This window comes from Vibrio scophthalmi LMG 19158 (assembly GCF_000222585.1).
Classification (GTDB): Bacteria; Pseudomonadota; Gammaproteobacteria; order Enterobacterales; family Vibrionaceae; genus Vibrio; species Vibrio scophthalmi.
Window position 1 is genome coordinate 1 of sequence record NZ_AFWE01000073.1, and the last position, 115343, is coordinate 115343.

The 115343-nt window shown below is 45.6% G+C and carries 100 protein-coding genes, 1 other RNA gene and 2 riboswitches (1 of these 103 running past the window's edge); of the genes, 72 read left to right on the forward strand and 29 right to left on the reverse strand.

Going from position 1 to position 115343, the window contains the following annotated elements; all coding sequences use genetic code 11:
- Positions 1-178 precede the first annotated feature (178 nt).
- Complete coding sequence (gene srmB, locus RH88_RS05395; RefSeq protein WP_005594019.1) at positions 179-1417, reverse strand: ATP-dependent RNA helicase SrmB; 1239 nt, start codon at positions 1415-1417, stop codon at positions 179-181.
- Positions 1418-1562: 145 nt separating this feature from the next.
- Positions 1563-2282, reverse strand: coding sequence for a tRNA1(Val) (adenine(37)-N6)-methyltransferase (locus RH88_RS05400; RefSeq protein ID WP_005594020.1), 720 nt, complete (start codon positions 2280-2282; stop codon positions 1563-1565).
- 309 nt (positions 2283-2591) lie between these two features.
- Between RH88_RS05400 and brnQ the strand changes: the two genes are divergently transcribed.
- From brnQ to vpsR, 4 genes are all read left to right on the forward strand, one after another.
- Entirely contained in the window at positions 2592-3905 is a 1314-nt protein-coding gene (gene brnQ / locus RH88_RS05405; protein ID WP_005594022.1) for a branched-chain amino acid transport system II carrier protein, read from the forward strand.
- Positions 3906-4066: 161 nt separating this feature from the next.
- Positions 4067-5165 (forward strand): peptide chain release factor 2 gene (gene prfB, locus RH88_RS05410; RefSeq protein ID WP_138944252.1). Its coding sequence is split into 2 segments (ribosomal slippage): positions 4067-4141 and positions 4143-5165, totalling 1098 coding nucleotides; the frame shifts between segments, so codons are not numbered across the junction.
- Positions 5166-5199: 34 nt separating this feature from the next.
- Positions 5200-6735 carry a lysine--tRNA ligase gene (gene lysS / locus RH88_RS05415; protein ID WP_005594026.1) on the forward strand — a complete coding sequence of 512 codons (1536 nt, stop codon included), beginning with the start codon at positions 5200-5202 and terminating at the stop codon, positions 6733-6735.
- 325 nt (positions 6736-7060) lie between these two features.
- Positions 7061-8395, forward strand: coding sequence for a cyclic-di-GMP-binding transcriptional regulator VpsR (gene vpsR / locus RH88_RS05420; RefSeq protein ID WP_005594027.1), 1335 nt, complete (start codon positions 7061-7063; stop codon positions 8393-8395).
- 106 nt (positions 8396-8501) lie between these two features.
- Here vpsR and tolC read toward each other — a convergent pair whose 3' ends face one another.
- Positions 8502-9818 (reverse strand): outer membrane channel protein TolC, encoded by a 1317-nt coding sequence (gene tolC / locus RH88_RS05425; protein ID WP_005594028.1) that lies wholly within the window; start codon positions 9816-9818, stop codon positions 8502-8504.
- 230 nt (positions 9819-10048) lie between these two features.
- Between tolC and nudF the strand changes: the two genes are divergently transcribed.
- The 6 genes from nudF to parC all read left to right on the forward strand — a co-directional run bounded on the left by nudF (position 10049) and on the right by parC (position 16986).
- Positions 10049-10678 carry an ADP-ribose diphosphatase gene (nudF, locus tag RH88_RS05430; RefSeq protein ID WP_005594029.1) on the forward strand — a complete coding sequence of 210 codons (630 nt, stop codon included), beginning with the start codon at positions 10049-10051 and terminating at the stop codon, positions 10676-10678.
- Positions 10666-11106 (forward strand): DUF1249 family protein, encoded by a 441-nt coding sequence (locus RH88_RS05435; protein ID WP_005594031.1) that lies wholly within the window; start codon positions 10666-10668, stop codon positions 11104-11106. The genes nudF and RH88_RS05435 overlap by 13 nt, the downstream gene beginning before the upstream one ends.
- 9 nt (positions 11107-11115) lie before the next feature.
- On the forward strand, positions 11116-11937 hold the full coding sequence (gene cpdA, locus RH88_RS05440; RefSeq protein WP_005594033.1) for a 3',5'-cyclic-AMP phosphodiesterase: 822 nt from the start codon (positions 11116-11118) through the stop codon (positions 11935-11937).
- Positions 11938-11975: 38 nt separating this feature from the next.
- Entirely contained in the window at positions 11976-12557 is a 582-nt protein-coding gene (gene yqiA / locus RH88_RS05445) for an esterase YqiA (protein ID WP_005594035.1), read from the forward strand.
- 259 nt (positions 12558-12816) lie between these two features.
- Positions 12817-14697 (forward strand): DNA topoisomerase IV subunit B, encoded by a 1881-nt coding sequence (parE, locus tag RH88_RS05450; protein ID WP_005594037.1) that lies wholly within the window; start codon positions 12817-12819, stop codon positions 14695-14697.
- Between the two features lie 3 nt (positions 14698-14700).
- On the forward strand, positions 14701-16986 hold the full coding sequence (gene parC, locus RH88_RS05455; RefSeq protein WP_005594038.1) for a DNA topoisomerase IV subunit A: 2286 nt from the start codon (positions 14701-14703) through the stop codon (positions 16984-16986).
- Positions 16987-17069: 83 nt separating this feature from the next.
- Here parC and degS read toward each other — a convergent pair whose 3' ends face one another.
- From degS to zapG, 3 genes are all read right to left on the reverse strand, one after another.
- The gene (degS, locus tag RH88_RS05460) at positions 17070-18134 is read right to left on the reverse strand and encodes an outer membrane-stress sensor serine endopeptidase DegS (protein WP_005594040.1); all 1065 of its coding nucleotides are present in this window, start codon (positions 18132-18134) and stop codon (positions 17070-17072) included.
- Between the two features lie 163 nt (positions 18135-18297).
- Positions 18298-19665, reverse strand: a complete 1368-nt coding sequence (locus RH88_RS05465) for a DegQ family serine endoprotease (RefSeq protein WP_005594042.1) — start codon at positions 19663-19665, stop codon at positions 18298-18300.
- Between the two features lie 147 nt (positions 19666-19812).
- A complete protein-coding gene (gene zapG / locus RH88_RS05470; protein WP_005594043.1) occupies positions 19813-20265 on the reverse strand; it encodes a Z-ring associated protein ZapG in 453 nt (150 codons plus the stop codon).
- A gap of 188 nt (positions 20266-20453) precedes the next feature.
- Here zapG and zapE point away from each other — a divergent pair, with 188 nt between their 5' ends.
- The 8 genes from zapE to sspB all read left to right on the forward strand — a co-directional run bounded on the left by zapE (position 20454) and on the right by sspB (position 26798).
- Complete coding sequence (gene zapE / locus RH88_RS05475; protein ID WP_005594045.1) at positions 20454-21557, forward strand: cell division protein ZapE; 1104 nt, start codon at positions 20454-20456, stop codon at positions 21555-21557.
- A 241-nt stretch (positions 21558-21798) separates the two neighbouring features.
- On the forward strand, positions 21799-22227 hold the full coding sequence (gene rplM / locus RH88_RS05480) for a 50S ribosomal protein L13 (RefSeq protein ID WP_005594047.1): 429 nt from the start codon (positions 21799-21801) through the stop codon (positions 22225-22227).
- Positions 22228-22241: 14 nt separating this feature from the next.
- Entirely contained in the window at positions 22242-22634 is a 393-nt protein-coding gene (gene rpsI / locus RH88_RS05485) for a 30S ribosomal protein S9 (RefSeq protein ID WP_005594049.1), read from the forward strand.
- 333 nt (positions 22635-22967) lie between these two features.
- On the forward strand, positions 22968-23561 hold the full coding sequence (petA, locus tag RH88_RS05490; RefSeq protein WP_005594050.1) for a ubiquinol-cytochrome c reductase iron-sulfur subunit: 594 nt from the start codon (positions 22968-22970) through the stop codon (positions 23559-23561).
- Positions 23561-24826, forward strand: coding sequence for a cytochrome b (locus RH88_RS05495; RefSeq protein WP_005594051.1), 1266 nt, complete (start codon positions 23561-23563; stop codon positions 24824-24826). The genes petA and RH88_RS05495 overlap by 1 nt, the downstream gene beginning before the upstream one ends.
- Complete coding sequence (locus tag RH88_RS05500) at positions 24823-25560, forward strand: cytochrome c1 (RefSeq protein ID WP_005594052.1); 738 nt, start codon at positions 24823-24825, stop codon at positions 25558-25560. Before RH88_RS05495 ends, RH88_RS05500 begins: the two co-directional genes overlap by 4 nt.
- A gap of 100 nt (positions 25561-25660) precedes the next feature.
- Positions 25661-26296, forward strand: coding sequence for a stringent starvation protein SspA (gene sspA / locus RH88_RS05505; RefSeq protein WP_005594053.1), 636 nt, complete (start codon positions 25661-25663; stop codon positions 26294-26296).
- 10 nt (positions 26297-26306) lie between these two features.
- Positions 26307-26798 (forward strand): ClpXP protease specificity-enhancing factor, encoded by a 492-nt coding sequence (sspB, locus tag RH88_RS05510; protein ID WP_005594054.1) that lies wholly within the window; start codon positions 26307-26309, stop codon positions 26796-26798.
- 96 nt (positions 26799-26894) lie between these two features.
- On the opposite strand, the gene RH88_RS05515 is transcribed toward sspB, so the two are convergent.
- Genes RH88_RS05515 through RH88_RS05530 form a run of 4 tightly spaced genes read right to left on the reverse strand, consistent with a single transcriptional unit; the run spans position 26895 to position 30286 of the window.
- Positions 26895-27464, reverse strand: coding sequence for a BON domain-containing protein (locus RH88_RS05515; protein ID WP_005594055.1), 570 nt, complete (start codon positions 27462-27464; stop codon positions 26895-26897).
- Between the two features lie 4 nt (positions 27465-27468).
- The gene (locus RH88_RS05520; protein ID WP_005594056.1) at positions 27469-28059 is read right to left on the reverse strand and encodes a phosphoheptose isomerase; all 591 of its coding nucleotides are present in this window, start codon (positions 28057-28059) and stop codon (positions 27469-27471) included.
- A gap of 3 nt (positions 28060-28062) precedes the next feature.
- The gene (locus RH88_RS05525) at positions 28063-28425 is read right to left on the reverse strand and encodes a YraN family protein (RefSeq protein WP_005594057.1); all 363 of its coding nucleotides are present in this window, start codon (positions 28423-28425) and stop codon (positions 28063-28065) included.
- Entirely contained in the window at positions 28406-30286 is a 1881-nt protein-coding gene (locus RH88_RS05530; protein ID WP_005594059.1) for a penicillin-binding protein activator, read from the reverse strand. Before RH88_RS05530 ends, RH88_RS05525 begins: the two co-directional genes overlap by 20 nt.
- Positions 30287-30349: 63 nt before the next feature.
- Here RH88_RS05530 and rsmI point away from each other — a divergent pair, with 63 nt between their 5' ends.
- From rsmI to lpxC, 16 genes are all read left to right on the forward strand, one after another.
- Positions 30350-31213 (forward strand): 16S rRNA (cytidine(1402)-2'-O)-methyltransferase, encoded by an 864-nt coding sequence (rsmI, locus tag RH88_RS05535; protein ID WP_005594060.1) that lies wholly within the window; start codon positions 30350-30352, stop codon positions 31211-31213.
- A 565-nt stretch (positions 31214-31778) separates the two neighbouring features.
- An RNA gene (gene rnpB / locus RH88_RS22695) (RNase P RNA component class A) lies at positions 31779-32210 on the forward strand.
- Between the two features lie 359 nt (positions 32211-32569).
- Positions 32570-33520, forward strand: a complete 951-nt coding sequence (gene rsmH / locus RH88_RS05540; RefSeq protein WP_005594062.1) for a 16S rRNA (cytosine(1402)-N(4))-methyltransferase RsmH — start codon at positions 32570-32572, stop codon at positions 33518-33520.
- 7 nt (positions 33521-33527) lie between these two features.
- A complete protein-coding gene (ftsL, locus tag RH88_RS05545) occupies positions 33528-33845 on the forward strand; it encodes a cell division protein FtsL (RefSeq protein WP_005594063.1) in 318 nt (105 codons plus the stop codon).
- Complete coding sequence (locus tag RH88_RS05550) at positions 33842-35569, forward strand: peptidoglycan glycosyltransferase FtsI (protein ID WP_005594064.1); 1728 nt, start codon at positions 33842-33844, stop codon at positions 35567-35569. Before ftsL ends, RH88_RS05550 begins: the two co-directional genes overlap by 4 nt.
- 14 nt (positions 35570-35583) lie before the next feature.
- Positions 35584-37080 (forward strand): UDP-N-acetylmuramoyl-L-alanyl-D-glutamate--2,6-diaminopimelate ligase, encoded by a 1497-nt coding sequence (murE, locus tag RH88_RS05555; protein WP_005594065.1) that lies wholly within the window; start codon positions 35584-35586, stop codon positions 37078-37080.
- Positions 37077-38435 carry a UDP-N-acetylmuramoyl-tripeptide--D-alanyl-D-alanine ligase gene (locus tag RH88_RS05560; RefSeq protein WP_005594067.1) on the forward strand — a complete coding sequence of 453 codons (1359 nt, stop codon included), beginning with the start codon at positions 37077-37079 and terminating at the stop codon, positions 38433-38435. The genes murE and RH88_RS05560 overlap by 4 nt, the downstream gene beginning before the upstream one ends.
- Positions 38432-39514 (forward strand): phospho-N-acetylmuramoyl-pentapeptide-transferase, encoded by a 1083-nt coding sequence (gene mraY / locus RH88_RS05565; protein WP_005594069.1) that lies wholly within the window; start codon positions 38432-38434, stop codon positions 39512-39514. Before RH88_RS05560 ends, mraY begins: the two co-directional genes overlap by 4 nt.
- Positions 39515-39532: 18 nt before the next feature.
- Positions 39533-40849, forward strand: a complete 1317-nt coding sequence (gene murD, locus RH88_RS05570; protein WP_005594070.1) for a UDP-N-acetylmuramoyl-L-alanine--D-glutamate ligase — start codon at positions 39533-39535, stop codon at positions 40847-40849.
- Positions 40850-40897: 48 nt separating this feature from the next.
- Entirely contained in the window at positions 40898-42088 is a 1191-nt protein-coding gene (gene ftsW / locus RH88_RS05575) for a cell division protein FtsW (protein ID WP_005594071.1), read from the forward strand.
- Positions 42081-43142 (forward strand): undecaprenyldiphospho-muramoylpentapeptide beta-N-acetylglucosaminyltransferase, encoded by a 1062-nt coding sequence (murG, locus tag RH88_RS05580; RefSeq protein WP_005594072.1) that lies wholly within the window; start codon positions 42081-42083, stop codon positions 43140-43142. Before ftsW ends, murG begins: the two co-directional genes overlap by 8 nt.
- Positions 43143-43153: 11 nt before the next feature.
- Positions 43154-44614 carry a UDP-N-acetylmuramate--L-alanine ligase gene (gene murC, locus RH88_RS05585; protein WP_005594073.1) on the forward strand — a complete coding sequence of 487 codons (1461 nt, stop codon included), beginning with the start codon at positions 43154-43156 and terminating at the stop codon, positions 44612-44614.
- Between the two features lie 170 nt (positions 44615-44784).
- Positions 44785-45567, forward strand: coding sequence for a cell division protein FtsQ/DivIB (locus RH88_RS05590; protein ID WP_005594074.1), 783 nt, complete (start codon positions 44785-44787; stop codon positions 45565-45567).
- Positions 45560-46822 (forward strand): cell division protein FtsA, encoded by a 1263-nt coding sequence (ftsA, locus tag RH88_RS05595; protein WP_005594075.1) that lies wholly within the window; start codon positions 45560-45562, stop codon positions 46820-46822. The genes RH88_RS05590 and ftsA overlap by 8 nt, the downstream gene beginning before the upstream one ends.
- Positions 46823-46852: 30 nt before the next feature.
- Positions 46853-48076, forward strand: a complete 1224-nt coding sequence (gene ftsZ, locus RH88_RS05600; protein ID WP_005594076.1) for a cell division protein FtsZ — start codon at positions 46853-46855, stop codon at positions 48074-48076.
- A 97-nt stretch (positions 48077-48173) separates the two neighbouring features.
- Positions 48174-49091: a UDP-3-O-acyl-N-acetylglucosamine deacetylase gene (lpxC, locus tag RH88_RS05605; RefSeq protein ID WP_005594078.1), complete on the forward strand. Its 918-nt coding sequence runs from the start codon at positions 48174-48176 to the stop codon at positions 49089-49091.
- A gap of 86 nt (positions 49092-49177) precedes the next feature.
- Here lpxC and RH88_RS05610 read toward each other — a convergent pair whose 3' ends face one another.
- Positions 49178-49642 carry a DUF721 domain-containing protein gene (locus RH88_RS05610; protein ID WP_005594080.1) on the reverse strand — a complete coding sequence of 155 codons (465 nt, stop codon included), beginning with the start codon at positions 49640-49642 and terminating at the stop codon, positions 49178-49180.
- Between the two features lie 320 nt (positions 49643-49962).
- Here RH88_RS05610 and secA point away from each other — a divergent pair, with 320 nt between their 5' ends.
- From secA to RH88_RS05640, 6 genes are all read left to right on the forward strand, one after another.
- Entirely contained in the window at positions 49963-52692 is a 2730-nt protein-coding gene (gene secA / locus RH88_RS05615) for a preprotein translocase subunit SecA (protein ID WP_005594083.1), read from the forward strand.
- Between the two features lie 309 nt (positions 52693-53001).
- Positions 53002-53400, forward strand: coding sequence for an 8-oxo-dGTP diphosphatase MutT (mutT, locus tag RH88_RS05620; RefSeq protein WP_005594084.1), 399 nt, complete (start codon positions 53002-53004; stop codon positions 53398-53400).
- A 116-nt stretch (positions 53401-53516) separates the two neighbouring features.
- Entirely contained in the window at positions 53517-54326 is an 810-nt protein-coding gene (dapB, locus tag RH88_RS05625; RefSeq protein ID WP_005594085.1) for a 4-hydroxy-tetrahydrodipicolinate reductase, read from the forward strand.
- 515 nt (positions 54327-54841) lie between these two features.
- On the forward strand, positions 54842-55981 hold the full coding sequence (gene carA, locus RH88_RS05630) for a glutamine-hydrolyzing carbamoyl-phosphate synthase small subunit (RefSeq protein WP_005594086.1): 1140 nt from the start codon (positions 54842-54844) through the stop codon (positions 55979-55981).
- 16 nt (positions 55982-55997) lie between these two features.
- A complete protein-coding gene (carB, locus tag RH88_RS05635) occupies positions 55998-59228 on the forward strand; it encodes a carbamoyl-phosphate synthase large subunit (protein WP_005594087.1) in 3231 nt (1076 codons plus the stop codon).
- Between the two features lie 194 nt (positions 59229-59422).
- Complete coding sequence (locus tag RH88_RS05640; protein ID WP_005594088.1) at positions 59423-60202, forward strand: TSUP family transporter; 780 nt, start codon at positions 59423-59425, stop codon at positions 60200-60202.
- Here the strand turns inward: RH88_RS05640 and RH88_RS05645 are convergent.
- The 3 genes from RH88_RS05645 to grcA all read right to left on the reverse strand — a co-directional run bounded on the left by RH88_RS05645 (position 60132) and on the right by grcA (position 63434).
- Positions 60132-60998: a LysR family transcriptional regulator gene (locus RH88_RS05645; RefSeq protein ID WP_005594089.1), complete on the reverse strand. Its 867-nt coding sequence runs from the start codon at positions 60996-60998 to the stop codon at positions 60132-60134. The genes RH88_RS05640 and RH88_RS05645 overlap by 71 nt on opposite strands.
- Before the next feature lie 128 nt (positions 60999-61126).
- Positions 61127-62584 (reverse strand): N-acetylglucosamine-binding protein GbpA, encoded by a 1458-nt coding sequence (gene gbpA / locus RH88_RS05650; protein ID WP_005594090.1) that lies wholly within the window; start codon positions 62582-62584, stop codon positions 61127-61129.
- 88 nt (positions 62585-62672) lie between these two features.
- A riboswitch (cyclic di-GMP riboswitch) is annotated at positions 62673-62760 on the reverse strand.
- Positions 62761-63056: 296 nt separating this feature from the next.
- Positions 63057-63434 carry an autonomous glycyl radical cofactor GrcA gene (grcA, locus tag RH88_RS05655; protein ID WP_005594091.1) on the reverse strand — a complete coding sequence of 126 codons (378 nt, stop codon included), beginning with the start codon at positions 63432-63434 and terminating at the stop codon, positions 63057-63059.
- Positions 63435-63770: 336 nt separating this feature from the next.
- Between grcA and nfo the strand changes: the two genes are divergently transcribed.
- The 3 genes from nfo (at position 63771) to RH88_RS05670 (ending at position 66138) form a co-directional block, all read left to right on the forward strand.
- Positions 63771-64637 (forward strand): deoxyribonuclease IV, encoded by an 867-nt coding sequence (nfo, locus tag RH88_RS05660; RefSeq protein WP_005594093.1) that lies wholly within the window; start codon positions 63771-63773, stop codon positions 64635-64637.
- Between the two features lie 87 nt (positions 64638-64724).
- Complete coding sequence (gene ung / locus RH88_RS05665) at positions 64725-65408, forward strand: uracil-DNA glycosylase (protein WP_005594095.1); 684 nt, start codon at positions 64725-64727, stop codon at positions 65406-65408.
- A gap of 178 nt (positions 65409-65586) precedes the next feature.
- Positions 65587-66138, forward strand: a complete 552-nt coding sequence (locus RH88_RS05670; protein ID WP_005594096.1) for a hemerythrin domain-containing protein — start codon at positions 65587-65589, stop codon at positions 66136-66138.
- 54 nt (positions 66139-66192) lie between these two features.
- Here the strand turns inward: RH88_RS05670 and RH88_RS05675 are convergent, their stop codons facing one another.
- Positions 66193-66375, reverse strand: coding sequence for a DUF3545 family protein (locus RH88_RS05675; RefSeq protein WP_005594097.1), 183 nt, complete (start codon positions 66373-66375; stop codon positions 66193-66195).
- 691 nt (positions 66376-67066) lie between these two features.
- On the opposite strand from RH88_RS05675, the gene RH88_RS05680 reads away from it, so the two are divergent.
- From RH88_RS05680 to deoD, 9 genes are all read left to right on the forward strand, one after another.
- Complete coding sequence (locus RH88_RS05680; RefSeq protein ID WP_005594100.1) at positions 67067-68500, forward strand: alanine/glycine:cation symporter family protein; 1434 nt, start codon at positions 67067-67069, stop codon at positions 68498-68500.
- Positions 68501-68607: 107 nt separating this feature from the next.
- Entirely contained in the window at positions 68608-69381 is a 774-nt protein-coding gene (yaaA, locus tag RH88_RS05685) for a peroxide stress protein YaaA (RefSeq protein WP_005594102.1), read from the forward strand.
- A gap of 12 nt (positions 69382-69393) precedes the next feature.
- On the forward strand, positions 69394-69546 hold the full coding sequence (locus RH88_RS23545; protein ID WP_005594104.1) for a DUF5363 family protein: 153 nt from the start codon (positions 69394-69396) through the stop codon (positions 69544-69546).
- Positions 69546-70319, forward strand: a complete 774-nt coding sequence (locus RH88_RS05690; protein WP_005594106.1) for a TatD family hydrolase — start codon at positions 69546-69548, stop codon at positions 70317-70319. The genes RH88_RS23545 and RH88_RS05690 overlap by 1 nt, the downstream gene beginning before the upstream one ends.
- 204 nt (positions 70320-70523) lie before the next feature.
- Positions 70524-71828 (forward strand): NupC/NupG family nucleoside CNT transporter, encoded by a 1305-nt coding sequence (locus tag RH88_RS05695; protein WP_005594108.1) that lies wholly within the window; start codon positions 70524-70526, stop codon positions 71826-71828.
- A gap of 525 nt (positions 71829-72353) precedes the next feature.
- Complete coding sequence (gene deoC / locus RH88_RS05700) at positions 72354-73130, forward strand: deoxyribose-phosphate aldolase (RefSeq protein WP_005594109.1); 777 nt, start codon at positions 72354-72356, stop codon at positions 73128-73130.
- 227 nt (positions 73131-73357) lie between these two features.
- Positions 73358-74686 carry a thymidine phosphorylase gene (deoA, locus tag RH88_RS05705; protein WP_005594110.1) on the forward strand — a complete coding sequence of 443 codons (1329 nt, stop codon included), beginning with the start codon at positions 73358-73360 and terminating at the stop codon, positions 74684-74686.
- A 57-nt stretch (positions 74687-74743) separates the two neighbouring features.
- Positions 74744-75964 (forward strand): phosphopentomutase, encoded by a 1221-nt coding sequence (gene deoB, locus RH88_RS05710; RefSeq protein WP_005594111.1) that lies wholly within the window; start codon positions 74744-74746, stop codon positions 75962-75964.
- Positions 75965-76027: 63 nt separating this feature from the next.
- The gene (gene deoD / locus RH88_RS05715) at positions 76028-76747 is read left to right on the forward strand and encodes a purine-nucleoside phosphorylase (RefSeq protein ID WP_005594112.1); all 720 of its coding nucleotides are present in this window, start codon (positions 76028-76030) and stop codon (positions 76745-76747) included.
- Between the two features lie 219 nt (positions 76748-76966).
- Here the strand turns inward: deoD and RH88_RS05720 are convergent, their stop codons facing one another.
- Complete coding sequence (locus RH88_RS05720) at positions 76967-77569, reverse strand: YtjB family periplasmic protein (RefSeq protein ID WP_005594113.1); 603 nt, start codon at positions 77567-77569, stop codon at positions 76967-76969.
- Between the two features lie 151 nt (positions 77570-77720).
- Here RH88_RS05720 and serB point away from each other — a divergent pair, with 151 nt between their 5' ends.
- Positions 77721-78701, forward strand: a complete 981-nt coding sequence (gene serB, locus RH88_RS05725; protein WP_005594114.1) for a phosphoserine phosphatase — start codon at positions 77721-77723, stop codon at positions 78699-78701.
- A 78-nt stretch (positions 78702-78779) separates the two neighbouring features.
- On the opposite strand, the gene RH88_RS05730 is transcribed toward serB, so the two are convergent.
- Positions 78780-81122: a PilZ domain-containing protein gene (locus tag RH88_RS05730; protein WP_005594115.1), complete on the reverse strand. Its 2343-nt coding sequence runs from the start codon at positions 81120-81122 to the stop codon at positions 78780-78782.
- A gap of 133 nt (positions 81123-81255) precedes the next feature.
- Between RH88_RS05730 and radA the strand changes: the two genes are divergently transcribed.
- Both radA and fusA read left to right on the forward strand, forming a co-directional pair.
- Positions 81256-82635: a DNA repair protein RadA gene (gene radA / locus RH88_RS05735; RefSeq protein ID WP_005594116.1), complete on the forward strand. Its 1380-nt coding sequence runs from the start codon at positions 81256-81258 to the stop codon at positions 82633-82635.
- Between the two features lie 560 nt (positions 82636-83195).
- Positions 83196-85283, forward strand: a complete 2088-nt coding sequence (gene fusA / locus RH88_RS05740; protein WP_005594117.1) for an elongation factor G — start codon at positions 83196-83198, stop codon at positions 85281-85283.
- A gap of 135 nt (positions 85284-85418) precedes the next feature.
- Here fusA and RH88_RS05745 read toward each other — a convergent pair whose 3' ends face one another.
- From RH88_RS05745 to RH88_RS05755, 3 genes are all read right to left on the reverse strand, one after another.
- Positions 85419-86312: a LysR substrate-binding domain-containing protein gene (locus RH88_RS05745; protein ID WP_005594118.1), complete on the reverse strand. Its 894-nt coding sequence runs from the start codon at positions 86310-86312 to the stop codon at positions 85419-85421.
- Between the two features lie 272 nt (positions 86313-86584).
- The gene (locus RH88_RS05750) at positions 86585-88270 is read right to left on the reverse strand and encodes an AMP-binding protein (protein WP_005594119.1); all 1686 of its coding nucleotides are present in this window, start codon (positions 88268-88270) and stop codon (positions 86585-86587) included.
- 181 nt (positions 88271-88451) lie between these two features.
- Complete coding sequence (locus RH88_RS05755; RefSeq protein WP_005594121.1) at positions 88452-89165, reverse strand: helix-turn-helix domain-containing protein; 714 nt, start codon at positions 89163-89165, stop codon at positions 88452-88454.
- A gap of 322 nt (positions 89166-89487) precedes the next feature.
- On the opposite strand from RH88_RS05755, the gene RH88_RS05760 reads away from it, so the two are divergent.
- The 14 genes from RH88_RS05760 (at position 89488) to RH88_RS05825 (ending at position 101966) form a co-directional block, all read left to right on the forward strand.
- Positions 89488-89667 (forward strand): hypothetical protein, encoded by a 180-nt coding sequence (locus RH88_RS05760; RefSeq protein WP_005594122.1) that lies wholly within the window; start codon positions 89488-89490, stop codon positions 89665-89667.
- Between the two features lie 16 nt (positions 89668-89683).
- Positions 89684-90175 (forward strand): A24 family peptidase, encoded by a 492-nt coding sequence (locus tag RH88_RS05765; protein ID WP_005594123.1) that lies wholly within the window; start codon positions 89684-89686, stop codon positions 90173-90175.
- A 25-nt stretch (positions 90176-90200) separates the two neighbouring features.
- Positions 90201-91511 (forward strand): hypothetical protein, encoded by a 1311-nt coding sequence (locus RH88_RS05770; RefSeq protein WP_005594124.1) that lies wholly within the window; start codon positions 90201-90203, stop codon positions 91509-91511.
- 17 nt (positions 91512-91528) lie between these two features.
- Positions 91529-92284, forward strand: coding sequence for a Flp pilus assembly protein CpaB (cpaB, locus tag RH88_RS05775; RefSeq protein ID WP_005594125.1), 756 nt, complete (start codon positions 91529-91531; stop codon positions 92282-92284).
- 7 nt (positions 92285-92291) lie between these two features.
- On the forward strand, positions 92292-93758 hold the full coding sequence (locus RH88_RS05780; protein ID WP_040757854.1) for a type II and III secretion system protein family protein: 1467 nt from the start codon (positions 92292-92294) through the stop codon (positions 93756-93758).
- A gap of 10 nt (positions 93759-93768) precedes the next feature.
- Entirely contained in the window at positions 93769-93996 is a 228-nt protein-coding gene (locus RH88_RS05785; protein WP_005594127.1) for a hypothetical protein, read from the forward strand.
- A gap of 21 nt (positions 93997-94017) precedes the next feature.
- Entirely contained in the window at positions 94018-95298 is a 1281-nt protein-coding gene (locus RH88_RS05790; RefSeq protein ID WP_005594128.1) for a TadE/TadG family type IV pilus assembly protein, read from the forward strand.
- 109 nt (positions 95299-95407) lie between these two features.
- On the forward strand, positions 95408-95791 hold the full coding sequence (locus tag RH88_RS05795; protein WP_231893164.1) for a TadE/TadG family type IV pilus assembly protein: 384 nt from the start codon (positions 95408-95410) through the stop codon (positions 95789-95791).
- Positions 95788-96318, forward strand: a complete 531-nt coding sequence (locus RH88_RS05800) for a TadE/TadG family type IV pilus assembly protein (RefSeq protein WP_005594130.1) — start codon at positions 95788-95790, stop codon at positions 96316-96318. The genes RH88_RS05795 and RH88_RS05800 overlap by 4 nt, the downstream gene beginning before the upstream one ends.
- Before the next feature lie 19 nt (positions 96319-96337).
- Complete coding sequence (locus RH88_RS05805; RefSeq protein WP_005594131.1) at positions 96338-97549, forward strand: nucleotide-binding protein; 1212 nt, start codon at positions 96338-96340, stop codon at positions 97547-97549.
- A gap of 12 nt (positions 97550-97561) precedes the next feature.
- Positions 97562-98989: a TadA family conjugal transfer-associated ATPase gene (locus tag RH88_RS05810; protein WP_005594132.1), complete on the forward strand. Its 1428-nt coding sequence runs from the start codon at positions 97562-97564 to the stop codon at positions 98987-98989.
- A 12-nt stretch (positions 98990-99001) separates the two neighbouring features.
- Entirely contained in the window at positions 99002-99970 is a 969-nt protein-coding gene (locus RH88_RS05815) for a type II secretion system F family protein (protein WP_005594133.1), read from the forward strand.
- 2 nt (positions 99971-99972) lie between these two features.
- On the forward strand, positions 99973-100920 hold the full coding sequence (locus tag RH88_RS05820; RefSeq protein ID WP_005594134.1) for a type II secretion system F family protein: 948 nt from the start codon (positions 99973-99975) through the stop codon (positions 100918-100920).
- A 32-nt stretch (positions 100921-100952) separates the two neighbouring features.
- Positions 100953-101966: a tetratricopeptide repeat protein gene (locus RH88_RS05825; protein WP_005594136.1), complete on the forward strand. Its 1014-nt coding sequence runs from the start codon at positions 100953-100955 to the stop codon at positions 101964-101966.
- 90 nt (positions 101967-102056) lie between these two features.
- Here RH88_RS05825 and chrA read toward each other — a convergent pair whose 3' ends face one another.
- Positions 102057-103202, reverse strand: a complete 1146-nt coding sequence (chrA, locus tag RH88_RS05830; protein WP_005594137.1) for a chromate efflux transporter — start codon at positions 103200-103202, stop codon at positions 102057-102059.
- Between the two features lie 104 nt (positions 103203-103306).
- Here chrA and RH88_RS05835 point away from each other — a divergent pair, with 104 nt between their 5' ends.
- Entirely contained in the window at positions 103307-104242 is a 936-nt protein-coding gene (locus RH88_RS05835) for a LysR family transcriptional regulator (protein WP_005594139.1), read from the forward strand.
- A 71-nt stretch (positions 104243-104313) separates the two neighbouring features.
- On the opposite strand, the gene RH88_RS05840 is transcribed toward RH88_RS05835, so the two are convergent.
- The 3 genes from RH88_RS05840 to RH88_RS05850 all read right to left on the reverse strand — a co-directional run bounded on the left by RH88_RS05840 (position 104314) and on the right by RH88_RS05850 (position 107231).
- A complete protein-coding gene (locus RH88_RS05840; RefSeq protein ID WP_005594140.1) occupies positions 104314-104982 on the reverse strand; it encodes a hypothetical protein in 669 nt (222 codons plus the stop codon).
- A gap of 219 nt (positions 104983-105201) precedes the next feature.
- On the reverse strand, positions 105202-106545 hold the full coding sequence (locus RH88_RS05845; protein WP_005594142.1) for an MATE family efflux transporter: 1344 nt from the start codon (positions 106543-106545) through the stop codon (positions 105202-105204).
- Positions 106546-106676: 131 nt separating this feature from the next.
- Entirely contained in the window at positions 106677-107231 is a 555-nt protein-coding gene (locus tag RH88_RS05850; RefSeq protein WP_005594144.1) for a gamma-glutamylcyclotransferase family protein, read from the reverse strand.
- A gap of 281 nt (positions 107232-107512) precedes the next feature.
- On the opposite strand from RH88_RS05850, the gene RH88_RS05855 reads away from it, so the two are divergent.
- Positions 107513-108697 carry an NnrS family protein gene (locus tag RH88_RS05855; protein ID WP_005594145.1) on the forward strand — a complete coding sequence of 395 codons (1185 nt, stop codon included), beginning with the start codon at positions 107513-107515 and terminating at the stop codon, positions 108695-108697.
- Between the two features lie 64 nt (positions 108698-108761).
- On the opposite strand, the gene mltC is transcribed toward RH88_RS05855, so the two are convergent.
- The 5 genes from mltC to RH88_RS05880 all read right to left on the reverse strand — a co-directional run bounded on the left by mltC (position 108762) and on the right by RH88_RS05880 (position 114312).
- A complete protein-coding gene (gene mltC / locus RH88_RS05860) occupies positions 108762-109883 on the reverse strand; it encodes a membrane-bound lytic murein transglycosylase MltC (protein ID WP_005594147.1) in 1122 nt (373 codons plus the stop codon).
- A 147-nt stretch (positions 109884-110030) separates the two neighbouring features.
- Positions 110031-111062, reverse strand: a complete 1032-nt coding sequence (dapD, locus tag RH88_RS05865; RefSeq protein WP_005594148.1) for a 2,3,4,5-tetrahydropyridine-2,6-dicarboxylate N-succinyltransferase — start codon at positions 111060-111062, stop codon at positions 110031-110033.
- A 380-nt stretch (positions 111063-111442) separates the two neighbouring features.
- A complete protein-coding gene (locus tag RH88_RS05870; RefSeq protein ID WP_005594150.1) occupies positions 111443-112435 on the reverse strand; it encodes a GGGtGRT protein in 993 nt (330 codons plus the stop codon).
- Between the two features lie 39 nt (positions 112436-112474).
- Entirely contained in the window at positions 112475-113167 is a 693-nt protein-coding gene (locus RH88_RS05875; protein ID WP_005594152.1) for an iron-sulfur cluster assembly scaffold protein, read from the reverse strand.
- Positions 113168-113364: 197 nt separating this feature from the next.
- Positions 113365-113438: riboswitch (Fluoride riboswitch) on the reverse strand.
- Positions 113439-113703: 265 nt separating this feature from the next.
- Positions 113704-114312: a peroxiredoxin C gene (locus RH88_RS05880; protein ID WP_005594153.1), complete on the reverse strand. Its 609-nt coding sequence runs from the start codon at positions 114310-114312 to the stop codon at positions 113704-113706.
- A gap of 199 nt (positions 114313-114511) precedes the next feature.
- Here RH88_RS05880 and RH88_RS05885 point away from each other — a divergent pair, with 199 nt between their 5' ends.
- Positions 114512-115343, forward strand: the 5' portion of a protein-coding gene (locus RH88_RS05885; RefSeq protein WP_005594154.1) for a hydrogen peroxide-inducible genes activator. It continues 74 nt past the right edge of the window; 832 of the gene's 906 nt are visible here — the first part of the coding sequence; its start codon is at positions 114512-114514; the stop codon falls past the right edge of the window.

Sequence of the window (115343 nt, forward strand, 5' to 3'; positions counted from 1 at the left end):
TTCTGTCATTCCTTAGAACGACGAAGGAGAGAGTAAGGAATCTTTTAACGCGAACGGTTAATTTGGTGAGCTTTCTCGCTTGTTCTACGCAGAAACAAAAAAGGCCGATGTTTTCACATCAGCCTCTTTATCATCTCAAAGCGAAGCGCGCTCAATTCTTAAAGCGCAGCGTTCTTAATTACTTCTTTTTCTTGCCTGTTTTCTTTTTGCTTTTGGCTTTTACAGACGTTTTGTTTTTGTCTTCTTTTTTCTTTTTCTTGAAGACCGGTTTTTTGTGCGTAGGACGCATCTCTTTAATGAAGCGCTCTTTGATGTCTTCTTTCACGTAACGAGCAACGCGATCCAGCATTTGTTGGTCGTGTGCTTCTACGATAGAAACTGCGTTGCCTTTTTTACCAGCACGTGCAGTACGGCCGATACGGTGTAGGTAAACGTCAGCGCTGCGTGGCATGTCGTAGTTGATTACATGACTTACGTCAGGTAGGTCGATACCACGAGAAGCAACGTCAGTTGCGAGTAGAACATTCACTTCGCCATCACGGAAACGAGCAATCGCATTGTTTCGACGATCTTGAGGCATTTCACCTTGGATCCAAGAACAAGGGATTTGTGCGCGTTCAAGTTCAGTACGTAGTTCAGCAAGGCGTTCACGGGTTTTTAGGAATACGATTGAACGTTCAGCTTGCTCAGTGATGATTTTTTTCAGCAGCGCCAGTTTGTGCTCTGCGTTATCAGCACGGTGGTACCACTGGGTGATTTTTTTACGTTCACGACGTGAAGGATCAGCTTCGATTTCCGTTGGGTTTTTCAATAGATCGGCAGTAAAGCCTTCCACACCGCGGCCTTCTAATGTTGCAGAGAACAGCAGTGTTTGTTTACGCCAGCGACATTCAGTCGAAAGCTTATCAACGGTTGGGCCAAAGCCCATGTCTAGCATGCGGTCGGCTTCATCTAGGATCAGCCATTCAATCGCACGACAGTCAAAGCGTTCTGCTTTGATGTATTCCATCAAGCGGCCAGGCGTTGCTACAACGATATCTTGTGTTGTCGCTAGAATATCAGCGTGTTCTTGGTATTGAACACCACCAGTAATGGTGAAGATATTTAGCTTGGTATTTTTTGCCAATGCACGCGCTTGATCAGCAATTTGCATTGCCAATTCACGAGTTGGCGTCAAAATCAGCATACGAGCTGGCCCCGGCTTACGGCGAGGGAAGTCGAGTAAGAACTGTAGCGCAGGGATAACAAATGCGGCTGTTTTACCAGTACCAGTTGGCGCTGATGCTAGAATATCTCGCCCTTCTAAAGCTTGAGGAATTGCTTGAGCCTGCACTTGAGTCGGACGTTCAAAGCCCATTTCTTCAATAGCGGTAAGCAGGTTCGGATCTAAATCAAGATCTGCAAAATTTTTGATCACAGTTGTTTCTCCACAAGCCCTTCGGCGAGATTACAAAAATTAGAAGCGGATAGTTCACGCTACCCAACATGGCTAAGTTAACAAGTTAAGCCAAAAAATAGCCGAGTAGTATAGTTGGATTGGTGATTAGGATCACACCTTATTTCTACATCTTTAAATAAAAATCTTTGGTTAGCGCGATAAAAGCCTCTGTATAGCCTAGCTTATCACGAATTATTAGTTGCTGATCTTCGCATTCCCCTGATATTAAGCTTAATTCAATCAATAACCTATTGTCTGGTTTGGTCTCGGTTGCCTGTACGCGACATAGGCGTGTCAGCGAGAACCCCAAACGCTTCGCCAGTTGAATAAAATGTTCACCTTCTACGACGGGTAAAACAAAACTGGCTTTACCGTGATGAGCTAACAGTGAGTAACAGCGCTCGAGTAAATCTTGATGGCTTAAACTGTCAGTATGACGAGCGGTGGCGCGGGGCTGTAACTTTGCTTGTTCGCCGTTATTAAAGTACGGCGGGTTACAGATAATCGCATCAAACTTTTCTGGAAAACTCACTGCGGTAATATCGGCTTGTTCTACCATAATTCGTTCAGTCCAGTCAGAGTTCGCCACATTTAACTGTGCGGTGATCGCGGCAGATTGCTCAATGTCGACGGCGTAAATCTCGGCGTCAAGATTACGCTGTGCGCACATTAACGCTAGCAATCCAGTACCCGTGCCAATATCGAGGATTCGTTGGCTAGAGGTGATTTTAGCCCAAGCGCCCAATAGCACGCCATCAGTGCTGACGGGCATACCACATTCCCCCCCTTCGATAGCAAATTGCTTAAATTGAAATCCCTTGGTTTGTTTGTTTTTTCTGTTCATTAAATGTTCGGCCTAGAGTGTTTAAATAAGTTGATATCACCATTGTGGATCGTATGTATGGTTAATTTATCTTTATTTGGTTAGTTTTGTTAATGAAATTATTGGTTATTAATTCTGGTTGTAATTTAAAAACTAGTGTTATGAACTGCTTTTTTGGCTTTGGGTTGAATTTATATGGTGTTTTTAGCTTTTGGGTTGCGAATAGTTGAGTATTTGGTCATTATTCTGTTCTAAATTATATAGCCGAGAGAGCATTTTTGCTCATCGAAGCAGACACAACATCAATCAAATAAAAGTAAAGGTTCTACTGTGAAGCAGACGTTAAAACTAACAGATATCATTGCGTTAGGCTTTATGCTTTTCGCCTTCTTTTTGGGTGCTGGTAACATCATCTTTCCACCGCTTGCTGGTCAGTTAGCGGGTGATAATGTTATCCCAGCAATGGGCGGTTTCTTATTAACAGCAGTGGGCCTTCCTCTTCTCACTATCGTTGCTATTGCTGTTGCTGGTGGCTCATGGGCAAAATTGACTCAAGATCTACCGGTTAAAGCGGCGACCGTGATGGCGGTGCTGATCTTCATCATCATTGGTCCTGCATTTGCTGCGCCTCGTACTGGCCTTGTGGCATACGAGATGGCAGTAAAACCATTTTTTGCTCATGCTGAGCAAATTCACCTAACCGTATTCTCGATTCTGTTCTTTGTGATTGCGATGTCGTTCTCATGGTCACAAGGCAAATTGATTGACGTGATTGGTAAGATACTCACACCGGTATTGTTTATTGGTCTGATTATACTTGCTGGCGCAGTATTCCTTGATCCACAAGGTGAGATCATTGCTGCACAAGGTGAGTACTTAACGCACCCTCTGCAAAAAGGCTTCCTTGAAGGTTACAACACCATGGATACCTTTGGTTCATTGATGTTTGGTGTCCTGATTGTTGATGCGATCCGTAGTAAAGGTATTACTGAGCAAAAGCCAACTACACATTACCTTATCTTAGCGGGTTTGATTGCCGCGGTAGGTCTAACGTTTGTGTACGTATCATTGTTCTACCTAGGTGCGACCAGTTCTGTTGTTGCGGCAGGCGCTGACAACGGTGGTTTGGTTCTGAGCTTATACGTTCAAGCACTATTTGGTTCATACGGTCAAATCGTTCTGTCTGTGATTGTATTGCTAGCGTGTTTGACTACGGCAATTGGTCTAATCTCAGCATGTTCTGATTACTTTAGCTCTCTAACGTCAATCTCGTACAAGAAGTGGGTTGTGATCAATGGTGCTGCATGTGCATTGGTAGCAAACGTCGGTCTAGCGCAGCTTATTTCACTGTCTGTTCCAGTATTGTTTGCGTTATACCCTGTTGCGATTGCGTTGGTGGTTCTGACGTTTATGCGTAAAAAACTACCAAATTCTCGTTTGGCTTACCGCGTCGTTCTGCTGGTATCACTGCTATTTGCTTTGGTTGATGCAGCGAAAATTGTTGGACTAGATGTTTCAGCATTCAATGTTTTACCACTGTTTGATGTGGGTATGGGTTGGGTATTACCAACACTGGCAGCGATGATTTGTGTTTGCTTTGTTGGCAAAGTAGATCAACCAGTATTGGTTGAAGAAAACGCCTAATCCTCTGAAATAGAATAAGACTGATCCCTCGTGATGCTTAGCGTTGCGGGGGATTTTTTTGTTTAAGCCTCTAGACGAGGCAAATAAAATTTTCCTGTATCTTCGTCACACTTTTCAGTACAATTCCTCGGTTAAATTCTACTCATAAATATTGAGCAAGTATGTTTGAAATCAATCCTATTAAAAACCGTCTCCAGGACGTGTCTCAGCGCACGACAGTCCTGAGGGGGTATCTTTGACTACGATGCTAAACAAGAGCGTCTAGAAGAAGTAAATGCAGAATTAGAGCAGCCAGATGTATGGAACGAACCTGAACGCGCACAAGCGTTGGGTAAAGAACGTGCATCATTAGAAGCGGTTGTGGAAACTATTGATCAACTTGAGCAAGGTGTCGAAGACGTTGAAGGCCTTCTAGAGCTTGCTGTTGAAGAAGAAGATCAAGAGACATTCGATGAAATTGAACCGGAATTAGCTGAGCTTGAAGATAAGCTGGCTAAGCTTGAGTTCCGTCGTATGTTCTCTGGTGACCATGATGCTTCTGATTGCTACATCGATCTACAGTCAGGTTCTGGTGGTACAGAAGCACAAGACTGGACGTCAATGATGCTACGCATGTACTTGCGTTGGGCTGAAGCAAAAGGCTTTAAAACAGAAGTAATCGAAGTCTCAGATGGCGACGTTGCTGGCCTTAAAGGCGCAACTGTTAAAATCTCAGGTGAGTATGCTTACGGTTGGTTACGCACGGAAACGGGTGTTCACCGCCTAGTTCGTAAGTCACCATTCGATTCAAGTGGCCGTCGTCATACTTCTTTTGCCTCTGCGTTTATCTACCCAGAGATTGATGACAACATCACCATCGATATTAATCCATCGGATCTTCGTATCGACGTATACCGTGCCTCTGGTGCGGGTGGTCAGCACGTTAACACCACTGAATCGGCAGTACGTATTACACACGTACCAACCAATACCGTGGTGCAATGTCAGAACGACCGTTCTCAGCATAAGAACAAAGATCAAGCAATGAAGCAGCTACGTGCAAAATTGTTTGAACTTGAGATTCAAAAGCAAAATGCAGAGAAACAAGCCAACGAAGACACCAAATCTGATATCGGTTGGGGCAGCCAGATCCGTTCTTACGTTCTGGATGACTCTCGTATTAAAGATTTACGTACAGGCGTTGAAAACCGCAATACTCAAGCGGTTCTTGACGGCGACCTAGACAAATTTATTGAAGCTAGCCTTAAATCAGGCTTGTAAGCTTTTCACCGACTAACGACAGGATACATCGAAAATGACTGATGTTGTTCAAAACGAATCTGTACAAGAAGCTTCTGCACAAGAAGAGAATAAGCTAATTGCTGAACGCCGCGCGAAACTGGATGCTATCCGTAAGAGCTGCAAAGCAAACGGCCACCCAAATGACTTTCGTCGTGATGCTCTAGCGGGCGACCTACAAGCTGAATTCGGTGAAAAGACTAAGGAAGAGCTAGAAGAGCTTAACCACGTAGTAGCAATCGCGGGTCGTGTTATGGCGAAACGTGGTCCATTCCTACTTCTTCAAGAAACATCGGGCAACATTCAAGCTTACGCAGACAAAGCAGTACAAAAAGTACTGAAAGAGCAATACCACGGTCTTGATATCGGTGACATCATCGGTGTGAAAGGTGCTCTACATAAGTCTGGTAAAGGCGACCTTTACGTAAATATGGAAGAGTTCGAATTGCTGACTAAAGCACTTCGTCCACTGCCAGAGAAATTCCACGGTCTAACAGACCAAGAGATGCGTTACCGTCAACGTTACGTAGACCTAATCGTGAATGAAGATTCACGTAATGCATTTAAAATTCGTTCTAAACTGGTTTCTGCGATTCGTCGCTTTATGGAATCAAAACGCTTCATGGAAGTTGAAACTCCAATGATGCAAGTGATTCCTGGCGGTGCGTCTGCGCGTCCATTTATCACTCACCACAACGCACTGGATCAACAAATGTTCCTACGTATCGCTCCTGAGCTATACCTGAAGCGTCTAGTGGTTGGTGGTTTTGAGCGTGTATTCGAAATCAACCGTAACTTCCGTAACGAAGGCCTATCTCCACGTCATAACCCAGAATTCACCATGATCGAATTCTACATGGCGTACGCAGATTACAAAGATCTTATGGATCTAACTGAAGAGATGCTAAGTACAGTTGCGCTTGAAATTCTAGGTGCAACAGCAATGCCTTACGGTGACCAAATGGTTGAGTTCGGTGGTCAATACGCACGTATGACTATGCTAGATGCGATCAAGCACTACAACCCAGAACACGAGGCAATCCAAGCGCTAACAGAAGAAGGCGTTCAGGATCGTGATTTGATGGTTTCAATCGCGAAATCGCTCGATATCTACGTAGAGAAGTTCTGGACTTGTGGTCAGCTACTAGAAGAAATCTTCGGTGAGACAGCGGAACCGCAACTTATCCAACCGACGTTCATCACTGGCTACCCAGCGGATATTTCTCCACTGGCTCGTCGTAGCGATGATAACGCATTCTTTACTGACCGCTTTGAGTTCTTCATTGGCGGCCGTGAAGTGGCAAACGGCTTCTCTGAGCTAAACGATGCAGAAGACCAAGATGCGCGCTTTAAGTCTCAAGTTGATGCAAAAGATGCGGGTGATGATGAAGCAATGTTCTACGATGCAGACTACATTACGGCACTAGAGCACGGCCTACCGCCAACAGCGGGTCAAGGTATCGGTATCGACCGTCTTGCGATGTTATTCACTAACACGCATACCATTCGCGATGTGATCCTATTCCCAGCGATGCGTCCACAAGCGCAGTAAGCTTTGAAATGACTAGCAAAACCACCTTCGGGTGGTTTTTTTTGCTTATTTTTTGACATAACTAGTTACAGTTCAGTATGCACACGTTACGCAAGCTAAGTCAGCTGCTGTCCTATATTGCTGAAAAAGAGCGTCAAATGAATTAACAGTGCAGTATGTGAATTTTGAATGTGAATCGCACATCTATTTATTCAAGGCATGATTTATGTTCTAGTCTTACATATGAGACAGATTATTAACTCAAGCTCTTATAGTGTACGCACTTGTTGATGTGTTTTTTTTGGCACAAATAATTATAAAATCGAATTAATAAGGAAGAAGCTTAATGGGTAGTCAATTCCGAATGGATTCTGTCCCTGGTTCAATGATTGTAGTTGGTGGTAGCTACGAACCTTGGCTCTCTGTTTTAGAGCAAGTTGGATGGCGTTGTACTCAGTGTGCTGATTTGCGTAAAGCCAATACGCTATTTTCAGAAACGGGTCCTTGTATTGGCATCGTCGATCTGAGTCACGATGAGTTTAGTCTTAATGGCATTGCCAACTTAGTCAGCAATCATAAACAGGTTCGATGGATCGCTTTTATCCGTGAATCTCAGCTCAGTTCCGATACGATTTGTCAGTTTATCGTGAACTTTTGTATCGACTTTTTTACCGCGCCAATTCCTGATGCTCAATTGCTTAGCACGATTGGACACCAACTGGGCATGCTTAAGTTGGAGAAAAAAGTATGGCCTCATTATGGTAATAACAATGACATGGGATTGATTGGCGAATCGATTCCAATGAAGCGTCTACGTGACCAAATCAAACGAATTGGTCCAACCGATGTGAGTATTTTGATTTATGGTGAAAGTGGCACAGGCAAAGAAACCGTTGCTCGTGCAGTCCACCAAACCTCATCACGAGCGCAGAAGGAATTTTTATCGGTCAACTGCCGTGCCATGTCAGAACATCGCATCGAGAGTGATTTGTTTGGTATTCATCGTGATGACATTAACGAGCAATCTCTGCTTGAGAAAGCTGATGGCGGCACGATCCTGCTCAATGATATTTTGACCTTACCTAAGTCTCAGCAGCTTAATTTACTGCGCTTCTTACAAGAAGGGACAGTGGAAACCATCAATGGTCGTAAAGAAGTGGATGTGCGTATCCTGGCCGCAAATTCGGCGGATATCGAGAAAGCCTTAATTGATGGTGACTTCAACGAAGAGCTTTATCACTACATCAATGTTCTGCGCATTAATGTGCCAAGCATTAAAGAGCGAGCAGGTGATATTGCGATTTTGGCACGTCACTTTCTCATGGAGTATTCACGAGAATATAACGCACAAGCACGCAGTTTTACCGAAGAAGCGACACGCTCTCTGACTCGTTATCATTGGCCTGGCAACGTTCGTGAACTGATGAATCAGATCAAGCGCGTGGTCTTAATGTCGGATACGGTGATGCTTGATGAGCAGCACCTTGATTTGCCGAAACGTAGTGATGGCAAACGCAGCTTGAAAAACATTCGCGAGCGCAGCGAAAGAGATGCATTGTTGCTTGTGCTTGAGTCGCACTCAGGGCAAGTGTCGATGGCGGCAAAAGAGCTGGGCGTGTCACGCGCGACCATGTATCGACTGCTGAACAAGCACAATCTGATTTCAGAAAGTACGGTTTAACGCAACGCGTTGTATCGTATCGCGTAGTGCATATAAAAAAGCCTGCTCACTGAGCAGGCTTTTTTGATCTAGAGTTTTTAGTAGAGCGAAAGATTCTTAGTGTGGCTTATTTAGCCGGTTTAAGACCTGCATTCACATCTAGGATATCTTGCTCACTCAGTGTTCCCACCGCTTGACGTAGTTGAAGTACGCTTAGGATGTAGTCGTAACGAGCGTTTGATAGGCTCTTATTCGCGTCATATAGACGGCGAGTTGAATCCAATACGTCAACGATAGTACGAGTACCCACATCGAAACCCGCTTCGGTTGCTTCTAGTGCAGATTCCGCTGAAATTACGGTTTGTTCGTAAGCACGCAATGCACCAATTGAAGCGCTGATATTGTTGTTGAAAGCGCGAACATCTTTAACGACTGTACGATATGTCGCTTCAAGATCTTGGCTAGCCGCAACATAAGCAAATTCTGCTTGTTTGGTTTGCGAAGTGATGTTGCCACCAGTGTATAGAGGAACAACTAGGTTCAAACCAACATTGAAATTGCCTTCATCACCGTCAGAGTTGCGACCAAACTGTGGGTTGAAATCGGTGTTACTGATGTCTTTGTAGTTGTAGCCGCCATCAAGAGTCAGTGATGGTAGGTGACCAGAGCTTGCTAATGAAATGTTCTCTTTAGCGATATCTTGGGTAATACGCGCCGCCAATAGGCTTAAGTTTTTCTGACCAGCTTCTTCAACAAGCGTATTGATTGCTGTTGATGTTTTGCTTGCTGAGAAGCGTTTAGTATCTAGCACTTCAAGGTTTGCATGCTCTTGGCCAGTGATTTCACGTAGACCTTCGTAGCTGTTGACGAGGCTATTTTGTGCTAGCACCTCATCCGCTAATACTGAGTCGTATTGCGCTTGTGCATCGTGCACGTCAGTAATTGCTGATAGACCCACTTCAAAACGTTGTTTAGTTTGCTCTAGTTGGCGTGCAACTGCCGCTTTCTCTGCTTGAACGAACACGAGGTTATCTTGTGCGCGTAATACATCAAAGTAAGCTTGAGAAACACGTAGAATCAAAGCTTGTTGACTCGCTGCGTATGCCGCGTCTGCTTGGCGTGCTGACATTTCAGAAGTATCTAAGCTAATCCAGCTTGAACGTTTGAAAAGCTCTTGTGAGAAGTTTACGCCAGCCGTTAATGCGTCACTATCACTATCACCACGAGTTAGGTCATAACCTGCAGTTAAGTTAATTTGTGGTAGCAAAGTACTGCGGTTTTCTTCAATCGCTTCGAAAGCAGCATCACGTTTTGCTGCAGAGCTTAGTAGCGTAGGATCGTTTTCCTTCGCTTGATTGTAGATGTCTGTCAGCGTATCTGCCCAAGCAGAAGTGCTAAGACTACCGAGTGCTGCACTGATAATAAGTGGAAGCAATTTTTTCATGGGTTCGATCCCTGCCAAATAAAAAGAGGTCAATTGTTCAAGAGTTTAACTCAAATTGACGCTAATTCACTCTAAACTTTGCAATCTTTTACAAATAGTTGTCCATCTGTGCAATAAAAACAGTCTCAACTTAAAAAAATATAGAAGAATTATACAAAAAGTTGAAGTGCGTCGATGGAACAAGCGCTGTTCTCTGAGTAAACTATTAGATTCACTGACAGAGGTGCAAAATGCAACAGGCTGATAACCAATCACCACAGTTTACAAGCGAAGATGTCGAAATAATCTCAAAAGAGACCCTTTATCAAGGCTTTTTCAAAATGGTTAAATACCGATTCAAACATAAATTGTTTGAAGGCGGTTGGAGCCAAGAGATTGATCGTGAGATGTTTGAGCGTGGTCATGCTGCTGCATTGTTACCTTACGACGCGAAAACCGATCAAGTTGTCTTGGTTGAGCAAATTCGTGTTGGTGCGCTTGAGCATGCTCAGCCGTGGCAGTTAGAAATTGTTGCTGGGATCATTGATCCAAACGAAACCGCCCAAGATGTCGTGCGCCGAGAAGCGCAAGAGGAGGCCGGTATCGAGGTGGCAAAAATCGTTAAAGTAACCTCTTATTACCCTTCATCTGGTGGCTGTTCTGAAAAGCTGGATGTGTTTGTCGGTGAAGTGGATGCAAGCACCGCGTATGGCGTTCATGGTTTAGACTATGAAGGTGAAGATATTCGTGTGCATGTGGTAAGTCGTGAGCAAGCTTACCGTTGGGTCGAAGATGGTCGTTTTGAAAATGGCGCATCAATTATTGCCCTGCAATGGTTACAGCTTAATTATCAGCGTTTGAAGAGCGAATGGGACAAGTAGCAAATAAAAGACCGTATCATGTTGATTTAGCAGAGTTGATGCGCGTCTATGAAACCAACTATGCAAAATTGAATGCGCTGTTGCCAACGCAACCGAGCGTCGGTGATGTACGTTGCTACCAAGCGGCGAGTATGTCTTACCAAATACTCGTGGGAGAAGTCACAAAGTACACAACTTTGGTCGATATTTGTCAAAGTGATGACGTTCCAGTGTTTCCATTGCCGAAAATGTCTGTCAGGCTCTACCACGATGCCCGTGTGGCAGAAGTATGTAGTAGTGATTATTTAAATCGAGTCAAAGCTCGATACGATTACCCGAACGATAAAATGGTTCAAAAAGATGAAAAAGCGCAATTGAATCGTTTTTTAGGGGATTGGTTATCGTTTTGTTTAAAGCATGGCATAAGCCGTTCGCCACTGAATATCTAGGTTTTAGTTTTGAAAGTAACGTCAAGCTCATCAGCTAAAGACACGATTAAGCTAGTGCAGATTACCGATACCCATCTGTTTGCCGCAGAGGACGGGAGTTTGCTTAGCGTAAATACGAATGACAGCTTTTCAGCCGTAGTCGAAGCCGTAACTCAACAGGACTTCGACTTTGACGCAATTCTTGCGACTGGTGATATTTCTCAAGATCATTCTGATGTCTCTTACCAGCGCTTTGCTCAAGGCATTGAGCCATTAAAGCAACCGTGCTTTTGGTTGCCGGGCAATCATGATTACAAACCAAGTATGGGCTCGGTATTACCATCAACACAGATTGTACAAGCAGAGCACGCATTGCTGGGTGAACATTGGCAGATGATATTGCTCGACTCACAAGTTGAAGGTGTACCGCATGGCCGCTTGAGTCAGCAGCAACTGGACTTACTGGACGAGCAACTTCGCTTGCATCCTGAACGTCATAGTTTGGTGTTACTGCATCATCATCCAATATTGGTGGGAAGTGCTTGGCTTGACCAGCACACCTTGAAAGACGCTGAGCAATTTTGGCAGGTAGTGGAGAAGCACGATAACGTGCGTGCGATTTTGTGTGGTCATGTTCATCAAGATATGCAAAAAGTTCGCAGTGGTGCAACCGTCATCTCAACACCATCCACTTGTGTGCAATTCAAACCTAATAGCGATGACTTTGCGCTAGATACTTGTTCTCCGGGCTGGCGAGAGCTAACCTTGTACGCCGATGGCCAGTTTGAGACACATGTACAACGTCTTGCTGGTGGTTTGTTCTTACCTAATTTTGATTCAAGCGGTTACTAATTTATCCGCTTGAGCTCATCTTATTTGCGAGTTCTGCGATGAAACCTTCTCTACTGCTTTATATTCACGGCTTCAACAGCTCTCCTTTGTCACATAAGGCCAATGTGATGAAGCAATATTGCATGCAGTACAGACCGGATATCAAAGTAGTTATCCCTCAATTGCCTTGTTTTCCACAACAAGCAGCAGAGCATCTAACCGACCTGATTGAGCGCTATCAGCATGACTATCACATTGGCTTAGTGGGTAGTTCACTCGGTGGTTATATGTCAACTTGGTTGAACGCCAAATTTGGTTTTAAAGCAGTGCTTGTGAACCCTGCGGTAAAGCCTTATGAGTTATTGATGGATTATCTGGGTGAGCAAGAAAATCCATACACACATGAACATTATGTCTTGCAAGAGCATCACATTGACGAGTTGAAAGATCTCGATGTGGCTCAAATAAGTAACCCAAATGACTTTTGGTTATTACAGCAAACAGAAGATGAAGTTTTAGATTATCGCCAAGCGGTGGCGAAGTATGCTTTGGCAAAACAGAGCGTCGAGCAGGGTGGTGATCACAGCTTTGTGGATTTCGAACGTTACCCACAACAAATTCTCGAATTCTTAAACTTGTAGCCCGAAGTTGATGGTTTTCTTCTAAGATTGAATTGCTGATTTTTTTGCCGTTCATTGAGGGAAGAGTCATAAATTTGCTTGTTACTTACGTATCTCACTTGACATAAACTGGTCTCTTCCAGACTATGTTCCCCTTGTACTATTGCAGTTGAAAAACGCTGAGAGATTCAGCGTTTGTGACGTTTTTTGACCAATGTCACCGAGCTGATTAAGCGCTCTGCATGGTAACCATTAAATCTCTATAACGATATTCCGTATTATGACTGAACAATATAATGCTGGAGCCATTGAGGTTCTTAATGGCTTGGAGCCAGTACGTCGCCGACCAGGGATGTATACGGATACAGCGCGTCCAAACCATTTAGGCCAAGAAGTTATCGACAACAGTGTCGATGAAGCGCTCGCCGGACATGCCTCTAAGGTACAAGTTATTCTTCATGCCGACCAATCATTAGAAGTTATTGATGACGGTCGCGGCATGCCTGTAGATATACACCCAGAAGAAAAGATTTCTGGCGTGGAGCTGATTTTCTGTAAGCTGCATGCGGGTGGTAAATTCTCTAATAAAAACTATCAATTCTCCGGTGGTCTACACGGGGTTGGTATCTCGGTTGTTAACGCGTTATCTAAACGTGTTGAAGTGGCGGTGAAACGCGACGGCCAGATTTATGAAATGGCGTTTGAACACGGCAATAAAGTAGAAGAACTGACCGTCACTGGTACATGTGGTCGCCGCAATAAAGGCACCAGTGTTCACTTCTGGCCAGATACGAGCTACTTCGACTCGCCAAACTTCTCTGTGACGCGTTTGGTCAATAACCTGCGTGCTAAAGCGGTATTGTGTCCAGGTCTAGAAATTACTTTCTCTGATAAAGTAAACAATCAAGAGCATCGTTGGTACTACGAAGATGGTCTGACTGATTACTTAGCAGAAGGCGTTAAAGGCTACACCGTACTACCTGAAGTTCCATTTACTGGCGAGTTCTCTGCAGAAACAGAAGCGGCGCATTGGGCGGTAATTTGGCAACCAGAAGGCGGTGAGATGATCACCGAAAGCTACGTTAACCTGATCCCTACCGCTCAAGGTGGTACGCACGTTAATGGTCTGCGCCAAGGTTTGCTGGATGCCATGCGTGAGTTCTGTGAATTCCGCAATCTACTCCCTCGTGGCGTGAAGCTAACCGGTGATGATGTTTTTGACCGTTGTTCATACGTGCTATCGGTCAAAATGCAAGATCCGCAATTCGCAGGTCAAACCAAAGAGCGTCTTTCTTCTCGTCAAACCGCCGCGTTTGTGGCTGGTGTGGTGAAAGATGTCTTTAGCCTATGGTTAAATGAAAAACCACAATTAGCAGAACAGCTAGCCGAAGTGTGTATTGCCAATGCACACCGTCGCATGCGTGCCAGCAAGAAAGTGGTGCGTAAGAAAATCGCATCAGGCCCTGCATTGCCGGGTAAGTTGACTGACTGTTCAGTACAAGATCTTAACCGCACGGAAATTTTCTTTGTGGAAGGGGACTCGGCTGGCGGCTCAGCCAAACAGGCGCGCGATCGTGAATTCCAAGCGGTAATGCCACTGCGCGGTAAAATTCTCAATACATGGGAAGTCGCTGCTGATCAGGTGCTTGCATCACAAGAAGTTCATGACATTTCCGTCGCTCTGGGTATCGACCCTGATAGCGATGATTTGAGCGGGTTACGTTACGGTAAAATCTGTATCCTTGCCGATGCGGACTCGGATGGTCTTCACATTGCAACGCTACTGTGTGCCTTGTTTACGCGCCATTTCCGTACCTTGGTAGAAGCTGGTCATATTTATGTGGCAATGCCGCCTCTATATCGAATCGACTGTGGTAAAGAAGTGTTCTATGCCCTTGATGATGATGAAAAAGAAGGCGTGCTTGAGCGTTTATCGAAGAAAAAAGCCAAAATCAACGTGCAGCGATTTAAAGGTCTGGGTGAGATGAACCCACTTCAGCTGCGTGAAACCACCATGGATCCTAATACCCGTCGTCTGGTTCAGTTAACCATTGACGATTCGGAAGCGACCATGGAAATGATGGATATGTTGCTGGGTAAAAAGCGTGCCGATGATCGTCGTGCATGGTTACAAAGCAATGGCGATTTGGCAGAGGTTTAACGGATGTCTACAGAAATTACCTATGATGGCGTTGAACAATTGCCAATGCGCAAGTTCACTGAAGACGCTTATCTAAACTATTCGATGTACGTAATTATGGACCGTGCGTTGCCATATATTGGTGACGGTTTAAAACCGGTTCAAAGACGTATCATCTATGCGATGTCAGAGCTTGGTCTGTCGGCATCAGCAAAATATAAAAAATCGGCACGTACCGTTGGTGACGTGTTGGGTAAATACCATCCACACGGCGATTTGGCGTGTTATGAAGCGATGGTATTGATGGCTCAGCCATTCTCTTACCGTTACCCATTGGTTGATGGTCAAGGTAACTGGGGTGCGCCGGATGACCCGAAATCATTTGCTGCGATGCGTTATACCGAAGCAAAACTGTCTAAATTTGCCGAAGTACTGCTGGGCGAACTAGGCCAAGGTACTGTCGAATGGCAACCTAACTTTGACGGCACGATGAAAGAGCCGCAAATGTTGCCAGCTCGCCTGCCACATATATTGCTTAATGGTGTCACGGGTATCGCGGTTGGTATGGCGACAGATATCCCACCACATAACGTGCGTGAAGTGGTCGATGCAACAATTCATATGATTGATAATCCAAAAGCGGAATTATCAGATGTGATGCAATTTGTTAAAGGCCCTGACTATCCAACTGAAGCAGAAATTACTTCGCCAAAAGCGGAAATTGAAAAAATTTACCGCACCGGCCGTGGCAGCATTAAAATGCGTGCGGTTTGGCACAAAGAAGGTTCCGATATCGTCATCACCGCATTGCCGCATCAAACGTCAGGTGCGAAATTGCTGGAGCAAATCGCCAACCAAATGCGTGCTAAGAAGCTGCCAATGGTGGATGATTTACGTGACGAATCGGATCATGAAAACCCGACACGTATCGTGATTGTGCCACGTTCAAACCGTATTGATTGCGACCAGTTGATGAACCACCTGTTCGCTTCGACGGATCTTGAGAAGAGCTTCCGCGTTAACTTGAACATGATTGGTCTTGATAATCGTCCTCAAGTTAAAGGTTTAGTAAAGATTCTTGCTGAGTGGATTGAGTTCCGCCGTGATACTGTGACTCGTCGTCTACAATATCGTCTCGATAAAGTGATGGCTCGTCTGCATATCTTAGAAGGTTTGTTAGTTGCGTATCTCAACCTTGATGAAGTGATTGAGATTATCCGTACTGAAGACGACCCTAAAGCCGTATTGATGGCACGTTTTGGCGTATCGGATATCCAGGCGGATGCGATTCTTGATATTAAACTTCGTAACTTAGCGAAGTTAGAAGAGATGAAGATTCGTGGTGAGCAAGACGAGCTAGAAAAAGAACGCGAAAAGTTAGAGCAACTATTAGGTTCAGAGCGTCGCTTAAACACCCTGCTTAAGAAAGAAATTAAAGCTGACGCAGAGAAATATGGCGATGATCGTCGCTCACCATTGGTTGAGCGTGCTGAAGCGAAAGCGATGACTGAGCGTGATCTTGTTCCAAGTGAACCGATTACTGTTGTGTTGTCAGAAAAAGGCTGGATTCGTCATGCGAAAGGGCATGACGTGGATGGTGAAGGGCTAAGCTACAAATCGGGCGACCAATACCTTGCTCATGCTCGTGGTAAGAGTAATCAGCAAGCGGTGTTCTTAGGCAGTGATGGCCGTAGCTACTCGTTAGAGTCGCACTCATTACCGTCCGCTCGTAGCCAAGGTGAGCCGATTACGGGACGCTTAAACGTTGCGCCAGGTACTTCTATTCGCCAAGTGGTGATGGGTGAGGATGATCAGCTATGGCTGATTGGTTCTGATGCTGGTTATGGTTTTGTGTGTAAAGGTGCGGACCTCTTATCGAAAAACCGCAGTGGTAAAGCGCTAGTGAGCTTACCGCAGAACTCACAAGTGATTGTTCCGCAAACCATCAGTGATCTAGAAAATGATGAGATCTTAGCGATTACCAACCAAGGCCGCATGTTGTTGTTCCCGATTAAGGAATTGCCGCAACTTGGTAAGGGTAAGGGTAACAAGATCATCAACATTCCGGCGGCGAAAGCGAAAGAGCGTGAGGAAGTGGTTTCTCATTTGATTTCAATTCCGCAAAACAGCACGGTGACACTGTATGCCGGCAAGCGTAAATTGGGCTTGAAACCATCGGATTTGGAAAACTTCCGTGGTGAAAGAGGCCGTCGTGGTGCGTTATTGCCTCGTGGTTTGCAGCGTGTGACCAGTATTGAAGTCGACGTGGCGAATGATTCGGTGAATGAGACGCTAAGCGATAGCGAATAATCGACAGAAATAAAAAAACCAGCCATTGGCTGGTTTTTTTTGATTCGTATTTATTGCCGCTTATTTGGACGGGCGACACTAATCTATTCGCGTGTGTCTTCCATGATGGTGACGGGAATAGTGAGCTCTTCACCTTTACGCAATACCAACAGATCGACAGTGGTGCCAGGTCTTAGGTCAGTGACCATTTCCATTACGCTTTGGCGGCCATTGATTTTCTGACCATCTATTTTGAGGATGATATCTTGCGCTTGGAATCCTGAATCCGCCGCAGGGCCATTCGGATCAACGCCCAAAACGACGATGCCTCCAAGATGTTCATTACCAAGCAGTCGCGCGGTAACGGAAGTAATATCTTGGCCATCAATACCGATATAGCCACGAATCACACGGCCATCCGCGATGATTTTATTCATGATCACATTGGCCAGTGAATAAGGTATCGCAAAGGAGATGCCATAAGTTTCCAACTCAGTCGCTTGTTGGAAAGAGGCGGTATTGATGCCGACTAACTCACCACGAGTATTGACCAAAGCGCCACCAGAGTTACCCTCATTGATTGCAGCATCGGTTTGAATAAAGGCTTGGCGGCCATCCGCACTGATTGAAGATCGCCCAGTTGCGGAGATAATACCAAAGGTGGTGGTTTGGCCGAGGTTATAGGGGTTGCCGATCGCTAACACCACATCGCCGACTTTTGCTTTGTAATCAGGGTTAAGTGGGATCACTGGCAGATTGGCGCCTTCCACTCGCAAAATCGCGATGTCAGTACGGCGATCCTTACCGACCAACTGCGCCGCAGCTGCGCGACCATCTTGCAAGGCGACGATGATTTGATCGGCTTGAGCAACCACATGATAGTTGGTGATGATGTAGCCTTTGTCACTGACGATAACGCCGGAGCCTAGCCCTTGCGTTGATAGCTTAGAGCGATCATCTTCAGTGTATTTACGGCTATAGATGTTAACTACGGCGGGAGCTGCTTTATGCACAGCATCGTTGAACGACAGTTGAACAGACGAAATATTGCTGACTGGGTTGGTTATGTTCTCAGGCAGTATGTTGCTACGAAGAGAAGGCACCGCTATTAATAGCAACGCCGCGGTGGCTAAACCTAATCCTACTGAACGTAAAAGAAAACCGAGCATACTATCCTTAAAATCAATGTCATACAGGCAACAAACAATCAAGAATAGCATTATATAAAAAAGACAGCGAATTTCTCCGCTGTCCTTTTAAATCAATATCGCGTTTTATCGCGAATACGTATGCTATTTGAGGCTGTGACAGCCGAGGCTCTAGCGCCTTTGATTAGCGAACCACGAGGTAAATAGTCCGATTATCACGTTGAATATTCAGTGCTAATACACCTGATTGCTTCTCTACTACCTTACGTAGTTCGGCTAAGTTCTTTACGCGGACTCGGTTGACACCCAGGATAATATCACCAGCTTGCAGTTGATACGCTTCCGCTGGAGAGCCGGTTTCAACCGAGGAGACTTTCACCCCTTGTACGCTATCGCTGGCATTGGTGTTGGTGAGTGCTGCCCCCGTTAAACCTTGATGTAACTTGTCTGCACTGGCTTTGACATTTTCTTGCTCGCCTAACGTCACTTTGACCGATTTCTCTTTGCCATCGCGAATGATTCCGAGAGTGACTTTCTTACCCGCGCCCAGCGTGCCGATTTTTGCTCTTAACTCATGGAAGGAACTGATGGTTTTGCCATTGATTGAGACAATGATGTCACCTGCCTGAATGCCCGCTTTGTCTGCTGCGCTGTCGACTACGACTTGGCTAACAAATGCCCCTTTGCTTGATTCGTAACCTAGCGCCTCGGCCAGTTCAGATGTCACCTCGCCACCTTGTACACCCAGCATGCCGCGTTTTACTTCACCAAACTCTAAGATCTGTTCGGTTAAGTTTTTCATCATGTTTGCCGGGATTGCAAAACCAATACCAACGTTCCCGCCATTAGGGCCAAAAATAGCGGTGTTAATACCAATTAACTCGCCATTGAGGTTGATCAGAGCTCCACCCGAATTACCACTGTTAATGGCCGCATCGGTTTGAATGAAGTTTTCAAAGTTTTCGAGGTTTAAGCCACTACGACCTAACGCGGAAACGATGCCTGATGTGACAGTTTGGCCGAGACCAAATGGATTACCAATCGCCACGGTGAAATCGCCAACACGCAGTTGATCCGAATCGGCCAGTTCAATTTGTGTGAGGTTTTTGGCTTGTTCTAGTTTGAGTAAAGCGACATCAGACATTTCATCACCACCGACCAATTCTGCATCGTATTCACGACCATCATGCAGCTTGACGCGAATTTTCTCTGCGCCTTTAATGACGTGATAGTTGGTGACAATATGACCTTGTTTGGCATCAATAATGACGCCAGAACCTAGCCCACGAAAAGGTTGTTCTTGCTGCTGTTCTGCTGGAAAGTCAGGACCAAAGAAAAAGCGGAATTGATCCGGAATACGCTGTTTGGCGACATGAGTGCCTTCGACGTCAATACTGACCACCGCAGGGGTGACTCGTTCGAGCATCGGAGCCAAACTAGGCAACTGTTCACCATTGACGGCCAAAGGCAGTGCAGCAGAAGCCGGTAATGGCAAGATGATTGAACTGATGCTTAAAGAGAGAACCGTTAAGGCAAGCAAAGGCTTTTTCATCAAATAACTCCTATACAGTGAAGTCCGATTCAGTGGTAACTGCTCGGTTTAGTCTTGATTTATGGATACAAATCGGTGCTACGTATGGAGGTATGACTAAGAAACCCCAACAAAGTTCACTGGGAACCTTGTTGGAGTGAAAGATTATTATGAAGCTTTAGCGGTCGCTTCTTGTGGAGAGTGAAGAATGTCTTTTTTCTGCTCACGCAGTAGGCCTGTTGCACCTGATGCATAATCTTTTGGTGCTTCATCGCTTGAGTCTGCGGCTTTTGTTTCGCTGTGGTTATTGCTGTTTTGCGATGCAACCTTTTGCGCGAAAGGATTGTCTTGCTCCGGCATATTTGGCAAGAGTTCAGAGGACGTTTTTGCCATGTGCTGATATAGACGAGTGTACTCTTTACCCAATGAGTCGAGCATTTCTGCGCTCTGCGCAAAGTGATCAGACAATTCTTGTTTTTGTTGTTCTAACTGAAATTTTGCTGTTTCTAGATCTTTGTGGAGATTTTTTTGTTTTTTGTATCCCGGGGTAGTGAAGCGCGAGATGATAAATCCAAGAGCTGTTCCTGCAAGCAGGCCAACAAGGGCATAAATCCAAGGCATAATTACTCCTTATTATTTTTAGTTTAACATGCTGTTTACTAGTTAATTACAGATGCTCGTTGACCATGTTACTATGAGACCTTAAACCAATAAAGAAAAATGCGTGTGACCCTATCCCATGAATCTGTAGAAAATATCATCGGTCGATTTCAGGATAGCTCAGTGCAGCAGTAATAGAAGGTCTAGCAATGACACCATTACAACGCTACCAACAAGACGTTGAGAACCATGGCTTTCAAGTCGATGATGCGCAACGCCAAGCCGTTCAGGCACTTGATTCTCTTTATCATCAAATGATTGCTTATATTGAGGCTCCGGTGGTCGTTGTGCCGAAATGGAAATCATGGCTAGGTAAAACCCCTGCGCCACCGGATGCACCCAATGGGCTCTATTTTTGGGGTGGAGTCGGACGTGGAAAAACATATTTAATGGACACCTTCTTTGATAGTTTGCCCATTGAGAAGAAGATGCGCGTTCACTTTCACCGCTTTATGCTGCGAGTGCATGATGAATTGCGTGAGCTGCATGATGTGAGCGATCCACTGGAAGCGGTTGCTGATATCTTGAAGCAAGAGGCGGAGATCATCTGTTTTGATGAATTCTTTGTTTCTGATATTACCGACGCGATGATCCTCGGTACCTTGTTCCAAGCTCTATTTCAACGCGGCGTCGTTTTGGTGGCCACATCAAATATCCCTCCTCATGATCTCTATCGTAATGGTTTGCAGCGCGCGCGCTTCATGCCAGCCATTCAACTGATTCAAACCCATTGTGATGTGCTTAATGTCGATAGCGGGATTGATTATCGTCTGCGTACGCTAGAACAAGCGGAGATCTATCACTTCCCTTTGGATGTAACAGCGCATGAAAACCTTAGTCGTTATTACGAGCAATTGGTGGGAGAGGGGAAAGCCTCTGCGGCCGCAATTGAGATTAATCATCGCCAAGTGGGTGTACTCAAAGCAGCCGATGGAGTATTGCACGCGACGTTTGCTCAGTTGTGCCAAACCGCTCGTAGTCAGAATGACTACATCGAAATCTCGAAGGTTTACCACAGTGTGTTGTTAGCAGAGGTAATACAGATGCATCAGTTAGTCGATGATGCGGCGAGGCGCTTCATTGCGTTAGTTGATGAATTTTATGAGCGAAACGTAAAACTGATTATTTCGTCAGAAGTCGCATTAGAGCAACTTTATACTGCTGGGACGCTGGAATTTGAGTTTAAACGTTGTATATCACGCCTAACAGAAATGCAAAGCCATGAGTATCTGGCTAGAGAGCACTTGGCATAAAGGCTGGATGATATTTACGGTAAAGAAAAAGTCATATTTTTATTTAAAAAAGAGGTGATTTTTTCAACTCACTTCTCTATAATCTTGCGACCCACCGTTACTGCAGGTCATTTTTGGATGAATTTCCAAAGTTTTTGACCAAGAGTGCCACCCACTCGAAGGGGTGATGACTGGGCTCTTAGACAGTGGGAGCATTCCTGCTCCTTTAAGTTTAAATTTAAATTAACGGGTTATTATTAGCATGAAAACTTTCGTTGCTAAACCAGAAACTGTAAAACGCGACTGGTATGTTGTAGACGCTGAAGGTAAAACTCTTGGCCGTCTAGCAAGTGAAATTGCATCTCGCCTACGTGGCAAACACAAAGCTGAATACACTCCTCACGTTGACACTGGTGATTACATCATCGTTATCAACGCTGAGAAAGTTACTGTAACTGGTAACAAAGCTAAAGGTAAAGTGTATTACCGTCACACTGAGTTCCCTGGTGGTCTTAAATCAATCACTTTTGAAAAGCTGATTGTTAAGAAACCAGAGATGGTTCTTGAACTTGCTGTTAAAGGTATGTTGCCACGTGGTCCTCTAGGCCGTGCTATGTACCGTAAGCTTAAAGTTTACGCTGGTGCTGAGCACAACCATGTTGCTCAACAACCACAAGTACTAGACATCTAATCGGGGATTTCGAAATGGCAGAGAATCAATACTACGGCACTGGCCGTCGCAAAAGCTCAGCTGCACGTGTTTTTATCAAACCGGGTACTGGCAACATCGTAATCAACAAGCGTAGCCTTGATGAATACTTCGGTCGTCCAACTTCTCGCATGGTTGTTAAACAACCTCTTGAGCTAGTTGAACTAACTGAGAAACTAGACCTATACGTTACTGTTAAAGGTGGCGGTATTTCTGGTCAAGCTGGTGCGATCCGTCACGGTATCACACGCGCTCTAATGGAATACGATGAGTCTTTCCGTCCTGCTCTACGTGCAGCTGGTTACGTTACTCGTGACGCTCGTTGCGTTGAACGTAAGAAAGTTGGTCTACGTAAAGCACGTCGTAAACCACAGTTCTCTAAGCGTTAATCTTTTTCAAAGATTTCGCTTCCAGTTTTTACTGGGACGTGGTTTCAAAGCCTGGCTTATGCCAGGCTTTTTGTTTTTCTGCGCTCTAAAATCTCTTTCCCTCATACCCTCTTCAACACCCTCCCCAAAAATAGTTGTTTTCTGTGTTCTTCTTTTGTGACGACATTGGCGTTTGTATCCTTAATTGTTACAAATAAGTAGCTTTACCTTGTCAGAAAGTGGGGTTTTATTTATCATTTGCAATCAAATAAATACAACAAACTTAATTTGTTAGCCATGCTCTTTGGTAAGGAATAACAAGAATCCAAAAGGAGCAAATGGGAGAATGTTTGGATGAGCAATGCGCCTTTAAATAACGGTCGTAGACGTTTTCTAACTGCCACAACAGCTGTTGTTGGTGGGTTAGGGGCTGCTGCGGTTGCCGTTCCTTTTATTAAATCTTGGAACCCAAGTGAAAAAGCAAAAGCAGCAGGAGCCCCAGTTTCCGTTGATGTCGGTAAGCTAGAAGAAGGGCAAATGGTGCGTGTCGAGTGGCGAGGTAAGCCTGTATGGGTGGTTCGTCGTGCTCAAACTGTAGTTGATACTCTACAAGAACTTGATGGGCAATTACGTGATCCTTCCTCTGGGGAAGAGCAGCAACCGCTGTATGCACAGAATGCTTACCGTTCCATCAAACCAGAATATTTTGTCGCTGTTGGCATTTGTACCCACCTTGGTTGTTCTCCTACCTATTTGCCAGACAGTTTTAGCGAACAAGTTCAAGGTGTTAAGTCAGGTTTCTTCTGCCCGTGTCATGGCTCTAAATTTGATATGGCTGGACGTGTATTCCAAGGAGTACCCGCACCACTTAACCTCGTAGTACCAAAGCACATGTATCTAAGCGATACCAAGATCATGATCGGTGTTGACGAAGAAGGGGAGGCATAATGCAAGCTCTACTTGATTGGGTAGAAAAACGCTTACCCGCAATGAATGCGTATAAAAAGCACCTCTCTGAATATCCGATGCCGAAGAACTTTAACTTTTGGTATCTATTCGGCTCATTAGCGATGCTTGTATTGGTTAACCAGATCCTGACAGGTATTTGGCTGACGATGAACTATGTACCATCTGGTGATGGTGCGTTTGCCTCTATCGAATACATCATGCGTGATGTTGAGTATGGTTGGCTACTGCGCTATATGCACTCAACAGGTGCGTCGGCGTTCTTTGTTGTGGTTTATCTGCATATGTTCCGCGGCCTAATTTATGGTTCGTACCAAAAGCCACGTGAGCTACTGTGGATCTTCGGCATGTTGATCTTCCTCGTGTTGATGGCTGAAGCGTTCATGGGCTACCTATTGCCATGGGGACAAATGTCTTACTGGGGCGCGCAGGTAATCATCTCGCTATTTGGTGCTATTCCGGTGATTGGCGATGATCTGACGCTTTGGATTCGTGGTGACTACGTTATCTCTGGCGCGACACTGAACCGTTTCTTCGCTCTGCACGTTATTGCTCTACCCATTGTGCTTCTGTTGCTTATCGTACTTCACGTACTAGCACTTCACGAAGTCGGTTCGAATAACCCAGACGGTATCGAAACCAAACTGCCGAAAGGCACCATGGGCGATGACTATAAAACGCAGTTCAAATTCCATGATTACTACACTAAGAAATACGACATTATCGACTCGGTACCTTTCCACCCTTATGGGACAGTGAAAGATCTCGTTGGTGTGGCTGGTTTCTTATTCTTGTTCTGTTACGTATTGTTCTTCAATCCAGAGATGGGCGGCTACTTCCTTGAGCCACCAAACTTTGAAGCCGCAAACCCACTGAAAACACCGGAACACATTGCACCAGTTTGGTACTTCACGCCATTCTATGCCATCTTGCGTGCGGTTCCAGATAAGCTGTTGGGTGTTATTGCGATGGGCGCTTCTATTGCGGTGTTGTTCGTACTACCTTGGCTGGATCGCTGTAAAGTACGTTCGTACCGTTACCGCAGTAAGTTCCACTTGTTCAATATTATTCAGTTCACCATCTGTTTTGTTGCCTTGGGTGTGTTGGGTGCGTTGCCTGCAACAGCGCTATACACATTACTCGCACAAATCTTTAGCTTAGGTTACTTCATGTTCTTCGTGTTGCTGTATTTCTACAGTAAGAACGAAGCCACGAAACCATTACCAGAGAGGGTGACATTCAAATGAAAAAGTGGATTTTAGTTTTATTTGCAATGTTGCCGTCCTTGGCGATGGCTGCGGGTGCAAATGTACCATTAGACAAAGCAAACAATGATTTAAGTGATCAGGCGTCACTGCAAAACGGTGCCAAACTGTTTATGAACTACTGTTTTGCTTGTCACTCGGCTCAATACCAACGTTATGAGCGTGTCGCGACCGACATTGGTATTCCGCTTGAGTTGATGAAAGAAAACTTGGTGTTTGATCCAAATGCTAAAATTGGTGACTTGATGGAAAATGCCATTCCTGATGAGTCAGCAGCCAAATGGTTTGGCGCGCCGCCACCGGATCTCACCTTGGTAGCACGAGTTCGAGGTACTGACTGGCTATATACCTATTTGCGCTCTTTCTATGCAGATCCTGCACGTCCGTTTGGCGTGAACAACATTGTTTTCCCAAGTGTTGGTATGCCGCATGTACTTGAAGAGCTGCAAGGCATTCCGGTGCCGATCATCGAAACCAAGGTCGTTGATGGCGAAACCATTGAAACAGTGGTTGGTATCGAGTCTGACGGTACGGGTGAGCTTAACCAAGAAGAGTATGATCAAGCGGTTCGTGATCTCGTTAACTTCTTGGAGTACTCAGGCGACCCAGTCAAACTTGAGCGTCATGCTTTAGGTTGGTGGGTGATGGCATTCTTGGTGATCTTCACTATAGTCGTGGTACTGCTTAAGAAAGAGTATTGGCGTGATGTGCATTAAATATGCTATCATACAGCGCTAAATACCAAATTTGATAATTTACAATGGAGGCTTAGCCTCCATTGTTGTTTTTATTCCTGTAATTGTGCTGGAGGGCTCCATGGCTGTAGCTGCCAATAAACGTTCCGTGATGACTCTATTTTCAAGTGCATCTGATATGTATAGCCATCAGGTACGCATTGTTCTCGCTGAAAAAGGCGTAAGCGTTGAGGTTGAATTAGTTGATGAAGCTAACCTACCTGCGGAATTGATCGAGCTGAACCCATACAAAACGGTTCCTACTTTGGTTGATCGTGAGCTTGCACTTTACGATTCAAAAATCATTATGGAATACCTAGATGAGCGTTTCCCTCATCCACCACTAATGCCTGTTTACCCGGTTGCTCGTGGTAACAGCCGTCTAATGATCTACCGTATCGAAAAGAACTGGTACTCACTAGCAGAGAAAGTGGTTAACGGTACTGCTGAAGAATCTGAAGCGGCTCGTAACAAGTTACGTAACGATCTTCTGACTCTAGGCCCAGTATTTGCAGAATATGAATACTTTATGAGCGAAGAATTCAGCCTAATCGATTGTTACCTAGCTCCGCTACTATGGCGTTTGCCTCAGTTAGGTATCGAGCTTGTAGGCCCTGGCTCTAAAGAACTGAAAATTTACATGAACCGCGTATTTGAACGTGATTCATTCTTAGCTTCATTGACTGAAGCTGAGCGCGAAATGCGTCTACTGCGCTAATCGTCGTTTGATGGATATTTCGAACATGACACCACGCCGCCCATACATGCTTCGTGCATTTTATGAGTGGCTAGTGGACAACGACTTGACACCGCATCTAGTGGTTGCAGCTACACTGCCAGGTGTTCGTGTGCCGCAAGAGTTTGTCCAAGACGGTCAGATCATTCTGAACGTCGCACCACGTGCGGTGGGTAACTTGCAGTTGGGTGATGATGAAGTCACCTTTAACGCGCGCTTCAGTGGCCGACCTCATGTGGTTGTTGTCCCTCTTTACGCAGTACAAGCGATTTACGCTCGTGAAAATGGTGCAGGCACTATGTTTGAACCAGAAGATGCGTACATGGATACCTTTGACGAGATTGAAGATGAGTTCATCGAAGAGATGGGTGAAATCAGTAGTCTGTCATTGGCGACGGAAAGTGTTGAAACTGATGGTGATGATGGTTCAGATGATGAGCCACCAAGACCAAAAGGCCGTCCGAGTCTTCGCGTGGTTAAGTAATACCAATCAGTCGATGGGTGTTAATAGCCAACAGCAGAATCAAAAAAAGCAGCTTACGCTGCTTTTTTTATGCCTATCAATCATGACTCTCCGGTATTAATCACCGTATTGAAAAGCTTTGATCACTTGTTTGACACCAGATACGTTACGCGTAATCTCTGCCGCTAAATCTGCATGTGCGCGAGACACATAGCCAAGCAAAAATACTTCACCACCTTCGGTAATGACCTTAATTTTTACTGTGCTCAGCTCTTCATTGGTGAGCAGTGCTGACTTCACTTTAGTGGTAATCCAACTATCGTGGCTAATTTCACCGATCGAGAGTGGCTGCTGCACTCTGATTTGGTTGTGAATTTGTGTTACCCCTGGGGTTTTACGTGCTTGGGCTTCAAATTCATTCAGTATCTGTTGGGTATTGGCTTGCCCCATTAGCACCACAATACCATTATAAGAACTCGCGGTCGCGCGTACATTGCCACGATAAGGGGCTTTGTTGGTCATGCCTGCGATTTCAAATTCGATATTATTGTCGTTCCAAATCTCTTTGGTGGTACGGTTGTCAGTGACAACGCTGACGGTTGTTGCTGCACCAGCAACAAATAAGCCGACACATCCGCTGGTCGACATTACCAGGGTGGCAATCAATAAGGCTTTGATTAAGTTCATCTCTTTACTCTTCGTGAGTGGGGAATAAAACTTGATCTATCAAATCACATAAACAGTGTAACGTCACCATATGAACCTCGTGAATTCGAGCCGTTCTGTGAGATGGAATACGAATTTCAACATCATTTTCACCCAGCAAGCCGGCCATTTCACCACCGTCCTTACCGGTTAGTGCAATGATAGTCATATCGCGAGTTACCGCTGCTTCCATCGCTTTGATGATGTTTTTGCTGTTACCACTGGTTGAGATCGCTAATAAAATATCACCTGGCTGACCAAAAGCGCGCACTTGTTTAGAAAAGATATGCTCATAGTGGTAGTCATTTGCGACGGCCGTTAGTGTGGTGTTGTCCGCGGTTAATGCCATTGCAGGTAGGCTAGGGCGCTCCGTTTCAAACCGGTTGAGCAAACAGGAGACAAATTGCTGAGCATTGGATAAAGAGCCACCATTACCGCAGCAAAGCACCTTATTGCCGTTGAGTAGGCTATAGACCAAGGCTTGCGCCGCGTGGGTGATGGCATCTGGCAGGGCTTCTGCCGCAGCGATTTGAATTTGAATACTTTCGGTAAAGCTTTCTTTAATGCTCTCTAGCATTGGTTACCCTTGAGTTATGGCGTTTTTGATCCAATCAATCTGCTTTCCATCATGATGAATAGCGACTAAATCGAAACGAAAATTGGTCGAATGAACGGACAATCCTTGTTTAATTAACCAAACATTGGCCGTTTTAATTAAACGCTGTTGTTTGCTGTAGGTGACAGTCTCTGCAGCATGTCCATAATTTTGGTTTTGGCGGTAGCGTACTTCAACAAAGACAATTGTGTCTTGGTCGCGCATGATCAAATCGATCTCACCACCTTTGATGCGAAAGTTTCTCGCAATTTTGCTGAGTCCGCAACTCACAAGATGTTGTTCAGCGGCGGACTCGAAAAAAAGCCCTTTAGTTAGCTTGTTCAGCACTGGCTTCTGCTGTGTTGTCGATGAGCTCAGCTTGTTGCGCGTCTGCACTATCAATGTTGCCATGCTCAGCCCAGCTGATTTCACGCTGCACGACACAATTGTTGTCGATGCTTAGTACACCGGTATTACCATCGATACGGTAACCATTAACCACCTTCATTTGCGGTAGCTGTTCCATTAATAAGTAAGCATCCATTCCCAACGCTTGCAGACGTTTTTCAGCGTTTGAACCTTTAGGCCACATCTGATTCATTTGCGCTTCAATTGCGCTGTTTGGTTGGATCAGTAATGGAATGTCACTGTACATTACGCCGGTTAAATCTTCGTACTGTTGACGGCCGCTGTTGCTGCTAGAGTTCGAAAATAGTTTCGGTGGGTTAGTGTCTGGGTTGATTGCTACTTCAATAAACGGCTTGATCAGCGTTAGCTCGGCACTGCCAGCAACGATGTAAACCGCATCGATATCACGACGGCTACGTGGTTGGCTTTCCAGTGACAGAGCAAGTAATGATTCCATCTGCGCGATATGCTGTTGGCTCTCTTGCAGCCCAAAAGCGGTGTTGATATTACGTTGTAGCTGACGTTTTTCAGTGAAGAGGTTTACGGCAACTTTATCGTTGCTGTACTTTTTCCATTCCGCTTCAAAGGCCTCAACCACACGTTGTCCTAGTCGACCTTGCGGCGCTAACACTAATGGGTAGCGATAACCTTGAGCAAATAGATGTTTCGCGGCTTGCGCTACTTCTTGTTCTGGCGACAGTGCTAAGTAACAAATATTGCTACCTGGCATTACTTCGTCAGGAATATTCAATGCCAGCATTGGCAATGGATGGCCTGTCGTCGTTTGTGCTTGTTGTAGTTTAGCGATGTTGCCTTTCACCAAAGGACCAACCACAAAGTCGATATTCTTTTCGATGAACTGCTGTTGTAGCGAGTTGATATCGGTAGCATTGGTATCGATTACGGTTAAGGTTGCGTTAGGATCACGCTGCTCGTCGTTCATCATTTGCAAGATGAAACCATCACGGATCAACTGAGCTTGTTTGGCAAACTTACCTGATAGTGGTAGCAGTAGGGCGGTATTAACTGGTTTCGTTACATCCAAAGCGAGAATGTCTTCAATGGCTTGTGGCGTATAAAGAGCTGCAGGGTGCGATGGGTTTTCTGCCAACCACTGTTCGAGCGTATTTTTCAATTGAGCAATGTTACTGGCCAAACTTGCATTGTAGATCGCCAATTGCACCCAGCCATCGAAGTCAGCACTACTCGCCGCGGTATTAAATTGGGTGATCTGCGCTTCTGGGTATTGGGTCAAGTTTTGCCAAATGCTTTCTGCTAGGTAGCCTTGTTGCGATTTGTCTTCAAATTCTGCCAGTTGAGTAAGTTCTCGAGCAGCGTCGAAGTAGTTATGTTGCTTAGCAAAAATATCCGCGCGTAGCTGGTGGTAATCTTTCCACTGTTCATTGGCAAGACGCCAAGATGGACGGAAATTAAGTTGTTCAGCCGCCTGGTTTATTTGCTCATTGTTGTACAACAGTGTTGCGCGAGACAGCTGCCATTCGGCTTGCTGCATATCCGTTAGCGGTTGACGAGCAAGGCGCTTGATCAATAAATCAGCCTGATTGATGTCATTGGCTTCGACTGCGGCTTTCAGCGCCATAATCAACCAGTCGCTCTGTAAGCTTCCTTCACTGCTGTCAGCACGCATAAGGTAGTTGGTCACCGACTGAGTCGGGTCGAGCGTAATATCGACATAATTGGGTGTTGATGAAGTAGACGAACACGCTGCTAATACCACCGCAAGGGCTACAGGAGTCAGTAAGCGTGTTACACTTAGTCGCTTTTGGTTATTTATGGCCATGAGTTATTCGTTAATTCCGTATAAAATTGTGTCTATATTAATCGTTGAAGTGATGCTAAACAAATGACAGATAATAAAACCTTACCAGCACAGATCCCAACTCTCTTTATTGTACCCACTCCAATTGGCAATTTGGGCGATATTACGCAACGTGCCATTGAAGTACTTTCTAGCGTCGATCTGATTGCGGCAGAAGATACTCGTCATACTGGTAAGCTTTTAGCGCACTTTAATATCCCGACAAAAACCTTTCCTCTGCATGATCATAACGAACAACAAAAAGCGCAAGTTTTAGTCGAAAAATTGTTGTCAGGTCAGTCAATCGCTTTGGTTTCCGATGCGGGTACACCACTTATTAGTGATCCAGGATACCATCTCGTCAATCAATGTCGTCAAGCCGGGGTTAAAGTTGTCCCACTACCAGGTGCTTGTGCTGTCATTACCGCATTGAGCGCGTCTGGTTTACCTTCGGATCGATTTAGCTTTGAAGGCTTTTTACCACCAAAGAGCAAAGCAAGAAAAGATAAGTTATTGGAAATCGCTAAAGTTGAGCGTACTTGCATCTTTTATGAGTCACCTCATCGCATTTTAGACTCTTTAGAAGATATGTTGGACATTCTTGGCTCACAACGTGAAGTGGTATTGGCTCGTGAGTTAACGAAAACCTTCGAAACTTTCCAAGGTATGCCGCTGGGTGAATTGATCGAATGGGTTAAAGCGGACAGTAACCAACAACGTGGTGAAATGGTCTTGCTAGTTCATGGTCACCGTGAAGTGGCAGAAGAGACTCTGCCAGACGAAGTGACTCGCACCCTCGCTATTTTGACGAAAGAGCTGCCTCTGAAAAAAGCTGCAGCCTTAGCTGCTGAGATCTACAACCTAAAGAAAAACGCCCTCTACAAATGGGGTCTAGAGAATTTAGGTTAAGCGGATTTTAGAGTCGAGAGTTTAGAGGCGAGATTATAGAGGCGAGGTTACCTGGCTGTCGTCTCTCGTCTCTCGAAGCGAAGCGTTCTCGGCTTTTTGTCTTCTCGTCTCTCGAATCTCGAAGTGAAGCGTTCTCAGCTCTTTGTCTTCTCGCTCTTCGCTCTAGCCTCTCGAAGTGCCGCGTTCACGGCTCTTTGTCTTTTCGCTCTTCGCTCTCGTTTCTCGAAGCACAGCGTTCTCGGCTCTTTGTCTTCTCGCTCTTCGCTCTCGCTTCTCGAAGCGCAGCGTTCTCAGCTCTTTGTCCTCTCGCTCTTCGCTCTCGTTTCTCGAAGCGCAGCATTCTCGGCTCTTTGTCTTTTCGCTCTTAGCTCTCGCTTCTCGAAGCGCAGCGTTCCCGACTCTTTATCTTCTCGTCTCTCGAATCTCGAAGCGCAGCGTTCTCTACTCTTTGTCTTTTCACTCTTCTCGCCGTGAAATGTTCGCTTTTTAGCCGTTTAACATCCATATCTCATCATATTTGTGATCTCGCTAGACACTGTACCTTGAACTCTATACAATCCGCCTCGGAGTTGACTGGATAGTCGCTGCTTTGTTGATGTCCTTCGGGAGACTGACGCTGAAGTCCCTTCGGGAGACTGGCGTTGACGTCCTTCGGGAGACTGACAAAGGGGAGGAAAGTCCGGGCTCCATAGAGCAGGGTGCCAGGTAACGCCTGGGAGGCGCAAGCCTACGACAAGTGCAACAGAAAGAAGACCGCCGATGGCTCGCAAGAGCACAGGTAAGGGCGAAAGGGTGCGGTAAGAGCGCACCGTGCGACTGGCAACAGTTCGTAGCAAGGTAAACTCCACCCGGAGCAAGACCAAATAGGCCTCCACATTGCGTTGCTCGCGTAAGGAGGCGGGTAGGTTGCTTGAGCCAGTGAGCGATTGCTGGCCTAGACGAATGGCTATCACCGCGCAAGCGGATACAGAACCCGGCTTATACGTCGACTCCACCTATTCGAGACCCATCGTAACGCTTGCGTTATGATGGGTTTTTTGCATTTTACTGACGAAAATATTCTCCTAAGCAATATACTCAGGCTCTTTTCAGCTAACTTTCTAGTGGGACTGAAATTTCTTTGCCTGCCAATGCTGGGGTTTTATGATCCGATGGGCTTGAAAAAACGTTCATAATTGACGTTATTTTTCTTCAACTGAAAGCCGCGTCTAGGCTCTCAAAGTCGATATTGAAGGCGCTTGAGTATTAAACTTAGCGCAATGTCACGTGATACAAGCGACCAAGGGTGGCACTGCGTGATGAAATCAGTACACTGAAGAGTTAGAGCGCATCAACACGCTAGCCGATGAGATAACTATGACAGAAGCATTTAAACACATATCTGTATTACTGAATGAATCGATCGATGGATTGGCAATCAAACCCGATGGCACATACATAGACGGTACATTTGGTCGTGGTGGCCACAGCCGCACAATCTTGTCGAAACTGGGTGAGAATGGTCGTCTGTTCAGTATCGACCGTGACCCGCAAGCGATTGAAGAAGCAAACAAGATCGATGATCCTCGCTTTACTATCGTTCATGGCCCATTTTCCGGTATTGCCGAATACGCTGAGCGCTACAATTTGGTTGGCCAAGTTGACGGTGTACTGTTTGATCTTGGTGTTTCATCACCACAGCTAGATGATGCAGAGCGTGGCTTTAGCTTTATGAAAGATGGCCCGTTAGATATGCGTATGGATCCAACGTCGGGCATTTCTGTTTCTCAGTGGTTATTGGAAGCGGATTTGGACGACATCACTTGGGTTATTCGTGAGTTTGGTGAAGACAAACACGCTCGCCGCATCGCTAAAGCGATCGTTGCTTATCGTGAAAACGAAGAGAACGAACCGCTGACTCGTACTGGCCAGTTAGCAAAACTCATCTCTGATGCTGCGCCAAAAAGCTTCAAAGAGAAAAAACACCCAGCAACTCGCTCATTCCAAGCGTTCCGCATCTACATCAACAGTGAGCTAGAAGAGATCGATACAGCGCTAAAAGGCGCGGCGAGCATTCTTGCACCGGAAGGACGCTTGTCAGTGATCAGCTTCCACTCATTGGAAGATCGCATGGTGAAACGTTTTATCCGTAAAGAGAGCCAGGGCCCACAAGTGCCACATGGACTGCCTTTAACGGAAGCGCAAATCCGTGAGCTTGGTAGTGCTAACTTAAAAGCAATCGGCAAAGCGATTAAACCAACGACGCAAGAAGTGGAAGTAAACACTCGCTCGCGTAGCTCAGTATTACGTATCGCAGAGAAACTGTAATTTCATCATGAGTAAAACCACGCCTAATCTTGCCAAGCTCATCGGTCGAGACTTAATTACCACCGGGCGTTTTCCCCTTGGTATGTTGTTATTGATTTTTGCTAGTGCGATGGGGGTGGTTTTTATGACTCACCATACTCGTGAAGCGGTAACCGAAAAAGACCAAGCTTTGGTTGAACGCGAACGACTGGACAATGAGTGGCGTAACTTACTGTTAGAAGAAACGGCACTGGCGGAACATAGCCGTGTACAAGCCGTTGCAAAGCAAGAGTTAGAGATGAAACGCCCCGACTCTGATAAAGAAGTGGTGATTGACTTACCATGAGTTCTCCGAAAATCAAACCAACGCCGAAGAAACCCGATGTTGAGCCTCCTCAACTGATTCGTTGGCGTTTCTACTTAGTCCTTTTCTTTGTTTTTGCCATTTTTACGGCGCTCGTCGCACGTATTGGTTACATCCAAATTATTGAACCAGACAACCTAATCAAACAAGGTGACTTGCGTTCTATTCGCGCCAAAACCTTACATTCCGCACGTGGCATTATCTCCGATCGCAATGGTGAACCTTTGGCGGTCAGTGTGCCCGTTGAAGCGGTTTGGGCCGATCCGGCAACCATTTTCAAAGAAGGTGGCTTAGTTGATGTTGACCGCTGGCATGCTCTCGCGGATGTCTTAGGTCTTGATCGCCAAGGCTTGCTAGACAAAATTAATAGCAACAAAACTCGTCGCTTTATTTACTTACAGCGCCAAGTCAGTCCTGCGATGTCGAATTACATTCGTCAGTTGAAGTTGGCCGGCATTGGCCTTAAACCGGAGTCACGTCGTTATTACCCTGCCGGTGAGGTTAGTGCTCACTTAGTGGGTGTGACTGGGATTGATGGCCACGGTTTAGAAGGGGTTGAACGTAGCTACGATAAATGGCTTACCGGTGAAGCGGGTAAACGAATTATTCGTAAAGACCGTTATGGCCGAGTGGTAGAAAACATTTCGCTTGAAGAGCGAGAAGAAGGTAAACCACTGACGCTGACTATTGATCAGCGCCTACAGGCAATTGCCTATCGCGCGATCAAACAAGCAGTGGCAGATTTCCGCGCTACATCGGGTTCTGCGGTACTACTTGATGTTAAAACGGGCGCTGTATTGGCGATGGTCAATGCTCCTTCATACAACCCGAATAACCGCGCAGATTTGCAATCAGCGAAAATGCGTAACCGCGTGATCACCGATGCCTTTGAGCCAGGCTCTACGATTAAACCGTTCGTGGTGTTAGCGGCATTAGAAAATGGTGTGGCTGATGAAAACACCGTGATTGATACCGGTAACGGCATCATGCAGGTTGGCGGCAGTCGTGTTCGGGATACCTCGAAAGTGGGCAAGGCCGATCTGACCACCATTTTGAAAAAGTCGAGTAACATCGGTGTGGCGAAACTGGCGTTAGAAATGCCATTGGAAGCATTATTGGGTATGTACAGCTCGGTCGGTTTTGGCGAATCTTCAGGCTTGAATCTGGTCGGTGAATCGACCGGTATTTTCCCTAATCGCCGTCGTTGGTCGAAATTTGAAATCGCCACGCTCTCTTTTGGTTATGGTTTGACCATTACACCTCTGCAACTTGCGCACGCTTATGCCACGTTGGGTAACTATGGTAAATACCAGCCAGTGCACATCTTAGAAAACAACCAGCAAGACTTTTCTCGTCAGGTGATTAGCGAGAAATACGCTCGTATGGTGCTGGGCATGCTGGAAACCGTAACCCAACCAGGAGGCACGGCTACCAAAGCGGCGGTTCCGGGCTATCGTGTTGCGGCGAAAACCGGTACTTCGCGTAAGGCGATTGCCGGTGGTTATGGTGATGAATATTTTGCGTATACCGCGGGGGTGGCACCAGCCAGTGATCCACGCGTGGCCTTGGTGGTGATTGTGAATGAGCCGCAAGGTGATAATTATTATGGTGGTTCTGTAGCCGGTCCTGTTTTCGCTGAAATAATGAAAGGCAGCCTACAGATCTTGAACGTCGCACCAGACGAAAATAAATCAATTCAGGAATAAAGAGAGACCTTTGTATGTCGTTAAGTCTCACATTACAACAGTTGGTTGCTCCTTGGCTGCCACTGAGCGGTTTTGCCGCTGATATCGCTGTCGCACAGCTTGAATTAGATAGCCGTAAAGTCACCTCTGGAACGACGTTTGTGGCGATTAAAGGTCATGCCACTGATGGCCGTCAGTTCATTGATGCCGCACTTAATAACGGTGCAAATGCTGTGATTGCTCAAGCGTGCAGTGAAAAGCAGCACGGCTTAGTCGAACTGCGCGATGGTGTTGCTATCGTCTATGTTGCGGATTTAAGTCTACACCTTTCCGCCCTTGCTGGTCGTCTCTACGCTCACCACAATAATCAATTGATTGCGGTGACGGGAACCAATGGTAAAACCACGATTACTCAATTGATGGCTCAATGGCTTGAGCTAGTTGGGCAGCGCGCAGCAGTGATGGGCACCACAGGTAATGGTTTCTTAGAGACATTGCGACCTGCAGCGAACACCACGGGTAATGCGGTTGAAGTACAGCGCACTATCGCTGAACTTGCTCAGCTTGGCGCAAACTACACCGCACTTGAAGTCTCTTCACATGGCCTTGTTCAAGGGCGCGTTCAAGCACTCGCTTTTGCTGCAGGTGTATTCACCAATTTAAGCCGTGATCACCTTGATTACCATGGCACGATGGAAGAGTACGCAGAGGCGAAATTTACCCTATTCAGCCAACATCAATGCCAGCATGCGATTGTCAACGTTGATGATGTGGTTGGTCAGCAGTGGGTGAAGCGACTCGACAACGCGATTGCGGTATCTCTATTACCACCAAACGAAACCATTAAAGCGGACGTGCCAGCGGTGTGGGCGACTGAGGTAGCCTATTCAGAGCAAGGTATTGATATTGCTTTTGATGGTCATTTTGGTGCGGGACAAATCTGCGCGCCACTGATTGGTGAATTTAATGCATCAAACGTGATGTTAGCGATGACGACATTGCTGGCATTGGGTATTGATAAGCAAAGTTTGATTGATACCGCATCACAACTTGAACCTGTGCTTGGTCGCATGGAGCTTTTTACCACCGAAGGTAAAGCCAAAGTGGTGGTTGATTATGCTCATACACCTGACGCGCTGGAAAAAGCACTACTAGCACTGCGTGTCCATTGCCAAGGTCAGCTTTGGGCTATCTTTGGCTGTGGCGGTGAGCGCGACAAAGGTAAGCGTCCGATGATGGCGGAAATTGGTGAACGTTTGGCCGATAGCGTGATTTTGTCTGATGATAACCCACGCAGTGAAGATCCAGCGGAAATCGTACAAGATATGTTGGCGGGGATGAGTCATCCTCAACAAGCGATTGTGGAGCATCAACGTTTTACCGCTTTGCAATACGCGCTAGAGCATGCCGGCGAGCAAGATATTATTTTATTGGCGGGTAAAGGCCATGAAGATTATCAAGTCCTAGCGGATAAAACGGTGCACTACTCTGATCGTGAATCAGCCCAGCAGCTACTAGGATTATCATTATGATAAATATGACTCTTAGCCACATTGCCCAAGTACTTGGCGGTGAAATGGTCGGTGATGATTGTGAGATTACACTTGTCTCTACCGATACTCGCAACCTACAAGCAGGCGCATTGTTTGTCGCCTTAATTGGCGAGCGTTTTGACGCTCATGATTTTGCTCAGCAAGCGCTAGAGTCTGGCGCGACAGCACTGTTGGTTTCTCGCCCTCTTGAAATCGCAATTCCGCAGCTGGTGGTCAGTGATACTAAGCAAGCCTTGGGGCTGTTGGGAGCCTACGTGCATCAAAAATGTGCGACGCCAACGGTAGCGATTACCGGCAGTTGTGGCAAAACCACTGTGAAAGAGATGGTTGCAAGCATCATGGCGCAACAGGGCCAAGTGTTGTTCACCGCGGGTAACTTCAATAATGATATCGGTGTGCCGCTGACGTTGCTGCGTTCTACGCCGCAAGATGATTTTGCCGTAATTGAACTCGGTGCTAATCATATCGGTGAGATTGCTTACACTTCGGCATTGGTTACCCCGGATGTGGCGCTGGTCAATAATGTCGCCGCAGCGCACTTAGAAGGTTTTGGTTCGATTGATGGCGTCAAACAAGCGAAAGGTGAAATCTACCAAGGCTTGAAAGCGGGTGGTGTTGCGATTGTGAACCTAGAAAGTCATGGTGGGCAATTTTGGCAACCAGCGTTAGCCGATAAACAGGTCAAAACCTTTTCAGTGAGCGATCCGAGTGCCGACTATTACGCCGATCATATCGCGATAAATGCCAATGGTGAAGCGAGCTTTACCCTGCATTCGCCGCTCGGTAGTGCCGCGATACAGCTGGGTATTATTGGTCAACATAATGTTTCAAATGCATTGGCTGCAGCGTCGCTAGCGGTGGAGCTTGGTGCTGATCTTGCGACGATTACTGCTGGTCTAGCGTTACTGTCTAAAGTGAAAGGTCGCGTAGAGTTAGTGGCGTTGAGCAATGAAATCCGCTTGATTGATGATAGCTATAACGCCAGCGTTCCGGCGATGAAAGCGGCGGCCGATCTTTTAGCTGGATTTAGCGGCACTCGCTGGCTTATTTTGGGCAATATGGCAGAGTTAGGCGATGAAAGCCTTGCACTTCACCGACAAGTCGGGGAACATGCAGCCCCATTTAATTTTGAACATGTACTGACTTTTGGTGCTGATGCGAAAGCCATCAGTGACGTTTGCCAAGGTCAACATTTTGAATCACACGACAGCATGATTGAGTTTATAAAACAGCAGTTGCCGCATCATACTGGTCCCCACACATTACTTGTTAAAGGCGCAAACAGCGCTGGTATGAGTAAGGTTGCAACTGCGTTGAAGGAGATTTATTCATGATTATTTGGCTTGCAGAGCTGCTACAGCCATATTTCTCATTCTTTCGTCTATTTGAATACCTGTCATTTCGCGCCATTTTAAGCGTATTAACAGCATTAGGTATTTCATTGTGGATGGGACCACGTTTGATCCGTCGCTTGCAAATGTTGCAGATTGGCCAAGTGGTGCGTAATGAAGGTCCTGAATCTCACTTCAGTAAACGTGGCACGCCAACCATGGGCGGTATCATGATCCTCGCGGCAATCATCATTACCGTATTGTTATGGTCCGATCTCAGTAACCCTTATGTTTGGGCTGTGATCTTTGTGCTATTTGGCTACGGAGCTGTCGGTTTTGTTGATGACTACCGTAAAGTGGTACGCAAAAATACCGATGGCTTAATTGCGCGTTGGAAATATTTTTGGCAATCAGCCATTGCGTTAGTAGTGGCTTTTGCTCTGTACGCACATGGCAAAGATACCTCTGCGACTCAGCTGGTGGTGCCGTTCTTTAAAGACATCATGCCGCAATTGGGCTTGATGTACATTGTCTTGACCTATTTTGTTATCGTCGGTACCAGTAATGCGGTTAACTTAACCGATGGTCTCGATGGCTTAGCCATCATGCCAACCGTACTGGTTGCAGCAGGCTTTGCAGCGATTGCATGGGCAACGGGTAATGTGCAGTTCTCAGAATATTTACACATTCCGCATGTTCCTTATGCCTCAGAACTGGTGGTGGTGTGTACTGCAATTGTCGGCGCGGGTTTAGGCTTCCTTTGGTTTAACACCTACCCAGCACAAGTGTTTATGGGTGATGTGGGTTCATTGGCACTAGGTGGCGCATTAGGGACGATCGCGGTGTTGGTTCGTCAAGAATTTGTGTTGGTGATTATGGGGGGTGTTTTCGTTATGGAAACGCTGTCAGTGATCCTACAAGTGGGTTCTTACAAGCTGCGCGGCCAACGTATTTTCCGCATGGCGCCAATCCACCATCATTACGAATTAAAAGGCTGGCCAGAACCACGCGTTATTGTACGCTTCTGGATTATCTCTATTGTTTTGGTTCTTATCGGTCTAGCGACTCTAAAAGTACGTTAAGGAAGACACTGCATGACCATGCAACATTGGCAAGGTATCGAAAAAGTTGTGGTTGTGGGGCTCGGTATTACCGGGCTCTCTGTCGTTAAGCATCTCAAGCGTTTACCGCTAGATTTGCAGGTGAAAGTGATTGATACGCGTGCGACGCCGCCCGGTCAAGAGTCACTGCCTGAAGATGTTGAGTTGCATACCGGTAGTTGGCGCACCGATTGGCTATTAGAGGCTGATTTAGTGGTGACTAACCCGGGGATTGCGTTAGCGACGCCTGAGATCCAACAAGTGATCGCCGCAGGTATTCCTGTTGTGGGTGATATCGAGCTGTTTGCATGGCACGTTGATAAGCCTGTGATTGCCATTACCGGTTCTAACGGTAAGAGTACGGTAACCGATATGACCGGCGTGGTGGCGAAAGCGGCAGGCTGGAATGTTGGTGTTGGCGGCAATATTGGTGTACCAGCGCTTGATCTGTTTGAACAACCGGCCGATCTCTATGTGCTTGAGTTATCAAGTTTCCAACTCGAAACAACCTCAAGCTTACCTCTAGTGGCCGCTGCCTTTTTGAATCTTTCTGAAGATCATATGGATCGCTACCAAGGTATGGCAGATTACCGTCTTGCGAAACTGCGTATTTTTGATCATGCCCAAGTGTGCGTGGTTAATGCTGACGACAAAGCGACTTATCCTGATGATGAAAAATCGCTGCTTGAGTTTTCACTAGAGCAGTCAAGTGATGCTTGCGTCATCGAGCACGATGGCGTTGAGTTTTTAGCTTATAAGGGTGAAACCATTCTCGCGGTAAATGAGTTGAGTTTGGTTGGTCGTCACAATGTGGCGAATAGCTTAGTCGTGATTGCGCTGCTCAGTGCGGCCGGTGTTGATGTGAAAGCTGGCCTTGCTGCAATGAAGTCTTACAACGGTCTGACACATCGATGTCAGGTTGTTGCCGATAATCGTGGTATCAAGTGGGTCAATGATTCCAAGGCGACCAATGTGGCGAGTACCCTCGCGGCGCTGTCTGGCCTAAATTTATCCGGTAAATTGTACTTATTGGTTGGTGGTAACGGCAAAGGTGCGGATTTTAGTGATTTGGCACCCGTACTGGCGCAACTCAATGTGCAGCTGTGCTGCTTTGGCGCAGATGGCGATCAATTTGTGCCTTTGCATGCATCTGCTCTGCGTTTTGCTACCATGCAAGAGATCGTTGAGTGGGCAACCCCACAACTGCAAGCGGGCGATATGGTGATGTTATCACCTGCGTGTGCAAGCTTTGATCAGTTCAGTAACTTTATGGCGCGTGGCGATGCTTTTGCCGAGCTTGCCGAGCAGTTTGCTTAACCGCTCCTTAAACCTGATTCTTTCAACATAAATGAGATAAACGAGAAGATGCCGTTGCGAAATGCGTTCGCCAATCTAAAACAGTGGTTTACTCACTCTGCACCCGAGGCGCTTTTTGATCGCCAGTTGGTGTGGATTTCGCTTGGCCTGATGTTGACGGGTCTCGTGATGGTAACTTCGGCTTCTTTTCCGATCAGTACCCGTTTAACCGGGCAACCGTTTCACTTTATGTTCCGCCACGCGATCTTCTTGTTCTTGGCTTTTTCAACTGCTGCTGTGATCGTACAAATCCCGATGAAGCGCTGGCTGCAATATAGTTATCCACTGCTGGGATTATCTATTTTCCTTTTGGTCGTGGTGTTAGTTGGCGGTAAATCGGTTAATGGTGCATCACGCTGGATCCCACTCGGTCTGTTTAACCTACAACCGGCTGAAGTGGCGAAGTTATCGCTGTTTATCTTTATGTCGGGTTATTTGGTCCGCAAACAAGATGAAGTCCGGGAAACCTTTGTTGGTGGCTTTATCAAACCGATCGCCGTATTTGGTACTTTGGCGGTGCTGTTATTGTTTCAGCCAGACTTAGGTACCGTGATCGTTATGCTGGTGACGCTGTTCGGCATGCTGTTCATTGCTGGGGCAAAGTTGACACAGTTCCTTGCTCTGGTGGTGGTGGGCATTGCTGCTGTTATTGGTTTGATTCTCGCAGAACCTTACCGTATGAAGCGTGTCACCTCGTTTCTTGACCCATGGGAAAACCCGTTCGGTAGTGGTTATCAGTTAACCCAATCTTTGATGGCGTTTGGTCGCGGGGAGTGGTTTGGTCAAGGTTTGGGTAATTCGGTCCAAAAGCTGGCGTATTTACCAGAAGCGCATACCGACTTTGTTTTTGCAGTACTGGCGGAAGAGTTAGGTTTTGTTGGCGTTGTTTTAGTTTTAATGCTGATCTTTAGCTTGGTATTGAAAGCGATTTTTATCGGTCGTCGCGCCTTTGAAAGTGACGATTTTTTTGGCGGCTATCTCGCTTTTGGCATTGGTATTTGGTTTGCCTTTCAAACCTTGGTAAATGTGGGGGCTGCGGCGGGGATTGTTCCGACCAAGGGCTTAACATTACCGCTGATCAGTTACGGTGGTTCGAGTTTGATTGTGATGGCGGTTGCCGTCTCAATTTTGCTGCGTATCGACCACGAATGCCGCCTTCATGCGCAGCAACAATCTACACAGAATGCAGAAGATGAATAAAAATAAACGTTTAATGGTGATGGCTGGTGGTACCGGCGGTCACGTTTTTCCAGGCTTGGCGGTTGCCAAAAAGTTGCAGCAGCAAGGCTGGGAGATTCGCTGGCTTGGCACAGCGGATCGAATGGAAGCGGATTTGGTGCCAAAACACGGCATCGAAATCGACTTTATCAAAGTAAAAGGCCTACGTGGTCAAGGCATTGCTCGCCTTATTAAAGCACCATTCCAAATAATCAATGCCATCCTGCAAGCCAGAGCGCATATGAAAGCATGGCAGCCAGATGCGGTTTTAGGTATGGGTGGTTATGTGAGTGGCCCTGGCGGTATCGCTGCATGGCTATTGGGTATTCCCGTGGTGCTGCATGAACAAAATGCGGTGGCAGGTTTAACCAATCAGTGGCTATCCAAGATCGCTAAAAAAGTATTCCAAGCTTTTCCTGGTGCTTTTCCTAACGCGCAAGTAGTCGGTAATCCGGTGCGTGAAGATGTGGTGGCTTTGGCTGAACCACAAACACGCTTTGCTGAACGCAGTGGCCCTATTCGTATTTTAGTTATGGGTGGCAGTCAAGGCGCTCGTATTCTCAACCAAACCATGCCGCTGGTGATGGCTGCGTTGGGCGAGGGGTATCAAGTGGTGCATCAAGCGGGCAAGAATAGCCAGCAAGAAGTCAGCGCCGCTTATCAAGCTGAGCAAGTGACACAGGCCGAAACGGTCGAGTTTATCGATGATGTTGCTGCCGCCTACGCCCAAGCTGATTTACTGGTTTGTCGCTCTGGCGCCTTAACGGTATCAGAAGTATCGGCAGCCGGTGTGGGGGCAATCTTTATTCCTTTCATGCACAAGGATCGTCAGCAAGCGTTGAATGCCGATCATCTAGTGGCATGTGGCGCAGCTAAAATGATAGAACAGCCTGATCTGACAGTAGAAAAGTTAGTCGATGAAATCCGCATGCTGGATCGCAGCCAACTGCAAGCGATGGCCATTAAGGCAAGAAGCGCAGCTCAACTAGAAGCAGATAACGTCGTCGCGCAAGCGATCATCGACCTGACCAAATAACGAGAAAGACAATGACGATTAAACATACCCAAGATTTGGCTCAGATTAGAGCAATGGTGCCAGAGATGCGCCGAGTAAAGTCGATTCACTTTATTGGTATTGGTGGCGCAGGCATGAGTGGTATCGCAGAAGTGCTGCTTAACGAAGGCTATCAAATTACCGGTTCTGATATCGCTGAAAACCCAGTGACAGAGCGATTAACGCAAAAAGGAGCGACCGTTTATATCGGCCATCAGGCAGAAAACGTCGCTCACGCGAGTGTGGTTGTTGTCTCTACTGCCATTAATGAAGAGAACCCAGAAATTAAAGCGGCGCGTGAAGCGCGTATTCCAGTGGTTCGTCGTGCTGAGATGTTAGCGGAACTGATGCGCTTCCGTCACGGAATTGCGGTGGCAGGGACACATGGTAAAACCACCACGACAGCATTAGTGACACAAATCTATTCTGAAGCGGGTCTCGATCCAACGTTTGTTAATGGCGGCCTAGTGAAAAGTGCCGGGACTAACGCTCGCCTTGGTTCAAGCCGCATCTTAATTGCAGAAGCGGACGAGAGTGATGCGTCATTCTTGCACCTACAACCGATGGTAAGCATTGTGACTAACATCGAAGCAGATCACATGGATACCTACGGTGGTGACTTCGAAACGCTTAAGCAGACCTTTATCGATTTTTTGCATAATCTTCCGTTCTACGGCCAAGCGATCGTTTGTATCGATGATCCAGTGGTTCGTGAGTTGATTCCACGTATTAGCCGCCAAGTGATCACCTACGGTTTCTCTGAAGATGCCGATGTGCGTATTGAAAATTACCGTCAAAATGGCCAGCAAGGTCAATTTACCGTGGTGCGCCAAGGTCGTGCGAATCTTGATATTACCTTGAACATCCCTGGTCGTCACAACGCCCTTAATGCGTCGGCAGCCATTGCTGTTGCAACGGAAGATGATATTGGTGATGAAGCGATCCTCAATGCGATGTTGGGTACGCAAGGAACGGGCCGACGTTTTGATCACCTTGGTGAATTTGAAACCGGTAATGGCAGCGCAATGCTGGTGGATGATTATGGTCATCACCCAACCGAAGTGGACGTGACGATTCAAGCTGCGCGTAGTGGTTGGGAAGAGAAACGTTTGGTGATGATCTTCCAACCGCACCGATACAGCCGTACTCGTGATTTGTATGATGACTTTGCCAATGTACTGGAGCAAGTCGATGTATTGATCATGCTGGATGTCTATGCAGCAGGTGAGAAGGCTATTGCGGGTGCTGATGGACGTTCATTGTGCCGTACCATTCGTAGCCGCGGTAAGATTGATCCTATCTTTGTCCCAGAAACGGAAGCTCTGCCTGCAATTTTGGCAAATGTTTTACAAGACGGTGACTTAGTACTAACCCAAGGCGCAGGTGATGTGGGCAAAGTAGCGAAACAGCTCGCTGCGTTAGAGCTGAATATTGATCAAATGCTGGCAATCTAGGCCGTTTTTTGAATATTTAGCGCATTTCTAGCGTTAAAGCTATGATTTCTTACTTTCAAGGTTTGATACTTTTAGTGACCCCAGTATAATCCGAGGGTTAAAGCAAGTGCTTTGGCCTATACGAAGAGATAGGAATAACAATTGCGAGCATTAGCGAAGGACAACGGACTTTGATTAGAACTGTTTTTAACCAAGGACGTCGTTTAATCGATTTTCCACTAGTAAAAAAACACGCCGTTGGCGCCAGTTTTTTACTGGTGGTAGTGGTATTGATTGGCTCTCTGCTTTATTCCACCGTCTCGTGGATGTGGGATGATCAACGCTTACCGTTATCGAAGCTGGTTCTGCAAGGTGATTTAGAATACGTCACAGCATTGGATGTGCAGCGCGCATTTTCCAAGTTGGATCATGTCGGTACTTTTATGTCGCAAGATGTAGACGTATTGCAAGATAGCATCGAATCATTGCCTTGGGTTGCCAATGCCTCAATTCGCAAACAGTGGCCAGACACGGTAAAAGTTTTTCTTACCGAGCATCACGCAGAAGCTATTTGGAATGGCAATGCACTATTAAATGATGCTGGTAAAGTGTTTGACGGTGATATTGGTAAGCTCCACGGAGAACGCGTTAAGCTTTATGGCCCTGAAGGGACAAGTGCAGACGTGTTGGCGACTTGGCATAAATTGAGTCAGCAATTTGCGCCGTTGGATCTTACCATTACCTCGTTGGTTCTTAATGACCGCCGAGCATGGCAGATCATTCTCGACAACGGCATTCGTTTGGAGCTGGGTAAAGAATCACTGGATGAACGCATAGACCGTTTTATTTCGCTATACCAAAATCTAGGTAGTGACGCGTTAAGAGTCAGCTATATCGATCTTAGGTATGATACGGGGGCCGCGGTTGGCTGGTTCCCTGAACAAGAGTTAGAACAAGAGAGTACAGATGACTAAGACCGCTGATGACAACATTATTGTTGGTCTTGATATAGGCACTGCGACCGTGTCGGCTCTAGTTGGCGAGATTTTACCGGATGGTCAAATCAATATCATTGGCGCAGGTACCAGCCCTTCACGTGGCATGGATAAAGGCGGCGTCAACGATCTTGAATCAGTGGTGAAGTCCGTTCAACGTGCAGTTGATCAAGCGGAGCTGATGGCTGAATGCCAAATCCGTAATGTATTCATTTCTATATCAGGTCGCCATATTGCGAGCCGTATAGAAAAAGGGATGGGAACTATTTCAGATGAAGAGGTCTCACAAGAAGATATGGATCGTGCGATTCATACCGCTAAATCAATAAAAATTGGTGATGAACAGCGCATTCTTCATGTTATCCCGCAGGAATTTACCATTGATTACCAAGAAGGGATTAAAAACCCGCTAGGTTTATCAGGTGTACGCATGGAAGTGAGCGTGCACTTAATCTCTTGTCACAATGATATGGCAAGAAATATTATTAAGGCTGTTGAACGTTGTGGTTTGACGGTTGAGCATCTGGTTTATTCAGGTCTGGCAGCAAGCAATGCTGTTATTACTGAAGATGAACGTGAACTGGGTGTGTGTGTCGTTGATATCGGCGCGGGTACCATGGATGTTTCTATTTGGACCGGCGGCGCACTGCGTCACACTGAAGTTTTCTCATACGCAGGCAATGCGGTGACCAGTGATATCGCTTTTGCGTTTGGCACTCCTGTGAGTGATGCAGAAGAGATAAAAGTAAAATACGGCTGTGCTCTTAGTGAGCTGGTTAGTAAAGACGACACGGTTAACGTCCCAAGTGTCGGTGGGCGACCATCACGCAGTTTACAACGACAAACTTTGTCGGAAGTGATTGAGCCGAGATATACTGAACTTATGGGATTGGTTAATCAAACTATCGATACCGTTCAAGATAAGTTGCGCGAAGAAGGCATTAAACATCATTTAGCAGCCGGTGTGGTGCTAACGGGTGGTGCCGCGCAAATTGAAGGTTTGGTAGAATGTGCGGAGCGCGTGTTCCGCAACCAAGTTCGAGTTGGCAAACCTCTAGAGGTGAGCGGCTTAACAGATTACGTAAAAGAGCCGTATCATTCTACGGCAGTTGGTTTACTTCATTACGCAAGAGACAGTCAGATTAATGATGACACTGAATACAGCGAACCTAAACGCCAACCAGTGACCTCAATGTTCGATCGCTTACGTAACTGGATACAAAAAGAGTTTTAACCTGAGCAGCAGGAAAAACGGAGATAACACATGTTTGAACCGATGATGGAAATGTCTGACGATGCGGTAATCAAAGTCGTTGGGGTTGGTGGCGGTGGCGGTAACGCCGTTGAGCACATGGTACGTGAGTCCATTGAAGGTGTGGAATTCATCAGTATTAATACTGATGCGCAAGCACTGCGTAAAACTAGCGTGAACAGCGTCATTCAGATTGGCGGTGACATGACAAAAGGTCTTGGCGCTGGAGCGAACCCTCAAGTAGGACGTGACGCTGCTCTCGAAGATCGAGATAGAATTAAAGAAGAGCTAACCGGTGCCGATATGGTATTTATCGCAGCGGGAATGGGCGGTGGTACCGGTACTGGTGCTGCACCTGTTATTGCTGAAGTTGCCAAAGAGTTAGGTATCCTAACGGTTGCGGTAGTAACAAAGCCTTTTAGCTTTGAAGGTAAGAAGCGTTTGGCATTTGCTGAGCAAGGTATCGAAGAGCTGTCTAAGCACGTCGATTCTTTGATCACTATCCCGAACGAGAAACTACTGAAAGTACTAGGTCGCGGAATCACTCTACTTGAAGCTTTTGCTAGTGCGAACGACGTACTTAAAAATGCAGTTCAAGGTATTGCTGAGCTGATTACTCGCCCAGGTATGATCAACGTCGACTTTGCGGACGTTCGTACCGTGATGTCGGAAATGGGTCATGCCATGATGGGTAGCGGCGTAGCAAAAGGCGAAGATCGTGCAGAAGAAGCGGCAGAGATGGCTATCTCAAGCCCACTTCTAGAAGACATCGATCTTGCTGGTGCTCGTGGTGTTCTTGTGAACATTACTGCTGGCCTAGACATGCGTCTAGACGAGTTTGAAACTGTGGGTAACACAGTGAAAGCGTTTGCATCAGACAACGCAACGGTTGTTATTGGTACTTCACTTGATCCTGATATGGCGGATGAGATTCGCGTAACAGTCGTTGCAACAGGTATTGGTAACGAGAAAAAGCCTGACATCACATTAGTGGCGGGCGGCAAAGCGAAAGTGGCACCGGTAGCACAACCTCAGTCACAAGTCGCAACTCAGCAACCAGCAGCGGTAAAAGTAGAAGAGAAACCGGCACAGACATTGCAGGAAAAACCGCAAGTCACTTCACAGCCGGCAAGCTCTGCGTCAGCAAGCAATGGCTCAGGCCAAAGCACGGCGCCGAAAGTAGAAAAAGATGGTTATTTAGATATTCCAGCGTTTCTACGTCGTCAAGCTGACTAATCGCGTCAATTTTTGACATGGTTCTAAAATGTGGTATGATTCGCGGCCGATGATTTCATCGTCCGTGATTTGTAGCACTAAACCCTGAGGCAAGCAGATGATCAGACAACGTACTCTGAAAGAAATAGTGAAAACGATCGGTGTTGGTTTACACTCCGGCCGTAAAGTCGCTTTAACTCTTCGCCCAGCTGCTGCAAACACAGGTGTTATTTACCGTCGTACCGATGTAAATCCACCTGTTGATTTTCCAGCGGACCCAGAATCAGTTCGTGACACCATGCTGTGTACTGCACTTGTGAACGACCAAGGTATTCGTATCTCAACGGTTGAACACTTGAATGCGGCATTAGCAGGCATGGGTATCGATAACGTCATTATTGAAGTGGATGCACCTGAAATTCCAATTATGGATGGCAGTGCGAGCCCATTCGTATTCTTGCTTCAACAAGCAGGTATCGAAGAGCAAAACGCAGCAAAACGCTTCATCCGTATTAAGAAACCTGTTCGCTTTGAAGATGGCGATAAGTGGGCTGAATTTAAGCCTTATAACGGTTTCCGTATGGACTTTGAGATTGAATTCAATCACCCAGCCATCGATGCTGACGAGCAACACCTAGTGTTTGATTTCTCATCACAAGATTTTGTGAAGCAGATTTCACGAGCTCGTACCTTTGGTTTTATGCGTGATATCGAATACCTTCAATCACAAAATCTTGTTTTAGGCGGCAGCTTTGATAACGCTATCGTACTGGACGAATACCGCATTCTGAATGAAGAAGGTCTACGCTTTGAGAACGAATTCGTGACTCATAAAGTGTTAGATGCGATTGGTGACCTTTACATGTGTGGCCACCCAATCATCGGTGAATTCCGTGCATTCAAATCAGGCCATGGTTTAAATAACCAACTTCTACGTTCAGTACTTGCTGATCAAGAAGCTTGGGAATGGGTAACCTTTGAAGAAGAGCAAACCTCACCGGTTGCCTTCGCTGACCCAAGCATGGTTCTTGCGTAAGCGCGAAAGAATAAAGAAATAAAAAAACCAGTCGAATGACTGGTTTTTTTTACGTCTAAATTTAGTTAACGGTATGCAAACGGCGATTATTGCTCTTGTTTACGTTGAGCCAATTTGGCCAAGCTTTCTAAGCGAGCCTTAATTTTTGGCGGCGCATTTTCAGCGATACCTTGTAAATACTCTGCGGCGATATCTGAAATCGGCTCACGTGGCTTTATATCCTGTGGTTTATATTCCTTGCGACTACGATATAGCTCAGGATTAATCTGCACATCAATTGCAATTAAACGAGCGAAACCTTGGCTGCGTAATTGGCTTAGAATGTGTAAGCGATCATAGCTTAGCTTCATTTTCATTGCGGCACTGGCGACCTCAATCACCAACTGACCATCGCGCACATTTGCCGCGCGGCAATGATCCACCGTTTGTTGAGGTAAAATTTCTTTCAGCAGCTCATTAATCGCCATGATCTCTTTGGCATGCTTTTGCAAATCCGCAAAGCGAGAGTCGGAGATAATATCGTTACTGAGCGTGGGACGATGGTCGCGCATGAGAGGCTCTTATCAAAGGTGATAGTGTTAGTTTAACCAACCCAGCCCCAAGCGAATAGCCCAATAACGGATAAAGTTACGCCATTCAAGGGCAAAAAATCACAAGTGCTTCAAACAAATCACTAACAGATTGGTTGTTCGTGATAAAATTCCTTAAACTACTCCCCACTTAAAAATCAGTTAAGCCTTGAAAATTTGAGTTCTCACCACAATATTTGGGATTAATGATTTAACTCAGTATTCTTAGTTTAAAACTGGTAGAGACTGAAGGCATTAAGATACGATCGTGCCCGATCGAATGATAGAGAGATTCATACAAGATGATTACTAAGCTACTGACAAAGGTAATTGGCAGTCGCAATGACCGTACCTTGCGTCGCCTTAAGAAAATTGTAAAAGAGATCAATAATTACGAGCCAACGTTTGAAGCTCTCTCTGATGAAGAACTAAAGGCTAAAACGGTAGAGTTCCGCCTGCGCTTAGAGCAAGGTGAAGACCTTGATAAATTGTTACCTGAAGCATTTGCTACGGTACGTGAAGCGTCTAAACGTGTTTACGGTATGCGTCACTTCGATATGCAGTTGGTTGGCGGCATGGTGCTTAACGCAGGCCAAATTGCAGAGATGCGTACTGGTGAAGGTAAAACGCTAACGGCGACCTTACCAGCTTACCTTAACGCGCTTCCTGGTCACGGTGTTCACATTGTAACGGTGAATGACTACCTTGCTTCTCGTGATGCGGAAACGAACCGCCCATTATTCGAATTCTTAGGTATGACGGTTGGCGTTAACGTGCCAAACATGCCTCCTCAAGCGAAAAAAGAAGCTTACCTAGCCGATATTCTATACGGCACAAATAACGAATTTGGTTTTGACTACCTACGTGACAACATGGCTTTCCGTGCGGAAGACCGCGTTCAACGTTCTCGTTTCTTCGCTGTTGTCGATGAAGTGGACTCGATCTTAATCGATGAAGCGCGTACCCCTTTGATTATCTCCGGCCCTGCAGAAGACAGCTCAGATCTTTACACACGTATCAATACGTTGATCCCTGAACTGCAAAAACAAGACCAAGAAGATTCAGAAGAGTACCGTGGTGATGGTCACTACACCGTTGATGAGAAAACTAAGCAAGTTTACTTAACGGAAACTGGCCAAGAGTTTGTTGAAGAGCTGATGGTGAAAAATGGCCTAATGGAAGAGGGTGATACGCTTTACTCACCGACCAACATTAGCCTATTACACCACGTAAACGCGGCACTGCGTGCCCACGTTCTGTTCGAGAAAAACGTCGACTACATCGTCAATGAAGAAGGCGAAGTGGTTATCGTTGATGAACACACCGGCCGTACAATGCCGGGTCGTCGTTGGTCAGAGGGTCTGCATCAAGCAGTGGAAGCAAAAGAAGGCGTTAAGATCCAAAACGAGAACCAAACACTCGCATCGATCACCTTCCAGAACTTCTTCCGCCTTTACGACAAACTGTCAGGCATGACAGGTACAGCAGACACTGAAGCATTTGAATTTCAATCAATCTACGGTTTGGAAACGGTGGTAATCCCAACCAACAAACCAATGATTCGTAACGATATGCCAGATATGGTCTACCGCACTGAAGTTGATAAGTTCAATGCGATCATTGAAGACATTAAAGAGCGCGTTGCGAAAGGTCAGCCATCATTGGTGGGTACCGTCTCGATTGAAAAATCTGAGCTACTTTCTAATGCACTGCAAAAAGCCAAGATTAAGCACAATGTTTTGAACGCTAAGTTCCACGAACGTGAAGCGGAAATTGTTGCCGAAGCGGGTACTCCGGGTGCGGTTACGATTGCAACCAACATGGCAGGTCGTGGTACCGATATCGTGTTAGGTGGCAGCTGGCAGTCTAAAGTTGAACAACTTGATAACCCAACGAAAGAACAAATCGACGCGATTAAAGCGGAATGGAAAGTCATCCATGATCAAGTTCTTGCTGCGGGTGGTCTACACATCATTGGTACTGAGCGTCACGAATCTCGCCGTATCGATAACCAGCTACGTGGTCGTTCTGGCCGCCAAGGCGATGCAGGCTCTTCACGCTTCTACCTATCAATGGAAGACTCTCTTCTGCGTATCTTTACTTCAGACCGCATGGCGAGCTTAATCCAAAGTGGTATGGAAGAAGGTGAAGCGATTGAATCGAAGATGTTGTCTCGTTCAATTGAAAAAGCGCAACGTAAAGTAGAAGGTCGCAACTTCGACATTCGTAAGCAGCTACTTGAATACGATGATGTAGCGAACGATCAACGTAAAGTTGTCTACGAGCTGCGTGATGAGCTAATGGTTGCTGAAGATATCAGCGAGATGATCGAGCAAAACCGTGCTGACGTATTGACGGCAATGATCGACGAATACATTCCACCGCAATCTCTTGAAGAGATGTGGGATGTTGAAGGTTTGCAACACCGCTTGAAGAACGACTTTGATATTGAAGCGCCAATTCAACAGTGGCTAGAAGCTGATGACAAACTTTACGAAGAAGCACTACGTGAAAAAATCATCGAACTTGCCGTTGAAGTGTACCGCAAGAAAGAAGAAGTCGTTGGCGAGCAAGTGCTACGCAACTTCGAAAAATCAGTGATGCTACAAACACTCGATACACTGTGGAAAGAGCACCTAGCAGCGATGGATCACCTACGCCAAGGTATCCACCTACGTGGCTATGCACAGAAAAACCCGAAACAAGAGTACAAACGTGAATCGTTTGAACTGTTTGAAGGTTTGCTAGATTCATTGAAAACCGACGTTATCATGGTGTTGTCACGTGTACGTGTTCAACAACAAGAAGAAGTTGAGCGTATGGAAGAGCAACGTCGTGCACAAGCAGAAGCGGCGGCACGTCTTGCACATGCTCAACATGCGAGCGCAGAAAACCCTCTTGCTGATGGCGAAGAAGCGGCAGAAGCACAGCCACAAACCGTGGTTCGTGATGAGCGCAAAGTCGGTCGTAATGAGCCTTGCCCATGTGGTAGCGGCAAAAAGTACAAGCAGTGTCACGGTCAAATTGGCTAACTTCGTTTGGGTCGTCGCTGTAACTGATGATTGCAGTGTCGGTGGTACTCACTTACTAACGTAAGCTCCGTGCCACCTCCTCGCACTCATCGAGTTACAACTTAGATCCATAATGCTTAGTAAATAAATAGAGAGTCGCTTAGGCGGCTCTTTTTGTATGTGAACTTTGAGATTTTCTCCTACGTCATCCTCGAGAGTGAGGAACGAACGAGTCGGGGATCTTTGATACGAATAAAACAGCAGATTCCCTATCTAATTCGTTCCTCATTGTAGGGAATGACGAGCGGGAAGTTATAGGAACACCATCATATGAAAAGAATCCATATCGTTGCGGCGGTGATTTTCAATCAAGATAAATCGCAGATTTTTATTACTAAGCGTCCCGATGATAAACATAAAGGCGGATTTTGGGAGTTTCCCGGAGGCAAAGTTGAGCTAGGGGAAACGACAGAGCAAGCGATGATCCGTGAGCTCGATGAGGAGATCGGCATTCAAGTCACTGAACAGAGTCTATTTGAACACCTTGAATATGATTATCCGGATAAATCGCTTAAATTTGATTTTATCTTGGTCACCAATTTTGCGGGTGATCCTTATGGGCGCGAAGGCCAGCAAGGCGAGTGGGTAAAGATCAAACAGTTAGAAAATTACGCATTTCCAGAGGCAAACGTGCCGATTTTACAGCGTGTGATCAAAGAGTTTTCTTGATCTATGTCTCAAAAAGCTAGCCAGCACAGCCATTTATTGGTAGTTTAGTGCACAAGATCGTTTTCTCGAGGTGAGGATCTTTTCATCTCGATACACCAAAATGGAGAATGAGTGCAATGGTCAGAATTGCAATCGCAGGAGCGGCAGGCCGTATGGGCCGAAACTTAGTTAAAGCAACGCATCTTAATCCTGAGTCTCAAGTTGGAGCTGCATCAGAGCGCCCTGAGTCTTCGTTGGTTGGGGTAGATGTTGGTGAACTATGTGGTGAAGGAAAATTTGAAGTTGTCCTAACCAATGATCTTGCCTCTCAAATTGACAGCTTTGATGTCATCATCGATTTTACTGCACCAAGCAGCACATTAACCAACTTAGAGCTTTGCCGTACCCACGGTAAGAGCATCGTGATTGGCACAACGGGTTTTAGCGATCAAGAGCGTGAACACATTGATGCGGTCGCGAAGGAAATTCCTGTCGTCATGGCTCCGAACTACTCGGTCGGCGTTAACTTGGTGTTTAAACTGCTGGAAAAAGCCGCCAAAGTCATGGGTGACTACTGCGATATTGAAATTGTTGAAGCACACCACCGTCACAAAGTCGATGCGCCATCAGGCACTGCGATTGGTATGGGTGAAGCGATTGCCGGTGCAATGGGTAATAAGCTCAACGATGTGGCCGTATATGCTCGAGAGGGCATCACTGGTGAACGAACCAAAGACGAAATTGGCTTTGCTACCATTCGCGCAGGTGACATTGTTGGTGAGCATACGGCAATGTTTGCTGATATTGGTGAACGTGTTGAGATCACTCATAAAGCGACGGATCGTATGACCTTTGCTAATGGCGCAGTAAAGGCTGCTGTTTGGCTGAATGGTAAGCCAGCAGGCTTCTATACTATGACCGATGTACTGGGTTTAAATGATCTTTGATCTCTTCGTTAGCAAAAATCTATAAAGACCATTAAACATATTTATGCGTCAGCCTCGGCTGGCGCTTTTTGTATCTGCTCGATATGGCAAAAAAAATTAACTAGACAAAATATGCGTGCATTAGCCTTTTATTGTGTTACTTATGGTGCTTTGAGTTAATAAGTGGTGCTAGTGTTTGTATTTTGTGTGTTTAGTTGGTGTGAGTAACGTTTGCTTTATGGTTTTTTCTGGTCGCCTGTCTTTTTGCTTTCTAATTTGAGGCGATAACCAAGAGTTACTGCTGTTGGTTAAGTAAAAAGTAAGTAAACTTGGTTTTTTGACTGTTTTGGTAAGGTTTTCTCATAAAGCGTCGTAAATATGCATTTTATTTTACTATGAATGTTGACACTGGTCACAACCGTTATTAGAATAACGCCAATTTGTCTGTCAGACCTAAAAATGCTTTTTTATGGCGAAATGGAAGGCAATGTTGCAAAGTTATTTATTTTTTATGCATTTTTATTCTGGAGGTTGCCTTGAGTAAATTAGCACTGTTAGTCCTGGAAGATGGGACAGTGTTCAGCGGAGTGTCCATCGGCGCAGATGGTATTTCCGTTGGGGAAGTCGTTTTTAATACCTCGATGACGGGGTACCAAGAAATTCTCACTGATCCTTCCTATTCACAACAAATCGTCACTCTTACTTATCCTCACATTGGCAATACCGGAACCAATTCCGAAGACGAAGAATCCTCTTCCATTCATGCTCAAGGCCTTGTGATTCGCGATCTCCCTCTTATCGCTTCTAATTTCCGTAACGAACAATCCCTTTCTGATTATCTCAAGTCGCAAAACATTGTCGGCATCGCAGATATTGATACTCGCAAACTCACTCGTATTCTTCGTGAAAAAGGTGCCCAAAACGGCTGTATCGTCGCTGGCAATAACCTTGACGAAGCATTAGCGCTTGCGAAAGCAAAAGAATTCCCTGGCTTGAAAGGTATGGATCTTGCGAAAGAAGTTACAACAAAAGAAGCGTATCAATGGAAACAAGGTTCGTGGACGCTTACGGGTGGCCTTCCAGAAGCAAAAGATGACAGTGAGTTGCCATACCACGTTGTCGCTTATGACTTCGGTGCCAAGCGAAACATCTTGCGCATGTTGGTTGACCGCGGCTGCCGCTTAACGGTGGTACCGGCTGAAACCTCAGCGGAAGAAGTTCTAGCTCTTAATCCAGATGGTGTTTTCTTATCGAATGGTCCTGGAGACCCTGCGCCATGTACTTATGCGATTGAAGCAACCAAAGTCTTCCTAGAAAAAAACATCCCGTTATTTGGTATCTGTCTGGGTCACCAAATTCTTGCGCTCGCCTCTGGTGCGCAAACGGTGAAAATGAAGTTTGGTCACCACGGTGCGAACCACCCAGTAAAAGATTTGGATCGCGGCATTGTGATGATTACTTCACAAAACCACGGTTTTGCTGCGGATGAAAAAACGCTACCGGAAACGTTACGTGCGACACACGTATCTCTGTTTGATGGTTCTTTGCAAGGTATCCACCGCACTGACAAACCAGCATTCAGCTTCCAAGGTCACCCAGAAGCGAGCCCAGGTCCTGAAGACGCGGCTCCACTATTTGACCATTTCATCGAACTCATTAAAAAACACAGCGCTTAATTCGGAGTAGTAGATAATGCCAAAACGTACTGACATTCAAAGTATTCTAATTCTTGGTGCTGGTCCGATTGTAATCGGTCAGGCATGTGAGTTTGACTACTCTGGCGCACAAGCGTGTAAAGCACTGCGTGAAGAGGGTTACCGAGTTATCCTTGTGAACTCAAACCCTGCCACCATTATGACAGACCCAGAGATGGCCGATGCAACCTATATCGAGCCTATCCAGTGGGAAGTCGTGCGTAAGATCATTGAGAAAGAGCGCCCTGATGCTGTATTGCCTACCATGGGCGGTCAAACAGCGCTTAACTGTGCACTAGACTTAGAGAAACACGGTGTTCTTGCTGAGTTTGGCGTAGAGATGATCGGTGCAACCGCTGATGCGATTGATAAAGCAGAAGACCGTTCTCGCTTTGATAAAGCAATGAAGTCGATTGGCCTTGAGTGTCCAACGGCAGATACAGCCAAAACAATGGAAGAAGCTTACAAAGTTCTCGATATGGTTGGCTTCCCTTGTATCATTCGCCCTTCATTCACCATGGGTGGTACGGGTGGCGGTATTGCATACAACAAAGAAGAATTTGAAGAAATCTGTCGTCGTGGCTTGGATTTATCGCCAACTAACGAGCTGCTAATCGATGAGTCATTGATCGGTTGGAAAGAGTACGAGATGGAAGTGGTTCGTGACAAAAACGACAACTGCATCATCGTCTGTGCGATTGAAAACTTCGACCCAATGGGTATCCACACCGGTGACTCAATCACGGTGGCACCAGCACAAACGCTAACCGATAAAGAATATCAGTTGATGCGTAATGCATCGCTAGCGGTTCTACGTGAAATCGGTGTTGAAACTGGTGGTTCAAACGTTCAGTTTGGTATCAACCCAAAAGATGGCCGTATGGTTATCATCGAGATGAACCCACGTGTATCTCGCTCTTCAGCACTAGCTTCAAAAGCAACCGGCTTCCCGATTGCTAAAGTAGCAGCGAAACTGGCGGTTGGCTTTACGCTTGATGAGTTGATGAACGACATCACAGGTGGCGCAACACCAGCATCATTTGAACCAACCATCGACTACGTTGTGACTAAGATTCCTCGTTTTAACTTCGAGAAATTCGCTGGCGCGAACGACCGTCTGACGACGCAAATGAAGTCAGTGGGTGAAGTGATGGCGATTGGTCGTAACCAACAAGAGTCACTACAAAAAGCATTGCGTGGCCTAGAAGTGGGCGCAAGTGGTTTTGACGAAATGGTTGACCTTGAGTCACCAGACGCACTATCAAAAATTCGCCATGAGCTAAAAGAAGCTGGCGCAGAGCGTATTTGGTACATCGCCGATGCATTCCGTGCAGGCTTATCTGTTGATGGCGTGTTCAACCTAACGCAAATCGACCGTTGGTTCCTCGTTCAAATTGAAGATCTAGTCAAAATGGAAGAGTCAGTTAAAGCCGGTGGCTTTGCTGGTTTGACCGAAGATGTACTGCGTAAGCTGAAACGCAAAGGCTTTGCGGATGCGCGTCTATCGAAACTGCTGGGTGTTGCGGAAAGCGAAATCCGTCGCCTACGTGACCAGTTCGATATTCACCCGGTTTACAAGCGTGTTGATACTTGTGCGGCAGAATTTTCTTCAGATACTGCATACATGTACTCATCTTACGATGACGAGTGTGAAGCTAATCCAACCGATAAAGACAAAATCATGATTTTGGGTGGCGGTCCAAACCGTATCGGCCAAGGTATTGAATTTGACTACTGTTGTGTACACGCATCACTGGCACTACGTGAAGACGGTTACGAAACCATTATGGTCAACTGTAACCCTGAGACGGTATCAACCGACTACGACACGTCAGACCGTTTGTACTTTGAACCAGTAACACTGGAAGATGTATTAGCGATTGCCCGCGTTGAAAAGCCAAAAGGCGTTATCGTTCAGTACGGTGGCCAAACGCCACTGAAACTGGCACGTGCGCTAGAGGCGGCAGGTGTGCCAATCATTGGTACTAGCCCTGATGCGATTGACCGAGCAGAAGACCGTGAGCGTTTCCAAGTCGCGGTTGACCGTTTAGGCCTGCTACAACCACAAAACGCAACGGTAACGACCATGGAACAAGCGATTGAAAAGTCGCGTGAAATCGGCTTCCCATTGGTGGTTCGTCCTTCGTATGTACTGGGTGGTCGTGCGATGGAAATCGTTTACGACGAGCAAGACCTACGTCGTTACTTCAACGAAGCGGTGAGCGTATCTAACGAATCACCAGTATTACTTGATAGTTTCCTTGATGACGCTGTTGAAGTTGACGTTGATGCTATTTGTGACGGTGAGCGCGTAGTGATTGGCGGTATCATGGAGCATATCGAGCAAGCGGGTGTTCACTCTGGTGACTCTGCATGTTCGCTACCTGCATACACGTTAAGCCAAGAAATCCAAGATGTGATGCGTGAGCAAGTTGAAAAACTGGCGTTTGAGTTGGGTGTTCGTGGCCTAATGAATACGCAGTTTGCGGTAAAAGATAATCAAGTTTACCTAATCGAAGTAAACCCACGTGCGGCACGTACCGTACCGTTTGTTTCGAAAGCAACTGGTGCGCCACTAGCGAAAATCGCTGCACGTGTCATGGCGGGTCAATCTTTAGAAGCTCAAGGCTTTACTAAAGAGATCATCCCACCTTACTACTCAGTAAAAGAAGTGGTATTGCCATTTAACAAGTTCCCTGGTGTTGACCCACTGTTGGGCCCAGAAATGCGCTCGACAGGTGAGGTGATGGGTGTTGGCGCTACGTTTGCAGAAGCGTACGCAAAAGCAGAACTTGGCTGTGGCAGCGTTTACCCTGAAGGTGGCCGTGCGCTACTGTCAGTACGTGAAGGCGATAAGCAACGCGTAGTGGATTTGGCCTCTAAGCTGGTTAAGCTTGGTTACCAACTGGATGCAACGCACGGTACTGCGGTTATCCTTGGTGAAGCGGGCATTAACCCTCGCTTGGTAAACAAGGTTCACGAAGGTCGTCCTCATATTCTTGACCGTATCAAGAACAATGAATACACCTACATTGTGAACACGGCTGCTGGTCGTCAAGCGATTGAGGACTCTAAAGTTCTTCGTCGTGGCGCTCTGGCTGAGAAGGTGAACTACACCACAACGCTAAACGCTGCGTTTGCGACCTGTATGGCGCATACTGCTGATGCGAAGAGTACAGTGACGTCAGTACAAGAGTTGCACGCGAAAGTGAAAGCCTCTCAAGCATAAACCCAGTTATTGGTCATATTAAGCCCGCTCATTTGAGCGGGTTTTTTTATGCCTTGGTAATCGGCATTGACGGATTTTCTACCGACATTGGAATTGATGAATAATGGGAATGAGTGATAATCGAATCTTTCGTTAACTGAATTGATTGAGTAGTGATAACTTAACCCTATTGGATTTACTACCGTGACGAACAAATGGAACTTTCATTCGAAATACTCACACTGCTGTTTTTGGTGGCAAGCTTGGCTGGCTTTATTGATGCGATGGCTGGTGGTGGTGGTTTATTAACACTTCCTGCATTGCTTGCGGCGGGTGTTCCGCCAACTCAAGCGCTGGCGACCAATAAACTGCAAAGCTCATTTGGCAGCTTTTCTGCTACTTGGTATTTTGTCCGTAATGGCATTGTCAGCATTAAAGAGATGCGACTGGCGATTGCGTGTACCTTTATTGGTTCAGCAGTTGGTGCAGAATCGGTGCAGCATATTGATGCTGGGGTGTTGACCAGTTTGATCCCACTATTGCTGGTGGCCATTTCTCTCTACTTCTTATTAATGCCAAAAACTCGCGAGCAGCAAGGTAAAGCAAAAATTTCTGAGGCAATGTTTGCTTTTTGTGTTGGTGGCGGTGTTGGTTTTTATGATGGTTTTTTTGGCCCAGGAACCGGTTCAATTTTTACTGTTTGTTTTGTCGCGTTAGGGCATTTTTCGCTGGTGGATGCGACGGCGCGTACTAAGGTGTTGAACTTTACCTCGAATATTGCGGCGTTATTGTTCTTCATTCTCGCGGGTTTGCCGGTATGGGAGCTAGGCTTAGTGATGGCCGTGGGTGGTTTTCTCGGCGCTCAACTTGGCGCGCGAGTGGTGGTGACTAAAGGTCAAAAATGGATAAGACCTTTAGTGATCATTATGTCGATGTTGATGGCAGGAAAGTTACTTTGGCAACAGCATCACCAATGGTTGCTATCAATGTTTTAATGCGGCTATTACGATAGGACGCCGGACGCACACAGATGTGAATGGGGCGTGAAAGCGGTTGCAGTGAGGAAAAATAGTGGCACTGTTTTTCCTCAATATTGAGTGTTTTTATCACCGATAACGGCACTAGTGCCGGGGCAATACCTGCCAGTGCTAACCTTGCGGCCGCCACGTAAGAGTCCATCTGCATGATGGGCAACATATTGAGTTGGCTTAGAATCGCTTGTTGGTATGAGTTGGCTGGGTTGGAGAGATCATTGGTGATGATTGTCTCTGGCAGCTTACTGATTGGGCGATTAAAGACAATGTAGAAGGGTTCATCAAAGAGATGAAAAGCCATCAGTTGGTGGTGTGTGGGGAGGTTACCAGCACAAATCCCAAGGTGTGCTTTTCCGGATTGAACATGCTCAATAATTCTTGGCGTATGATTGGTCGTGATGCTTAGGTAAGGATCATGAGTAAAATACTCGCCTAATATTTCCGCTAAGTAACCGGCAACCAGAGTTTCAGAACAGTCCAGCTTTAAAGGGCTGTTCTCAATGATGTTTTGCTGTTCATAAATAAGCCCACGTAACTCATTAAAAGTGGGACCGATACTCTCAATAAGATTGAGCGCTTCACGTGTTAGCTGCACGTTTCTGCCGTCGGGAACAATCAGCTTCTTGCCCAGTTTCTTTTCTAAGTTAGCAATGCGTTTACTCACTGCCGATTGGCTAATGTAGAGCAAGCTACCCGTGCGACTCATGGTTTTAGCTTTGCTTAACGTCAGAAGTGTTTCAATACCTTCAAGCAACATAGAGTGACTTATGAAAAATCGGAATGAATACCTCACTGTAGCGCAACGCCATTGGCAACGCACATAAAAACGGCACTTAATAAAGAGCCGTTACTGTTTCTTCTTTAAAAATTGTGATCGCTAGGAACTTAGTTCACTTTATCCCATGCCATTGTCCAGTGAGAACCGGTTGCTGGTTGGTATTGGGTTGCGTTTTCAGTCCACTGTGAGCAGTAGCCTGAGTATGGGAAAGGTTTACATTGATAAACTTGACCATCGCTCGCTAACACTTTTGTGCCAGCAGTGTAGTTATCAAGGCCGTTAGGGAAGACAAAATCATAGTCACCCGCTGGTGGTGTTACCTCAGCTACAAGATGGAAATCTAACGTTTCTTGATTGATCAAGTTGCCAGCCTGATCTTTGATTCGGCTGATCAGCATATGGTGGCCCGCTTGAGATTTAGCCAGCGTGAGATCGACCGCTTTAGATTCACCATCTACCAGTTCGCCACTCCAACTCGCCAGCGCTTCACGGCCATGATTATAAACCGTTAACTCCGCGTGCAGATCACCGCTAGCATTTAGCGTCAATGCCAGTTCAGTCGGTTGTTCTGTGACAGTATATTCAGATTGTAAGCCTGCAATGTTAAGTGCGTAATCGGGAACAACCGTGTCAATCTCATAGCCAATTTCTACACGAGTGAGTTGGCTATCGTTTTGTAAATAGATCGGATTGGTACCGTAAACAGGGGTGAAAGTGCCTTGTTGTAGTTGGCCTGCTTTGATCGCTGTTTGCTCTTGGTTTACCTTGCTTGCTAGAGCATAAGACCAATTTTTAGCTTGAGTTAGGGCAGGGCTATCGATCGCTAATTCAGTACGATAAGCTTGGTTTTCACCAGCGTGATCAAATACGCGGGTAAAGACGCGATCGCCGATATTAAGATCGATAGTTGGTGAAATCTGGCCAGCTTGATTCCATTCTGGAAGCACAGGGCCTTGACCATCAAATTGCACATCAATCACATTGTAGAATGCTGCGGCAGTATCGCCCACATCCCAAACTGCAAGAATGACATGGTAGCCCTTACGCTCAGGGATGTTACACGCATGGCTAACTTGCTTTGGCGGTTGCACCATATTGCCTTCGATGACACAGAACGGATTCAGATCAAACGACGCTCGTGATAGTTGCGCATTTGGATTCCAATCCGCTTTAGTGATGTAGTATTTCCAATCGCGAGTGACGTGGTTGGCAGTAAAGGTCCACTCAAAGTTTTGCTGTCCAGCCGTGATTGGGCGCTTAACCCAACGATCCGCAGTTTGTTCATCTAATGCTGTGGCCAGTGCTGATTGTGCACTGGCAATTTTGCCATCAGCGGGGCCAGCTTCAGGGAAGCCTTCAGGGCCTTCCACACTTTGTGGTTCATATTGAATGGCACCACAGTTGCTGTTTTTCTCATTAGTATCAGAGGTTGGGAATTTACATAGCGCAACACGGCTTGCTGCGATGCCATCATTGAACGCAGAGATGTAGCCATGTGCGGCGACTTGCCCACTTAGAGCGGTAAGAGCGAGTGCCAATAAGGTTTTATTTGGACGTGATTTCATCACATGTTCCTTTTTAGGTTGACAAAAAATTGCCACACCTCGGCATGTGAAAAGGGCGATAAACCCTCAACACTTGATTGAGCGATCAAGTGGCGGCTCCGCTATCGTGGATAAATTTTATCGTTAGACCGGAAGCTTTGCGTCCCATTTTTTCAAATGGTTTGCCGACAGTGTGTTTGTACCAATCAAAACAAGTCTTTGCTTGTTCTACTTGTTATGAGCTGGAGAAATTTAGCTTAGAAAGTGAAAAGAGTGCGACAGAATCCAACACGAGATGGAATCAACATCTCCTTTGGTATTGCCTCTTTTTGTTTTTCTTTCTTTTGCGCTACCGGGATAGATTCTTTAGGCTTCTATTTGCGGTATTTTTTGAGATGTTTCGTCTGTTTTAGATGGCGAAGAAAAGAAAAGCAGGCCAAGGCCTGCTTTTCAAATGCGTGTCTAAATTTACCTTCGTCAGAGACGAGCTAAATTATAGAGATTCAGTGAACGTACGTGCGATAACGTCGCGTTGCTGCTCAGTCGTTAGAGAGTTGAAACGTACAGCGTAGCCCGATACACGGATGGTTAGCTGTGGGTAGTTCTCTGGGTGAGCAACGGCGTCTTCAAGAGTTTCGCGACGTAGAACGTTAACGTTTAGGTGTTGACCACCTTCAATGCGTGGTGCAGTTTCGATTGCCACTTCACGGCTTTCGTATTCGCCTAGATCGTTAATAGCAATAACTTGGTCAGCTTGGTAGCCAGCAGATGCCGCAACACAACGTGCTTCGTTCTTTTCGCTGTCTAGTAGCCAGATAGAGTTTAGTAGATCGTCGTTAGCTGCTTTAGTAATCTGAATACCTTGAATCATTACTGTCTCCTAATCCACATTTTCTGTGGTGTTATTGGTGTTAATTTTCAATATTTTTGTTGAGCTAAGTATTATATAGCTAATATCCATTATAATAATATTGATTTAGGTCAAAAAACAACTAAAAACCTTATTTTTTTGAAGGTGATTTTATTGCGTTAAATCAATAAAAGTCTTTAAAAACTGCAAATTACAATTTATTTTATAATATAAAAAATAGTTACAACGGTCATTTTGTTGTAATTTTACTACAAAATGACCGTTTTTAAGTCAACTATGCGGACTAACTACTTGTTAGGTGGTGGTCAAACTGAAAGAGTAAAGTGATTAAATAACATGAACAAAAATTTCGGAACTAAGTATATCGGTGCGCATGTTTCTGCCGCTGGTGGGGTTGATCAAGCGCCGATGCGAGCACGTGAAATTGGCGCCAATGCTTTTGCGCTTTTCACTAAAAATCAGCGTCAATGGGTAGCAAAACCGCTTGAAGCCAAAACCATTAGCGCTTTTAAAGCTAACTGTAAAATGCTGGGCTTTAGCGCCGAGCACATTTTGCCTCATGACTCTTACTTGATTAACTTAGGTGCGCCAGAAGAAGAGAAATTAGAAAAATCGCGCGCCGCTTTTATTGATGAAATGGAACGATGTCATCAATTGGGGTTAACGCTGCTCAATTTTCATCCCGGCAGTCACCTTAACAAGATCTCTGAAGCTGAGTGTTTGGCGAAAATCGCTCATTCAATAAACTTAGCGCACCAAGCTGTACCAGATGTGATAGCCGTAATCGAAAATACTGCAGGGCAAGGCTCAAACCTTGGTTGGCGTTTTGAACATCTCGCGGCGATCATCGATCAAGTAGAAGATAAATCTCGTGTTGGCGTATGCCTTGATACCTGCCATACCTTTGCAGCAGGTTATGATCTCTCTAGCCATGAAGCGTGTGAAGTAACGTTTGCCGAGTTTGATCAAGTAGTGGGCATGCATTACTTGCGTGCAATGCACATTAATGATTCCAAATCGACATTGGGTAGCAAGGTTGATCGACACCATGCGCTGGGTAAAGGAGCCATTGGTTGGGACTGTTTTGAGTACATAGCTAAAGATAGCCGGTTTGATGCGATCCCTCTCATTCTTGAAACCATAGAACCAGAGCTGTGGCCCTTGGAAATCAAGCAGTTGCGTGAGTGGCATAGCCAAGCGTAATTTCATGCCCATCGCCGATCATCTTGTTGATTCGTTTTTGCATGTTTTTTTGCGACAATAGCGGTATCTATATAGAGGACAATCATAATGGCTAAGTTATTGACTTGGGATGATGTGATCGGCGACGAGCAGCAGCAACCTTATTTTCAGCAAACGCTGAGTTATGTCGCTGAGCAGCGCGCAGAGGGTAAGGTGGTTTTTCCTCCTGAAGCCGATGTTTTTAACGCCTTTGATGCTACGCCATTTGCCGACGTAAAAGTGGTTGTTTTAGGCCAAGATCCTTACCACGGACCAGATCAAGCACATGGCTTATGCTTCTCGGTTCTACCAGGAGTAAAAACACCGCCTTCTTTAGTCAATATGTACAAAGAGCTCGCGCAAGATGTGGAGGGGTTTACTATTCCACAGCATGGCTATTTGCAATCTTGGGCTGAACAAGGGGTGCTATTACTCAATACTGTGTTAACGGTTGAGCAGGGTAAAGCGCACTCTCATGCAAAAACAACTGGATGGGAAACCTATACCGATAAAGTGATTGCAGCACTTGACCAATATGGCAGTGGCATTGTGTTTCTACTCTGGGGAGCGCATGCGCAGAAAAAAGGACGCTTTATTGATCGCTCAAAGCACCATGTACTAGAAGCTCCCCACCCATCACCGCTGTCGGCTCACCGTGGTTTCTTTGGTTGCCATCACTTTTCTTTGGCTAACCAGCACTTAACCGCACAAGGCTTGAAGCCGATTGATTGGATACTGCCTGAGCGGGTTTAACTGAGTTAGCTCAACGACTCAACGAATATTACGAGAGAAGCCTGATGGGCTTCTCTTTATTTTTCAATTACTCGTATTGATTTTAGTTACTAATCTGGTCTTTTTTTGAACAGCCTCTAAACCTTTATTGGCGTTTTCTTATACACTTACAAAGATTATGTGTTTAAGGAGAAACGCTATGATGATTGAACAAATCAGGCGTGAACATGGCTATATGGTGCGTCTACTCGCTATCCTTGCCAATAAAGTGGAATTGCTAAAGCAAGAACAGCCAGTCAATTACAGCTTGATTAAAGAGGTGGTCGATTACTTGTCTGAATATTCAGAGAAATATCATCATCCGAAAGAGGATATTCTTTATCACTATTACCGTGAACATTACGGTGCGCATGATGATATGGACAACTTAGAATTTGAGCACAAGTTGTTGGAATGTAAAACGCATGCGTTTATGAATATTGTCGAGATGATCTTGCAAGATGCTGTGGTACCGCATCATCTGTTTATTGAGCAATTGGAAGCGTTCATGAATGCGCAGAAGTCACACTTAGAGCTGGAAGAGAAAAATATTTTGCCGATGATTTGTGACCGATTTAGTGTCGAAGATTGGCAACACGTGGAAACGCTCTATAGTGGTACAGATGACGATCCTGTCTTTGGGGATACGATTGCTGAGCAATATGCGCAACTGGCGAAACGCGTGCGCGCGACAGATAAAGAGTGTATTTAACGTTTATCATACGAGCGGTAAAATAAAGAGGCGCCTTGGCGCCTCCTTTATTGACTAAAATTCTAAATTTTCCAACTTATCTAATCCGATATCCATATCAAGCAGCTCTTTTTCTAAGCGACGACGATCTTGAATTGCCTCTATTTCTCGCCATTTACGTTTAACAGGTTTTGATTTTGCTGAGCGACCTCGTGAAAAGTCCATCTCCATCATCTCATCAAAGTTCAAGCCATCCATATGCCACCTCTGTTGTACGTTGTTATTGGTTAGATTAAATACCATTGAGATTGAAGGGTATCTATGATTGATTTCTCATTTGTTGCGATCCAATGAAATTTTTATGGCTTTTTGTGCTCGATGTACCTTTTTAGAAGAGCGTGCTGTATAAAAAACGTTCAGTTGTCAGTGTGAAAACGATTAATTTTAGCTATTTTTGATGTTAACTGGCTGTTTTAAGTTGGCGCTAAAATGCTAATCAACCTTGCTCTTGCCCCCTCATCCGATAGGTAACATACAAAATGGGGGGTAAATCACACAAATTTGCTGGTAAAACCAGTAGAGACAAGGTGTTAGCCTACTTTTATCGGATGGCGTTTTTATTGCTATTGATAGATTTGGCTTGTTGTTAATAGTTGATGTTGTTGTGCTGATTTTGTGGTTGATTTGTTCTTTTTTGTGTTAACTATTAGTGAGTTTATAGTGAAAAATAACATTGTAATGCGTGTGTTTGCATATTGATTTTTGCTATTCTTCACTGCATTATCCGCCCGTCAAAAATTACGTCGGTACGTGAAACGGAAGCATGAAGCGAGTTTTACAGATCTCAGCTGCCAAAAATAAAACATACACTACCAAGAATTGACACTTGGTGACGCAGCTAGATGGATGGCAAGGATGCAAAATCGACGAAACTCACTATGAGGATGTTATGACAGACTTAATTAATTTAATGAATGACCTGCTTTGGGGGTCGATTCTTGTTTATCTTTTGGTCGGCGTGGGCGTCTACTTTACTATCCGTCTAGGATTCATTCAGTTCCGCCATTTTGGCCATATGTTCTCAGTGTTGAAGAACAGTCGTAAAGCAGACAAAGCTGGTATTTCTTCTTTCCAAGCTCTTTGTACCAGTCTCGCTGCACGTGTCGGTACCGGTAACATGGCCGGTGTTGCTGTAGCACTAACCGCTGGTGGCCCTGGCGCTATCTTCTGGATGTGGTTGATTGCCATGCTGGGTATGGCAACTTCATTTGCCGAAAGTACACTCGCACAGCTTTACAAAACCAAAGATGATGATGGCAACTACCGTGGTGGCCCTGCTTACTACATGGAAAAAGGGTTGGGCATGCGCTGGATGGGCATCCTGTTCTCTATTTTCCTGATTATCGCTTTTGGTCTGGTTTTCAACGCGGTTCAAGCGAACTCGATTGCCAACGCAATGCACAATGCATTTGGTTGGGATGATCAGTACGTGGGTGTTGTCGTGGTTGCGCTATCGGCGATTGTAATTTTTGGTGGTATCAAGCGTATTGCACGCGTGGCAGAGTTGGTTGTGCCAATCATGGCAACAGCTTATTTAGCGCTTGCACTGTTTGTGATGATCGCCAATATCGAAAAATTGCCAGCAATCCTAACCTTGATTGTGAAGAGTGCTTTTGGCCTGCAAGAAGCCGCTGCTGGTGGTGTGGGTTATGCGATTGCTCAAGCGATGATTAACGGTGTGAAACGCGGCCTATTCTCAAACGAAGCGGGTATGGGTTCTGCGCCAAACGCGGCTGCTTCTGCAACACCATATCCACCACACCCTGCTTCGCAAGGTTATGTGCAAATGTTGGGTGTTTTTGTCGATACGATTGTGATCTGTTCGGCGACAGTATCGATCATCTTGATGTCAGGTGAGTTTGTACCAGGTGGTCAAGTGACGGGTATCGAACTGACTCAAGCTGCGTTGAGCTCTCAAGTGGGCAATTGGGGTAGCATTTTTGTTGCGGTGGCGATTTTCTTCTTCGCTTTCACCTCTATCATTGCGAACTACTCGTATGCTGAAACGAACTTAATCTTCTTAGAGCATAATCATAAAGCGGGTCTTGGCCTGTTCCGTATTATTGTTCTTGGTATGGTGATGTTTGGCGCGCTAGCTTCACTGCCAGTGGTATGGGCATTAGCTGATGTCTCCATGGGTCTAATGGCGATTGTGAACTTGGTCGCGATCATCTTACTTTCTGGTACGGTGATTAAGCTGGCGAAAGACTACAACCGTCAGTTAAAAGAAGGCAAATTGCCGACGTTTGATGCCAATGAGTACCCAGAGCTGAAATCTCAGCTTGAAGAAGGCATCTGGTATACCGACGAGAAGAAAAAATAGTCGTTGCCAATAGATAGAAACGATTAAATCGATACATAAAGCCATGCAGACATTGCATGGCTTTTTTTGTACTCTAATCATCTGATGATAAATGGAAGAGTAAAGTCATGCTGATAGTTGTATCCCCTGCGAAGACCTTGGATTATGAGTCGCCATTGGCGACAGAAAAGTTCACTCAACCGGAGTTGGTTGAGTATTCTAAGCAGCTGATTGACGTGTGTCGCCAGTTGACGCCTGCTGATGTGGCGAGTTTGATGAAGGTCAGCGACAAAATTGCTGATTTGAATGTTGGTCGCTTCCAAGAGTGGAGTGAGACGTTTACGCCGCAGAACGCCCGTCAGGCGATCTTAGCCTTTAAAGGTGACGTCTATACCGGTTTAGACGCTGAAACGCTGTCAGAGGACGATTTCGACTATGCACAGCAGCATCTGCGCATGTTGTCTGGCTTATATGGCCTGCTCAAGCCGCTCGACCTTATGCAACCCTACCGTCTTGAGATGGGCACTAAGTTAGCCAATACAAACGGAAGTAACTTGTATCAGTTCTGGGGCAACGTGATCACCGATAAGTTGAACCAAGCGATCAGCGAACAAGGCGACAATGTACTGATCAATCTAGCATCGAATGAGTACTTTAAAGCGGTGAAACCAAAAGCACTCGATGCGCAGGTGATTACGCCGATCTTCAAAGATTGCAAAAATGGTCAGTACAAGGTGATCAGTTTCTATGCGAAAAAAGCACGTGGCATGATGGCGCGCTATATTATTGAGAATCGCATCTCAAGCGTCGCTGATTTGACCCAGTTTGATGTGGCGGGCTATTACTTTGTCGAAGAAGAGTCGACCCCGACAGATCTCGTGTTTAAACGCGAAGAGCAGTAAAAGGAACGGCTTATGTGGGCTTGGTTTACACGTTGGTTAAAAAAATACGATCAATGGTGTCAGTCGATGGGGCTAACCCCAGAGCAAAAACGCAGTTGCGTTGCTTATCGTGCAGAACCAACTTTGCAAGAGCAACCCAAACCCTCTTCTAAGGCGCAGCAGTGATGCGCCTTTTTGATACCCACTGTCATTTGGATTTTGCACCATTTGCAGCGAATATTGAACAACAGCTACAAAGTGCTCAGCAAGTTGGAGTTGAGCGTGTGCTACTGCCTGCTACTGGGCCTGAAAACTGGTCACGCTTAGCCTCACTAAGTAAGCAGTTTCCGGCACTCTATTATGCGTTGGGTTTCCATCCTTATTTTCTTACTCAGCAGTCTCTCAATGATGTGGTGCTTTTAGACGTTCAAATGACTGAGCGCGTCTCGCGCTGTGTTGCGATTGGTGAGTGTGGTTTAGATGCGATGGTTGATGTCCCTATGGCACAGCAGGAAGCCATTTTTATTGCTCAAATTGAGTTGGCCAAACAGCATCGTTTGCCACTTATTCTCCATGGGCGAAAAACGCACAATCGGCTGATTCAATTGCTTAAACAAGCGCGCTTTGAATATGGTGGCATACTGCATGGGTTTTCGGGCAGTTATCAGCAAGCAATGCAATTTATCGATTTAGGTTTCTATCTCGGCATTGGTGGCGTGATCACTTACCCGCGTGCAAATAAAACTCGTCAAGCCGTCGCGCAATTACCTCTTTCTGCTTTAGTGTTGGAGACGGATGCCCCAGATATGCCGTTAATGGGTTATCAAGGTGAGCCCAATCATCCCAAACGTTTGCCTCTGGTTTTACAGCATTTGGCACAATTGCAGAATAAAGATAGGCAAACGGTTGCTGATAACGTTTGGCGTAATAGCAATTTGGCCCTAAATATTTGTGAATAAATTCTAAAATGTTTGTACGCTTTGTGAATTTGAAGAGTGATTTTATTGATCGTGATCACATTTGTGATTGAACAATGCGTGAATCGTATCAGAAAGTGTGAAGGGCACATTACTTTATCATAGGTGGGATGAGTATAATTGCCCCGCTTTTTGAGCTCCATTTTGTAACACGCCAACAAATAACTTATAAGGAAGTCATAAACTATGAGCCTGTTTATGAGCCTAGTCGGTATGGTAGTGCTTCTTGCTATTGCATTTGCATTTTCATCTAACCGCAAAGCTATCAATTTTAGAACTGTGGGTGGCGCTTTCGCTATCCAATTTATCCTTGGTGCATTCGTTTTATACGTACCATGGGGCCGTGATCTATTAAACGGTTTTTCACAAGGGGTTTCTAACGTTATCAACTATGGTAACGCAGGTACCGACTTCCTATTCGGCGGTCTTGTTTCTGGCAAGATGTTCGAACTATTCGGTGGCGGCGGTTTCATCTTCGCATTCCGCGTACTTCCAACGCTAATTTTCTTCTCTGCACTGATTTCGGTTCTTTACTACATCGGCGTTATGCAGTGGGTTATCCGCATTCTTGGTGGCGCACTACAAAAAGCGCTTGGCACTTCTCGTGCGGAATCAATGTCTGCAGCAGCTAACATTTTCGTAGGTCAAACTGAAGCACCACTAGTGGTTCGTCCGTTTGTACCTAAGATGACACAATCTGAGCTATTTGCAGTAATGTGTGGTGGTCTTGCATCCGTTGCTGGTGGTGTACTAGCAGGTTACGCGCAAATGGGTGTGCCACTAGAGTACCTAGTAGCAGCATCATTCATGGCAGCACCTGGTGGTCTACTGTTCGCTAAGATTCTGTACCCAGAAGTTGATAAGCCTCAAGAAGACATCCAAGAAGCAATGGATGGCGGCGACGACAAACCTGCAAACGTGATTGACGCAGCAGCAGGCGGCGCAGCAGCAGGTCTACAACTAGCGCTAAACGTTGGTGCAATGCTAATCGCATTCGTAGGTCTAATCGCGCTAATCAACGGTATGCTTGGTGGCATCGGTGGTTGGTTCGGTATGCCTGAACTGACCCTAGAACTGATTCTAGGTTACGCGTTCTCTCCACTAGCATTCCTAATCGGTGTGCCAATGGACGAAGCAATCTTTGCTGGTTCATTCATCGGTCAAAAACTGGTTGTGAACGAATTCGTTGCTTACCTAAACTTCACTCCATACATTCCTCACCTTGTTGATGGTGTATTGGTTGCTGATGCGGTAGTTCCTGCGACTGGCGAAATCATGTCGCCGAAGACAATGGCTATCATCTCATTTGCACTTTGTGGTTTCGCGAACCTTTCATCTATCGCGATTCTACTAGGTGGCCTAGGTTCTCTAGCACCAAGCCGTCGCAGCGACATCGCACGTATGGGTGTTAAAGCGGTACTTGCGGGTACGCTATCTAACCTAATGGCAGCAACAATTGCAGGTTTCTGTCTAACACTATCAAGCATGTAATAAGCGCTCGATAATATAGACGTCACTTGACACGATGCCCTGTAGCAAGAGATTGCTGCGGGGTATTTTTTTGCTTGAATGTTCGTGGCCATGTTTTGCTGTGCTTTTCACTTCGGATATGCACGAAAGTTCGAGCTAACTTTTTTGAGATACAAACCGTTTGCGTTCTTTTTGTTACTACAGTTTTGCGGTGAATGTCGATAATGTAGAGCCATCAATGCAATTTGGGTTGGAATGGATTCGACTCAGCAATGAATTTTAACTGGTTAGCAAATCAATGCTCTCCAGAGGTATATAGCGCAAGCGTTTTTGCGCACTATATGATATTAAAGACACCGCAATCATAGATTGTTGTGCCATAGGCCAAACTGGTACTGTGCGGTGACAAGGATAGCAATTGGGGCAGATTCGCTATTTGCCACGAGTCTTCAAGGAACCAAGTCCGTTCATCAATAACTGCGTTCTCAACCTATACTATTTAAGGCCAGAAGCAGTCACATTTTTGAATACTTATCGGAGATAGAAATGAGCGATTTAAAAGCAGCAGCGTTACGTGCACTTCAACTAATGGATCTAACGACGCTAAATGATGACGACACAGATGCAAAAGTAATTTCACTTTGTCATGACGCAAAAACAGCCGTTGGCAATACTGCTGCGATCTGTATCTACCCTCGCTTTATTCCTATTGCTAAGAAGACACTTCGCGAACAAGGTACACCAAATGTACGTATCGCAACGGTAACTAACTTCCCTCACGGTAACGACGATATCGAGATTGCTGTTGCGGAAACCAAAGCAGCCGTTGCCTACGGTGCGGATGAAGTTGACGTTGTATTCCCATACCGTGCTCTTATTGCGGGTAATGCGGAAGTGGGCGCTGAGCTAGTTAAGCAATGTAAAGCAGCGTGTGGCGATATCCTTCTTAAAGTGATCATCGAAACGGGTGAGCTAAAAGAAGAAGCGCTAATCAAGCAAGCTTCGCAAATCTGTATCGAAGCGGGCGCTGACTTCATCAAAACCTCAACAGGTAAAGTGCCAGTAAACGCGACGCCGGAATACGCACGTATGATGCTAGAAGTGATTCGTGATATGGGTGTTGCTGAGACCGTTGGTTTCAAACCTGCGGGCGGCGTACGTACTGCTGAAGATGCAGCGGCATACTTAGCAATGGCTGATGAAATCCTAGGTGATAACTGGGTTGATGCTCGCCACTACCGTTTTGGTGCATCAAGCCTACTAACAAGCCTTCTTAATACATTAGAAGTGACAGACGAGACTGCTGACCCAGCAGCGTACTAATCTCTTCGTCATATTTGAAGCTGCAGCGTTGTTTGCTGCATAAATTCGCTCTAATCACATAGTTATCTATGCTCATAGAGCGAATTTACTGGCTGCCTAGCTGCCGCTCCAACTATTTAGAAGATGGTGTAAAAATTCTGTCTGTTTGATGAAGTGGTGCTAGCCATCACTTCAATCTCTACCTCTATTCCCTACAACCATAACTCGCACGAGTATGGGAGGATCTAATGTACTTACCTCAAGAGATCATTCGTAAAAAACGTGACGGCGAAGTGCTGACCAGCGACGAGATCAACTTCTTTATTCAAGGCGTAGCAAACAATACTGTTTCTGAAGGTCAGATTGCTGCGTTTGCTATGACGATTTTCTTCAATGAAATGACGATGCCAGAGCGTATTGCCCTAACGTGCGCAATGCGTGATTCAGGCATGGTCATCGATTGGAGCCACATGAACTTCGGTGGTCCGATTGTTGACAAACATTCAACCGGTGGCGTGGGTGACGTAACGTCCTTAATGCTTGGCCCTATGGTGGCAGCATGTGGTGGTTTCGTTCCGATGATCTCTGGTCGTGGTTTAGGCCACACAGGTGGTACGCTCGATAAACTTGAAGCGATCCCTGGCTACAACATTACTCCAAGCAATGAGGTCTTTGGTCAAGTGACTAAAGACGCCGGTGTTGCGATCATCGGTCAGACGGGCGATCTTGCTCCGGCTGATAAGCGTGTATACGCAACGCGTGATATCACCGCAACCGTTGACAATATCTCGTTGATTACTGCGTCAATTCTGTCTAAGAAACTGGCTGCGGGTCTTGAGTCACTGGTGATGGATGTCAAAGTAGGTTCAGGTGCCTTTATGCCAACTTACGAAGCATCAGAAGAGCTGGCAAAATCAATCGTGGCCGTTGCCAATGGCGCAGGTACCAAAACCACCGCCATCCTGACTGATATGAACCAAGTACTTGCATCGTCAGCAGGTAACGCAGTTGAAGTGCGCGAAGCTGTGCGCTTTTTAACTGGCGAATACCGTAACCCTCGCTTACTAGAAGTGACGCTAGCGTCTTGTGCGGAAATGTTGGTGTTGGCTAAGCTGGCGAAAGACAGCGAAGAAGCGAACGCTAAACTGATGGAAGTGTTGGATAACGGTAAAGCAGCAGAGTGTTTTGGCAAGATGGTCGCAGGCCTTGGCGGCCCGGCAGACTTTATTGCGAACTACGATAACTATTTAGAAAAAGCGCAGATCATCAAGCCAGTGTTTGCTGAGCAAAATGGTGTGGTTTCTGCGATGGATACCCGTGCGATTGGTATGGCAGTGGTTTCTATGGGTGGTGGTCGCCGTGTGGCGACGGATGAAATTGACTACGCAGTTGGTTTTGACCAGTTCATTCGCTTAGGTGAAGTGGCTGACGAGAATAAACCATTGGCACTGATTCATGCCCGCTCTGAAGAGCAGTGGCAAGAAGCGGCCAAAGCACTGCGTAACGCAATTCAAATTGGCGGTGAGTACACCCCAACGCCAAACGTATATTGTCAAATTCGCGCTGAAGACGTTTAAACTTAATTAAGGCCTACTTAATAATAACGAATTCCAAGTGGGCCTGAGGAACGAGCAATGAAAAGAGCATTTATTTTAGTCCTAGACTCATTTGGTATTGGTGAAACAGCAGATGCTGCACAATTTGGTGATGTTGGTGCTGACACCATGGGCCACATTGCAGAGCAGTGTGCGAAAGGTTTAGCCGATAACGATCAGCGCAGCGGCGCACTGAAACTGCCAAATTTATCTAAGCTTGGTTTGGCGATGGCGCACAAAGAATCAACCGGTCACTTTGCTGCTGGCCTTGAGAGTGATGTTGAGATCATTGGTGCTTACGGTCATGCGGCGGAGCTCTCTTCTGGTAAAGATACTCCGTCAGGTCACTGGGAAATTGCCGGTGTACCGGTATTATTCGACTGGGGCTACTTTACCGATAAGAGTAATAGCTTCCCTAAAGAGCTGACTGATCGCATTCTTGCGCGTGCGGGCCTAGAAGACTATTTAGGCAACTGCCATGCGTCAGGCACACAAGTGCTTGATGATTTGGGCGAAGAGCACATGAAAACGGGTTTGCCAATTTTCTACACTTCGGCTGATTCTGTATTCCAGATTGCGTGTCATGAAGAGACTTTCGGCCTTGAGCGTCTATTGGAGCTTTGCCAAATCGCTCGTGAAGAGTTGGCAGACTACAACATTGGCCGTGTTATCGCTCGTCCATTCATTGGCCCAGGTAAAGGTCAGTTTGAACGTACTGGTAACCGTCGCGATTTATCGGTTGAGCCGCCAGCAACCACCGTCTTGCAAAAGCTGGTTGAAGAGAAGCAAGGTCATGTGGTTTCAATCGGTAAGATTGCTGATATCTATGCGAACTGCGGTATTACTAAGAAAGTAAAAGCGACCGGCATCCCAGCGCTATTTGATGCAACGCTAGAGCAGATTAAGCAAGCGGGTGACAACACGATTGTCTTCACTAACTTTGTTGATTTTGACTCTGCTTACGGTCACCGTCGTGACGTCGCGGGTTACGCAGCAGCGCTAGAATATTTCGATGGCCGCATCAATGAAGTTCTAGAATTGATGCAAGAAGATGACATCCTGATCCTAACCGCCGATCACGGTTGTGATCCGACATGGCAAGGTACCGATCATACACGTGAGCATATCCCAGTGATCGTTTACGGTCAGAAGGTGCCTGCTGGCTCGTTAGGCCTGCGTGATACGTTTGCGGATATCGGCCAGACACTAGCAGGTTATTTTGCTACATCTCCGATGGATTATGGCAAAGGCTTCTTGTAAATTACTTAATGGCGCTACGGATAGTCGTAGCGCCTTACTTATATTTTGAAAAGGAATACACAAATGGCAACTCCACATATTAATGCTGAAATGGGTGCTTTTGCAGACGTAGTTCTAATGCCGGGCGACCCGCTACGCGCTAAATACATTGCAGAAACGTTCCTAGAAGACGTAGTTCAAGTATGTGATGTTCGTAATATGTTCGGTTACACCGGTACTTACAAAGGTCGTAAGATCTCGGTTATGGGCCACGGCATGGGTATTCCTTCATGCTCAATCTATGTTACAGAGCTAATTAAAGACTTTGGTGTGAAGAAAGTGATCCGTGTTGGTAGCTGTGGCGCGGTTAACGAAGACATTAAAGTACGTGATGTGGTTATCGGTATGGGTGCTTGTACTGACTCAAAAGTAAACCGTATTCGTTTTAAAGATCACGACTTTGCTGCGATTGCAGATTACAAAATGGTTCGTGCAGCTGAAGATGCAGCAAAAGCTCGTGGTATCGACGTAAAAGTCGGTAACCTATTCTCTGCTGAACTGTTCTACACGCCAGATCCAGAAATGTTCGACGTAATGGACAAATACGGCATCGTGGGTGTTGAAATGGAAGCGGCGGGTATCTACGGTGTTGCAGCTGAATACGGCGCGAAAGCACTGACTATCTGTACTGTTTCAGATCATATTAAAACAGGTGAACAAACCTCTTCTGAAGAGCGTCAAAACACCTTTAACGACATGATGTTGATTGCCCTAGATTCAGTTCTACTTGGCGACGCAGACTAATAACGTCGATTAGAGTGCTCACTTCGAGAGTTGGAGATGTTGCGCTTTAGATATCAAGATAACCTTTATGCGTTGTCTTGAAGCAAAATAAAAGGGTTGAAGTATGACTACTTCAACCCTTTAAAATATCTCGCTTCTCGCTTCTCGCTTCTCGCTTCTCGCTTCTCGCTTCTCGCTTCTCGCTTCTCGCTTCTCGCTTCTCGCTTCTCGCTTCTCGCTCTACATCTCTTTCAGCAACAAGTTTTCACCCTTGTTCTTTGGCTTACGGCGAATAATGAAGGCCAATAAGAAACCAGCCACAAAACTCACTCCGACCATCGAGTACATGTAGCGATCACTCTTGCGGTAATAGTGATCGGAAAAGGCGGTCAACTTACCGGTTTCAAAGGTCATACGAATAAAACCGACGATGCTATTGTCATGCATGATGGGCTCAACCAACTGCTGACGGCCAATCCGCGCCGTTTCCAATGGGGTATCTAAGCCCAGGATTTCACGTACTGATTTGGCTTTATCGCTGGAGGCAAGGCGAATACCTTCCGCATTATAGATTGTGGCATCAAACACCAATTTGTCTTGTGACAATTGATTGGTGAGGCGTAACAAGCGCTCTTGGTCACCTTCAGAGATCATGGTGCCAGCCGACAGAGAGGCTTGAGAAATGAGTACTTTCGTAAATGTTTCGAGCTGGTTTGCTTGGATCTGTTCGTTACCTTTGGTGATTTTCACGCTATTAACCGCAATCATCGCACCGCCAGCAATCAAAAACAGAATGACCAGCACTCTTATCGCCATACGAAATGAAAACAAAGAAGAGTCCATTAGTTACCTTCCATTACCTTAGAGTCGTATAGCAGTGAGCTGTGACTCGCGGGCTAAAACATAAAATATCGTATACACTGCGCATATTGAGACTTGCGTTACCAAATTGCAATAGGGTAACGTGGAAGCAATTTTAACAGGAATTTTTGACATGGATATGTTTAATACCTTATCAATACGTCGTCATACGACGCTACTTAATCGCTTACCTGAAACCCAGCAGTCTACTAATTTCGATCGCAAAAAGGCTGGTTGGATTGTGTTTGCTCACTATCTCAATGGGCAACAGTTTGATGACATCGATTTTTTCACTGGTGAATATAACCCGATCGTCGATGTTTGGAAGGTCGGGCAATATGAAGTTGCTTTGATGGCAGGCGAGCTGACCGCTGAATTGGAAGAGATTTTACAAGCTCTAGAGCTCGACTATGCACAACTGCGCGATATTCCCGATCTAACTAAGCCGGGTTTGATTGTGATGGACATGGACTCGACGGCGATTCAAATTGAGTGCATTGATGAGATTGCTAAGTTGGCTGGTGTCGGCGAGGAAGTCTCGGCGATCACTGAGCGTGCGATGCAAGGTGAACTCGATTTTGAACAAAGCTTACGTCAACGTGTTGCTAAGCTTGAAGGTGCTGACGAAGGTATTCTTAGCCAAGTGCGTCAGTCATTGCCGTTAATGCCCGATTTAGGTGAGCTGGTGACTACGCTACACAAGTTTGGCTGGAAGAGTACGATCGCTTCTGGTGGCTTCACCTATTTCTCTGATCACTTACAGCAGATGCTTGGCCTTGATCATGCCCAATCAAATGTATTGGAAATTGTGGATGGTAAGCTGACGGGGAAAGTGTTGGGGGAGGTGGTCTCTGCGCAGACCAAAGCGGATATTTTGCTGCAACTGGCAGAGCAATATCAGATAGAAGTGCATAATACGATTGCTGTCGGTGATGGCGCGAATGATCTCACTATGATGGGTGTTGCCGGTTTAGGTATTGCTTATCATGCTAAACCGAAGGTTGAACAACAAGCGCAGAGTGCGGTGCGCTACAGTGGTTTAGGTGGTGTGCTGTGTATCTTATCTGCGCAGCTTATTCAGCAACAGAAAATCAGTTTTAAGCCACTACCTTAAGTGACTTGATACGAATCGAGTAAAAAAGCGAGCCGAAGCTCGCTTTTTTTGTTTCTACACGACGCATTGTGAGAGGCGCTATTGTGTTAGCTCAAGGCGAATCAACACTTCTTCAGTAATATCGATATATTCGCTGTAACCGACAATCGAACAGATCTCTTTCTCGAGCGTACGCGCTTGGTGCATGCTGATGTTGCTTAGATCTTCCAGATCTTTGCGCAGTAAAGCGGTAATTGGGTCAAACACAGGCGTTGCGCAGATCCTCAAAGCATAAAAATCCCCCATTAATTGGGTCTTTTTAATGAATTCGATACGTTCATGTGTCGATTCAAAGTCACTTGAGAGCATGGTTTCGAGCGATTGAATACGTGAGCCAAATTTGATTGCCGATATATACAACTCTTGATATTGCGGGGTTGCCCCCTCGATGCGTTTCATCGGCGCCGCTAATAATGTGGTGGTACGCCCCTTATAGACTGCTTCTAAAGAGTATTTATCATTGTGTCCTAACTTGGCAAATAGCGTTAAGTGAGGCAGCAGCGGATAGTTCACGCCAATCACTTTCGGCTTTAGGCTATTGCCTTTTTTTTCCACGAATAGCGGCGTACTGATCATCTTGTCGAGCAAAACATTATGCAGGCTTTCTAGTAACTCTTGGCTTGGCAAGTTCTCTTGTTTGGCGACTAACTTTTCGTGATTGTGTTCAATCAGGCGGCCAAAGAAGGTCATGGTACGGCGGTTTTTACTGTTGTTATCCATCACCAGTTGCACCCGTTTTCCACCCGGACTAATGCGAATAACGGTATAAGGCACTTTGCTTAATTGCAAAGAACGGTCATAGAGCTGCAACTCACTGAAGTTGATGTCGCATTGATCGCCCGCTTTGAGCTCTATCGGGGTGTTCAAAGCAACGTATAGACCACGACGAGAAATATCTAAGGTCACGCCCGAAGCTTGCTGCCCTCTGGCTGACAAAAATAGCGGTGAGCGGAACTGATAACGAGGTTCTCTGCGACGGCTTTGTGCATCAAAGTAGAGACTGATTGGGGTATCGACACAATTACGTTTGTGACAGAAACGGTTCAGCTCGCTGGTGGCTAAACGCGGCTTTTCCGTCAGCAAATAATCTTTGCCAGAATGATGATCCGCGATCTCTTGTAAAATACCAAAGTGAGTCAGTTCTCGGGTTAGGTCTAAAGAGTCAGGTGGTAAATTCACCAGATGTTCGCGCTCGTGTTCCGAAAGTTCAAATACCGAAAGGCGAAACACTTTCCAGCTCTCTTTTTTTGCGCCCACATGCCAAAACAGTTGGCGCTGTTCACGCGTAGCCTCAGGCATCATCATTGAGAAGAAACGTTCTTTATCGCCTTGTTGATGCTTGAAGGAGTAGAGCACATTATTGCTGCCACGTACGCCGGGTTTGGTGAGCAGCTCCATCCGTTCTTGGCTAAATAGGTTGGAGAGCGTTAATTGGTTGCGCTCATCATTCCAATATTGCCAAATAGCTTGGTTGTTTTCGGTCATCAAGACCATTTTCAACTCATTGCCACTAAAGAACACCGGCAGGTTGCATGTGTGTTTGAGATAGTTGTGTTCATAGCCACGTGAGCGGGCTCGGATCACTTTATCTTGATTATCGTGACGCGCTTTGAGTGAATGGGTGTGGAGAAATTGGGTGATGATTTCATCCACCACTGGGGTTTCATCGAGTTTGATTACGCGTAAAAATCGAACGGCGTCATTTTCATGTGATTCATCAATGCCAACAATGCGATACTGGATCGCCTCTTCGATATTAACAATCTTGTTGCTACGAGCCACTTCGGTATAAACAACCGAGATCACTTCCCCCAATTTATAATCAAAAGCAGAAGGGGCTTTAAGTCGACCACCAGAAGGGGAAATGTCCACTGTAACGCCATGAACCAGTTGATCATTGGCGAGGTGGATTTCAATCTGGGTTGAGATCTTGAGTCGGTTTTCTTTTCGTTTCAGATCGTAGCCCATCACGATGGGTTCGGCGTGGAAGCTGATGGCTGTGTTAGTGAGATCAGAGCCTTGCGGCTTACCTTTCTGGTTCATCACTTTAAAACTGTTACGTGTGTTACTGAGTGAGTCAAAGACTCCTTCGGTATAACCACTGAATTTACGTACGTTTTTGTGATAGATATTAAAAGCCACATCATCGAGCCAATGAGTGATGCCATCTAACTCGTATTCTCGACATTCTCCTTTCACTCTGCCGCGCAAATCGATAGAACGATAGCAGGGGGTAGTCAGGCGTTTGAGTTCCATCTTGACCAGAATTTTTAACGACGGCGGTTCGCCATCTGTCAATTGTGACAGAAGGTATTCAAAGTCCTCCGTTTTATATACGGGGATCAGTCGTTCTGAGATAGAGAGTATTGCCTGCTTCTGCATGTTTTTTTAAGCCCGTCCTTGTCTAAACTGATATCGGCCTTGATTATTAGATCTTTAGTGATATGTTACGGCGAATCAAGTCTATAAGCTGGCTATTTAGGCTGCCAACATCACAAAAACACATTGAGGTCACATGGCAAAAGCAAAACGAGCATACGTTTGTAATGATTGCGGGGCAGATTTTCCTCGTTGGCAAGGTCAATGCAGTGCCTGTGGCGCTTGGAATACCATCAGCGAAGTGCGCCTTGCCGCATCTCCTGCGGTTGCACGTAATGAACGATTGACCGGTTATGCTGGCTCTGGCGATGAAAGCCAAGTGCAAACCTTGGCGGAAATTAATCTGCAAGAGGTGCCGCGCTTTAGCAGTGGTTTTAAAGAGCTCGACCGAGTGCTTGGTGGCGGCATCGTACCTGGGGCGGCGATTTTGATCGGTGGTAATCCTGGGGCGGGTAAATCAACATTACTGCTGCAAACCATGTGTCTTTTGTCCGCACAAATGCCGACCTTGTATGTCACGGGTGAAGAATCATTGCAGCAAGTGGCCATGCGCGCTTCACGTTTAGGCTTGCCAAAAGAGCATCTAAAAATGCTCTCAGAAACCAATGTCGATCGTATTTGCCAAGTGGCTGAGAAAGAGCAGCCAAGAATTATGGTGATCGATTCGATCCAAGTCATGCACGTTGCTGATGTGCAATCATCACCGGGTACGGTTGCGCAGGTGCGTGAGTCAGCCACGGCGCTGACGCGTTATGCTAAGCAAAATAATGTCGCCGTGTTTATGGTTGGACATGTCACCAAAGATGGCACATTGGCAGGCCCGAAAGTCCTTGAGCATATTATTGACTGCTCAGTATTACTGGATGGTGGTACCGATACCCGTTTTCGTACCTTACGCAGCCATAAAAACCGTTTCGGTGCGGTGAATGAGTTAGGCGTATTTGCTATGACAGGGCAAGGCTTACGTGAAGTCAGTAATCCGTCGGCGATTTTCCTTTCTCGCGGTGAAGAGGAAACCTCTGGCAGTTCCGTGATGGTGGTTTGGGAAGGGACGCGTCCACTCTTGGTTGAAATTCAAGCCTTGGTCGATTATTCACAACTGGGCAATCCACGCCGTGTGGCAGTGGGCTTAGAGCAAAACCGTTTATCGTTGCTGCTGGCTGTATTACACAAGCATGGTGGACTGCAGATGGCGGACCAAGATGTATTCGTTAACGTCGTTGGTGGTGTGAAGGTGACCGAAACCAGTGCTGACCTTGCTTTGGTTATGGCATTGTTGTCGAGCTTTAGAGATCGTCCACTACCAAAAGATGTGGTGGTGTTTGGTGAAGTCGGCTTAGCGGGAGAAATTCGTCCTGTGCCAAGTGGCCAAGAACGTCTCAATGAAGCATTTAAACACGGTTTTAAACGCGCGATAGTTCCCGCGGCCAATATGCCTAAAGGCGGTATTGAAGGCATGCAGATCCACGGAGTTAAAAAACTTTCGGAGGCAATTCAGGCGTTCGACGAGCTTTGAATTTCTATCGGGTCGATTGAGTTGCAGTATTGAATTTATCTTGGTGCTGCATTGAGGGGAATTGCGCGAGTGCAAATCTAATTTGATGACGCTGCGGCGTCTATAATTGATACTATTCCGTTGATGCAAGAACCATTTGGTTGAAATGCAACCGCTTTTCATCTTGCTAGCACTGAACAAAATCGGTAGGCTTAGCGCAAATTGAACGCTTAAAGATACCCCTGACTCAGATATAACGACTTTCGTGTACCGCATGGCAGAAAACATGCAGTGTTTTCGGTGTTATGTTGCTCTTCTTTTTTCCATCACACAGTCTTAATGCTGCTGGTTCTTTGCTCTGAAAGCAGCGCATTGATGTGGCAATTTTTGAGGTAAGAATGGAAACAGAAAGAGACGAAAAGAGGGGACTTTAGGACGAATTGTGAAAAGTTGGCTATCCTTTCTCTGAGTGGAAAATGGGCCAAATATTTTTTTCAATCCAACTGCATGCAAAGGTATCAGTCTTGACAGAATATGATATACTCTGCGCGCACTTTATACCTTATTAACAGAGTAAGACAATGACTGATTTATCAAAATACAGAAACATTGGTATTTTTGCTCACGTAGACGCAGGTAAAACTACTTCTACAGAGCGTATCCTTAAGCTAACTGGTAAAATCCACAAGATCGGTGATACACACGACGGTTCAACTACTACTGACTTCATGGAGCAGGAAGCTGAACGTGGTATTACAATCCAGTCTGCAGCTACTACTTGTTTCTGGAACGATCACCGCCTAAACATCATCGATACTCCTGGACACGTTGACTTCACAATCGAAGTTTACCGTTCTCTTAAAGTACTTGATGGTGGTATCGGTGTATTCTGTGGTTCTGGCGGTGTTGAGCCTCAGTCAGAAACTAACTGGCGTTACGCTGACGAATCTCACGTATCACGTATCATTTTCGTTAACAAACTAGACCGTATGGGCGCTGACTTCTACAAAGTTTGTGACCAAGTACAAAACGTACTAGGTGCTACGCCACTAATCATGACTCTACCTATCGGTATCGAAGACGATTTCGTAGGTGTTGTTGACGTACTAAGCCAAAAAGCTTACGTATGGGATGAGTCTGGTCAGCCAGAAAACTACGAAGTTCAAGATATCCCTGCTGATATGGTTGAGCAAGCGGCTGAATACCGTGAAATGCTAATCGAAACTGCAGTAGAGCAAGACGACGAGCTAATGATGGCTTACATGGAAGGTGAAGAGCCTTCAGTTGAAGACATCAAACGTTGTATCCGTAAAGGTACTCGTGATCTAGCGTTCTTCCCTACTTACTGTGGTTCAGCGTACAAGAACAAAGGCATGCAGCTTATTCTTGACGCAGTAGTTGATTACCTACCTTCTCCAACAGAAGTAGATCCTCAACCTCTAACTGACCCAGATACTGGTGAAGCGACTGGCGAATTCGCAGTTGTATCAGTAGATGAGCCACTAAAAGCGCTAGCGTTCAAAATCATGGACGACCGCTTTGGTGCACTTACGTTCATCCGTATCTACGCTGGTAAACTGAAGAAGGGTGACACTATCCTTAACTCAGCAACTGGTAAAACTGAGCGTATCGGCCGTATGGTTGAGATGCACGCGAACGACCGTAACGAGATCGATTCAGCACAAGCTGGTGACATCATCGCAGTTGTTGGTATGAAGAACGTGAAGACTGGTCACACTCTATGTGATCCTAAACACGAAGTAACTCTTGAGCCAATGATCTTCCCAGAACCAGTAATCTCTATCGCTGTTAAGCCTAAAGATAAAAACGGTTCTGAGAAAATGGGTATCGCGATTGGTAAAATGGTTTCTGAAGATCCATCTTTCCAAGTTGAAACTGACGAAGATTCAGGCGAAACCATCCTTAAAGGTATGGGCGAACTTCACCTAGACATCAAAGTGGACATCCTTAAGCGTACTTACGGCGTTGAGCTAGAAGTAGGCGCTCCACAAGTAGCTTACCGTGAAACTATCACTCAAGCAGTTGAAGATAGCTACACGCATAAGAAACAGTCTGGTGGTTCAGGTCAGTTCGGTAAGATCGACTACCGTATCAAACCAGGTGAGCCAAACTCAGGCTTCACGTTCCGCTCTGTAGTAGTTGGTGGTAACGTACCTAAAGAATTCTGGCCTGCAGTAGAGAAAGGCTTCGCTAGCATGATGGACAACGGTGTTCTAGCTGGCTTCCCAACTCTAGACGTAGAAGTTGAACTATTCGACGGTGGCTTCCACGCAGTTGACTCTTCAGCTATCGCTTACGAAATCGCTGCTAAAGGCGCATTCCGTCAGTCTATGCCTAAAGCTGGCGCGCAACTTCTTGAGCCAATCATGAAAGTTGACGTGTTCACTCCAGACGACCACGTTGGTGACGTAATCGGTGACCTTAACCGTCGTCGCGGTATGATCAAAGATCAAATGGCTGGTACTACTGGCGTACGTATCAAGGGTGATGTTCCACTTTCAGAAATGTTTGGTTACATCGGTACTCTACGTACTATGACTTCTGGCCGTGGTCAGTTCTCTATGGAATTCTCTCACTACTCACCATGTCCAAACAACGTGGCAGAGCAAGTGATTGCAGAAGTTAAAGAGCGTAACGCTAAGAAGTAATTCTTAAGTTAACTCTATAATTTCAAAGCCCCTTGAGCGTAAGCTCAAGGGGCTTTTTCTTTATTCGCAAGTCTAGTTTTTGTCGATAGATGCCGGCGCATTTACCTGCCTTAGCTCAGGTATTTTGAGGCATATCTATTGGCTGATCTCCTCATGTAGCCAAGAGGTGAAGGCTTTTATTCGCTCCCTACGTGGTGATTCTTGCGCGGTAAATAGGTTGAACTGGATGCCGGGTGTTAAGCCGATATTAAAAGGTTTAACCAGTAAACCTCGCTCAACAAAGTCACTGGCTAAACAATCGCTGGCTAGGCAAGCCCCATGTCCAGCAACAACGGCGCTCATTGCCATATCGAAGGTGTCTACCTCCATCCAATGCACGGCATTGTCATTCATCTTTAAGCCATTACATTCGAACCATTGATGCCACTGAAAAGAGGGTGAGTCAAAGTGGATCAACCAGCAATCGAGCAGTTGTTTAGGATCATCAAAGGTGGTCGATTCCGCCAGTGATGGCGAACAGAAAGGAAAAATCGGCTCTTCAAACAGCAACTCTTTCTCTAGTGATTCTTCACCAATTAGGCTTTCGCCTTGCCAAATGGCGACATCGACTTCGCCATGTTGCACATCCATCGCTTCACACGTAGTAATGATGCGAATGGAAATGTCAGGATGCTCGAGGGTGAACTTCCATAAGCGAGGTAACAACCAGCGTGAAGCAAACGAAGGGGGAGCACTGACTTTAAGTAAGCCATCTAACGGTTCATTCTGGATCTTATTGAGACCACAAATTACTTGTTCAAAGCCAAGAGCCACATGCTCTAGTAGCGTTTGACCTTTGGAGGTCAGTGCCATACCACGCCCTTTACGCTGAAAGAGCTTACAGTCTAGATCATCTTCTAAACGTCGGATGGTTTGACTAACAGCCGCTTGGCTGACAAACAATTCATCGGCAGCTTTGCTGTAGCTTTGTAATCGAGCAGCCGCTTCAAAGTAACGTAAGCTGGAAAGAGTTCTAAGTCGCTTGTCCATAAGCCTCTACTATATTGGTTTCTTTAAGAAGAAAAAAAAGAAGTGTTCAAAAGCATCGCATTGAACAAATGATCTTCATCATACAAACCTAGCGAGGAGAGGCAAGCGGTGATGGTCGATAGGATAGAGCGGAGTGCGGAATATGACGATTGGGTTTCAGTTTTACCTAATCGGCTCGGCCCCGAGCCCAAGAAACAGAGAGGAAAAATCTGCTGGCGAAGAACCGCTGAAGAGTTCAAACCAAAAGGAGCGCCACGCGCTCCTTTTCATGATTATTTCTCCCACACCACCAATTGGTCTTTCGGCCAGTTGGCACCAACATCATGGTACTTTTTCTCTAGAATATGTCGTTTAATTTTAAGCGTTGGTGTTAGCACGCCATTTTCGATGCTCCAAGGTTCTTTGATCATCAGCACACCTTTGATCTTCTCGTGGGAGGCCAATTTGGTGTTCATGCGCTCAATCACTTTTTGCGTACTACGCTCATAACGCTGCGGATCAAAGTTGGGGAAGTCATGCGGCACGACCAACAATATAGGTCCTGGCAGACCAAGGCCAATCAAACACATCATCTCAACACGAGTGTATTCAAAGAGTTTTTTCTCGATCGGCACGGGGGCCACAAATTTCCCTTTGGCTGTTTTGAAGGTGTCCTTTTTACGGCCTTGAATGGTGAGGTAACCCTCACTGTCGATTGAGCCGATATCGCCAGTGTGCAACCAGCCGTCACGATCAAAGGATTCTTGAGTGGCGATATCATTTTTGTAGTAACCCGAAAATAGGCCCTTACCGCGTACCATGATCTCTTCATCGTCGGCGATTTTTAACTCGATCCCCGGCCCTGCATTCCCCACGCTGCCAATTTTATCGGCGCGAAATGGGAAGTTAAGCGTGCTGTAAGCGAAGGATTCGGTCATCCCCCATGCTTCAGTAATATTCAGACCGACACGGTGATACCAATCAAGCAGTGCAGGAGAGACAGGGGCAGAGCCACATCCTAAAACTCGGGCTTGATCTAATCCCAAGCCATCGGCTAATTTTTTCTTAATCAGCGTATTCACAAATGGGATTTTCAGCAGAATATTGAGTTTCTTTTGCGGCAGTTTGTCTTGGATTCGTTGTTGGAATAACGTCCATAGCCGCGGCACGGAAATGAACAAAGTTGGCCGCTGCATTTTTACATCATCGATAAAGGTATCCAGTGATTCAGGAAATGCGGTTTCGATACCGCCCATAATTGAAGATCCAAAAATGTAGACTCGCTCAGTGATGTGCGCCAAAGGTAAATAAGAAAACAGTCGATCGCCACGTTCAATTTGAATGTGATTAATCAACTGCTGAACAGACCAAGCAAACGCGCCGTAGGTCAGCATTGCCCCTTTAGGCAATCCAGAAGTTCCTGAAGTATAGACAATCGACATCAGTTTATCGTCGTGATGCTGAGGCCTTGCTTCACTTGGCTTTGACTGTTCAATTAATGCGGTGAATTGATGCTGGCAGCGTGGCGCGGTGTCATAGGCAAGACTAATGGTGATTAGTTCAGGCATAGCATCAATCACTTGCTGAGTTGCGGCAGGATCATCAAGCTTACCGCCAATCAACACTTTGCTCTCACTGTGAGTGAGACAGTATTCGATGGTATCTGCGCCGGCGGTTGGAAAAATAGGCACACTGACAAAATCGCCTAACATCATGGCTAAATCACAAATAAACCACTCGGCACAATTTTTCGAAACGAGTGCTACTCGATCGCCGGGGCGAATCCCTAGCTCGTTGAGTGCACTGACTAACCTCAGAGCTTTATCGGCAACATCAGCGTAACTGTATTCGACAAATTGGCGATTAATAATCTGCTTGAGATAAATTTCATCTGGGCGTTCTTGAGCCCATTTAAGAATCATGTCACTGGCAGGGGGAAGCGTGCAATTTGTATTGCTCAATTGGTCTGGCTGAATCATTGTCTAACTCCATGTTATTGGCAAAGATTCCCTTCGTTCTATGGTGGGTATGGCTTAGCACTTGGGAGAGCAAGAACTGCGCTAAGCGTTACTTTCCTGATGAAGGATTATTGTTGTTAATTATTTGTTAATATTAGCATGTTAATCAAAATGTCGATAAGGAATCGTTCAAAAGTGTGAATCAGTAACTCTGTCGATAGGCGGCAGGTGTGGTGCCGGTTTTCTTTTTGAATATCCGAGAAAAATAAGAGACATCGTGGTAGCCACATTGATAGGCGATATAGGCGATCTTAGTATTGTCATTGTGAGTCAGCATCCGCTTCGCGAGGCTAATCCTTTGATGAGTGACGTAGTCTCTAAAGCACATGCCCACTTTTTTACGAAAGACTTTAGAGAAATAAGTGACTGAGTAGTGACAAAGGTTAGCTGCGTTCTCTTCTTTAATTTCTGTTTTGATGTTTTCAGAAACGTACAGCAGGGCGGGCGCGAGTTCTAAGTCGATATTCCCTTGATATTTTCGCAGGCTAGGGTGCTGAGCTAGGTCGAGAAAGTATTTTATTTCAACTTGGTCCAGCCATTCCTTAGCGGTTCGTGGACTAAGTTGATAGCAATCTGCAATGGCACTATTAACAAAGTTGCTGTCCATGTCATTGGCATGAATAACAATCAAATGCTTGTCTAAATTCTGGCACATCATTAAGGCGCTATTAAGGCATTGAACATACTGCGGGCGGAAAAAGAAAAAGCAGTATCGAACCTCTTTATCACTCAAAATCGCAGTGTCTTGCTGGCAATCGATGATGCGAAAGCGCTTTTCGAGCATGGTTGCGAAATAGGGCGGGCAGTGATTCAGTGGTGCTCCCAGCCAGCAAACCGTCGCTAAATTATCCATCATTCCTTTGCTCCAATTGTTCCTAATTAAAACCTCCTAGTTCAACGATGACGTTGTGAATCTTTTGTTTTATTAGAATTGTTAGGTGACTGGTTGAGTAGTGAAATTGCGACCCATGTTTAGTTATCTTAGTAAACTTGATGGAAATTGTGACTTTATTTCGCTCTGTAGGAAATTTAGAGGTAGACAAAAATGTGCAATGAGTTGGCAAAAAAGTCCTAACAATAGAATTTCTTGGTGACCTACTGTTAAGTGACAGCGACGCCGTTGACGACGTAAAAACGCTGTTTATTTAATTAAAGTCGAGCTTAGTGAGGACAAGGATATGAAATCTATTCGCAATGAAATTAAACAGTTTATGCAAGACGAAGAAGGCCTAACACTTTTGGAATACATTTTAGGTGCAGCGCTTATTGTTGCGGCGTTACTCGCAATTGACTTCTGGGGCACGCTTGCAGGCAAATTTGAAGATGTCGGTACCGAGATAGACACAATTGGTGATTAATTGTTAAGGCGAAACTATGCACATTACTGACCTTTTGTTTTGGGTGTTGTTGTTTGCAATCGGTGTTTCAGATGCTCAGAAGCACCGTATTCCAAACAAGCTAGTCTTGGCACTATTGCTCGTTACTACGCTTCATATTTTAGTTTACGAGCAAGCGGCATGGTTAGATCACCTGGTAGCAGGAATTATTTCATTCAGTGTGTGCTTAGGCCTTTATGTGCTTCGGATCATGGCCGGAGGCGATGTTAAGTTGTTATTTGTCATCGGGTTATGGTTAGGCATTGATCAACTCGCAGGTGGTTTGATTGCGATTATTCTTGCCGGCGGGGTTGTTGGTGGGTTTTATCTACTGCAATACCTTGCACGATCGTCGTTTAGCATTATGTATAACACCCGTGGTTACTATTTAGAAAAGGCCAGTTTTGGTTTGCGTAAACAGACAAAACTTGTCATCCCATTTGCCCCTGTTGTGGTGATTGGTCTTGCGAGCTTTTACTACATTAATTAGCCACATTAACTGACAGGAGGTCAGTATGGGTTCTTCTCTGCACAATGAGCTGGTACCTCAGATAACACCTCCAAAAGTGCCGTCTAATAGTAAAGCATTAGGTATTCCGGCTGCTGTGGTAGAGAACCTTTTGTTAAAACATCTCTCCGCTTATCCCAAAAGTGATTTGTTGGAGTTAACTCAGCGACTTGGGGTTGTTTCTCATATCGTTGAAGATGCTTTAGTGCAATTACGCAGTCGAAATTGGGTCGTGGTTTATCAACCGAGCAGCGATTTTGCTAACAGTGTTTACTCTGATATTCGGTATGGGCTGACCGAACTTGGTCTGGCTGAGGCGGAGTTAGCTTATCGTAAAGACGCCTATTTAGGACCGTTACCGGTGTCATTAGAAGAGTATATTGAGGTGGTTAAAGCTCAAGATATTCGAATTAATCCCATTACACGTAAAGATGTTGAGCATGCATTGTTCGATGTGTTTGGCTCGGAGCATCTTGTGCCTGTGTTGGGGCCAGCGATAAATTCTGGTCGAGCACTATTGCTTTATGGACATGCCGGTACGGGGAAAAGTTTCGTCGCATCAAAAGTGCTTAATGCTTTGAATACCTCAGTATTTATTCCCTATGCCATTTATGCCGATGGCAACATTATTCGTGTTTTTTCCGCGCAGCATCATCGCCGTTTAGATGATAACCACTCACAAAGTTTTGTCAGTTTAGAGCATCACTATGATAAACGCTGGGTGTTGTGTGAGCGACCGAATATTCAGGTTGGTGGTGAGCTGACGATGGATATGTTGGAAGTGAACCACAATGAGCACAATCGTGTTTGGAATGCCCCTCTGCAAATGATGGCGAATAACGGCATCTTAGTGATTGATGACTTGGGGCGCCAAGCGATGCCCGTTGAAGCATTGCTTAATCGTTGGATTGTACCCATGGAATATCTGGTCGATCACCTTGGCCTACCGAATGGTCAACAGCTCACTGCACCATTTCATCTTACACTCGCATTTTCGTCGAATTTATCGCCAAGTTCTATTGCAGATCCGGCATTTTTACGTCGAATTGGCTACAAGATTGAGTTCTCACCATTAGAGAGATCTGACTATATCGAACTGTGGCATAGCGTAGCCGAAGAAAAATCACTTGAGCTATGTGATGGCTTCTTTGAGCAATTATTTGCATTACATCAAAACAACGAAACAGAATTCTACCCTTGCTTACCTAAAGATTTGCTGGGGATAAGCAGAGATATTCTAGTGTTTGATGAACAACCAAAACGAGTCTCTCCAACGATATTAAGCAGTGCTTGGGGATTGTATTTCACCATTGATTGACAAGGAGATTTCGTCTTATGAGCCGAAGTCAAATTTTAATGTTATTGCTCCTCTCAGTGGTTCTAGGTTTAGGGGCGGTATTTGTCGCGAAACGCTGGATTGATACACAATCTCAGCCAACGGTTGAGTTGGAGCAAGTTGAGCGCCATCCCGTACTGATTGCTGCCAATGAACTTGCCCCCGGTGTTGTTTTAGAAGATAAGCACCTAACCACCAAGCTCATCGAAGTGGATTGGATTACCGATGAGATGCTGAAAACGCCAGAACAGGCGGTTGGTAAGATTGTAACCAATACCATTTACGCTGGTGAGTTGGTTAACCCTGCGCGGTTATCACTACCAGGTGAAGGAGCAACGCTAGCGGCGCTCATTCCTGAGAACAAACGTGCGGTAACGATACGAGTGAATGACGTTATCGGTGTCGCAGGTTTCCTACTACCGGGTAACCGAGTTGATGTCCTCAATACGGTCAGTAACAGCCGGGGTAATTATGCCAATACCCGAACGGTATTAAAGAACATCAAAGTGTTGGCGGTGGACCAAACCGCTAAGACCAACGATAGCAAGCCGGTAATCGTTCGTGCGGTGACGTTAGAAGTGAGCCCGAAGGAAGCGGAAAAGCTACTCACAGAGAACAGCAAAGGTGACATACAACTGGCGTTGAGAAATCCACATGAAGTTGATAAGCCAGTGGTTGCGAAGCGAAAAACCTATGCACCCAGTGTGACCGTCATTAAAGGATCTCAGGCTTCGAAAGTCCGAGTAAGCGATTAGGTGAGTTATGAAAATAATAATAGTGTTCTTATTTCAAATGCTTTTAGTCAGCTTTTCAGCCGGAGCAGTGACAGGCCAAACTGGCAAGGTAATCAGTGTCCCTCATCATCAATCGACACAGGTGGTGATTTCTGGAAAAGCGAAGAAAGTGACGTTAGGTGATCCTGAAGTGGTGGACATGCTAATGCTTCGTTCCAATGAAATGTTGTTGATTGGTAAGCGTTTAGGTACCACCAATATTTCTGTATGGGATTCTCGTGGCCGCATTGTGGAGTCGTTTAATGTTGAGGTGACCCACGATATCAACACGCTAAAAGCTAAGTTGCATCAGTTTCTACCCAATGAGCGTATTGAAGTGCATAGCTCACAAGAGAAGATCGTATTGAAAGGTTTAGTGACCAGTCAGCAGAATATGGATACTGCGATCAAACTGGCTGAAACCTTTTCAATTGGTGAGGCGGCAGATGAAAATAATGACAATAAAGATGAGCAAATTGAAGAGAGCTCAGTCATTAACTTATTGACCATCGGTGGCGCCCAGCAAGTCACACTGGAAGTGACGGTTGCCGAGGTTCAACGTTCACTGGTTCGCCGTTTCGATTCTAACTTCCACTTTTTCCAACGTAGTGGTGATTTTACTTGGGGGGCAACAAGTGCTGGTGGCGGTATTACTGATATCGGTCCAATCCTCAACATACCCGCGGTGGAAGACTTTGGCTTTTTAGGCTCATTTGTTGATAGCAATACACTGTTTACTTTCGCATTGGACATCGCCAAGCAAAATGGGGTCGCTAAAGTGCTGGCCGAACCAAGTCTTACGGCACTCAGTGGTACCAAAGCTGAGTTTTTAGCCGGTGGTGAATTTCCCATTCCGGTGCCCGATGAAAATGGCATCACCATTGATTACAAAGAATACGGTGTTTCCTTAGACTTTGTTCCCTATGTTCTTAGCGACCAAAAAATCAATTTAAAAATGATGGTTGATGTGAGTGAAATCGCGAACTCGGGTGTATTGGCCTATAACCCCAATGAGATCAATGCCACTTTTCTCGTGCCACCGATTACCAAGCGTAGTGCGGGTAGCACGTTGGAGTTGGCTGATGGCCAAACCATCGGGATTGCCGGTTTGCTGAGTGAAAATGCGCGTAATGTGGCGAATGGTATTCCGGGTATTTCAGATGTCCCTGTTCTTGGGCAGTTATTTAAGTCAGAAGAGTTTACTTCTGGTGAAACGGAGCTGGTTATTTTGGTGACGCCAAGATTAGCCAAACCGATCGATAGACGCAGAATAACATTACCAACCGATGGTTTTGTTAATCCTAATGATGTTGAATTTTACTTGCTTGGCCAAGGGGCTCGATTGGACTTCGATAAATATCGATTGCCAACCAATACGCAAGTAAATGAGCAAGACACAATGGAATTCAGTTCGGCTGATGGTGGTTCTGAGGGCAAATTCGGGCACAGTTTGTAAGGAGGCGACAATGAAAAACACAATCGCAATGAGCATGGTTTTCATCGCATTTGGCCTTGCAGGCTGCGCGAATGACCCTGAACTAGGTATTACTGTATCTCAATTAAAAGCAGAGCAAACGTACAACCCCAATGCATGGCAAGAAAATTTAGGTTATGTGCCGGATGGTAATGGGCAGCGCTCTCAAGTGAGTTTAGAGACATACAACAATAACGGGGTCACCAAGGAACAAAAGTGAGCGATCGCTTAGGAGGAACTTATGGTGGTTCTCAATAAAGGCGTACTGAAGAGAAAGCAGCAAGGCATCACATTAGTGCTGATAAGCCTAGTTATGTTGTTTTTGCTCAGTATGGCTGCATTTAGCATCGATTTAAATCATCAGGTGTTAAATAAAACCAGATTACAAAATGCGGTCGATTCTGCCGCTTTAGCGGGCGCGGTCGTCGTTGATGAAACAGGAGATGTGGCTTTAGCCGAGACAGCAGCCCGTGAAACGCTAACCAATTTTATTGGTGAAGATGGCAATAGTGAACTGGGTGTACTAGATGGTAATACCGTGGTGACATTCTCTTCTGATCTTGAAACCTTCGTAGCTGCGGGTGCATTTTCGCCCTCAGCAGGTGAGGATGATATCTATGTCCGAGTGGCAACAACCGATATCGAACTGAATCAGTTTCTAAGTTACATCTTCGGGATTGATAAAAATGTTTCAGCCAGTGCGGTTGCCGGTCGCAGTGCCTCGATCTCTGAGGTGTGTAATTTAACCCCAATTGCCATGTGTGGCGATCCGTTGGGCAGTGCGACGGATGCTTGGGGTTATCAACAACCGGGTGTCGATATTCTTAATTCGGCAGATAACTCCCCCGATCAGATTCACGAATTAAAAATTGGTTCACAAGGTAGTACCGATATGGGGCCGGGTAATTTTCACTTGCTCGATTTTAGCCAGCCTGGCGGTAATGGACAAGGCGGGGCTGCCTTGGTACGTGAAGCGCTTGCTGGTGGGTATGATGGCTGCGCGATTATCGGTAATACGGTGACGACTAAACCCGGTAATAGTATCGGCCCTGTCGCTCAAGGCTTGAATACACGCCTGAATAATTTTAAAGGGCCGATGAAGGATGATGGCACCTATTTACCCGATAAATATGTGAAGGAACCGGATATTCCTGCTGAGCCGGGAGAAGAGTATACCGATGATTTTTACTACAGCAATTATGTCCAAGAGCTGGCAAGTTGCGCGAGCGGTGGTAGTTGTGATGGTAATAATTATTTGGGTGATGCTGGGTCTAACGGGCGCCGAATTCTACGTATTCCGATTGTCGATTGTACCGACGCTGGTGGTAAAACAAATTATGACGTGTTGGGCTTCGGTTGTTTTTTCTTGCTGCAAAGTGTTGAGCAAACCGGTAATGCCTCTGTGTTTGGTCAGTTTTTATACGACTGCATGATCAATAACGGTTCGACAGGGTTAGACCCTGACGATGCCGGTTTGTATCGAATCCAATTGTATAAAGACCCATTTAGTGGGGCATCGTGATATGAAAACAATTAATCGATGTACCTATGGTGTCGTCACGGGCGAGACAATATCGACAAGAAACAAGCAACAGGGCTTGGCTGCGTTGGAGTTTATTATCGCGCTACCCATGTTATTGATGCTGGCGGTTCTGGTGATTGATGTCGGCCGAGCTTTGATTCAATACACTCAAGTGAACAAAGCGCTGCAAAATGGAGTTCGCTATGCGGTGGTGGATACGTATGGCACGCTCGATTTTGGCTCGATAGCCGATGAAGCCAACATTAAAAATGTTGTTGTGTATGGAACGCCTACCACGACCGGGACTTCAGAGCCTTTACTGGATCATTTAGGCCTTGATGATGTTGCCTTAACGGCCCCAACGGGAGCAAGTAAAGAGGTGACGTTGTCTGCTTCTTATACCTATGTGCCTTTCTTTTCGGAACTGCCTTTTTCCGATGTATCACTAGCGTTTACCTTTGATGCAGCAACGAAAATGAGGACAGCACCATGATAACTCTACATAAAAAGGTACGGCAAAAAGGGGTCACCCAAGTCGAGTTTATTCTTATTGCCACGACGGTATTACTGCTGCTGTTCGCTATTTTGGAATTTGCCGCGTACTTCTTTTCAGTGCAGATGGTCAATGAAGTGACGCGTCGGGCGGCGCGTTTAGCAACGGTTTGTTATATCAGTGATCGAGACGATATTAAGCAGCTTGATTCACTGACCAATTTATACCCTGCTGATTTTACGGGCGATAACTTGGAAATTACGTATCTGGGTTCTGATGGGGCTGAAATCGACGTGTCAGGCTTTGTCTCATCACCACCTGCCGATGATGCGACGCTAGAAGATCAGTTTAGGCAAATACGTTATGTACGAGCGCGCTCGATTAATTATACCTACAACTTTGTTGTGCTCTCGCTTTTGATTGATTTGATCGGCAACACACCTGCATTTGAAACGATTTTACCTGCAGAAAGCTTAGGTATTTTACGACAATCCAGCTCATCTGGTGAAGACAGGACAGACTGCTAAGAGCTAAGGAAGCTGCATGATGTTAAAAACAGTGAATATTGACCACGATAAAAATTATAAAACGCTGAAAACGAATCTGACACTCTGGGTTGTACACGCTAGCTCGACGTTTAAGCTGCATATCGAAAAAGTGCTTATGGAGTGTATGAACCTCAATATTGAATGGATTGAGTTATCACACTTCAACCCAGACATGCTTGATACTAAAGCGAAACCAGATCTTGTTTATATTGAGGTCGGTGATGGCTGGGCGCAAAAAGTCGCGCATGTTTTCTCCTCGAACCTTCATTTGGCAGGGGAAAACAGCAGTTTGATTGTTTTCGGTGCGGAAAATGATACCGCCTCATTGAAAATGGCATTGCGCTTAGGGGCGTCGGATTACTTTTCTCAAGAGGTTGAGCTGGGTGAGCTCTACCCAATGCTGAAAGTAACAGCGGAAGAAAAAGTCGCAGCAAGAAATATGGGGAGTTTAACGCTCTTTGTTAACACCAAAGGTGGCTCTGGCGCAACGACGCTGGCCACCAATACGGCGATAGAGCTGGCAACTTATGCGACAGGTAATGTGCTGCTAGTGGATCTCGATACACAGTTTAGTGATGTTTCGGATTATCTTAATAGTCGGCCAAAATACAGCATGAATGACGTGATTAATTCGATCAGTGATTTAGATGAGTTGTCATTAGAAGGATTGGTTTATAAACATTCATCAGGGCTTAATTGCCTGAGTTTTAGCCCGGATACGCGCCAAGAGAATTATAAATTGGCCAATCAAGTGAGTAAGTTATTACCAATATTGCGTCAATTCTACGCGCATATTGTGGTTGATATGTCGCACGGCATTGAGCCGGTATTTCAGCAGATTATTTCACCAGCGACACACATTTACTTAGTCCTACAGCAAGATATTACCTCCGTTAAACATGCAACGAATTTAGTACGTAGTTTGGAATTCGACTATGGTTTAAAAAGCGAGCAAATTGAGTTAGTGGTGAATCGATTTGAAAAGAATGCCCCTATCTCTTTGAAAGATATCGAAGAAACATTAAAAAATAGCTCGATTGTACTGGTGCCGAATAATTATCAATTAGCGGTAGAGTGCGCCAACTTAGGCAGTCCTATTGTGCAAGCGAAGCGACATAGTGCAATAAAAAGCGCGCTAGAAGACTTGTCACATAAGATTGAGCAGCCGAAAGAGAAGAAACAAGGCTGGTTCGGTAAGCTATTTTCTTAACGGGGGATTATTATGTTTTTTAAGCGTAAAAACGTCAGTCAGTCACTGCAAGATGTCCAATCACCCCAATCTCATTCAGAGCCTATACATGAGGTTAGTGAAGGGGATTCCAGTGAGAAACTTACCGCAATGGACGCCAAATTGAAGTTGATGGATGAGCAAAAACGTCAACTCGAACAAGAGCAAGAAGTGAAGCATTATTATCACAAAAAATTGCTCGATACTTTAGATTTAGGTGTGCTCTCTCAACTGCAAGAGGAGCGGGGACGAGAAGAGCTACGCGAAGCAATCATTCGCCTTATCGGTGACGATAAGACGCACCCGTTGAGCTCTGAAGCGCGAGTTCGCGTTATTAAACAAATCGAAGATGAGGTGTTTGGTTTAGGCCCCTTGGAGCCGCTACTCGATGATAATACCATCTCTGATATTTTGGTTAATGGACCCAAAAATATCTTTGTCGAACGTTTTGGTAAATTAGAAAAAACCCCTCATACCTTTTTAGATGATCGTCACTTACGTAATATCATTGATCGTATTGTTAGCCAAGTTGGTCGCCGTATTGATGAAGCTTCACCTATGGTGGATGCTCGTTTAAAAGATGGCTCGCGCTTTAACGCCATTATTCCCCCATTGGCGATTGATGGCCCATCAGTCTCTATTCGTCGATTCTCTGTTGAACGACTCAACATGAACAATTTGCTTGAGCTCGATTCTCTCTCTGATCCTATGGCGCGTTTTCTCAATGCCGCAGTTGTCGGTGAGCTTAATATTCTGATTTCAGGTGGTACGGGTTCAGGTAAAACCACGACGTTGAACATCCTGTCGGGTTTTATTCCTAAAGATCAACGCATTGTCACCATTGAAGATTCAGCCGAATTGCAACTGCAGCAACCTCATATTATTCGCCTCGAAACACGCCCAGCCAATATTGAAGGAAAAGGGGAGATCTCCCAACGAGAACTGGTAAAAAACTCGCTGCGTATGCGCCCAGATCGAATTGTGATTGGTGAGGTGCGCGGCAGTGAAGCGGTCGATATGTTGTCAGCCATGAATACCGGCCATGATGGTTCTTTAGCCACGATTCACGCCAACACGCCTCGTGATGCTTTGAGTCGAGTTGAGAATATGTTTTCGATGGCGGGTTGGAGTGTTTCAACCAAGAACTTGCGGGCGCAAATTGCGTCAGCGATTCACTTAGTCGTACAGATGGATCGTCAAGAAGATGGTAAGCGCCGTATGGTGAGCATTCAGGAAATCAATGGTATGGAAGGCGAGATCATTACCATGTCAGAGATCTTTGCTTTTAAACGTCAAGGCGTCGATAAAGACGGCAATGTGCTCGGTAATTATGTTGCGACCGGCATTGTGCCAAGTTGTCATGATCAATTGGTGAAACGCGGATTAGACATACCGTTTGAGCTCTTTAACGAAAAATCATAAAAGGAGGCAGGGATGCAAAGTCAAATGCCGCTCTTCTTTATTCTACTTTTCTTGTCGGTTTTTTTGATAAGTCAGGCGCTCATCTTACCATCAGTGGGTAAGAAGGTTCGTCATAAGCAGCTGATCAAGCGCCTAAAAGATGGTCACAACACGATTGATGCGGAAAGCGTCAATCTACTGCGAGAAAATGCTTTAAAAGATCTCAATGCGTTAGAGAAGTGGCTGATTCGCTTCCCTCTGTTCGAAAGCATTAAAAAGAAACTCGAACTGGCGGGGATTACGGTCAGTTTCAGTAAGTTTCTCTTTCTCTCATTTTTAGCCGGTTTAGTGTTTTTATTGGTGTTATTGCTACTCAACCAAATCTGGTACTTCAGTGTTGGTGCGATGTTTGCGATTTGGGTGGTGGAGTACATCATTGTCCAAAAGATGATTAATGATAGGTTGCAAAAGTTTGAGGAGCAATTGCCCGAGGCACTCGATATTATCAAGCGGGTTTTGCAAGCTGGCCAGCCATTAAACAAAGCTTTTTATGAGGTTGGTATTGAGATGCCAGGCCCATTGGGACCTGAATTTCTCAACACTTACAACTTGTTGAATTATGGCTATGACTTACGTTTGGCTATTTTACAGATGTCAGAGCGTACGCCTACAATCTCGATGTTGGCCTTTTCCAGTGCCGTCTTATTGCAGAAAGAGACCGGTGGTAATCTCACCGAAAATCTCGATAAGTTATCGCGTCTATTACGTGCTCGTTTTAAGCTATCACGAAAAATTCGCACCATTTCAGCTGAATCTCGCATGTCGGCTTGGGTTTTAGTGCTTGCTCCCTTTGGCCTATACGCCATGATTTACCTGATTAATCCTGAATATATCCAAATCCTCCATTCCGATCCGCGCGGCTTACGCATGGTTGGGGCCGGAATGATCGCCTTACTATTAGGTACATTGTGGATTCGAAAAATCGTCAACATTGAGGTGTAGCTATGAATATGCAAACGGTTTTCGATTGGATAAATAGCAGCAGTGTTGACCAAGAGTTGCTATTTATGGCGTTTATCTTGGTGACCACGATTCTCATCGTCATGACTCTGGGCTTTGCTGTTATGGGTATCAATTCTCCGTTGCGCCGTAAATTGGCGGAGTTATCGGGCAATAAAAACGCTCAACCGAAAAACAGCAACAAGATGGTGGATACGCTTGAGTCGTTAGCACCAATTATGTCGCCGAAAAGTGAGAAAGAGCGTCAAACGACGAGAGATAAATTGATGCATGCGGGCTTTCATCAGGGCAATTCATTGTCGCTATTTTATTCAATCAAGTTCGTCACCTCTATCTTCGGCATGATGGCTGCCACGGCAATTTACATCTATTTTCCAGACAATAAATACCTGTATGCCTATATGGCGCTGGTGGTTGGTGTCGGATTATTTTTTCCCGACTACATTCTCGGAAGAATGGTCAATAAACGTCAGCATCTTATTCGTGCTGGTGTGGCTGATATGCTCGATTTATTGGTGGTTTGTACCGAGTCAGGGCTGGGTTTTAACGCGTCATTACGCCGAGTTGCCGATGAACTCGTTATCTCTCACACCGAGTTGGCGGATGAGTTAGATACGGTATGTGTAAAAATTCAAGCGGGTAAAACTATGCCGGAAGCGTTGCGAGAGCTAGTGGTACGTACCGGTATTGAAGAGATTAGTGGTTTGGTGAGTATGTTGAGTCATGCATCTAGAATCGGCGGAAGCTTGGTGCATTCTTTGCGTGAATATACCGAGGATTATCGCGATAAACGTCATCAAGCAGCAGAAGAAAAAGCGGCCAAAATTCCAGTAAAAATGATGTTTCCAATGGTGATGTTTATCTGGCCGTGTTTTTTCATTGTCGCAATTGGTCCGGCACTTATTTCATTGATGGATGCATTTGCTCAGTAACGCACAACTCAAAGCGTAAGGTAGGGAAGATTATGTGGATAAAAATACAAACAATAGCGTTAGCACTGGTCGTCATGTCGGGGTGCTCCTCATCGGATCCTGCGGATAATTTTGATTCATCACTTTATGCCGGTAAACCGATTGAAAGTCTCTCTAATGCGGAGCCGCCAAAAACGGAAAAAGAAGCATTGGCGAGAGGTGATATGGCACTGGCGAATAAGGATATCGATTTAGCCTTGTATGAATATTTACGTTCGTTGAGTTTTCCCAATGCTGAGTACAAAGATAAGACTCTTTATACTGTGGGTAAAATTCATTTAACCGCGCCAAATCTAGAACTCGCGGAACGTGCGTTTAAAGCATCGCTGCAAGAAAACCCCAATAATGTTGGAGCGTTAGAAGAGCTGGGTTCTCTGTATAGCCGAAATGGGCGAACGGATGAAGGGATGAGTTATTACATTAAAGCGGTTAATGCTGATTTGCTTCGTCTGGGTGAGGACCCTACCATTACCGCGAATAACTTGTCAGTAGAGTCGGTGGCAGAGTTAAAGCATGACGCTCAGTCTCCGGATGGTGCCTACAATGGCTTAGGAGTTTTATTAGATGTCAAAGGGGAGCATGATTTAGCTCAGTCGCTATTCGTCAGTGCGATCGAAATTGATGACAAAAATTTAGATGCCATCATTAATTTGGGTTATTCCTATTATATGTCGGGTGATTACCCTAAAGCGGCGGTGTACACCAAAGCTGCCGTTATGCGTGATGAAAACAATGAAAAGGCGCTTAATAATTTGGCCTTAGTTTACCTCGCGCAAGATAAAGTAAGACAAGCACTGAATGTGTTTAGCCGTCATTTAACTACACCGGAAGCGCTCAACAATGTCGGATATTTTCTGATTCTGCAAGGTAAGGCAGAGCAAGCAATTCCTTACTTGCAGCAAGCGATTGATAAAAATCCGAGTTACTATGAAGTCGCCAATCGAAATTTGGAGCGAGCACTATCGATTGTGCGAGAGCAAAGCTCTTCATTAGTGACGATTCAGTAGTTCAATCTGAGCAGTTATTACTCAGCAAGCAAAAAACAGCGCAATTGCGCTGTTTTTTTGGCTAAATGAGCAAATATCTAGGTTTTGATGTTATGACATTAAACCACTCAGAAAACCCGCTACGATAAAGGCAATAACCATCCAGATGATTGGCAGTTTCAACTGTTTTAGCAGGAAGAAACCAGCCAGTATCAATGCGACATCTAATGGGGCATTGACCGCACTGGTAAATACGGGTTGATAGAGCGCTGAAACCAGTAAGCCTACCACGGCCGCATTGACACCGCTGACTGCGCCAGCCACTTGTGGCTTTTGCGCCAATGATTGCCAGTTTTTCAATACCCCCAGCAGCAATAAGAAGCCCGGAAGAAAAACCGCAACGGTTGCCACTAGAGCACCGACAATTGGCGCATTTGGTTGTAGCTCATACCCAATGTAAGTGGCAAAGGTAAACATTGGCCCAGGCACGGCTTGTGCGGCAGCATAGCCGGTTAAAAAGGCATCTTGGCTGAGTTGGTCGCCGACAATATTTTGCAGTAGTGGCAGGACGACATGACCACCACCAAAGACTAAGCTACCCGCTTGGAAGAAGTCGTTAAATAGGCCAAGGGTTGGTGCTAAGTGTGTGAACAGTGGCAACCCGAGTAGCAGCACAACAAAAAGCGCTAAAGGTGCAATGCTCGGTTTAAAGGGGCGTGGTTCGCAAGGCGTTTCACCTTTAAGGTACTTTGTGCCAATCAGTGCCGCAATCACCAAGACAATCATTTGTGTGGCGATGCTTGGCATGATGAGTAGTGCAATAGCTGTCATCAAGCATAAACTCACCGACAGTGTGCCTTTGCAAAAATTCTTATACATCCCCCAGGTTGCATCGGCAACGACGACCACAGCCAGTAATTTTAGGCCATGTACGATGCTTTGAAAGGCCGTCGTTTCGGTGACTTGGCTTGAAACGACAGCCAGCAATACCATGATCAATACCGATGGAAGGGTAAAGCCAATAAATGCCGCACAAGCGCCTAATAGCCCACCCCGCTTGTAGCCGATAGCAAAACCAACTTGGCTTGACCCTGGGCCTGGTAGGAATTGGCTGAGCGCCACTATTTGCGCGTACTCACTGTCATCTAGCCAGTTAAGTTTTTCGACGAAGGTTTGGCGAAAGTAGCCAATATGGGCCGCAGGGCCGCCGAAGCTGATCCAGCCAAGCCAGAAAAAGGTTTTAAATATGGAGAGCATCAGTGCTTATCCTATCAATCAAGACTGCCTCTACTTTAAAAAAAACGCTATGATGATTCAAATTGATAGTTTTAATTTTATGTATGAATGAAATGGGATGAGCAATGGCGTTATTAGATGATATTGCATGGCGAAATATTGACTTAAATCTATTGGTGACTTTTTCCTATCTCTATCGTTACCGTAGTGTCAGTGTTGCGGCGAAAAAGAGTTTTGTTAGTCAGTCAGCGATGAGCCATAGTTTGTCGCGATTGAGAGTGTTGTTGGATGACCCACTGTTTGTTCGTAAAGGGCATAAAATGGAACCAACGGATCATGCTCACCATATTGCGCCAACTCTGCATCAACTGCTCAATAGTATTGCGAAAGATTTGTTGACGAAATCAGCCTTTGATCCCTTCAAATATTCAGGGGTGTGCCGGATTGGTTTAACGGACTATGCGGAGTTTATTTTTGCCCCTGCGCTGTACGATGAGATCCTAACTAATGCACCTGATGCACAAATCAGTTTTATCAACGTTAATCGCAGTAATTACGTTGCTCTGGTTGAGCAAGAAAAGCTGGATATCGTGATTGGCAGCATGCCAGTGTTGGATGATGACTTTGAGAGTCATTATTTATACACCGAGAAACATGTTTGCTTAGCTGATAAACAAGCTCTGAATTTAAGTGGTGAGTTGACTCTAGAAGCCTTTGCTCAGATAGAGCAGGCATTGGTCAGCCCTGATGGGAGTTTATCAACCCAAGTGGATAAGAAGTTAGCTGAACACGGTTTAACTCGCCGAGTGACAGTGGCATCTCATAACTTTCTCACCATTCGAAGCTTGCTTAAAAAGCGTCGATTGATCGCGATTGTACCGGAAAAAATGGCTAATGCTGAGGGATTTGATGATCAGCTGACTACGTTCCGCCCACCTATTGCGGTGGCTGATTTTGATATTGCGATGCTATGGCATAGCAGTCGCAGCAGTGAAGACAAAAACATTTGGTTACGAACTTTGGTTGAGCGAGTGGTCTCGCCCAAGTCTGTTTTCAAGTGAGTAAGTGGTGCTTTTGGTACGATAGCATTGAATGTCGTGTTAGATATCTAACACGACATTATGGAGAAAGCTTAAGCTTTCTTTAGACTACGTTGAATCTTTAAAGACGCATAAGCGATAATGCAGTAAGCCAGAAGTTCGGTGCTTTCTTCGACAATGTTTTTAACATCGCGGATGTAATGTTCGCTCATCACCCCTTTCCAGAAATCACCCATACCCATTAGGCGTGAGTAAACTAATAGCATAATTAAGCCAAAAATCAGCAAGTTGGCTGATGAAGTGTTGAGAATGACCGCCAATTGAGTAAAGCTCTGCTTGCCATTTTTTGCGGCATAAACGATAGCCGCAACCGTGGTTAGAAGAGCAGGATAAATCCAAGAACCATGAGAGATGTGGTCGAGCCAGCCATCATTTTCGCGAATAAACATCACCAAGAAAAACGCGGCAATTAACACGGCAGCATGTTTTAACGCTGGTCGCTGTTTGGCGATCAAGAAAAATGAAGCACTTGAAATCGCCAGCATGACGAGCTCGAGTATTTCAGTTACAGAGGCTTCTCCCAAAGTATTGCCTAGGAATACATAGTCAATACGCAGCGCGACGTTAACCAGTAAGCAGACTGCAATGGCAATTAAAGCAGTTTGAAAACACTTTAAGATTACTTTTGAACTTGATTTATCCAGAGCAAATTCCTCTATAAGAGTCGTGTCACTGGTATGAGTATAGATGTCAGTTTTCATAATGATAAAAATGGGGGAATGATAATTCGCTTAAAGGATAGGGTTTGGCACACTTCTTTTGTCAGAGTAATGTAAGAAAACGAACGCCGTACAATTGAAGTGCATATTAATCAATCACTTAATTATTTATGATATTTTGTTATTATTAAGTGATAAATGCATCAATTAATAAGTAACTAGTATTATATAGTGAGGAAGATTCACTTTAATAATGGATTGCTATGTCAATTGATAGCGAGTCCACACTTTACTGCGCCAGCGCTGAGCCATAATCAGCCCTCTAAACCATTCATCAAGTGCAATCGCCATCCATGCGCCGATAACGCCGTATCCCCAGTGCACGCCAAGTAGATAGCTAAACAGCACACCAAGTCCCCACATGCTAAAAATGCCCATTTGCACCGGAAACTTAATATCACCGGCGGCTTTAAGTGCTGAGATGAAAATCAGGTTAAATACGCGCCCGGATTCGAGCAAGATAGAGCCCGCGATCAGAGTGGCCGTAAGCGCCGCAATTTCGGCTTGGTCTGTAAACCACGCAATGATGATGTCACTGCAAAAGTAAGTCGTGATGGTGACAATATTTGTCACGATAAAGCCGACCAAAAAGTACTTTTGTACGCGAATGAGAATGCTGTCAATTAGCCCTCGGCCAATAAAGTAACCCGCTTGAATTTGGCTTGCTTGGCCTAAAGCAAGCGCAAAAGCAAACGAAATACGAGCAATGTTTTGTGCATAGGTGAATGCCGCTAAGGATGCCGTACCCATTTGAACAACAAAGTAAATGATGGTGATTTGGGCCAAGTTGTAGGCAAGCACTTCGCCCGCATTCATTGAGCCAATCCGTACAATCCGACGGTAAATGTCTCGTGGAATGGCGCGCCATTGAGCAAAAGGCAATTCAATATCAGAATTTCGTACCTTATAACAAAGCATGACGGTACTCAGTATTTGAGCAAAAACGGTCGAGATTGCCACGCCTTGTACGCCGTAGACCGGTAAACCGAAAGGTTGATAAAGCGCGATATAGTTACCAACAATATTAATGACACCTGCGATTAAGTTCACCACCATCGGTGAGCGAGAGTAGCCATGACTGCGCAAGATTGTGGTGAGAACGATACCCATCGTGACATTAAAAGTCATCGCGCCACTGATTAGTAAATATTCTTGTGCGTAATGCTCTACTTGAGCCTCTAATCCATAGTAAGGCAATAGAGAGTAGGCTGCGCAGACGGCGAAAAGGCTGAGAAAAATGCCGACAAAAGCAGACATAATGACACTGGCAACCCCGACGTATGCGGAATCTTGTTGACGATTAGAGCCATTGTATTGCGCGATTAAAATACCCGTGCCACTACTGACCATAGAGGAAATGATGATCAGAAAGAAAGAGATCTGTGCAATTACTCCAACCGCTGACACCGCTTTATCTGAATAGCCGCTAAGCATAAATACATCGCTGGTATTGAGTGCGGTGCGAAGCATGATTTCGATAAACAACGGCCACGTAAGGGCGATGATGCTCATGCGTTTATCGATGGTGTTGGGCGCAGATGACATTGGGGTGCTCGATCAGTCGGAAGTTAGCCACAATAAATGGCGGGCTATTATATCGGCGACTTTTTGAACGTATAATGCACTTTCTCACTTGGTGAGAAAGCGCTAGTTAGTGTTAAAACTAACAATAGATATTAACGGTGAGCTAATAGGCGATCGATTTTTTGCATCACTTCCTGGGTTACGCCCGCAAGGTTGCCATATTTTGGATCGTGACGATCATCTTCGCGTGGATGATGCCAGCCAATGGTATGTTCAATAAATTGCTCGGCAAAGCTTTCTGAGATCTCTAAGCAACCGGCTAAAACGGTATCAACATAGGTTTGCATTATAGGGCTGATAATGCAGGGCGGAATAGCTTGTTCTGTAATGTAGATCCAGACGTTATCGCGCTCACCGAGTTCGAGTGCACTTACCAATGCGCTAGGATGTAATTTGATCCTCTTATAGCCACGTTCACGGTGGTCAAACTCACTCAGTTGGCCACTATCGAGTTGCAGTAAGACGCCGTTCACCATGCCTTCTCCTTTGGTGACAACCAAGGGGGCGAGTAAATAACTCTCATCAACTTTTCCCCAGTAGCGACATAAACCATGAGCAATCGACGGTGTGGCAGTGGATGTTTGGCCGGTCAGTTGACGTGACGCTGAGTTCATTAAGCTGCCATAACCAAAAATATAATCACTCATATTACTTCCATTTGATAAAGAGACATTTGCTCAAGAGATAAGTTAAATCATAGCGAGAATGAGCACCGCCCAAAAGTGCAATCTGTTTGATGTTATCGCTACTCGTTATAAGTCACTTTGACTTCTTGTTGTGTTATGGACTTACTTTTGTAAGTGTCATAATGACTTATATTATAAGCTTATTTATTTAAGTTGCTGATAAATAGCCAAATAAAAAGTGGTATAAAAGATGCAAATCAAACAGTGCAATTGTAAAGAGTTACTGTTTTCGGAGTTCCATTTTGCTCAATATTACTGATAAGCGGGTTGAAGATAAAATCCCCGCTGTGTTACGCCTCGGTTTTCGTCCCTTTTTTCTGTTGGGAAGCGTTTATGCACTGATCGCCATTCCTCTTTGGGTATGGATGTTTCGTACCGGTCAACCATCAGCTCTGCAAGTTCCCGCGTTGTGGTGGCATGTGCACGAGATGCTGTTTGGTTTTGCTATGGCCATTGTGGTCGGTTTCGTTTTGACGGCAGTGCAAAACTGGACGGGGGTTAATGGAACCAAAAGTTATCGTCTTTTAGCCATTGTGGCGCTGTGGTTGACACCTCGCTTGCTACTCTGGACACCTACGCCACTTTGGCTAATCTCGATAATTGATGCGCTCTTTCTTGCTTTTGCCGCGTATGAAGTGGCGTGGAGAGTCTTCCAAGCTAAAGGTTGGCGCAATCTATTTTTTGTACCGTTATTTATTTTGGCTATCGTCGCCAACTTCGCCAGTTATGCCTGTGTGAAAGGGATGCCACCGTTTTCAGCATCGGCAGTTTGGCAAGCGATGCTTTGGTGGTTCACCCTATTACTGGCGGTTATGGGCGGACGGGTTATTCCTTTCTTTACTGCACGTCGTTTTAATTTTGACAAGCCACAACCTTTACTATGGCTTGAGTGGCTGGGCAACCTTCCATTACTGGCTTTATTTGTGTTGAGCTTCTTCCCATTAACCTTTGCTGAACTCAGCCAGCCGTTGATGGTGATTGCGGGGGTTGCTCAGTTGATCAAAGTACTGCGTTGGAAGCCGTGGCGAACGCTGAAAGAGCCTTTGGTTTGGTCGCTGCATTTGTCTTATTTGTGTATTCCGTTGAGCTTGCTGGCGCGCGGTTTATGGCAGAATGCCTTTGCCCAACACAATATGATTCATCTGTTTGCAATTGGTGCACTGGCTGGGCTTATCTTAGCCATGGTCACTCGTGTCACCATGGGCCATACGGGACGCGCAATTTATCAAGGGCCGAAAATGGCATGGGCATTTGCATTGCTGTTTATTGCTGCTTTAGTGCGTAGTTTTGGTGTGGCATTGTTGCCTGCGCAAATGCTGGTGATGATAGATGTTAGTGCGACTTTGTGGGCGATCGCTTTTACTTTGTTTATCGTCAAGTTTGGTTTCATGCTGGTGACGCCACGTGTTGATGGTCATCCGGGTTGATGCGTGACTTAAACTTCGCACCATAGAAAAGAAAAAGGCTTAGCGAGTGCTAAGCCTTTTTTGATCAAATAACGTTCTCATTGAAATCTTTCTGGAAATAGAGCACTTTTTGCAAGTAGCGACGCGCTTCTGCTTTTGGGTGTTTGGTGGTCAGCGTGTCGTAGACTTGTTTTGGCGATGAGTTATTCAACTTCACCATCGCTCGCTTACGGTCGCTGCTATCAAAGGCTGAGAGCACACCACCAGTGCCGCCGTTATAAGCGGAAATCATACTGAAGTGCATCGAGGTTGGGTGTTTGACATCACGTAGGTAGCGGTTTTTTAGAATATAGAAATAGGCCGCACCAGTATCAATATTATTGGCGGGATCAAACAAGTATTCCTTGGTTGGAATGCCCGGTTTTTTCTTCACTAAATTAAATACGTCAGCACCGGCCGTTTTCGGGATCACCTGCATGAGGCCATACGCGCCAGCATGACTGACCGCGTAAGGGTTAAAGCTACTTTCAGTTTTGATGATTGAATAGATCAAATCTTCAGGAATATCATAGCGATTTGATGCTTCGCGAATAAGACCGGCATATTGATACTCACGCTGTTCTAAATGATCTTTCACCATGTTGATTTCAACGTAGTAAGCATTGCCACGCTTGATTGGTTTACTTTGTAGCTTGTTCGCCATCAAATAGTCCGCATAGCGGTTAGCGCGCCATTCCCATTCGATCGGTTTACCCTCGTGATCAACTACTTGTCCAAGTAAGAAAGGTTTGCCGCGTAGAATGGCTTCTTTATCGCTAAATAGTTCGGCATGTGCCGGATCAGCAGGCATCAATAGCGTTTGCGTGATCGCTTTTTGCAGTTTTTGCTGTGGTTGGTTTTGTGCAATGGTGGAGACGTAAATCTTACCTTGGTCGAAATCGATATGAGCACGAGTATTGTAGCCATCAAGGTATTTTACGTAGCGATGCTTTCCGGCCTCAACAAACTCATCTTCTCCCCAGCGGTCTTTGGCAAGTTTTGCTACATAAGCCAGTAATTGATTAATATTTTGCTGTTGATTAGCACCAGGCTGATAAATTGGTGGATAGACTGATGGCGGCGCTTCACAGGCACAATTTTGTGGCTCGTCGGGCGTAAAAGAACAGCCGGTTAATAATACGAGCGATAGATAAACGATTTTTTTCATTAGAATAATTAAGCTTCGAACACTGCAGGGCGAGTTTGATAATAAGGAGCGGAGCTTAATAGCTACAATTGAATATTTCTATGGTAATAATAAAAATCCCCGCAATTAATTGCAGGGATTGATGATTTCAATGTTTGAGCAACGTAATTAGTTGTTCTTATGTAGCTCTGCGTTGAGTTCAACTGCGCTCTTGTTTGCCAAACATTCGATTTGACCGGTTACCGAGTTGCGGCGGAATAGCAGATCAGAAACACCGGCAAGATCACGAGCTTTGGCCATTTCCACTTCTTTACCTGCAGAATCTAGCATGCGCACTTTCGAGCCTGCGGTTACGTACAGGCCAGATTCGATAGTACAACGGTCACCCATAGGGAAGCCTAGGCCAGCGTTCGCGCCAAGTAGTGAGTTTTCACCGATAGAAACCACCACTTTGCCACCGCCAGATAGCGTACCCATGATTGATGCGCCGCCGCCGATATCAGAGCCGTTACCAACCACAACACCCGCAGAAATACGACCTTCAACCATGCTCACGCCAGTGGTACCGGCATTGAAGTTGATAAAGCCTTCATGCATGACAGTGGTGCCTTCGCCAACGTGTGCGCCCAGACGTACGCGAGAAGTATCCGCAATACGAACGCCAGTTGGTACCACGTAATCCACCATTTTAGGGAACTTGTCGACACAATCGACGCTTAGCGCGCGACCAGCAAGGCGAGCTTCAATTTGACGCTCAGCCAATTCAGGAAGATCGATAGGGCCTTCGTTAGTCCATGCGATGTTGTGCAGTAGACCAAAGATGCCGTCTAGTACCGTACCGTGCGGTTTCACTAGACGGTTAGAGATCAGTTGCAGTTTCAGGAAGCCTTCAGCAACAGATTGAGGCTGTTCATCTGTTGCCAACACAACCAGTACAAGTGGTTGTGCAGATTCAGCGGCTTTCGCGGCGAAAGATGCATTCGCAGCGTCGCCATGAGCGGTAAAGGCCGCAGCAAGTTCTGCACTTTGTGCTGCAGAGATTTCGATAGCTTGGTTGCCTTGCTCATAACCTGCGATGGCTGCTAGTGCGTTAACCAGTGCATCATTTGGGTTAAGTAGAGGGTGTGGAAAAAACGCTTCGATGATTTTACCGTCACGGTTTTTTGTCGCGCTACCAAAGGCAACAGAAAAGAAAGCCATAGTTAATCTCCATGTGTTGAGTCTTTTTATCTCGCCGATTCAATGGCAAGAGATTGAAATAGTGTTATAGCAATAATGTTGTAGCCATAATAAAGAGACTCTTGAGCAGTGGAAAGAGGATTGGTACAGAAAGTCTATCAACGGATATGCTTTGTCGTTTTAGCGACACTTTCGTCTGATTGGAAAGAAAGAGAAGCTAAAAGCAGAATTGAGAAAAGAGAGAAAGAATCGAGAGGCGAGAAGGAGAAGAGGGAGGCGAGAAAGAGTTGAGAAGGGCGAGAGAAGCTAAATGAAAAGATAACCTCGAAGATAGAGGCGTGGAGAGTGATACAGTGTAGAGCAGCGAAAGGCTGCTCTACCTTTTAGGGGGGAGTCGTAGACTAAGCGGCTTGCAGTTTTAATTCGCTTACTGCAACAGCAAGAGCGACAGTGGCTCCAACCATTGGGTTATTACCCATACCGATGAAGCCCATCATAGCGACGTGCGCTGGTACAGAGGAGCTACCCGCAAATTGCGCATCTGCGTGCATGCGGCCCATGGTATCTGTCATACCATAAGAGGCAGGGCCTGCTGCAACGTTATCAGGGTGCAAAGTGCGCCCTGTACCACCACCGGATGCGACCGAGAAATAGGCTAATCCCTCACGGTTACGCTCTGTTTTGTAGATACCGGCAACGGGGTGTTGGAAGCGCGTTGGATTGGTCGAGTTACCAGTAATGCTAACGTCGACTTGCTCTTTGTGCATGATGGCAACACCTTCACGTACATCATCAGCGCCGTAGCATAAGATCTCGCCACGCGGGCCTTGAGAAAAACGACGACGTTCAACTTCGTGTAATTGACCTGTTTGATAATCAAACAGGGTTCGAACATAAGTAAAACCATTAATGCGCGAGATGAGATAAGCGGCATCTTTACCTAAACCATTTAGAATCACTTTCAATGGCGATTGACGAGATTTATTGACGTTTAGGGCTATTTTTATCGCCCCTTCCGCCGCGGCAAAAGATTCATGACCAGCAAGAAAAGCAAAACAGCCACTTTCTTCATTGAGTAAACGTGCGGCGAGTGCGCCATGACCAATTCCGACTTGGCGCTGTTCTGCGACACTGCCAGCCTTAGTAAATGCCTGTAAGCCTTCACCAATGATATTTGCCGCTTGTTCTGCATTTTCTGCCTGACGGTAAATCGCGAGAGCAGTACCTAAAGCATAGGCGTCTGCCGCACTTTCAAAAGCGATAGGTTGGGTATCAAGTACCAGAGCTTTGGCATCAATGCCATGCTCACGGCAATATTGATGAGCCTGCTCAATCGAAGCCAAGTTCATTTCACTTAGTACACGATGGACTGATGGGGTTAGTTGGGTGGTCATAATCTTGTTCCTCTATGTAAGGCGAAGTTAACTGGGCAATTATTGCTGACGTGGATTGATGGTTTTGATGGCTTCATCAAAACGACCATAGGTCCCACTTGCGGCTTTTGCGGCTTCTTCGGCCGGAATACCTTCACTGATTGCTTTCATCATTTTGCCGAGGTTGAGATATTGATAGCCGATGACCTCACTATTTTCATCTAATGCAAGGTGAGTGACATAGCCCTCTGCTAACTCCATATAGCGCACACCTTTCGCCATGGTGGCGTAGCTTGTACCGACTTGGCTGCGTTGAGTTTGACCAAGGTCTTCTAATGCCGCACCAATTTCTAAGCCACCTTCCGAAAAGGCAGATTGGGTACGACCGTAAACAAACTGGAGGAAAATTTCGCGCATGGCGACGTTGATAGCATCGCAGACTAGGTCAGTATTGAGGGCCTCAAGAATGGTTTTGCCGGTCAGGATTTCAGCCGCCATCGCTGCTGACTGTGTCATACCTGAACAGCCAATCGTTTCAATTAATGCTTCCTCGATGATGCCATTTTTAACATTCAAAGTGAGCTTTGCCGCGCCTTGTTGTGGCGCGCAAGCACCAACACCATGACTGAGGCCTGAAATTGCAATGACATCTTTAGGGCTGATCATTGTGCCTTCAACTGGAATCGGTGCTGAAGGATGTAGATCGCCCCGTTGAATTGGACACATGGATTGAATTTCGTGTGAATATTGCATGGTGTTTTCCCAGTATGACATCCAACAAGCAACTGATACGACAGCAAAGCGTTTATCGCTCAGTAATAGCAGCGCGGATATCTATTAAATTCGATTGAGAAAACAGGTGGGGTTGGAGAAAGAGTTAGCATGCTCACTACAGAACTCATATGGCGTCTCTCGAATAGACACCATATCCAACAGGCAGACCTGTTTTCGTTTCTGTAGGAGTCATCAGCATCGTGCGGTTTTGACCGAAAGGCCACGGTGGAACCCCATCACCGTGTAGGCATCATAGTCCTAACTCGCGCGATGTCACAACCGCTTTTTTAGATCGAGTTACGCTATAAAAAGTAATGGTTATATGAAATTGACTATATAGATATGACAGATACAAAAAAGCCCGAAGCGATGCTTCGGGCTTTTCATTAAGACTTTACTATTACTGATTGGCGCTGCGCTTTTTCGCGCTTATGCTTTATTTGTCCAACCGATTACCCGTTGAGCGGGGGTAATAGCGAGTTAATGGTTTAACTCGTTTTGCGTCTCAGGCTAAATTATTTAGCTAGGTCTGCAGAGTGCTCAGATAGGAACGCTGCTACACCTTTAGGTGATGCGTCCATACCTGCTTTACCTTCTTCCCATTGTGCAGGACATACTTCACCGTGCTTCTGGTGGAAGTTTAGTGCGTCAACCATGCGTAGCATTTCGTCGATGTTACGGCCTAGTGGTAGGTCGTTCACAACTTGGTGACGTACAAGACCGTCTTCGTCGATTAGGAAAGAACCACGGAAAGCAACGCCAGCTTCTGGGTGCTCTACGTCGTATGCTTTACAGATTTCGTGTTTCACATCAGCAACTAGAGGGTATTTAACTTGGCCGATACCGCCATCAGCGATAGCAGTGTTACGCCATGCGTTGTGAGAGAACTGAGAATCGATAGAAACGCCGATTACTTCAACACCTTTAGCTTGGAAATCAGCTAGACGGTTATCAAAAGCGATTAGCTCAGATGGGCAAACGAAAGTGAAATCTAGTGGGTAGAAGAAAACAACCGCTTTCTTACCTTTAGTGAATTCTGCAAAGTTGAAGTTATCAACGATCTCACCGTTACCTAGAACAGCTGCTGCAGTAAAGTCAGGGGCTTGACGACCTACTAGTACCATTTTTTTGCTCCTAAAAATTTTGGTATGTTCCAAACCAGATTATTGATTTTGGTTTGGTCCTTGTTTGTACGGGACAAACTATAGTACAGATTGTACTATTGAAAAAAGCGAATTAAATAGATTAAGTTAATCGAAAAAAGCGATAAAACCTTGATTCATTAACTTGGTCACTATAAAGGTAGCTGTTAGCGATAGAATTATGAATAAATGGCCTAGTCTCAAGCAATTACACTATCTCGTTACTCTCCATGAAACGCGCCACTTTAGTGATGCGGCGGAAAAATGTTTCGTCAGCCAGTCAACATTAAGTAAAGGCATTCAAAATCTTGAAGAGTTAATTGGTTGCCCTTTATACGAAAAGAAAGATAAAAAAAGCCCGTTGGTTTTCACTCAAGCGGGCGAGTTAGTGGTACAGCAAGGGCGTGAGCTACTGGCGAAAGGACAAGATCTCATTGAACTTGGACGAGTATGCCAAGGGGGGGAAATGGAAGGGCAGTTACGTGTTGGTTGTATTCCTACTATTGCGCCTTTCTTACTGTGTAATCTCGTGCAGGAAGTTAACCAGCGTTTTCCTCGCCTCAATATGCTGTTACGTGAAGACACCACCACTAATTTATTAGCAGCGTTACGCCATGGCGATTTGGATGTATTGATCTTAGCACTACCGGTTGATATTGATGGAATGCATAGCCGTATTGTCGGCAGCGATCCGTTTCGCATGATCATTAGTCGTAATCAAGCCGAAACCATCAAGGTGCCGATCCGCTACGATGATCTGCCTAATGAGTTTGTGTTTTTGTTGGAGCGTGAACACTGTTTGACAGAGCATGCCGTTTCCGCTTGCCAACTCACCGCCAAAGAGAAGATAAATCCATTTTCTGCCACCAGTTTACATACCTTAGTACAGATGGTGGCTAACGGACTGGGCACGACCTTTATCCCCCAAATGGCGATTGATCATGGTCTGATCGAGAATCAAAACTTGCTGGTGGTTGATCCTCCTGGCCAACAAGCTCATCGTCATATTGGCT

What these genes read in the sequence shown, in the direction of transcription:
- RH88_RS05400 (WP_005594020.1), bottom strand. Translation starts at nt 2,282, where the DNA reads ATGAACAGAAAAAACAAACAAACCAAGGGATTTCAATTTAAGCAATTT.
- lysS (WP_005594026.1), top strand. Translation starts at nt 5,200, where the DNA reads ATGACTGATGTTGTTCAAAACGAATCTGTACAAGAAGCTTCTGCACAA.
- vpsR (WP_005594027.1), top strand. Translation starts at nt 7,061, where the DNA reads ATGGGTAGTCAATTCCGAATGGATTCTGTCCCTGGTTCAATGATTGTA.
- tolC (WP_005594028.1), bottom strand. Translation starts at nt 9,818, where the DNA reads ATGAAAAAATTGCTTCCACTTATTATCAGTGCAGCACTCGGTAGTCTT.
- nudF (WP_005594029.1), top strand. Translation starts at nt 10,049, where the DNA reads ATGCAACAGGCTGATAACCAATCACCACAGTTTACAAGCGAAGATGTC.
- RH88_RS05435 (WP_005594031.1), top strand. Translation starts at nt 10,666, where the DNA reads ATGGGACAAGTAGCAAATAAAAGACCGTATCATGTTGATTTAGCAGAG.
- yqiA (WP_005594035.1), top strand. Translation starts at nt 11,976, where the DNA reads ATGAAACCTTCTCTACTGCTTTATATTCACGGCTTCAACAGCTCTCCT.
- parE (WP_005594037.1), top strand. Translation starts at nt 12,817, where the DNA reads ATGACTGAACAATATAATGCTGGAGCCATTGAGGTTCTTAATGGCTTG.
- parC (WP_005594038.1), top strand. Translation starts at nt 14,701, where the DNA reads ATGTCTACAGAAATTACCTATGATGGCGTTGAACAATTGCCAATGCGC.
- degS (WP_005594040.1), bottom strand. Translation starts at nt 18,134, where the DNA reads ATGCTCGGTTTTCTTTTACGTTCAGTAGGATTAGGTTTAGCCACCGCG.
- RH88_RS05465 (WP_005594042.1), bottom strand. Translation starts at nt 19,665, where the DNA reads ATGAAAAAGCCTTTGCTTGCCTTAACGGTTCTCTCTTTAAGCATCAGT.
- zapG (WP_005594043.1), bottom strand. Translation starts at nt 20,265, where the DNA reads ATGCCTTGGATTTATGCCCTTGTTGGCCTGCTTGCAGGAACAGCTCTT.
- zapE (WP_005594045.1), top strand. Translation starts at nt 20,454, where the DNA reads ATGACACCATTACAACGCTACCAACAAGACGTTGAGAACCATGGCTTT.
- rplM (WP_005594047.1), top strand. Translation starts at nt 21,799, where the DNA reads ATGAAAACTTTCGTTGCTAAACCAGAAACTGTAAAACGCGACTGGTAT.
- rpsI (WP_005594049.1), top strand. Translation starts at nt 22,242, where the DNA reads ATGGCAGAGAATCAATACTACGGCACTGGCCGTCGCAAAAGCTCAGCT.
- petA (WP_005594050.1), top strand. Translation starts at nt 22,968, where the DNA reads ATGAGCAATGCGCCTTTAAATAACGGTCGTAGACGTTTTCTAACTGCC.
- RH88_RS05495 (WP_005594051.1), top strand. Translation starts at nt 23,561, where the DNA reads ATGCAAGCTCTACTTGATTGGGTAGAAAAACGCTTACCCGCAATGAAT.
- RH88_RS05500 (WP_005594052.1), top strand. Translation starts at nt 24,823, where the DNA reads ATGAAAAAGTGGATTTTAGTTTTATTTGCAATGTTGCCGTCCTTGGCG.
- sspA (WP_005594053.1), top strand. Translation starts at nt 25,661, where the DNA reads ATGGCTGTAGCTGCCAATAAACGTTCCGTGATGACTCTATTTTCAAGT.
- sspB (WP_005594054.1), top strand. Translation starts at nt 26,307, where the DNA reads ATGGATATTTCGAACATGACACCACGCCGCCCATACATGCTTCGTGCA.
- RH88_RS05515 (WP_005594055.1), bottom strand. Translation starts at nt 27,464, where the DNA reads ATGAACTTAATCAAAGCCTTATTGATTGCCACCCTGGTAATGTCGACC.
- RH88_RS05520 (WP_005594056.1), bottom strand. Translation starts at nt 28,059, where the DNA reads ATGCTAGAGAGCATTAAAGAAAGCTTTACCGAAAGTATTCAAATTCAA.
- RH88_RS05530 (WP_005594059.1), bottom strand. Translation starts at nt 30,286, where the DNA reads ATGGCCATAAATAACCAAAAGCGACTAAGTGTAACACGCTTACTGACT.
- rsmI (WP_005594060.1), top strand. Translation starts at nt 30,350, where the DNA reads ATGACAGATAATAAAACCTTACCAGCACAGATCCCAACTCTCTTTATT.
- rsmH (WP_005594062.1), top strand. Translation starts at nt 32,570, where the DNA reads ATGACAGAAGCATTTAAACACATATCTGTATTACTGAATGAATCGATC.
- ftsL (WP_005594063.1), top strand. Translation starts at nt 33,528, where the DNA reads ATGAGTAAAACCACGCCTAATCTTGCCAAGCTCATCGGTCGAGACTTA.
- RH88_RS05550 (WP_005594064.1), top strand. Translation starts at nt 33,842, where the DNA reads ATGAGTTCTCCGAAAATCAAACCAACGCCGAAGAAACCCGATGTTGAG.
- murE (WP_005594065.1), top strand. Translation starts at nt 35,584, where the DNA reads ATGTCGTTAAGTCTCACATTACAACAGTTGGTTGCTCCTTGGCTGCCA.
- RH88_RS05560 (WP_005594067.1), top strand. Translation starts at nt 37,077, where the DNA reads ATGATAAATATGACTCTTAGCCACATTGCCCAAGTACTTGGCGGTGAA.
- mraY (WP_005594069.1), top strand. Translation starts at nt 38,432, where the DNA reads ATGATTATTTGGCTTGCAGAGCTGCTACAGCCATATTTCTCATTCTTT.
- murD (WP_005594070.1), top strand. Translation starts at nt 39,533, where the DNA reads ATGCAACATTGGCAAGGTATCGAAAAAGTTGTGGTTGTGGGGCTCGGT.
- ftsW (WP_005594071.1), top strand. Translation starts at nt 40,898, where the DNA reads ATGCCGTTGCGAAATGCGTTCGCCAATCTAAAACAGTGGTTTACTCAC.
- murG (WP_005594072.1), top strand. Translation starts at nt 42,081, where the DNA reads ATGAATAAAAATAAACGTTTAATGGTGATGGCTGGTGGTACCGGCGGT.
- murC (WP_005594073.1), top strand. Translation starts at nt 43,154, where the DNA reads ATGACGATTAAACATACCCAAGATTTGGCTCAGATTAGAGCAATGGTG.
- ftsA (WP_005594075.1), top strand. Translation starts at nt 45,560, where the DNA reads ATGACTAAGACCGCTGATGACAACATTATTGTTGGTCTTGATATAGGC.
- ftsZ (WP_005594076.1), top strand. Translation starts at nt 46,853, where the DNA reads ATGTTTGAACCGATGATGGAAATGTCTGACGATGCGGTAATCAAAGTC.
- lpxC (WP_005594078.1), top strand. Translation starts at nt 48,174, where the DNA reads ATGATCAGACAACGTACTCTGAAAGAAATAGTGAAAACGATCGGTGTT.
- RH88_RS05610 (WP_005594080.1), bottom strand. Translation starts at nt 49,642, where the DNA reads ATGCGCGACCATCGTCCCACGCTCAGTAACGATATTATCTCCGACTCT.
- secA (WP_005594083.1), top strand. Translation starts at nt 49,963, where the DNA reads ATGATTACTAAGCTACTGACAAAGGTAATTGGCAGTCGCAATGACCGT.
- mutT (WP_005594084.1), top strand. Translation starts at nt 53,002, where the DNA reads ATGAAAAGAATCCATATCGTTGCGGCGGTGATTTTCAATCAAGATAAA.
- dapB (WP_005594085.1), top strand. Translation starts at nt 53,517, where the DNA reads ATGGTCAGAATTGCAATCGCAGGAGCGGCAGGCCGTATGGGCCGAAAC.
- carB (WP_005594087.1), top strand. Translation starts at nt 55,998, where the DNA reads ATGCCAAAACGTACTGACATTCAAAGTATTCTAATTCTTGGTGCTGGT.
- RH88_RS05640 (WP_005594088.1), top strand. Translation starts at nt 59,423, where the DNA reads ATGGAACTTTCATTCGAAATACTCACACTGCTGTTTTTGGTGGCAAGC.
- RH88_RS05645 (WP_005594089.1), bottom strand. Translation starts at nt 60,998, where the DNA reads ATGTTGCTTGAAGGTATTGAAACACTTCTGACGTTAAGCAAAGCTAAA.
- gbpA (WP_005594090.1), bottom strand. Translation starts at nt 62,584, where the DNA reads ATGAAATCACGTCCAAATAAAACCTTATTGGCACTCGCTCTTACCGCT.
- grcA (WP_005594091.1), bottom strand. Translation starts at nt 63,434, where the DNA reads ATGATTCAAGGTATTCAGATTACTAAAGCAGCTAACGACGATCTACTA.
- nfo (WP_005594093.1), top strand. Translation starts at nt 63,771, where the DNA reads ATGAACAAAAATTTCGGAACTAAGTATATCGGTGCGCATGTTTCTGCC.
- ung (WP_005594095.1), top strand. Translation starts at nt 64,725, where the DNA reads ATGGCTAAGTTATTGACTTGGGATGATGTGATCGGCGACGAGCAGCAG.
- RH88_RS05670 (WP_005594096.1), top strand. Translation starts at nt 65,587, where the DNA reads ATGATGATTGAACAAATCAGGCGTGAACATGGCTATATGGTGCGTCTA.
- RH88_RS05675 (WP_005594097.1), bottom strand. Translation starts at nt 66,375, where the DNA reads ATGGATGGCTTGAACTTTGATGAGATGATGGAGATGGACTTTTCACGA.
- RH88_RS05680 (WP_005594100.1), top strand. Translation starts at nt 67,067, where the DNA reads ATGACAGACTTAATTAATTTAATGAATGACCTGCTTTGGGGGTCGATT.
- yaaA (WP_005594102.1), top strand. Translation starts at nt 68,608, where the DNA reads ATGCTGATAGTTGTATCCCCTGCGAAGACCTTGGATTATGAGTCGCCA.
- RH88_RS23545 (WP_005594104.1), top strand. Translation starts at nt 69,394, where the DNA reads ATGTGGGCTTGGTTTACACGTTGGTTAAAAAAATACGATCAATGGTGT.
- RH88_RS05690 (WP_005594106.1), top strand. Translation starts at nt 69,546, where the DNA reads ATGCGCCTTTTTGATACCCACTGTCATTTGGATTTTGCACCATTTGCA.
- RH88_RS05695 (WP_005594108.1), top strand. Translation starts at nt 70,524, where the DNA reads ATGAGCCTGTTTATGAGCCTAGTCGGTATGGTAGTGCTTCTTGCTATT.
- deoC (WP_005594109.1), top strand. Translation starts at nt 72,354, where the DNA reads ATGAGCGATTTAAAAGCAGCAGCGTTACGTGCACTTCAACTAATGGAT.
- deoA (WP_005594110.1), top strand. Translation starts at nt 73,358, where the DNA reads ATGTACTTACCTCAAGAGATCATTCGTAAAAAACGTGACGGCGAAGTG.
- deoB (WP_005594111.1), top strand. Translation starts at nt 74,744, where the DNA reads ATGAAAAGAGCATTTATTTTAGTCCTAGACTCATTTGGTATTGGTGAA.
- deoD (WP_005594112.1), top strand. Translation starts at nt 76,028, where the DNA reads ATGGCAACTCCACATATTAATGCTGAAATGGGTGCTTTTGCAGACGTA.
- RH88_RS05720 (WP_005594113.1), bottom strand. Translation starts at nt 77,569, where the DNA reads ATGGACTCTTCTTTGTTTTCATTTCGTATGGCGATAAGAGTGCTGGTC.
- serB (WP_005594114.1), top strand. Translation starts at nt 77,721, where the DNA reads ATGGATATGTTTAATACCTTATCAATACGTCGTCATACGACGCTACTT.
- RH88_RS05730 (WP_005594115.1), bottom strand. Translation starts at nt 81,122, where the DNA reads ATGCAGAAGCAGGCAATACTCTCTATCTCAGAACGACTGATCCCCGTA.
- radA (WP_005594116.1), top strand. Translation starts at nt 81,256, where the DNA reads ATGGCAAAAGCAAAACGAGCATACGTTTGTAATGATTGCGGGGCAGAT.
- fusA (WP_005594117.1), top strand. Translation starts at nt 83,196, where the DNA reads ATGACTGATTTATCAAAATACAGAAACATTGGTATTTTTGCTCACGTA.
- RH88_RS05745 (WP_005594118.1), bottom strand. Translation starts at nt 86,312, where the DNA reads ATGGACAAGCGACTTAGAACTCTTTCCAGCTTACGTTACTTTGAAGCG.
- RH88_RS05750 (WP_005594119.1), bottom strand. Translation starts at nt 88,270, where the DNA reads ATGATTCAGCCAGACCAATTGAGCAATACAAATTGCACGCTTCCCCCT.
- RH88_RS05755 (WP_005594121.1), bottom strand. Translation starts at nt 89,165, where the DNA reads ATGATGGATAATTTAGCGACGGTTTGCTGGCTGGGAGCACCACTGAAT.
- RH88_RS05760 (WP_005594122.1), top strand. Translation starts at nt 89,488, where the DNA reads ATGAAATCTATTCGCAATGAAATTAAACAGTTTATGCAAGACGAAGAA.
- RH88_RS05765 (WP_005594123.1), top strand. Translation starts at nt 89,684, where the DNA reads ATGCACATTACTGACCTTTTGTTTTGGGTGTTGTTGTTTGCAATCGGT.
- RH88_RS05770 (WP_005594124.1), top strand. Translation starts at nt 90,201, where the DNA reads ATGGGTTCTTCTCTGCACAATGAGCTGGTACCTCAGATAACACCTCCA.
- cpaB (WP_005594125.1), top strand. Translation starts at nt 91,529, where the DNA reads ATGAGCCGAAGTCAAATTTTAATGTTATTGCTCCTCTCAGTGGTTCTA.
- RH88_RS05780 (WP_040757854.1), top strand. Translation starts at nt 92,292, where the DNA reads ATGAAAATAATAATAGTGTTCTTATTTCAAATGCTTTTAGTCAGCTTT.
- RH88_RS05785 (WP_005594127.1), top strand. Translation starts at nt 93,769, where the DNA reads ATGAAAAACACAATCGCAATGAGCATGGTTTTCATCGCATTTGGCCTT.
- RH88_RS05790 (WP_005594128.1), top strand. Translation starts at nt 94,018, where the DNA reads ATGGTGGTTCTCAATAAAGGCGTACTGAAGAGAAAGCAGCAAGGCATC.
- RH88_RS05795 (WP_231893164.1), top strand. Translation starts at nt 95,408, where the DNA reads ATGTTATTGATGCTGGCGGTTCTGGTGATTGATGTCGGCCGAGCTTTG.
- RH88_RS05800 (WP_005594130.1), top strand. Translation starts at nt 95,788, where the DNA reads ATGATAACTCTACATAAAAAGGTACGGCAAAAAGGGGTCACCCAAGTC.
- RH88_RS05805 (WP_005594131.1), top strand. Translation starts at nt 96,338, where the DNA reads ATGTTAAAAACAGTGAATATTGACCACGATAAAAATTATAAAACGCTG.
- RH88_RS05810 (WP_005594132.1), top strand. Translation starts at nt 97,562, where the DNA reads ATGTTTTTTAAGCGTAAAAACGTCAGTCAGTCACTGCAAGATGTCCAA.
- RH88_RS05815 (WP_005594133.1), top strand. Translation starts at nt 99,002, where the DNA reads ATGCAAAGTCAAATGCCGCTCTTCTTTATTCTACTTTTCTTGTCGGTT.
- RH88_RS05820 (WP_005594134.1), top strand. Translation starts at nt 99,973, where the DNA reads ATGAATATGCAAACGGTTTTCGATTGGATAAATAGCAGCAGTGTTGAC.
- RH88_RS05825 (WP_005594136.1), top strand. Translation starts at nt 100,953, where the DNA reads ATGTGGATAAAAATACAAACAATAGCGTTAGCACTGGTCGTCATGTCG.
- chrA (WP_005594137.1), bottom strand. Translation starts at nt 103,202, where the DNA reads ATGCTCTCCATATTTAAAACCTTTTTCTGGCTTGGCTGGATCAGCTTC.
- RH88_RS05835 (WP_005594139.1), top strand. Translation starts at nt 103,307, where the DNA reads ATGGCGTTATTAGATGATATTGCATGGCGAAATATTGACTTAAATCTA.
- RH88_RS05840 (WP_005594140.1), bottom strand. Translation starts at nt 104,982, where the DNA reads ATGAAAACTGACATCTATACTCATACCAGTGACACGACTCTTATAGAG.
- RH88_RS05845 (WP_005594142.1), bottom strand. Translation starts at nt 106,545, where the DNA reads ATGTCATCTGCGCCCAACACCATCGATAAACGCATGAGCATCATCGCC.
- RH88_RS05850 (WP_005594144.1), bottom strand. Translation starts at nt 107,231, where the DNA reads ATGAGTGATTATATTTTTGGTTATGGCAGCTTAATGAACTCAGCGTCA.
- mltC (WP_005594147.1), bottom strand. Translation starts at nt 109,883, where the DNA reads ATGAAAAAAATCGTTTATCTATCGCTCGTATTATTAACCGGCTGTTCT.
- dapD (WP_005594148.1), bottom strand. Translation starts at nt 111,062, where the DNA reads ATGGCTTTCTTTTCTGTTGCCTTTGGTAGCGCGACAAAAAACCGTGAC.
- RH88_RS05870 (WP_005594150.1), bottom strand. Translation starts at nt 112,435, where the DNA reads ATGACCACCCAACTAACCCCATCAGTCCATCGTGTACTAAGTGAAATG.
- RH88_RS05875 (WP_005594152.1), bottom strand. Translation starts at nt 113,167, where the DNA reads ATGCAATATTCACACGAAATTCAATCCATGTGTCCAATTCAACGGGGC.
- RH88_RS05880 (WP_005594153.1), bottom strand. Translation starts at nt 114,312, where the DNA reads ATGGTACTAGTAGGTCGTCAAGCCCCTGACTTTACTGCAGCAGCTGTT.